Source organism: Cognataquiflexum nitidum (assembly GCF_022538055.1).
GTDB lineage: Bacteria > Bacteroidota > Bacteroidia > Cytophagales > Cyclobacteriaceae > Cognataquiflexum > Cognataquiflexum nitidum.
In genome coordinates this window covers 57,672-171,656 of record NZ_JAKZAM010000007.1, presented here as the reverse complement: position 1 = coordinate 171,656, position 113,985 = coordinate 57,672, and the positions used below count along the sequence as shown (strand labels likewise).

Below are 113,985 nucleotides of genomic sequence, written 5' to 3'. Positions count from 1 at the left end.
AATGATCCAGGCTTTTGGCCGAAATAATGAAAATTGTGAATTAAGGCCTCCGCCAAAAACAGGGATGTTCAAAATCCAATCCTAAAACACTTACTGTTATCCTCCTTCTCTAGAAGCTGGATTTATTATTTCTCGCAAAGACATTGAGGAAAAAAAGAATTAAAAATGCTGAATGAATAATGGTTTGGGAAGTACTATCATCGCCGCGAAAAATGATCCTGGAGGGATCAAATAATAATAACCCCGAGTAATCCCGATAGGGAGCAACTCGGGGTTAGAAACGAAAACAATGATCCAGGCTTTTGGCCGAAATAATGAAAATTGTGAATTAAGGCCTCCGCCAAAAACAGGGATGTTCAAAATCCAATCCTTAAACACTTCCTGTTATCCTGCTTCTCCAGAAGCTGGATTTAATTCTCTTGCAAAGACGCCAAGTCACAAAAAAAGAAGCAAACTTCTGGGGTACAGCTATGCTTTCCTGCTTCCTGTTATCCTGCTTCTCCAGAAGCTGGATTTAATTGTCTCTCAAAGACGCAGAGGAAAAAGAAGGGAATTAAAAATGCTGAATGAATAATGGTTTGGGAAGTACTCTCATCATCCGAAGATATGATCCTGAAGAGATCAAATAATTAAAAATGCTGAATGAATAATGGTTTGGGAAGTACTCTCATCATCCGGAGATATGATCCTGGAGGGATCAAATAATAATAACCCCGAGTAAGGAACGCAACTCGGGGTTAGAACCGAAAACAGCGATTCAGGTTTTTGGCCGAAATAATGAAAATTGTGAATTAAGGCCTCCGCCAAAAACAGGGATGTTCAAAATCCAATCCTTAAACACTTCCTGTTATCCTGCTTTTCCGAAGGCCGGATTTAATTCTCTCTCAAAGACATTGAGGAAAAAAAAGAATTAAAAATGCTGAATGAATAATGGTTTGGAAGGCACTTCCTGTTATCCTGCTTCTCCAGAAGCTGGATTTATTATTTCTCGCAAAGACATTGAGGAAAAAAAAGAATTAAAAATGCTGAATGAATAATGGTTTGGGAAGTACTCTCATCGGCGCGAGAAATGATCCTGGAGGGATCAAATAATAATAACCCCGAGTAACCTGTTATCCTGCTTCTCCAGAAGCTGGATTTAATTGTCTCTCAAAGACGCAGAGGAAAAAGAAGGGAATTAAAAATGCTGAATGAATAATGGTTTGGAAGGCACTACCTGTTATTCTTCTTCTCCAAAAGCTGGATTTAATTCTCTAGCAAAGACATTGAGGAAAAAAAGAATTAAAAATGCTGAATGAATAATAGTTTGGGAAGTACTCTCATCATCCGGGGATATGATCCTAGAGGGATCAAATAATAATAACCCCGAGTAATCCCGATAGGGAGCAACTCGGGGTTAGAAACGAAAACAATGATCCAGGCTTTTGGCCGAAATAATGAAAATTGTGAATTAAGGCCTCCGCCAAAAACAGGGATGTTCAAAATCCTTTGCGCACCATTACGAAACCTTGTTTTCCTTTGAGGAAAAAAATTCACCTCGCGCAGAGACGCAGAGAAAAAGGATTTAAGAATGATAATGTTTGTGAAGACACAAACATTGGCGGCGGCGACCGACCACGTAGTGGTCAAATAATAATAACCCCGAGTAAGGAACGCAACTCGGGGTTAGAAACGAAAACAGCGATTCAGGTTTTTGGCCGAAATAATGGAAATTTTGAATTAAGGTCTCCGCCAAAAACAGGGATGTTCAAAATCCTTTGCGCACCATTACGAAACCTTGTTTTCCTTTGAGGAAAAAAATTCACCTCGCGCAGAGACGCAGAGAAAAAGGATTTAAGAATGATAATGTTTGTGAAGACACAAACATTGGCGGCGGCGACCGACCACGTAGTGGTCAAATAATAATAACCCCGAGTAAGGAACGCAACTCGGGGTTAGAAACGAAAACCATGATCCAGGCTTTTGGCCGAAATAATGAAAATTGTGAATTAAGGCCTCCGCCAAAAACAGGGATGTTCAAAATCCAATCCTAAAACACTTCCTGTTATCCTGCTTCTCCAGTAGCCGGAGGAATTATTCCCCGCACTTATCCTGCTTCTCTAGAAGCTTTATCGTTAAAATTTCTAGTTGTCAGAAGCCAATTTTATTCAGCTAAAAATAAAATCCACGGCCAACTCAGCATGCAGCTGGGTCGTGGAAATCAAGGGAAAATCCGTTTCCTCCTGCTTGATCAGCAGCGGCAATTCGGTGCAACCCATGATCATTCCTTCTGCTCCTTTTTCTTGGAGAAGTCTCATTTGTTCCAAATAGAAAGTCTTTGCCTCATCGGTAAACTTTCCAAGTGTCAACTCCTTGGAGACGTAATAATGCGATTTGTCCAAGAATACGGCGTCAGGAATGATAGTATCAATGTCAAAATGGGTTTTGAGGTATTTGGGAATGAAATCACCTGTCATCGTCGGTTTGTTTCCCAACAGACCAAGCGTTTTCAAGCCCTGTTTTTGGGCGCTTTTGCCAATCGCATCTGCGATGTGGAGAATCGGGATATTGATCTTTGGCTGTACAAAATCATAAACCATGTGAGGGGTATTCGCACAGATGATGATTCCTTCTGCTCCGCCTGCCTCCAGCTTCTGGGCAATCTGCAGGTAAGTTTTGTTGATCAAGTCTTTGTCCTGTTCTCGCATCAGTTGGATGTTTTGACTATAAATCAACATAAGCGGGTTTTGGTCGTGCCCCATTCTTTCACCGGCAAGTTCATTGATCAATTTGTAGTATTCTATGGTGGAGTGCCAGGAAGTCCCTCCAATCAGTCCGAGAAGTTTCATGATGGGAAAGTAAGTTTTTTGTAAGTGAGGCTCTGTGAGGAAAGGTACATTTGGATTTAATTCTCTCGCAAAGACGCCAAGGCTCAAAAGAAAAAAGAGCACTGATCTTTTTATATCTTGAACTTTGTGCTGCCTATACAAGCACGGAGACACGATGGATGGCTAGCAAAAAGTCAATTAAAACTTGATCAATACGTATTTATAAAATATATTAGTACGTATTAAATAGAAATGTGATGGATGCCAAATTGACACTCAAATTAAATAAAGATGTGATTGATAAAGCAAAAGAATATGCCTCATCACAAAACAGAAGTCTCTCACGGATGATAGAATCCTATCTTAAATCTTTGGTAGAGAAGGAAAATCCAACTTCAGAGGAGGATTCCGATATATCCCCTTTTGTAAAAAGTATGAGGACGGGCGTTAAAATCCCGGCAGATTATGATTACAAAAAGTCCTATGGTGATTACCTATCTGAGAAATACAAATGAAAGATAAGGTGTTTCTAGACACCAAGGTGGTTGTCGATTTGTTGGGCGAACGAGAACCATATTATGACGCTGCAGCCAAGATCGCAACTTTGGCAGACAAAGGAAAAATCGAGATTTTCGTCTCGGCCTCAACATATTCAACTGTTTACCATTTGCTCTCCAGATTTGAGAACAAGACTCAGGTAAAGGAGAAAATACGAAAGTTTAAATTAATTGCACAAACATGCGACCTCACTGATAATATCATAGATAAGGGTCTCTCATCAAATTTCAATGATTTTGAAGATGCCCTTCAGTATTATTGTGCTTTAAAAATGGACTGCAAAATAATGATTACCCGAAATGGGAAAGACTTCAAAGAGTCAGAAATTCCTGTTCTGAGTCCCGACGAATATTTAAAAATTCTCTAAATTTTTGTGGATATCCTTTTTCGGCTTTAAGTAAATAATGATCTCTCAAAGACGCTGAGACGCAAATAAAAATACCAACCAAACCTTTTTCCCATCCTAAAATCCCACCCCAAAAACACTTCTTTAATTTTTTCCTTTAGGCACCTCACCTCCAAATCAAATTTTTCTCCTACCTTTGAATCCCATAAGAATCCAAACAATATTCTCCATCCTACCCTTCTTATGGGCTCAACCACCAAATATATCTTTATCACCGGAGGTGTTACCTCCTCCCTCGGGAAAGGCATTATCGCTGCTTCTTTGGCCAAACTCTTGCAGGCTAGGGGCTTTAGCGCTACGATCCAAAAATTCGATCCTTACCTCAATATCGATCCGGGAACACTCAACCCCTATGAGCACGGCGAATGTTATGTCACCGAAGACGGGGCAGAAACGGATCTTGATTTGGGTCATTATGAGCGGTTTTTGAACACACCGACCTCACAGGCCAATAACATAACTACGGGAAGAATCTACAACAACGTCATCACCAAAGAGAGAAAAGGAGAATATTTGGGAAAAACTGTTCAGGTTATCCCCCATATCACTGATGAGATCAAAAGGAACTTTTTCAAACTTGGCGAGGAAGGCAAATACGATGTTGTCATCACCGAAATCGGTGGCTGCGTGGGTGACATCGAATCATTACCCTTCATCGAAGCGGTAAGACAGGCCAAATGGGATATCGGCTCAAACAATATCCTTGTTGTCCATCTGACATTGATCCCCTACTTGGCGGCTGCCAAAGAACTTAAAACCAAACCCACCCAACATTCAGTAAAGCAACTTTTGGAAGCAGGTATTCAGCCTGATATTTTGGTCTGCAGGACAGAACACCACCTTCCTCTGGAGGTGAAAAAGAAATTGGCGCTGTTTTGCAACGTGCAACTGAACTGTGTCATCGAGGCCATGGATGCGGAGACCATCTATGATGTTCCTTTGCTGATGAAAAAGGAAAAGCTCGACGAAAGGGTCATGAGCAAATTGAAGCTTACATCCAAAGTAAATACTGATTTGGAACAGTGGAAAGACTTTTTGGGAAGGTTAAAAAACCCGACCCAAGAAGTGAACATCGGACTGATCGGCAAATATGTTTCCCTTCCCGACGCCTATAAATCAATTATTGAGGCCTTTGTACATGCAGGCGCTGCTTGTGAATGCAAAGTCAACCTGACCTTAATTTCTTCCGAAGAATTGATCCCTGAAAATGTTGCAAAAAAACTTGAACACCTTGACGGAATTCTTGTGGCACCGGGATTTGGAGAAAGAGGGCTTGAAGGAAAGATAGAAACTGTTAAATTTGCCCGAGAAAACAACCTTCCTTTCTTTGGGATTTGTCTGGGCATGCAGGTTGCAGTGATCGAATTTGCCAGAAATGTACTCGGACTCAAAGGTGCAAACAGTACAGAAATGGACCCAAAAACGCCACATCCGGTTATTGACCTGATGGCTGACCAAAAGAATATTGAGATGAAGGGCGGCACCATGAGGTTGGGATCTTACCCTTGCGAACTCCGAAAAGGAAGTAAGGCTGCCCAAGCATATGGCAAATCCAAGATCAAGGAAAGACACAGGCATAGGTATGAGTTTAACAACAAATACCTCTCTGAAATGGAAAAAAATGGAATGATTCCTTCAGGAATTAATCCTGAAAGCCAATTGGTGGAAATAGTCGAACTTAAAAACCATCCTTGGTTTTTGGGAACCCAGTTTCACCCAGAATATAAAAGTACTGTTTTGAATCCCCACCCGTTGTTTGTGAAATTCGTAACAGCTACTATTGACAACAAAAAATCAAATATTTGAATACCAGCCTCATTCCAGTGATGGGTAACAGAAAGTAAAAAGGAGATTCTCCTCGATACTTTCTGTTACCTTTACTTTTCAGAAGGCATTTAAAGTAACAATATGGACAGAAACCAAGCGGCAGGCTTAATCTTATTTGCAGCAGTATTGCTGATTTATTCGATTTTCTTTGCTCCCACTCCCGAACCACTCCCGGAAGAATCAAACATTGTGACACAGGCTATTCCCCAAGAATCTGTGGAAGAAGACACAATTTCACAAGAAATAATCCAACCTGACAGTATTCAGGATCTGATCGCACAGCGTCAGTTTGGGGTTTTTGCTCCCATGACAAAAGGGATTCAAGAGGAAGTTACTCTTGAAAATGATCAGATTACGGTTACTTTTTCTACCAAAGGTGCCGAAATCACCAAAGTGGAATTGAAAGAATTCAAAACATGGGATCAGAGACCATTGATTTTATTGGATAATGAAAGTTCGGATTTAAGCTACTCCATTCAGACGGACAAAGGTCTTTTGAGCTTAAATGAATTTTATTTCAATCCTACTCTTTCTTCGACAGAGGTAGAAGGCACCCCAGTGTCCATCATTACCTTTATCGCCAAAGCAGGTAGCAGTTCCATCACCAGAACATATTCCCTAGCTCAAGGAGGATTTGTCTTGGAAAAAAACCTTGAATTTACAGGACTATCAAATAGTCTGAAAGATACCACTGTACAGATCAACTGGGATGATAAGTTGATCCGTCAGGAGCAGGACATTGAAGAGTCAAGAAGAAAAACAAATATCAATTTCTTTACCTCAGGCGGAAGCCATGACTACCTCAGTGCTACTTCTGAGGAGGCAAATGAGGAGGTAACGGAGTCTTTGAAATGGGTAAGTTTCAGCCAAAGGTTTTTTACCACCGGTATCATAGCGGCAAATAATTTTAATTCTGCCAAGCTCAATCAGCAGACGCCCCAAGACACCCTCTCTATTAAAAATGTACAGGTAGGTTTATCCCTTCCTTTGGTCGACAATAAAGCAGGATTGAGTTATTATTTTGGCCCCAACAGGTACAATACCCTAAAAACCATCACTCCGGGATTTGAGAATAATGTTGACATGGGGTATTTCTTTGTAAGCTGGGTCAATAAGTATATCATAGTGAATCTTTTTCAATTCCTTGAAAAATACTTCTCCAATTACGGAATCATCATCATTATCATCGTATTGATCATCAAGATTGCCCTGACTCCGCTGACCTATAAGTCATATATCGGTATGGCAAAGATGAGGGTAATCAAACCTGAAATCGACGAGCTCAAGGCAAAATATCCTGACGATCCTACCAAAATGCAGCAGGAACAGATGAAGCTTTTTGGGCAATTGGGTGTGAGTCCGATTTCGGGTTGTCTTCCCCTGGTATTCCAGATGCCATTTCTGTTTGCGATGTTCTTTTTCTTTCCAAATGCCATCGAACTTCGTCAGCAATCTTTCCTTTGGGCACATGACCTTTCTACCTACGATTCCATTTTGAGGTTACCGTTTACGATACCTTTTTATGGATCCCACGTAAGTTTGTTTACGATATTGATGACTGTATCACAGATAGCCTATACGCACTTCAACAACCAACTGACGGCACAGACCGGACCGATGAAGAACCTCGGATATATCATGCCGGTGGTATTTATGTTTGTTCTGAACTCCTTCCCTGCGGCGTTAAGTTTCTATTATTTTGTTTCCAACATGGTAACATTTGGACAACAGGCTTTGATCAAGCTGTTTGTAGATGATAGCAAAATCAGAGAAAAAATCGAAGAGAATAAAATTAAGAATGTAAACAAGAAAAAGTCAAAATTTCAGCAAAAGCTCGAGGATGCCATGAAGGCAGCAGATGCCAATAAGAAAACAAAATAAAAATAGGGATCCAATAGGGTCCCTATTTTTTTGAAGCATTGCATGTTAACCCTCAGACTATTAACAAAATCCCGAAAGGACTGTGGATAACAATTCGTTTCATCCAAAAATTTAAATGATATATTTGTAAATAGAGCCAATAAAATCATTCTCGCGACTATGATCGACCTGACCTATTTTGGACATTCTTCCTACCTTGTAAAAATCGGCGGAACAAAAATTCTCTTTGACCCCTTCATTAGCCCTAATCCAAAAGCATCAAAAGTCGACCTTGGATCAATTGAAGCGGATTATGTTTTCATCAGCCATGGCCATGAGGACCATGTGGCAGATGCGGAAGCCATCACCAAGGCAAACGAAGCTGTATTGGTTTCAAACTATGAGATTGCCGTTTGGTTTGCCCAAAAGGGTGTGGAAAAATACCATCCTATGAATATCGGAGGAAGTAAGGTATTTGATTTTGGCAAGGTAAAATATGTAAATGCAATACACAGCAGCACTTTGCCTGACGGTGCCTCCGGCGGAAATCCGGGTGGATTTGTGATAAGTCACCAAAATGGCTGCTTTTATTATGCCGGAGATACTGCCCTGACCTATGACATGAAACTGATCGGGGAAGAATTTAAAATTGACTTTGCAATACTACCAATTGGTGACAATTTTACGATGGATATTCGGGATGCCATCAAAGCAGCAGAATTTGTCGGCACAAAAAAAATTGTAGGAATGCATTACAATACCTTCCCTTACATTGAAATAGATTTGGAAGCTGCAAAAAAAGCAGTTTCAGAAGCAGGAAAAGAATTGATTTTGCTTAATATTGGTGACAGTATTACCCTCTGAAATATTTATGGGAAAAGTTATCGCAATTGCTAACCAAAAAGGGGGCGTAGGAAAAACAACTACTGCCATGAATCTGGCAGCAAGTCTCGCAGTCTTGGAATTTAAGACTTTGGTCATTGATGCGGATCCGCAGGCAAATACCACTTCAGGTCTTGGTCACGATCCAAAAGAAATAGATACAAGTATATATGAGTGTATGGTAGACGGGATTGACATCCACACCATTATCCTCAAAACTGAAATAGAAAATCTTGAATTGGTTCCTTCCCACATCGACTTGGTCGGTGCCGAAGTCGAGATGATCAATCTTGAAAACAGGGAGGAGAAGATGAAATCTGTCATCCACCTTGTCAAAGACAAATATGATTTTGTGATCATCGACTGTTCCCCTTCCCTGGGATTGATTACGATCAACGCCCTGACAGCCGCCAATTCTGTAATTATCCCTGTTCAGTGCGAATACTTTGCATTGGAAGGCTTGGGTAAATTGCTCAACACCATCAAAATCATACAGACTAGGCTTAATCCCGATCTTGAAATCGAAGGAATCCTTCTGACCATGTACGACGTAAGGCTAAGGCTTTCCAATCAGGTGGTAGAAGAGGTGAGGATGCATTTCAAAAACCTTGTTTTTGACACCATAATCCCAAGAAATGTCCGACTAAGCGAATCCCCAAGCTTTGGATTGCCTGTGATCGCCTTTGATGCAGAAGGTAAAGGTGCCGTTGCTTACCTTAACCTTGCCCACGAAATCGCAGTTAAAAACGACAAGGAGAAAGTGAATTGACCGAACAAATACTATGACTGATAAAAAACCTACACCAAAGAAAAGCGCGCTGGGAAAAGGATTGGGAGCTTTGCTGCAGGACTCTCCTCAAAAAAACAAAAGTGAATCCCTCATGCCTTCTTATCCCACAGCTGGAATTTTTGAAATTTCTCTGGGTGAAATTCAGGTAAACCCCTACCAGCCAAGGACGCACTTTGATAAGGATGCTCTACAGGAACTCGCTGATTCCATATTGATCCAAGGTATAATCCAACCCATTACCGTCAGGAAACTGGATGAAAATGAATACCAGCTGATATCGGGTGAAAGGAGATTTCAAGCTTCAAAAATCGCAGGTCTGAAAAAAATCCCGGCTTATGTCCGAACTGCCAATGACCAGCAAATGCTGGAAATGGCCTTGATAGAAAATATCCAGCGAGAAAATCTCAACTCCCTTGAAATAGCACATTCCTACCAAAGACTCTTGGCAGAATGTAACCTTAAGCAGGAAGAACTCGGTGAACGTGTCGGCAAAAACAGAACTACTGTCAATAATTACCTGAGATTACTAAAATTGCCGCCGGACATTCAGGCAGGATTGAGAGATAATAAAATTTCCATGGGCCATGCTAGGGCACTTATCAATGTGGAAGATATTGATAAGCAACTTGCTATTTTTAAAAAAGCCATTCAAGAAGAACTTAGCGTCCGCCAGGTGGAAGCTTTGGTGAAATCAATAAATGGGGAACAGGAAGAAAAGGAAAATAAAAAAGGATCTTCCTTGGACCCTGTAAGGAAGTATGAAATCAGTAAGATTCAGCAAAGGCTTGCAAGTCATTTTGGCACCAAAGTAAATCTGAAGTCGGATGCAAAAAACAAGGGAGAGATAAAAATCCCCTTTCATTCTTCTGAAGACCTAAACAGAATCCTAGAAATTTTGGAGATTATTTGAATCTTGGAAAAGGGTACCACAAACTGGCTTTTGAGTAAAATATCCAAAGCAATGATAAGCCTAATTATCATTGCTGTTTTTGTTTTATTGCCACTAAGTGAAGGTTTTGCTCAAGAACAAGTATCTGTACCGGATACAATCAAGGTTGATTACTCAAATCCTGCTATAAAAAATCCAAAAACCGCCACTCTCCTTTCAGCAATCCTACCAGGTGCGGGGCAAGTTTATAATGGTAAACCTTGGAAAGTACCAATTATCTACGGAGGTTTTGCGGCAAATATTTATTTTATAGATTTCAACAACCGAAGGTACGAGCTTTTCAAGGAGGCCCTCGCCATATTCGACGAAAACCCGAGAGACCCAACGCAACCATTTCCAAGCTTAAACAGAGACGGATTGGTCAGGAATGTAAACTTTTGGAAAAGAAACCGTGATTTGAATTACTTCTTGTTTATTGGTATTTATGCACTCAATATCATAGATGCAAATGTAGACGCACATTTATCCGCTTTTGATGTCAGTGATGACCTCACTTTCAGGTTTGAACCGAGTTATGAAACCCTGAGTGCCGGAGGTGGTAATATTATGGGGCTATCTTTAAAAATTAATTTCTGAGCAATCATGAATATACTTCTATTGGGTTATGGAAAAATGGGGAAAATCATAGGAGAAATCGCCGAATCCCGTGGCCACCAAATATTAGGAAAAATCAATATTGACAACCGGCAAGACTTGGATATACAAGATGTCTCTCAAATTGATGTGGCCATTGAATTCAGTACCCCTGAGGCCGCTTTGGAAAATATCAGTTGGGCAATCGAACGAGGGATACCTGTAGTCTCGGGCACTACAGGATGGCTCGATAAAAAACCAATGGTCGAACAATTGACCCTACAATACAATTCGGCCTTTTTCTACGCCTCTAATTACAGTATCGGCGTAAATATTTTCTTTAAACTAAACCGATACTTGGCCTCTCTGATGAAAGACCAGCCGGAATATAAAATCAGTATGGAAGAAATACACCATACAGAAAAAAAAGATGCTCCAAGCGGTACTGCCATCACGCTTGCTGAGGGAATAATTCAAGAAATCCCTCGGGTAGAAAATTGGACACTTGCCGGAAAAATGGACGAAAATGAACAATATTTACCCATAACCTCCAAGCGGATAGACCCTGCTCCCGGAACCCATATTGTGAGATATCAGTCTGATATTGACGATATTGAAATCACACATACCGCCCATAGCCGCAAAGGTTTTGCACTTGGTGCGGTTTTGGTGGCGGAATGGATAAAAAATAAAAAAGGTGTATTATCAATGGACGAATTCCTATCTTTCTGAAATTTTAAACTATAATGACTGAAGAAAAAAAGAAAAAATCTGCAGCGCGTGAATGGGCAGATGCACTGGTCTTTGCAGTAATTGCTGCAAGCTTAATTCGTTGGCTACTTCTTGAGCCATTTACTATTCCCACCGCATCTATGGAGAAATCCCTGCTCGTAGGCGATTTTCTTTTTGTGAGCAAAATGCACTATGGGACAAGGATTCCGAGGACACCTCTTCAGGTTCCTTTGACCCACCAAAAAATATGGGGTACAGACGCCAAATCATACGTCGATTGGATCGAATTACCTTATTTCAGGCTTCCGGGATTTTCTGATGTGGAAAGAAACGATGTGGTAGTCTTTAACTACCCTTCTGAATTTGAATATCCGGTAGATCTCAAAACAAACTATATCAAAAGGGCAATTGCTGTCCCTGGAGATGTGCTGGAAATCAGAAAAACACAGGTCTATGTGAATGGCGAACTCGGTGCAAATCCTGAAAAAATGCAGTTTTCATACGATGTGATGTCGGATAGGAACCTTACTCCTGAATTTTTTGATGAGTATGGTATCAATCAGGACAGTTTCATGCCCTTCTCAAATGGCTCGGGCTACATGGTCATGGCCACTGCTGAATCCATTGAAAGACTGAAAAGCTCGCCTGCCGTCGGTACCATCACCATGAGACAGGATAGGGAAGAATATGGAGATCCAAGAATTTTTCCTGATGGGGTTTATTTTGGCTGGAACAAAGACAACTGGGGACCCTTAGAAATACCAGGAGAGGGTTGGACGATCGAGATGACAAAAGAAAACATTGCCAAATATTCCTATACCATCGAAAAGTTTGAAGGACACAAGGATGTCAAAATTCAGGACAATGAACTGTATATCGATGGCCAAAAAGTCACTTCTTATACTTTTAAGCAGAATTATTATTTCATGATGGGTGACAATAGACACGATTCTCTCGATTCGAGGTATTGGGGATTTGTACCTGAAGACCATATTGTAGGTAAAGCCTGGTTCCTGTGGCTATCCCTTGACAAGCATAAGTCGATGTTCAATAAGATACGCTGGAGTAGATTCCTCAACGGAATTGACTAAAAACTAAAAGCCGGGATTTGAATCCCGGCTTTTGTGTTTATAGCTTCTTCCCTTTTCAATATCACTTATTCTTAAGACAATTTTTTCTTTATGGCACCCATATCCGCTTTTTTGATCACCTCGTTATTAACCACCAAAACAGGGGCAGATTTGCAAAAGTCCATACACTTGGTTTTGATAATTTTGTACTTTCCTTTGTGGTCTTCAGACCTCACAAGTTCTTTTAGCTCGTGTTGAAGTTTTTTACAACCTTCCTTTTTACAATCTGATCCATTACATACGAAAATAAATTTACGGTAGATAGCCATCTATTCTGATTTTAAGAGGATGGTAAAGTTACGCGTTTTTGGGTTTGACGGTTTTATATTGGTATAATTAGCCGTGAATCCACTGCATCAAAAGTCCACTGAGGTATGCGCCGTACGTCCCCAAGGCATAGCCCAATACAGCCATCAAAACCCCTACAGGCGCCAATGAAGGATTGAAGGCTGAGGCAACAATGGGTGCCGAAGCGGCACCTCCGATATTGGCTTGGGAGCCGACTGCTACATAAAAGAAAGGCGCTTTGATCAGGAAGGCTACCAAAAGCATGATCAAAATATGGAAAAGTATCCAAATGATACCAATCAAAAACAAAACAGGATTGTCAAATATGGCCATCAAATCCATTTGCATACCTATGGTAGCCACCAAAACATAAAGAAGCACAGAACCCAACCTAGAAGCACCTGCACCTTCAAGTTCACGGGCTTTGGTAAAAGACATCAACAAACCTCCTGTGGTAGCTATTACCACTATCCAAAAGAAAGTAGAGTCTAAGGAATACTGACTCAACTGTGGATAATTTTCACCAATAAAGGGAGCCACAATGTCCGCAATCCAATGGGAAAAACCTGTAATGGCAAACCCAATGCCCAATATCAGCATGGTATCCGATAAAGTGGGAATCTTCAAAATTCCGGCCCTATATTTTTCCACCTTTAGTTGCAGCTCCAATATCGCCGAACTGTCAGCTTTGAATATGCTGTCAATTTTTCCAGGCTTGGCTGCCCAGAAAAGCAATACTGCCATCCAAAGGTTAGCAACCAAAACATCTACTGCAATCATCTGACTGAAGAGAGATGGGCTTGCTCCAAAAACTTCTAACATCGCTGTCTGATTGGCACCTCCACCAATCCAACTCCCTGCTATAGTAGACAATCCTCTCCATACTTGATCAGGTCCCACACCACTTAATATATCAGGATAAATGGAAGATACCACCAACAACGCAAAAGGTCCACCCAATACAATCCCTATAGTCCCAGCCACAAACATGACCAAGGCCTTGGGGCCTAGTTTTAAGATTCCTTTGAAATCAATACTTAAAGTCAACAACACCAATGATGCCGGGAGCAAATACCTCGAAGCCACTTTATACAGGCCTGAAGATTCTCCTGAAATTACCCCGAATGAATTGAAAAGTGCAGGAATGAAATAACACAAAAGTACAGAGGGAACTATCCTGTAAAACTTGACCCAAAAAGGTGATTTACTAGAGGAGGTTGAAAAGACCAAAGCTAGAATGGTCATCAACAATCCAAAAACAACGGCATCATTACTGATAAGGGGACTACTTTCTTGCATGCTGGTTAAATGTTAGACGTACAACAATACCACAATTAGAAGAAACTTCAAAACCTGGAATTTTCCCACAAATAGGTGAATTCGCCGAGCATCATGGCCGTGGCCCCCCACACTACTTCATTTTCGATATCAAAATATGGGGCTTCAAAACTCAGTCCGGAACTCCCCTTTACCTGGGTCAGTTTTCTGATATCCTTGTCCAATAAAACAGGAAAAGGGCAGCTGATGATTTTTTGCACCTCCGTGGGATCAGGTTTAAAATCCGGTTTTTGGGAAATAAAGCCAATAAAGGGTGAAACCAAAAAATTACTTGGAGGTATGTAAACATCGCTCAATTTGCCAAGCAAAGTCACTTTTTCTGCATAAACCCCGATTTCCTCCTCAGCTTCCCGCAGCGCGGTGACGCTCAAATCTTCATCCTCAGGCTCCCACTTTCCTCCCGGAAAGGCTATCTGACCACTATGGACTCCAGGATATTCAGGTCTTTTTATAAAAGGAATAAAACTGCTGTTGGAGTCAGGATAAAAAAGCATGAGAACAGCACCCTTCCGGTGATCATCCCTGATTGAAAATCTCTTTTCGTCCACGGAGTCAGGCAACATAGTGAGGTGACCAAGTCTACCCGGCAAAGGATCCTGGAGTAGCTTTTCTAATTTTCGTACAACTTTAATTAGCTCCATTTGAAAAATCGATGTTTTGGAGCTTTTTGATCAAATATCCAGTCTTGGGGTATTTGTCGGTATGCAATGGATGCTTAAATGTCAGATATATCTGTTCATTGGGGATGATAATCCAAATTTTAGGAGTAATGCCTCCCTCCTCTTCAAAAAAACCTGCCACCATCAAATGATTAGGACTCAACCAGATGGCTTCCTCAAAACCACCCGACGGCCCCATAAACATCAACCTCTCCCTCATTCCGTTTGATTTAAAATAAATCACCTCAGAATCAGGGTTGAATGAAACATCGGCTTCTTCAGGTCTCACTACTTTATAGCTGTAGATATCCACTACCCCGTATCCCTCCGGATTAGGGACGATATATTTATATAGTGGATGACCTTGTTGGATGAAATTTTCCTCAGGCCATTCTAAGATTTCGTATGGAATTTCCCTGCTAAACTCAAATCCAGAAACATCAAAACTTGGCTCTTGACTTTTCCAATAACCAGACCAATTATTCAGCTGCTGAAGTCCTGAAGCTAGAAATTGATTGAGCTCTTCTTCTTTGGATTTTGATGTATCAAAAACAGTTTCTTCTGTTTTTTCCTTTTGAAAACTACAGGAACCTAACAAAACCAAGAAGCCAAACAAAAATAAGGGGAAGTGGAATTTGGAGATCCGGTGCATCATTGATAGGATAAAGAATACGAATGAAACACAAAAACCCCAAAAATCAAAAAAGGTCCGAACATCGTCCCGACCTTTTTTATCTCTCAAACCTATTAAACCTATTGTAGATATTCAATGTATGAATAACGTGCTCGAAAGGTAAATAATGTTTTTATATTGTCCAAACAATCGATTGCGAAAATTTTATTTTGTGCCCCTCAAAATCTTAAAACAAGTTATTTGCCAGTATTTTGTCACCTATCTACCATCGCCGCCAACTGTTGAAATACTTAAAAATTACCTCATCTAACAAAATTTTCTATACTTTTTGAACAGCTTTCACTTTTCTAAAAAAAATCTGAAAACAAAAATTTTTTCCTTGGTGATAAAAAAAAACATAGATATACGCTTCTTTGGCAGTAATCCTATATTCTTCTTCATGGGGACGGATCCCGATAGCTCGCGGACGGAAGACCGATGTACCGGATATTTCAGTCTGCAGACAAAAATTTAAAATGGATATCCAATCTACTGGCATAATTGTGTACATACATTAAAAAAACTATATTATATTCTCGCTTGGTATAGTTTCCAAACCCAAAAAGGTCAAAAAAGGTATTTTTATGAGTGCACAATTGATAGAAAAGACCGCCCGATTTCTGCTCGAAGGATTTGACACCTACATTAGGGATTTCAATAGATTGACTGATCTTACTCCTACATTTTTTAAAACAAGGAATTGGAATGCGATGCAGCAAAATCACCGCAAAAGACCCCGACTATATAAAGACCAAGTGAGTACTACCCGTCTACTTCTGAGTGAAATCCTTTTGGAAAATGCCAGCAGCTATGATTTTTGGAAGACCGCAAAGGCCCATTATTCGCTGCTGATATCCAATAACAAAGACAAAGAATTGGCAGAAACATTCTTCAACTCCGTCATACGCAAATCTTATTCAGGCCTCGCCATCAATGAAAACCTGATGTTTGTCCATGAAGGTTATAATTCCTGCCTCATTTATCCAAATGACAATCTTTATTTCAGCTATCCTTCCGATTGGGGATTAAAGAGAATTATCCAAAAAATCCTGGAAGATTTTGATTTTGGAGTTCCTTATCTGAACAAACAAGAAGATATGGAATTTTTGATCAATTCCGTCAAAGAAGTGATTTTGACCAGGTATATTCCAACTCCCGACAGTACAACTCAAGTATTGAAGTCTGTTTTTTACAGGAATAAAGGAGCCTATGTGATCGGCAGAATCAAAATAGGCGGTAAATGGATGCCTTTTATAATTCCTTTTCTCAATGGTCCAAAAGGTGTATTTGTAGACACCATGATCTTTGATCCGAACCTGATGTCAGGTCTTTTCAGTTTTTCAAGGTCTTATTTTATGGTTAAGACTGATATTCCCTCCCAAATGATTTCATTCTTAAATGCTGTTATTCCTAACAAAAAAATCCATGAACTATACAATGCTATCGGATTTAACAAACATGGTAAAACAGAATTCTACCGGGATTTTCTAAATCACCTACACCAAAGTCAAGACAATTTTGTTTTGGCAGAAGGTGTCAAGGGGATGGTGATGACGGTGTTTACTCTCCCCTCCTATAATGTGGTTTTTAAGATGATCAAGGATTATTTTGATCCGCCCAAGACCATGACACGACAGGAAGTCCGTGAAAAATACAAGATGGTAGGACTTCATGACCGGGTAGGAAGGATGGCAGATACGCATGAGTTTGAGGAATTTCATTTGCCGTTAGATAGGATTGACCCTTTGCTGTTGGAAGAACTACAGGGCACTGTCAATTCACTTTTGTACATAACTGCTGATGAACTCATCCTCAAGCATGTCTATATCGAAAGAAGGATGACTCCACTAAACATCTACCTAGAAAACTGCTCCACGGAAGATGCAAAGTCAGCGGTGGAAGAATACGGGAATTCTATTTTGGAAATGGCCAAAGCAAATATTTTTCCCGGGGACATGATGACCAAAAACTTTGGTGTGACGAGACAAAAACGGGTAATTTTCTATGATTATGATGAAATTGAGTTTTTGACAGACATGAACTTCCGGGAGAAACCAATACCTGAAACCTTTGAACAAATCTATTCCTCCTCACCATGGTATGACATTGGCCAAAATGATGTTTTTCCTCAGGATTTCAAGAGCTTTATGATAGGAAGGCACGATGTCAAAGAGTATTTTTTCGATTACCACCGAGAACTTTTCAATCCAGGAAAATGGAAGGAAATACAAGAGAAAATCAATTCAGGATGGGGTGTCCATGCATTTTCTTATCCACAAAAAATTCGATTCCGGCCTATGGAGGAAATTTAAAAATGACTTAAGGATAAAAAAATACCTAGAGAATCTAGGCATTCCATGACACTAAGTAAAATCACAATAAAAGCTGACTACTGTCAGGATATCCTAAATAGTATCTGGATAAATTGGGGAGTCATCAAGCCAGAAAGCCATGAAAATTTTATTCATGATCATACTCCTGATTCACGGACTAATTCATTTAATGGGCTTTATGAAGGCCTTTTTTCTTGCTGAATTAAATGAAATTACCAACCCCGTTTCCAAACCAATGGGTCTACTTTGGTTGGTAGCAACCCTGATTCTTGTTTTAGCAGGAGTAATGATATTTTTCAAAAACCCTCTTTGGTGGCTTGTAGCGATCATTGGTGTCCTGATTTCCCAAGTTCTCATCCTGATTTTTTGGAAGGATTCTCTTTATGGAACGCTACCGAATATTCTGATTCTAGTAGTGTCGCTGATAGCTTTCGCACAATATGATTTTGAGAAAAAAATCAGACTAGAAGTGGCCTATGTTTTGGAAAATGTAATGGAAAAAAAGACTGCAGTGATTACCGATGAGGATATTTCTTCGCTTCCCAAATCGGTTCAGACTTGGCTTAAGGCTTCAGGAATGATTGGAAAAACTCCCATCCAAAGTGTCTTTATGAACCAAAATTATCAGTTAAAATTAAAGCCTGACCAAAAGAATTGGTACAGTACCACTGCTAAGCAATATTCAACAGTTTCTCCTCCATCATTTGTTTGGAGTGCCGAAATTGAAATGATGCCCGCAATCAGCGCTTTTGGGAGAGACAAATTCATAGAAGGGAAAGGAGAAATGGTATTCAAACTTTTTTCTGTCTTTGCTGTGGCAAATGACGGCCCTAATCCACAAATCAATGAGGCTGCGCTGCAGCGCTTCTTGGGAGAGATGGTCTGGTATCCATCAGCTGCACTGAGCGATTATATTATTTGGAAGGATTTAGGACCCCAAACAGCAAAAGCCACGATGACTTTAGATGGCCTTTCGGGATCCGGGATTTTCACTTTTGACAAAGATGGTCATGCCAAAAGTTTTGCTGCTTTAAGATATCAGGGAAGCGGCACTGAAGCCAAAAGATCCGAATTGACAGTAAATATCACCTCAACAAAAGAATTTGAGGGTGTCATGTTGCCTGCCTCCGGCGAGGTAAACTGGAGGCTGGATTCAGGGGAATGGACTTGGGCAAAATTTGAAATCCAGGATTGTACCTTCAACCCCAATCAAGTGGATTTCTGATATTCTATTCAATGAAATATTCAATCTTAATCATTTTAATTTTTAATTTGCATCGGATTTACCTTTTCACAATGAATAAAAATTCACTTTTACTGTTGGTCATTTTTTTGATCCCTGTAGCTGTTATGGCGCAGTTCCCTTATGTCGGTATCCAAAATAGCCAAAGAAAGGGGATAATAAGTGCAATGATGAACCCTGCAGAACTCAACAACTTGTACCGAACAGTCGAAGTTCAGTTTTTTGCTGCAAATGCATCTATCGGCAACAATACTTTGACTTTTTCTGAAACCATAGAGAACCGAAATGACCTTTGGAATACGATGATGGAAAAAGCAGAAGATCCCGTGGATGGAAATACCGATGGATCTATCATCCTTCCTTCCTTTGGTATGAAAAAAGGTAAGTGGGCTTTTGGACTTATATCCCAAATTCAAAGCAGGGCCACCATTCTGAATATTAACCCTGAGTTAGGAAGATACGTGACAGAAAATGAAATCAGTATTGAAGTTTTACGCTTTGCAATCAATAACCCAAACAACCAAAGGGCGAACTTTGCAACCTGGTTTGAATCAGGAATTGTCATAGGGAGAGAAATATGGAATACCCCAAAAAGTAAATTTTCTGTCGGAACGAATATCAAATTACTGTTCCCGACAGGTTATACCAATTTGGGAGTTGGCAATCTCAGAGGGACTCTGGTGGTCGATCAATCTGCCGTTACTTTGACAAATGCCCAGGGTACAGTGAATATTTCTTACAATGAATCTGTGGTAGACACAAGAAATTTTAACATCGATTATAACAATATAAACTTTGGAAAATTGTCGGGGGTGGGATTTGATATTGGTTTCAATTACCAATTGAAAAATGAAAAGGGAATATGGCTGAGCACAGGCATGGCTTTCAGAAATATAGGCAATTTGACATTGGGGGCAGGACAAAATAACCAAACTTTCCAAATGAACATACCTGACGGTGAATCGTTTAGGATAGACCTTTTGGAACCAGATTTCAGGACTATTGAAAGGGATTTTTTGGAAAGTGGTTATTTCTCTAGAGAATCCAATAATGATGGCTTCCAAGCAGGGCTTCCGACAGTATGGGCAGCAAATGCAGATATGAAATTGTCAGATAAGTTTTTTATTAGCGTCTATGGACAGACATTCATCCAAAATAAAGAGAACAATTTTCAAATTCCCGCCATCAACCTCATTGCATTGACTCCAAGTGCTGTTTTTGGCAAATTTGAAGTCTATTCTTCTTGGGGATATTATGACATAGCTGGATTTACAGGAGGTTTAGGGCTACGTTTTGGTGGATTTTTCATTGGTTCCCAATCCATTTTGACGGCAATGATGGCAGATACAAAAAAAGCCGACTTGCAGGTCGGCTTGAGTTGGGGCTTTGGAAAGAAAACATCCGGAGATCTTTAAGTACTGAACCTCTCGCAAATGTTGGGATTTTTACTGTATTTTTTGTCTAAAAGGCACAGCCGGAAGACCAAGACTGTTGTATAAATTGACTTCAGGATTGTCTGCCCATGCGTACCTGACTTCAACCGGATTTTTCACTTTTGGGCTATAGACTTCAATTTGGGTGGGGCCCATGATTTTACCTTTTGCAGGTTCAAAATGACCGTCTTCACCCGAAAGGACAAAACCCTCGACCTCCGTACCTGAGGTAAGTTGCAGGCCCTCCCCGACAAAATTAAATGTGATAATTATTTTTTCACCTTGCTTTTCGGCAGAAGAAAATATAGGACCAGTATGGATGACATCTTCTCCATACGCAACTTTTTTGGCAGACTGCCACAATCTATAACCTACATCCTTCTTGTTTCTTGGATGGATATCAGCGGCATTTCCTACGTCTATGGTGACTGCCATTCCTGTATTGGGTAGTTCTAAGGTTTGGGTTTGTGCTTCCCTCAAATGTGCCCAATTAGAATCAGGCTGAACATCTTTCCTTTCCATAAAATTGGCTAGTTGGACATACAAAAATGGAAAATCTCCGATTCCCCAAGCTTCCCTCCAGTCTTGGATCATGGTGCTAAAAAGCCGCTTGTAATGTTGATGTTCCCCCACATTACTTTCACCCTGATACCAAATCACGCCCATAATAGGGTATTTAACGATCGGTGCGATCATGGCATTGTACATCATTCCTGGAAGCCAATTGTACCATTCCACCTTTGGTATTTCTTCCTCTATCCTATTGCTGTATTTCCATTCTCCCTCCAATGATATTTTCTTCCCGCCGGATTTGATAAAAAATTCTCCGCTTTTGCCCAATACCGGCGAGTTGTTCCATGTGTTTACGATCCTCACCACCAACAAATTTTCTCCTTTGACTACCATTCCGGCCGGAAGCGTAAACTCTTTTACAGCATCTCCATAATCTTTAAACAATAGCCTTCCACCGTTAAGATAGATATAAGCCATCTGTTGGATATCCCCCAGATTCAGAGTCGCATTATCAATATCAGTAAGGGTAAATTTTTTGCGAAACCAGGCAATATCAGAAAATGGATTGTCTGAGGGAAGATTCACAGTCTGCCAATCGCTGTCATCAAAGTTGGTGTTAACCACGCCCTTGATTTCTCCATTTTGAGGTGCTATGACAAGCTCATTTCTTTTGAGTTCACGGACTTTGTTGTCAATGATTTCCTGAATCCAAAAGTCATTTCTTTCAATCAAGTCTTTTGCCTTTACCTGATAAGGTGGCAGGTCAATCAATTTTTCTGTTGAAGTCCATCCTTCAGCGGGTGTTCCTCCCCAATTACTTTCAATTATACCGATTGGAACGCCTTTCTCGAGGTGGTTCTTCTTAGCAAAAAACCATGCAACAGCCGAAAAATTAAGGATATTGTCAGAATTGGCCATTCTCCATTCCCCTCCCCTGACGTCTGTTTTTACTTTGGCATCATAGTCATGGGGGATTTTGAAAAAACGGATCAAGGGATAATCGCTGTCTGCGATTTCTTCCTGTAGTCCTTCGACCTGGGCACTCATCACCCACTCCATATTGGATTGCCCACCTGCTACCCACACATCTCCGACTTGTATATCCCGAATTTTTTTTCCGTTGACATCAAGTTGAAAGGGTCCAGAGGCAGGCAATGGGTCAAACTCAATCATCCAAAAGCCCTCATTGTCTATTTTGGTTTCTTTTTCCTGATTGTTGAATTTGGCGACCACCCTTTTATTGGGAGTACCGTCTCCCCAAACCCTGATGGGTTGGTTTCTTTGGAAAACCATATGGTCGGCAAAAAATTTTGGCATAAAAACTTCCGTCAGAGGTTCATTAGATTGGCAAGAACAAACAGCCAATGCACATAGAATGAGCGTGGCCTTGAAAATAGATTTTAACATGAGGACAGTTTAATTTAGGGAATAGACGAAATTATTTAATCAGTGAAATTGTGTCAAGGAAATTCGTAAAAACCTTATATGTGTATCCGCTTTCTTGCACGTAGCCAAACAATAATTTGTTGGAGGAGCCATTAAACACCCAATGGACAGTGGACTTTCGTCTATGGATGAGTATCCGCATTCGATACAACCTCCTATTGCCCAACGTGCAACATTGCGGATACCCATAAAACCTAAATTCCCTTGTTCAGAAGAATATTACAACTTTAGCAAAAGCATCGCCACACCAAAATAAACCGACAAACCTAAAAGGTCATTGGCGGTAGTGATAAATGGTCCCGAGGCAATGGCTGGATTGATCCCAAACCTGTCTAAAACCAAAGGAGTGATGGTTCCCATAAAAGACGAAAGCAATACAACACAAAACATGGCTAGGCCTATTGTAAAGCCAAAAACGGTATCAAAACGGTAGATAAAAACCACCACCAAAAACACGAAAGATGCCAGAACCACCCCATTGACCAAGGCGATCAACAAGCCCTTGACAAATCTTTGCCAAGGCGTGTCATCAAAAACGGATTTGGAAGCAAGCGACTGTACTACCAATGAAGAAGACTGAATCCCAACATTCCCACCTGTCGCCGCCACCAAGGGGATAAAAGAAGCCAATGCTATGTATTTGCTCAAGCCCACTTCAAAAAACCCTATGATTTTGGCACCCATCAATCCGCCGATAACACCGATCAGCAGCCAAGGCAGCCTGGCTTTGGAAATCCTAAATATGGAATCCGATTCCTCCACGTCTGCAGAGATACCCGTCATTGCCTGTATATCCTCTTCGGATTGTTCTCTGATCAAATCCAAAATATCATCGACTGTAATCCTACCGACAAGGCGGTTTTTTGCATTTACCACAGGTACCGATTCCAAGTCATAGCGACGCATGATTTCAGCTACTTCCTCACCTTCCATATGAGTGGGTATGGAAATAAGCTCCGGCTCATAGATGTCTGAAATCTTAGTGTCTGCAGAAGCAAGGATAATTTTTTTGAGAGAGACCCTACCAAGCAGGTGCTGTCTGTTGTCCACCACATAGATGGAATAGATTTTCTCCACTTTTTCTGCCTGCCTTCGAATTTCTTCGATAGTCTGAACAACATTCCAGTTTTTATTGGCCCGAATAAATTCCTTGGCCATCAAACCGCCTGCTGAATCTTCGTCATAGCGGAGAAGGTCAAGGATATTGGCAGACTTTTCTCTTTCCTGAAGGTGGCTGATGACGTTTTCCCTGTCCTTGGTAGGCATCAGGATGAGGATATCTGCGGCATCATCAGATTCCATCTGATCAATCAGTCCTGCCAATTCGGTAGTTTCCAATTCGCGGATTACCTGAATCAAAGAAGCTTCATCCAACTCTATCAAGATATCTGCTGCAGTAGTGGCCGGAAGCAATCTCAAAACATAGATAGCCTCGTCCATATTGAGTTCGTCCAACAAGGAGGCAATATCCGCCACATTGGCACCCTCAAAGGACTCAATGATGAAATCGTTGTTTTGGATTTCAATGCTGTCCTGAAGGCTCTCCAGATATTCTTTGGAAAGTTCAAATGATTTTATTGGTTCCAAGATTCCTGTATTTTTAGCGTAAGTCCGATAAATTCCTGAACATCCAACTGCTCTGCTCTTTGATCCATGATGGGATCTTTGGTAAGCTCTTCAGAAAGCCCAAAGGATTTTAAACAATTTCTTAAAGTTTTTCTTCTTGTCCCAAAACCCTGCTTTACGACTCTGATAAATAGTTTTTCATCACAGTCTAATTTTTTTACTACATTTCTTTTCAATCTGATCACTCCCGAATTTACTCTTGGCGGGGGATTGAATACCCCCGGAGGTACAGAAAAAAGATACTCAATATCATAAAACGCCTGCAACAATACTGACAGAATACCATAATCTTTATTTCCTTTTGGCGAAGCGATGCGTTGAGCCACCTCTTTTTGCAACATACAGACCACCTCCGTCACCTGATTCCTTTGGTCCAATACATTAAAAAGAATCTGCGAGGAAATGTTGTAGGGGAAATTGCCGATGATAGCATAAGGTTCCTGCATGATGGTGGCAAAATCTTTTCTCAAAAAATCTGCCTCTATGATTTTCTCTCCCATCTCAGGATATTTCTCCCTCAGGTATTTGATCGATTCCCGGTCAATATCGACAAGGTAAAGGTCCCATTTTTCTTTCAAGAGAAAATCGGTCAATACCCCCATTCCCGGACCAATCTCAAGGACTTTGCTAATGCCTCCATGGCCCGTGATGGCCTTGGCAATATTCTCAGCAATCCCCAAATCTATCAGGAAATGCTGTCCAAGGTGTTTTTTGGGTTTGACCTTTTCCATGCGGTATACTCTAATTATTTTATCTAAATTGCGTGTCAAAAATAAGAGAATTATCACAAAGCCCTACAATTATTTAAAATGGCAGTGTGGCGTTTTTTCTGGCTTTGATAATAATTCTTAACCCAAAAAAGAAGATTTTCGAAGTTTTGAGAACCATAAATCTAAATCAATAACCAACAGTATTCGATAAATTTTAATGAACCAAAGAAAAAATAAACCGGTCCTTGGCATCAGTATTGGAGACATTAACGGCATTGGTGCTGAGGTCACCATCAAGGCACTTTTAGACAATAGGCTTATCAAACTCGTCACTCCGGTGATTTATGCGCATGGTAAAGCCCTTACTTTTTATAGAAAACACCTCGGCATCGAGGACTTCAACTTTATGCAAATCAAAAGCATAGAGGAAGTCCATCACAAAAAGATAAATGTCATCAACGTCGTGGAGGAAAGTCCAGAGGTAATTCCCGGAATGGAAACCCATGAAGCAGGCAAACTTGCACTCACAGCTCTTGACCATGCGATCAAAGACCTCAAAGACAACAAGATTGAGGCTTTGGTCACCGCACCATTGAACAAAAATAATATCAACAGCCCCGAAAAGAAATTTGTGGGACACACCGAATACTTGACTGAGGCATTTGGAAGCAAAGATAGTCTGATGTTTTTGGTAGCTGATGGCATCAGGGTTGGATTGGTAACCGGCCATATACCCCTTAAAGATGTAGCCAAAAACGTCACGGCTGAAAAAATAAAATCCAAGCTCAATATCATGCTGAAATCGCTCAAAGACGACTTCGGCATTTCAAAACCAAAAATAGCGGTCTTGGGCCTGAACCCTCATGCAGGTGAAGAAGGCCTTTTGGGTGATGAGGAAGAAAACATCATCAAACCACTGATCAAGGAATATAAAGACAAAGGCCATTTGGTTTTTGGCCCCTATTCGGCAGATGGTTTTTTTGGAATGATGCATCAAAAGAAATTCGACGGAGTCTTGGCTATGTACCATGACCAAGGCCTCATTCCGTTCAAGTCACAGGCATTTGAGTCAGGTGTAAACTTCACAGCGGGACTGCCTATCATTCGTACCTCTCCCGACCATGGCACTGCTTACAATATCGCAGGCAAAAACCAGGCTGATGAGGGTTCGATGAGGGCTGCTATCATGCAGGCTTATGACATCATCCGACTCAAGGGAAATTGGGAAGATGAAGAGGAAGGGTAATTAATTGAAAATGAATAATTTGCGAATTGAATAATGTTGAGGAAAATGAAAAAACTCATCCTTCCGACTTCATCCTTTATCCTTTCCAAAATAATTTTACGCCAAATTTTATTTTTCTAAAGCATTTGCCTAAATTTGCGGTCTTGAAATAGCAGGAGGTACGTGAAATTCTTAAGAAACTACGATATTGACGTCATCAAATTAAAGGATGGAAAGCATTCTTTCGCATTTGAAGTGAGCAATGAGTTTTTTAAATATTTCGAGGCTGAAGATTGGGTCAACGGAGCCAATATCAAGGTTATTGTAGATGTTAACAAAACCGTTTCTGTGATGGAAGTGGATTTTGATATCAGCGGTACAGTGGGTTTGACCTGTGACAGAAGCTTGGAGGAATTTGACTATACTTTGGAGCTGACCGAAAAAGTCATTTACAAGTACGGCCCGATGGTGCAGGAGATCAGTGAAGATGTTTTCATGATCACAAAAGATACCCCAAGTATCAACGTCGCCCAGCTGATTTACGAGTTCATCCTTTTGGCCATTCCGGCCAAAAAAATCCATCCTGATTACATGGATGAGACGGATGAGGATGATTTTGATGAGGAAGGGAGTTTGATTTACCTTTCAGAAGAAGAAGAAATAGAATCCGATGATTCAGATGAGGAAAGTCATCAAGAAAAACCGGCCGATCCCAGATGGGAAATATTAAATAAATTAAAGAAAAAAGAATAATCTAAAATAGTATAGAGATGGCACATCCTAAACGAAAAATTTCGAAAACCAGAAGAGACAAAAGAAGAACTCACTATAAGTTGACAGCTCCAGGTCTTGCACAATGCCCTACCACAGGCGAATTTCACTTACCTCACAGAGCTTTTTGGCTTGATGGCAAACTGTACTACAAAGGACAGGTTATCATGGAAAAAGAGGCTCTTGCTTAAGCGTAATAAAATATTTATTTTATTTAAATCCATCCCGAATAGTTTTGGGATGGATTTTTATTTTCGACAAAATCAAACTTGAATAGCCCAAAAAGGGCTATTTGTCAATCCTGTTATTCTAAAACCAAAAACCTTTGGTGGAAAAGCACATTTTAGATAATTTTGTCGCCTTGAACGGAAATCTGAAAGTCTCCACAAGGAAAGATTTCAACACCACAACAAAGCCTGATGGTTTAGGATAATTCAACCTACCTTAGGGTTTCAAACAAAATTTGAATGAAAAAAACCAGAGCAGTCATTACGGGAGTCCAAGGTTGGGTACCTGATTATATCTTGACCAACCGTGAATTGGAAACCATGGTGGATACCAACGATGAATGGATTGTCACAAGAACAGGTATAAAAGAAAGAAGGATTCTCAAAGGTGAGGACAAAGGGACTTCAATTATTGGCATCAATGCAGTCAATGAACTTTTGAAAAAAACCAATACCAATCCCAAGGACATCGACCTGATTATCTGTGCCACGGTGACCCCGGACATGCCATTTCCAGCTACTGCCAACATCATTGCTGACGGAGTCGGCGCAGTAAATAGCTACAGCTTTGACATCTCCGCCGCCTGTTCGGGATTTCTCTATGCACTTACCATCGGAAGCCAGTTTATCGAAACTGGAATGCATAAAAAGGTCATCATCATTGGTGCGGATAAAATGTCTTCCATCATTGATTACCAAGACAGGGCTACTTGTATCATCTTTGGTGATGGCGGTGGTGCCGTCTTATTGGAACCAACTACCGAAAACGTGGGGGTCATGGACTCTCTCCTTCACTCTGACGGCTCAGGAGCACCATACCTGCATATGAAAGCCGGAGGCAGCCGCAAGCCTGCAACTTTAGAAACCATCGCAGCAAGAGAGCATTATGCCTTTCAGGAAGGAGCTTCCGTTTTCAAATTTGCTGTCACCAATATGGCTGAGGTAAGTGCAGAAATCATGGAGAGAAATAACCTTACGGCTGAAGATATTTCTTGGCTTGTGCCCCATCAAGCAAACAAGCGCATCATTGACGCCACTGCCAACAGGATGGGGATCGGACCTGACAAAGTAATGCTCAACATTGAAAAATACGGGAATACCACTGCGGGGACGCTGCCTTTGTGTCTCTGGGATTATGAATCAAAACTCAAAAAAGGAGATAATGTTATTCTAGCTGCTTTTGGCGGTGGATTTACCTGGGGTTCGATTTACCTGAAGTGGGGATATGACTCCAAATAACCAATAATAATAAACCAAAATATAATAATGGCAAGTACTGCAGATTTCAAAACCGGATTGTGTCTGGAAATGAATAACGACATCTTCACAATTGTAGATTTCCAACATGTCAAACCAGGAAAAGGTGGCGCATTCGTAAGAACCAAATTGAAAAGTCTTACCTCAGGAAAAGTTTTGGACAAAACTTATACGGCAGGAGAAAAAGTCACTACTGCTAGAGTGGAAAAAAGACCCCACCAATTTATTTATCAGGATGACTTGGGTTATAATTTCATGGATACCGAAAATTTCGAACAAATCTCCATCCAAGAAAAACTTATCGAAAGACCCAAATTGCTCAAAGAAGGTCAGACAGTGGATATTTTGGTGCATGCCGAAACGGAAACACCCATCTCTGTCGAGCTTCCTCCTTTTGTGGAGTTGATGATTACCTACACCGAACCAGGTATCAAAGGTGACACTGCGACCAATGCATCAAAACCAGCTACACTGGAAACAGGTGCAATCGTGATGGTTCCTTTGTTTGTCGAGCAGGACATTATGATCAAAGTGGATACGAGAGACGGTTCTTATTCCGAAAGAGTAAAATAATTTTAATAAGCTATGTGATTTGCCTAAATTACATAGCTTGTTTGTTTTTATACCAAATCAAGCCTCAACCCAAATACAGAAGAGGGTTTTAACAAAAAAACAAATCATGAAAGCAAAAGAAATCCAGGATTTAATAGACTTCATCTCCAACTCCGGCCTAGCCGAGGTGAAAATTGAAACGGAAGAATTCAAACTTTCCATCAAAAAGTACTCTGAAGCTCCTACTGTAAAATTTGAAGCGGCACCTGCTGCACCTGCTCCTGTAGCACATGCTGCACCTGTGGCTATCCCTGCTGCAGCTGTACCTGCAGCTGCTCCGGCAAAAGAGGATACTTCCCGTCTCATAGAGATCAAGTCTCCAATGATCGGAACTTTCTACCGTACATCGAATCCTGATGCGGATCCTTTTGTGTCTGTAGGAGACTCTGTATCTGCAGGACAGACAGTTTGTATCATTGAGGCTATGAAGCTTTTCAACGAAATCGAATCTGAAGTTTCTGGAAAAATCGTGAAGGTATTGGTGGACAATGCAACTCCGGTTGAATATGATCAACCACTTTTCTTGGTTGATCCTGCGGGATAATTTTTGTTTCACTAACCTGATTAGACTGTGTTTAAAAAAATATTAATCGCCAACAGAGGAGAAATTGCCCTTAGGGTAATCAGAACCTGCAAGGAGATGGGCATCAAAACCGTCGCAGTATATTCAACTGCTGACAAGGACAGCCTTCATGTTCGCTTTGCTGACGAAGCTGTATGCATCGGTCCTCCTCCAAGCAGGGATTCGTACCTCAATATACCAAGAATCATCGCAGCGGCAGAAATAACCAATGCTGACGCCATTCACCCTGGGTATGGGTTCTTGTCCGAGAATGCTGAATTCTCCAGAATTTGTGAAGAATATGGAATCAAATTCATCGGGGCCAGTCCTGAGATGATCAATAAAATGGGAGACAAGGCTACAGCCAAAGCAACCATGAAAGAAGCCGGAGTACCTACCATTCCGGGATCTGAGGGGTTATTGGATTCCATCGAGCAGGGAATAAAAATAGCCAAGGAAATGGGTTATCCGGTCATTCTGAAAGCTACTGCCGGCGGTGGTGGACGCGGAATGAGGATAGTAAGAAATGAAAGTGAATTCAAAAAATCCTGGGATGATGCACGCCAAGAATCAGGTGCTGCCTTTGGGAATGATGCTTTATACCTCGAAAAATACGTAGAAGAACCTAGGCATATCGAAATTCAAATTGTCGGTGACAGCAATGGAAAAGCTTGTCATTTATCCGAAAGGGACTGCTCTATCCAAAGAAGACACCAAAAATTATTGGAAGAAACCCCTTCTCCATTCATGACGGATGAGCTTAGGGAAGCCATGGGCAAGGCCGCTGTCAAAGGTGCTGAAGCCATCGCTTATGAAGGCGCCGGGACTGTGGAATTTTTGGTGGACAAACACCGGAACTTCTATTTCATGGAAATGAACACCCGTATCCAAGTAGAGCATCCCATTACGGAAGAGGTGACTGATTTTGACTTGATCAAAGAACAGATAAAGGTCGCCGCCGGTGAAAAAATATCCGGAAAAAATTACATTCCAAAACTTTATGCCATGGAATGTAGGATCAACGCTGAAGATCCATCCAACGGTTTTAGACCAAGCCCCGGCAAAATATTAAATCTTCATATGCCCGGTGGAAGAGGCGTAAGAGTGGATAGCCATGTCTATGCAGGGTATGTAATCCCACCAAACTATGACTCCATGATAGCCAAACTTATTGTGAGTGGCCAAACAAGAGAAGAAGTGATTGTAAGGATGAAAAGAGCCTTGGAAGAATTTGTCATTGACGGTATCAAAACCACCATCCCTTTCCACATCGCTTTATTGGATGATTTTGAATTCAGAAACGGTAACTATACAACCAAGTTTTTGGAGACCTTCGACTTCTCAGTTATCAAAAAATAAAAATACCATTTCCAAAATTTTTAACAAGACCGGGGAAGATTCTCCGGTTTTGTTTTTTCAATTCGCCTACAAAAATTTTCAAAGTATCCAAGACTCATTTATCCGGCAAATTCGGAATCAATCCATCTTGGCTAAGGATTTTCTGTTAATTTTGCAGGCTGAAGTCATCAAACACCTCCATTGAAATATGTCATTAGCTACCAAATACAGTCCTGAAGCAGCCGAATCAAAATGGTATGCCTATTGGATGGAAAATAAATTTTTCTCTTCAAAAGTAGACCATAGTAAAGAGCCATATACCATCGTAATTCCTCCTCCCAATGTCACAGGAGTATTGCACATGGGGCACATGCTGAACAATACTATTCAGGATGTTTTGATCAGAAAAGCCCGTATGGAAGGCAAAAACGCATGTTGGGTACCCGGTACTGACCATGCCTCTATTGCTACAGAAGCCAAAGTCGTCTCCATGCTCAGGGAAAGGGGTATTGACAAAAAAAATATATCTAGGGAGGAATTCCTTAGATACGCCATGGAATGGAAAGAAAAATATGGCGGTATCATCCTGGAACAACTGAAGAAATTGGGAGCTTCCTGCGATTGGGACAGGACCAAATTCACCATGGATGCTGACCTGAGCGATGCGGTGATTTCGGTATTTGTGGATCTGCACAAAAAAGGAAAAATCTATCGTGGCATCCGCATGGTCAATTGGGATCCACAGGGCAAAACTGCCCTTTCGGATGACGAGGTGATCATGAAAGAAATTGCCTCAAAGCTGTATTACATCAAATACAAAATAGAAGGAACCGAAGATCAATTCCTGACCATCGCCACTACCCGACCCGAAACAATCATGGCCGATGTGGCCATTTGCATCAATCCAAATGATCCAAGATTCTCCCACCTAAAAGGAAAAAAAGCCATCATCCCACTTATCAACCGAACCATCCCGATCGTTGAGGATGAGTATGTGGATATGGAATTTGGTACGGGCTGCCTGAAAGTCACTCCGGCCCATGATATCAATGATTATGAATTGGGGATCAAACACAAACTGCCTGTCATCGATATCCTAAATGATGATGGGACATTGAACGAAAAAGCCCAAATTCTGATTGGTGAAGACCGTTTTATAGCAAGGAAGAAAATTGCCAAGCTTTTGGATGAAGCCGGTCAACTTGAAAAAATTGAGGATTACAAATCCAATGTAGGACACTCAGAGAGAACCGATGCGGTTATAGAGCCGAAACTTTCTTTGCAGTGGTTTTTGAAAATGGAAGACATCACCAAACCTGCCCTGAGTTCGGTGATGGAAGACATTATCCAACTCCATCCTCCCAAGTTTAAAAATATGTACCGCTCCTGGATGGAAAATGTCCGTGATTGGTGTATCTCACGCCAACTCTGGTGGGGTCATCAAATACCGGCTTTTTACCTTCCAAATGGAGAATATGTGGTTGCAAAAACAAAAGACCAAGCTCTGGAAATGGCTAATGAAAAATTCAATACTTCCTATTCTTTGGAAGAATTGAAGCAAGATGAGGATGTCTTGGATACCTGGTTTTCTTCATGGCTTTGGCCGATATCGGTTTTTGATACCGACATATTTACCACCGGCCAGAAAAATGAAGACCTTAAATACTACTACCCTACCAATGACCTGGTGACAGCACCTGAAATTCTTTTCTTTTGGGTAGCACGTATGATCATTGCAGGATATGAGTACACCGGACAAAAACCTTTCAGTAATGTCTACCTGACAGGAATCGTGCGGGACAAACTCGGTAGAAAAATGTCCAAGTCTCTTGGTAATTCGCCGGATCCACTCGAACTTATCAAAACCTTTGGCGCTGATGGAGTAAGGACAGGAATGCTGTTTAGCTCTCCTGCGGGAAATGACCTGCCTTTTGATGAAAAACTGGTGGAACAGGGAAGGAATTTTTCCAATAAAATATGGAATGCATACCGATTGGTACAGGGATGGGAAATTGATCCCAAACTTGATGGAAAAGAAAATGAGGCTGCTATAACCTGGTTTGAAAACAGGTTCAATGAAGCCCTGACCGAAATCGAGGAACACTTTCAGAAGTTCAGGATCTCAGACGCTCTGATGGCTACCTACAAGCTTGTATGGGACGACTTCTGCTCTTGGTACCTCGAGATGATTAAGCCTGCCTATCAGCAGCCAATTGACCAAAAAACCTTCGACAAGACAATCGCATTCTTTGAAGATATCCTGAAAATCCTTCATCCATTTATGCCATTCCTGACAGAAGAACTTTGGCATCAGATCAAGGATCGGAAAAAAGAAGAAGCACTGATTATCACTGCATGGCCCAAGCCCAAAGATTTTGATTCCAAGCTGATAACTGATGCTTCTCAGATTTTTGAGGTGGTATCGCAGGTAAGAAATACAAGGGCTTCCAAAGGAATATCTCCCAAAGAATCATTTTCCCTGACTGTAAACACCAATCAGGAAGTACTTTACAGGAATTTCGAAGCCGTATTGAAAAAACTGGCAAACTTATCCGAGCTTTCTTTTGGTGAAAAAGTTGACAATGCGATGAGTTTTGTGGTGAAGTCGGATGAATGTTTTATCCCGATGGGTGACAAACTGGATGTCGAAAAAGAAAAAGAAACGCTTCAAAAAGAGCTGGAGTACGCCAAAGGATTTTTGAATACTGTACTCAAAAAACTCAGCAATGAGCGGTTTGTGGCCGGCGCTCCTCCACAGGTGATAGAGGTGGAAAGGAAAAAACTTGCAGATGCCGAAGCCAAAATCAAAGCTTTGGAAGAATCGCTGGCGAAATTGTCCTAATATTTTCTTTGAAGCTTCAAAGTCAAAAAAAATCCCGCTATCCAAATTTAATTTGGGTAGCGGGATTTTTTTTGAATCCATAAATCCTATTTTTAAAACTCAAATCCAAATTTAACCGTACGATATAGTATTTTATACCATAAAACCCGTTAGCCATGAGATATTCTTTCAATCTCGTTTTAATTTTGGTAGTGCTATTAGGCTTTCAAGCCTGTGATCAATCTGAAGACAATATTCCGAATATAAGCAGGGAAGAGTTTCCTGATCTAAAAATTTTTCTTGACAAATTTGAAGTAGAAGCGAAACTTAGAGGCTATAATTTTGATTTTTCTAATTTAGACCTTGTCTATGTAGATGAAATTAAGAACCCGGATGGATCAGAGTATTGGGGATTTGGATTTATCAAACATCCTGTTTCCGGTAAAAGAACCATACAAATCTCAAAATCTCCCGGCCTTTGTGATTGGGCCAATAAAACAGATATTGAAAGAGAAAACCTGTTTTTCCATTTAATGGGGCGTGCTTTTTTAAATTTACAACCTGATAATGCTCTGATGTGTAATGGAAAGCCATTGTCAATGATGTCTATTACCTTCAATAATTTCAATATCTATAAGGAAAATGAGCCTGAACTGAGGGAATATTATATAGACGAATTGTTTGACCGGTTAGCAGCCAATGAACAGTGTATAGATTTCAGGCAAAATTTCACTCAGAATCCTGTTTTTTTTAAAAACGATTTGTCTGACCCTTTGTGGAGATTTTCCAATGACAATGGCAGATACCAAGTTTCAAGAGGGATTCATCCAAATTCATTCAGCACCACGTTTTTGGTGATTTCGTCCACAGGTACCGGTCAAAAAACAGGCTATATCTACAAAGAGTTAGAAATGCCAAATATTCCTGAAGGGGCCACAGTTATATTGCGTACTAAAGTTAACGCAGAAAATCTTGAAGGTCCAGGAGTAGCTATCGCTATGAGGGTTTACGATACCAAGATCGGTACAACTGGAGCTACGACAAATGAATCTCACACCTTAACTACAGAACCTAATCCTGTAAATGGAAAGCTGGAAAACCATGTTTTGGAATTGAGACTACCAAATTTTACAAGAAAGACAATATTTATTTTACCCTTTGCAGTAATGATGCCGGGGACAAAAGGAGAGGCATTTTTCGATGATTTTGAGATTTTGGTGGAACCGGTTTAAAAATGATTGGAAAATTGTAAAATTGAAATATGATTATCCGCTTTTATACCAGTAGCCAAATATCATTTTTCTCCACCTCGGCAAGCTCGGTGAACGGATATCGTGAGATCAGAGGGGGGGGTGGTAGAAATGCGGCAAAGCCGCATTTCTACCACCCCCCCCCCCTTCAATATCAATAAATTCCGGTAGTCGAGCCTGCCGAGAACATTCTGTAATTAATCCTATACTGGTAAGAAGGCGGATATATATAAATTGAAAAATTAGAAAGTTGGGGAAGATTAAAAGTTAAAAGGTTAAGGGAAAATTGGAAGATTTCAAAATTGAAAGATTGGTACCAACTCGGCTTCTCACGCGGATCATTTCACTGAAACTACCTACTGCCAACTTGCTAACAGCGATTGATTTTACGGAATACTGACCACTGCGAATGAACACCGCGACTGCCTCATGACCTACCTACTTCTTGCTCCTTTGAACAAGATGTTTTTAAAAATTTTGAAAAAATACTTAAAATCAGTGGAGATGGGCGAAATGGAATACGCATTTAAATAGCGCATTTCGGATTCCATGATTTCTTCGAGGGTACTTGGCATGTCTGCAAAATAAGGCGGGATCAATCCAGGTTTATATTGGGTTCTTTTTTGTTTGAGTTCAGCATGGTATAGGTTAAAATATTGCTTGCTAAGGGGTCTGACACCTACCAATTTGATATCTCCACGAAGGAGATTCCATATCATAGGCACCTCATCCAGCCATATTTTGCGCAGTAACTTACCAAACCGTGAAACCCTGAAATCATCCTTGAATTTACCTCCATCAGTCAGTTTGTTTTTTTGGTATACCATATCTTGGAGAAACTCAGAATAGGGATACATTGTCCGCAATTTGTATACATTAAATTCTTTTCCTGTTATTCCTATCCGCTTCAATTTGACTACAGGCCAATAGGTCGCATTTGTGACTTTCATGGGCTTTTGTATTTTTCGAGCGGCGAAATACAAGTAGCCACCAATTTCCTTCTCTTCGATCAGCTCAAAACCTGCTGCATATAACCTCCCTAGCGCTTCCACTCCGGACATTAGTTTCCCTTTTCCACCTGTGACCTTATTGAAGATTTTTTCAGTAAAGGGTATTTTTGGCATGACTCTATACCGTAGAGTGTCCCATGTATAAACAACCCCACTCCAAGGAGAATTATATTTTTGGAAAATTCGCGTCTTCCGGTTTTTATAAGTTTCCACAAAACATATGAACATACCGCCAAGGCAAAGCATAAGGTTTGCCTCTCGAAAAAAATTATTACAGTCTTCTTGGTTATTTAGCAAGTGATGATTTTCTAAGTAAACAAGGACCTTACTTTCAAAAACCAGCAGTTCATTTTGGTATTTTGGATAGCTAAAATTAAAATCAATATTGGAATTGTGCTTTTTAACAAAATCATATACCTCAGTAGAAAAATCTGTTTGGATATTTCCTATTCCGCGATTGGTTGAAAAATGGAACAACTCCTCTTCTAGTGAACTATATGATTTCATTGAACTTGCGGAAAATTTGATTTATCGATGGCTATTTTTAAAAAAATTTAAGGCACAAGTTATTGAAAAATATGTTAATAATGCCTTGGAATCATGTTGATTTTTTTGATGGCATCCTGAAAATCTATCCCGATGATTTCGAGGTACCAACGGATGGTTTCAAAACGGGGTATGTTTTCGGCCTTTGCCAAATTTAAGCCCATTTCCCTGCTGATCATTCCTTCTCTGATTTGGTTGCTGCGAAAGGTGTCCACCTCAGAAAATCCCGCTACAGTGTAGTATATATAGTTATAAAATCCTGCTGTTCCATCGCCTATTCTCCAAGTTGAATCGGTATCCGGAGATTTTTCCCAATTGTATTCAGATAAAATCAAATTATTGACTTCATCCTCATCCCAAGGATAATAATCAAATAACTGAAAGTAATCCCTTTTGGGAGCTACATACCTCACTGCAAATGATCCCAAACTATCCCATACTGATTGGTTTAAGTAAGCAGGATTTAACAGCATTTCCTTTCCGATATATCCAAAGAGCTTTAACTTGTTACTGATAGAAAGAGAAAAAATCCTCTCTTTCTCAAATTCAGGTTTCAATCCTGCAAATCCTGTTTTGAAATCAGTGTTTTCCAGGTAATTGACTCCCCAAATATTCAAATCGATCCCTGTCTGTTTTTTGAGTCTGTCGGTATAATAAAAAAAATATTTATCCCCGGCCATAAAGAGGGGAACCATACCCAAAGCAGGTTTTCGCAACCAAGCTTCTATATTCTTTCTGATATTTTGGCGTTTCCATTGGATATCCGCAGCGACGACCACATTCTCCACACCGAGTTTACCGCAAACCCTTGAAATATTCCTTCTTGCCAGATCGGTGACCATTCCCCAATCATAAGTGAAAGCAATTGGATTTAGACCAAGCTCATTCTTGACAAGATGCAGTGCAAATGTACTGTCTCTACCTCCACTGAAAGGCACTATGCAATCAGATTTTGACAAACTTTTACGATAGGGCTCAATAAGTTGCTTCAAACCATCCAAGTTCTTTGGCGGGGATTTTGGTTTGTAATTCCGGCAATAGTTACATACCCCTTCATGGTCAAATGAGATAAATGGAAAGGTTTCAGGCAGGATACATTTTGTACATCTTTTCAGTTTTTCGATCTTTTCCGACTGATTCTCCAAAAGACTGAAAAGATGTTTTTCCTTATTTCGGTTAAAATTTATCTCAGGCTCAATCACGATTTCATTCCCAAACCCGGTGTTTTTGATGGAAGAAATCTGAACTGTATACGAATGGTCATTTTCTGATTTCGCTTCAATTAGCTCAGTTCTCTCCACTCCAATCTCCTTTAATTCCATTTTTAAAGGATCAAACCAAAAAGCCTGATTGGGGTACACTTTTGAAATCACTGTAGTTTCATTCAAATTTCCTTTCTGGAATGAATCCCTTAATTCCTGCAAATACTGTATTTCTGAACCAAAGAACAGGTAATTTTTATTGTCACTCAGGAAATACAAGGAACCGTTATTGGTAGCAATAAGGAATTTGTCAATTCCGGGAAAAAATGCCATGATAGAATAAGTCCCTTCCAATTGGGACAAGGTGTTTTTTATTGCCCTTCCCAAATCAACCTGGGTTTTGGAAATGGTACTATCCAAAAGACTTAGGATGACCTCTGAGTCTATTTTGAATTCCCGTTTCATGTGGGCAAATTTTTCCCATAGTGAATCAGCATTGACAATGATGCCATTGTGGATCAAAAAATTACCGTTTTTGATCACAGGTTGGTTGTTTTCAGTTTGCAACTGAGAGCCATTGGTTACCAGTCTCGCATGGCCAAAAACCAAAAAAGAGCATTTACTGCTCTTATACCGCTCCAAAGAATCTGAGAGAGAGGACTTGACTTGGGAGGTGGTTAGCAGTTTCCTAATCCTTACGTCTCCTTTTGTTACCTCCACCTTCTTGGACAAGTGGTCCACAAAAGCCATTCCTGAAGAATCCTTTCCTCGCGACTCACTCATCAATGCAAGTTTTGAAGTCAGTTTCCTGATCTCCCTATCCGAAATTCCGGATTCGGGTTTTACAAAAAGTCCAAAGATGCCGCACATAAGTTTTAAAATTTTTTTTCTAGAAAATAAATTTCAGTTTACTAAAGAGATGACCTAATTATTTATTTATTCGTATGCGTAATAAATAATCATAAATTTTGGAATATTCTGACGCGATTCTTTGCCACGAAAAATCTTTTTCTACTTTTTGAAAGGCTCTTTCCGCATATATCTTACCTAACTCTAAATTTGAATTGAGAAACAAAAGTTTTTTAGATAATGAGTCCGGACTATTAGATTCAAAATAAAAAATTTCATCTTCTTCAAATAGGCATTTATTCTCAGGGATATCACTTGCAATAACAGGAATTTTTAATGATGCTACCTCTAACAACATCATAGACATACTCTCTTTTATGGAGGGAAAAACAAAAAAATCAGAACCCTTTATGATTTTAAATAATTCTGATTTTGATCTTACTAATCCTAAAAATTCAATTTCCAATCCTTCTAAACTTTCTAAAATTTTCTTTTTGTATTTTGGCACATGATTTAATTCTCCTATAACTATTACTTTTTTCTGAAAATTGGCAATTTTAATTGCATCGATTAAAATATGTAACCCTTTGATTTCATAAATCCGATTGGCAGCAAAGCAAACATAGCCTAATGAAGAATTATTGGAATTTGATAAAAATGTATCAACACCATTAGAAATATACCTTGCTAATCCATGTTTATTTTTGGATTTCAAATACAATAAATCTTGTGAAGACACTGAAACATTAACATTTGAAAACTTGATGTTTAGAAATTGTGAAAATCTAAAAAAATAATTGACCAAAGATGAAAATTTTGGGTCCTTATATCCATTTAAAAACATTCCATGATATGTAGTAACTACTTTATACCTTAAACGAAGAAAAGGGGTAATAAAACCGCTTTCCGAATGATGTAGATGGATAAGGTCAAATTTTTTCTGAAATAAAACATATATTAAACATCGTACGTAGTAATAACCAATGTTTATTTTTGAATTTGAAATAGATTTAAATATGGTTTGCTTTATGTTATATATATTTTTTTCACTTGCATAATTTGATATTGAAAGAACCTCAAATTCATAATCATTCTTAAGATTTTTAATAATGTTTTCCCCAACAGTTGACGCACCTCCCAAAGCAGGTAAACCTTTAAGCCCAATAACAGCGATTTTTTTTTTCAATTTAACTATTTATCAACTTACTAAAACTTAACCCCATTTTTTCTATTGAAAATTCATCCTCAATTATTTTTTTACTGTCCAACCCCATTTTAAAAATCAAACTTTTATTCTCAATCAAAAAACAAATAGAATCACAAATGGCTTCATAATCTCCTGAATTACATATAAATCCATTTCTTTCATTATTTATAATTTTCCTATTGTCACCTACATTTGTAGCTATTATCGGTAAACCAAAGTTCATTGCTTCTAAAATAGTATTTGACAATCCTTCATTTATGGAGGAGCTTAAAAAAATATCCGCTGTTTGGTAATAATAATTAATATCATGAGGATTAACAATTAAACTAACTTCACCGCTTAAATCTAATTCATTTATTTTTGAAGCAATTTCTTTTTCTAATTCCCCATACCCGATTAATTGGTATCTAAATGATTTATTTCCCATTCTTTTTTTAATTAAAAAAACGGCTTCCAAAGCAGTGAAAATATCCTTTTCCTTGACAAACCTTGAAACAGAAATAATTGTCACTTTTTCATTTATAAATTCTTTTGGTAGGTAAAAATTTCTTTTTTCAACTCCATTGTAGATAACAGAAGATTTCTCTACTCTAAAGCCTTTTTTGGTAAAATCATTAAATGCAGAATGGTTGTTGAACACAGTATGCGTGGTAAAATACTTATGGATTGTTAATTGAAAATACCATTTCCATCCCTTAATTGAATCAGTTCTAATTCCTCCAATTCGATTTTTTATATTTAACAAAGTGCCAAGGATCCCTACAAGAAAATTGGAAGTAAGAAGAAATGATATAAGGGCAAAAGTTCTAGTTTTATCTATAGTTTTGAATATAGTAAATACCTTTTTAATAAAATTCCCTTTTAAAAAGACTATTTCAATTGATCTTGAATCAATAAGGTCTAAAAAGACTTGATCAATCTGTTCACCATAATATATAATCAATTTTACATTATATTCTGTTGCTAAAAAATTTGATAAAAGTATGCACTGTTTTTCAGCTCCACCTCTCAAAAGTGTATTGGAAATAATTACAACCTCTTTTTTAGGTTTAAAAAACATGGGAGGGTTCTCGTTTATACTATTCAGTCAATTTTAAAAATTCATTTAAAAATACTTTATAGTCAAAATTTTCTTTAAAATATTTATTGGCTTCTTTGAATTTCGGGCTGTAATCTGGATCAGTAAATATCTTTTTTAATAATTTTGCCAAAGATTCTGGATCATTTTTAGTAAAAATGTTTCCATCAAATCTCTCAAGAATTGATTTAACTCCATCAGCATCAGATCCAATTATTTCAAGAGGATATTTCAATGCTTCCAAAAGTGCTAATGGCCTTCCTTCGTATTCTGAACTTATTAAAAATAAATCCGCAGATTGATAATAATATGGAATTAATTCTCTTGGCTGAATCCCGGCAAAAAAGAAATTTTCCTCCATATCAATTTTTTTTACCATTAACCTCAATTTTCCATTCATTTCCCCGTCTCCAACAACTACTACATTCAAACACTCTTTTTTTATAAAATCTTTCCCTAACAATTCAAAAGATTGAATAATGGTCTCGGGATTTTTAAGTGGCTTTAACGATCCCACTATTAAAATAATTTTGTTTTCAACAGGGAGATTTAAAAATTCCCTTGATTCAAACTTATCAAGTTTAACATCTTCAAAAGGAATTAAAGGAGGAAGGTAATATATGTTTGAACCGGTGAGCCTTACATAATAATCACATATCTCATTTGAGACTCCAAAAACTTTATAGGAATTTTGCATCAATTGATTTTGAATAGGAATATTGCCCCAACTTCCTAAATCACCCGAATGAATGATAACAATGTACTTTAGGTTGACAATTTTCTTTAACAAAATATAGGGAAGCCAATTAATCCAATGTGCTTTTGAAAAACTTACTACAACTCTCTGATTTGGACTTTTTTTTATCAAAAATTTAAAAAAAATAAAAATTGAAAAAAAAAGTCCGTGAGGAAAGAAAGTTTTAACTCTAGCAAATTCGTCTTTTGAAAAAAAATCAGGCCTATTTTGGTGTGAAATTATTTTTAGGTTTTGTGTCTTTTTTAATTCTCTTATTAAGTAATGATTAAAAACTTCCATTCCGCCAACTTGGAATGGGTAAAGATTTCCACAGATAAAAACATATTCCATAAAGCTTTAAATTTGGACTATTCCCCTTGACTCTAGAGCAATCTTTTTAAAAATTAAAGAATTATATAATTCATAACCAAATCTATTTTTTACTAAAACCATTGAATATAACAACATAGGATATATTATACCCAAATCGCTGACAGTATTTATCAACACAAAGGATGGAACCACTACAATTAAGAGGTCATAAAATTTATGTCTAATTGAAATCCAAATAATTTTGACAAAAGCATAATAGATCAAAATAGAAAAAATAAGTCCCCCATTATAGATCATGGTAATAAAAGCATTGTGGGCAGAATAATACTTTTCATCCCATGTAATTAACAATTCCTTTTGTGATCCTGTCAAGAAGGTAATTTTATTGTCAAGAAAAAAATTAAAATACATTAGCCATTTACCAATTCTATTTGAACTTGTTTCCAAATTAAATTGATCGCCAATGAGCAAAAATCTATTTAGTATTAAGTCAAAAAATGGAAAAGAAATTAAAATTACAATTGGGATAAAAAACAAAAAAATAATTTTTGATTTTTTACTATTCCTATTTCTAATAAAAAAATAAAAAATGAAAATGACTATAAATAACGATAAAATTCCAGTGCGACTCCCTGTAACTCCAACCAAAATAGTTAGCGGTATTAACAAAACTACAGTAAATTTTTTCCTAAAATAAGAAAAGAATAAAAAGCAAATCCCTATAGTAATGCATAGATAAACACTTAAGGTATTTGAGTCTCCATCTGCAATAATTCCTGTAAACCTTTCAAATCCAATATTTTCAAATTCAGTTTTTTCGGTACCCAAAGATCTAAACCCAAGATAAGGTAATATTGGGCTAAAAAATGAAAAAGTAATCATAACCAAAATCGAACAAATCATTGACCTATTAATCTCAATTGTTGAGATTGAAGTAAAAGCTATTCTTAAAGAAAAAAGACAAGCTAACAAATGGCCTGTCATGTTTATTGATTTAAGAGTTGCAGTATTTATATCAAAATCATGTAAGCCAAAAAAAGCATTTTTGAAATAGGTGTAATTGAAATAAAGAATTAATAATAAAATTAGAGATTCAAATGAAAAAAAGACTTTCCTGAGTCTATCATTTAATTTAATAATTTCAAGATTTTTTGATATAATTCTGTAATTTCTGAAGTAGTATAATACAACAAAAATTCCAAGAATTTGCTTTAAGCCAAAAATGGAGAATAGAAATTCTTCCTTTGAAAAAATATCATTTGTGGGAATCAATACTAAAAAAAGAAGAACAATTTTTTTACAATTAAAAATGAAACAGACAAAACTTGCAAGTAATGTTAATCCCAAAAATTGTTTCGTAAGCCCGGAATATGATGTGAAAAATAAAAAAAAGACTAATACTGCAGAAAAAATTATTGGGTAAGACTGCTTGTTCATTTTTTCAAAAGTTTTTGAAAAACATCCCTGTAAGGGAGGAATCCTAACTTAAAAAGAATGGAAAAAACAATTGGAAAATAAACCATACCAGTAATTATAGTCAAGGCATGATTATCTGGCAAAATATTAACTCCAAGAAAGTAGATTGGAAAAATAAGGAATGACAAAGCAATTACAATTAAGAAATTATTGACTGGAAAAAAATTGAAAAAATTGAATTTCAAATACCTAATTTCAAAAATTAATTGCAGGAGACCTGGTAAAAAAACAGCTATAACTGAAGTTATTGCTGCCCCTAACAACAGAAACTTAGGTATAATTACATAACCCAATACAACTGAAATTATTGCCGAAATTAAATTAATCATAAAAATTGTTTTTGTTTTATGGGCTGCACGTAAAACTAAACCATATGAGGTTAATAAGGCTAGAAATGAAAATAAACCAATTCGATAGTATAAATCCCCCTCTAGGTATGAACTAGTGAATATTAACTCAATAAAATATTTACTAAAACAAAAGAAAAAGAAAAGTAGGGGGATCGCCACCGATCCTGTCTTTAATACTACATTTTGGTATAATTCTTTGATTTTTTCATATTTTCTTTCTTGAATCAAAGCTGTGAATTCAGGAAGTACAACATTATTAACTGAGCTATATGCATTTGCTAAAAAAGGTATACTCAAAAATGAAACAGTATAAATTGCATATTCATTGGGAGAAATAAATTGGTTCAAAAGAAACTTATCAAACTTGATAGATACTATATAGATGATATTTCCCAAATAAAACGGAATGCAATAATATGCTTGTTTTTTAATGGAATTAAGGTTTATCCTAAATTTAAGAAGACCATGATTTCGGATTAAATAGTAAAAAGTAAAGAGAAACTTCAAGAAAGAGAAAATTAGAAACCCATAGAAAACATCGTTAAAATCATTCTTAAAAAAAAAAGAAATTAAGATAACTGCTAAGAATAAAAATTTTTCAAAAGGAATGAAAACTAATACACCTAATTTATTATTGTCCAGCAAAAAAATATTATCACAAATACTGCTATTGATATAAAACAAAATGGTTAAAAAAATTAAATCCGGCAAAGCTCCTAATTCTTCAAGATTCAAATACCACATTAAATCCTCTTTATTTAGAAAAAATAAAATAGAAAATAAAACACCAGATAATGATAGTAAAAAAAAGGTTTGATTGAAAAGATTACTTTTTTCTAATTGACTCTTGTAAATACTGTGAAAATAATAAAGACTTGAAACTAGGGTGAACCCAAAGAAAGGTAAAGCTGTGGTCAGAAATAAATTGAATTTCTGGAATATCCCAAATTCATTTTTCCCCACCAAACGGATTAAAATGAATGTGGTTAAAAAGTAAAAAGAAAAGCCTGCAACTTGACTTATAAATGAAAGTAATGATAATTTTCTCAACTTTTAAATCTAAAATTGGGTTAAAAGATAATACTTATTGAAAAAAATTTGTTTTAATCTTCCTCGCCGGATTTCCTACCCAGACTTCGTTGGCAGGAATGTCAGAAATGACCACCGAACCGGCCCCAACGATGCTGTTGTCACCGATGCTGATTCCCTGCTTGGCCACAGCCCCCACTCCAAAAAAAACCTTGCTGCCTAGGCTGACATTTCCCGCCAAGGTAGCATTCGGGGCAACATGGGAAAAATCCCCAATAATACATTCATGCTCAATGACCGCACCGGTATTGATGATGACTCCCTCTCCAATCTTTGCAAGAGAATTGATAACGGCATTTTTACCGACAAAAGTGGACAGGCCAATTGTGGCTTTTGAAGAAACCAAGGCAGTTTTATCTAAAACCGACAATTGATTGAAATTTTTGCTCTTGATAAAGCTGACAACTTTTGCCCGGATGGCATTGTCACCGATGCAGGGAAATATCAAATTTCCATCTAGCACATGACTCACATCATCAGCCCTTTCATCGCCAAAAAACTCCAGGTTGTAAGGATCCTCTACATTATAATCTTTTGCAAAATAACCCCCTACATGAAGGCCCTGCTCCAGGATACTGTCCAAAACCACATAAGCGTGGCCTGAATAACCGATGATGAAGATTTTATTTTGTTGGGTCATTTTAATTCAAGGGGTTAATTTAGTGTCTAAATTGAAGAATTGAATTTCAATGCTTTTGGCGCAAGGCGAATTTTTGACTTGGGATAATTTCGGCCAAAAACCGGATTGCTTTTCCTTTCCTTTTCTACCAAGATTAGACCACATCCGAATCGCTTCAGCCGGGCGGACACTACGTGGCTTTTTTTCATCAAGTTAACAGCGGCTATTTTTCTTCTTACCTCTCACCTTTTACAATCCTTCATCCCTCTACCTTCCTCCTTCATCCTTTCTCTGTGTGGTCAAAAATTTTATTGATCTTTCAAAGAAATGGATGGTCTGTCAATGGCTTCTTGGAAAATGGATGGTAGTCCCCTATCAATCCAATACCTTTTTGCTGCCTGATGTCATGGACGAGTTCTACCGAACTTCTTGCTTCTTCCAATCCAAAGCCTTTTCCTTCCAATATCCCCGAATAACTTTGGGTATGTAAATCCACAAACCCTTCGCTGAATTCGATTTCATGCCCTTCTAAGGTCATGGAACGGTAGATGGTTTTTCCTTGTGCCAATACGGACTCAGGCAGGGTATCCTGATTGATGCTCAAAAACCACCTGACCCTTGCCCTTTCCAACTCAAGATATCCTGATGCCCTGTCGTGGGTTTGAAGGTGAACGACATTGTTTTTGACCTTCCCAAAAATCCAAACCAACATGTCGAAAAAATGTATCCCGATATTGGTTGCGATGCCTCCTGATTTGCTTTCATCCCCTTTCCAAGAAGTATAATACCAATTGCCTCGGGAGGAAATATAGGTGAGGTCAATATCATGGACTTTATGAGCAGGTTCGGACATCACTTTTTGCCTAAGTGCCAAAATCGCGGGGTGAAGACGTAGTTGGAGGATGTTGAAAACCCTAGAACCGGTTTCCTTTTCTACCATTTCAAGTCCATCCATATTCCATGGATTGAGCACTAGAGGTTTTTCGCAGATTACATCTGCACCGTGCCTCAAACCAAACCTGATATGGGAATCATGGAGGTAATTTGGAGAACAGACACTGACGAAGTCTACCTTTTGATCGTTTCTTTTAAGTTTTTCCAGATACCTATCAAACCTCTCAAATTCGGTAAAAAAGGCTGCTTTTGGAAAAAAACTATCCATCACTCCCACTGAATCAAACTTATCAAAAGCAGCCACCATTTGGTTGCCTGTTTCTTTGACTGCCTTCATATGCTTAGGGGCAATATATCCCGCAGCCCCTATCAATGCCAAATTCTTCATTTAAGGACTTCAGATTTTTGTACTATCCCCTGTGCTAAAATATAAATCTCCTCGCTTTCGGGACATTGGGCTTTTCCTTCTTTGTCAAATTCAAGCTTGTGACCAAATTCAGACATCCATCCTTTTTGACGGGCAGGGTTACCGATGACCAAAGCGTAATCAGGAACATCCTTGGTCACCACTGCCCCGGCACCGATAAATGAATAAGCCCCTATTATATTACCACAAACAATGGTCGCATTGGCACCGATGCTAGCACCTTTTCCAACTTTGGTGGCCAAATATTCATTTTTTCTGTTGATGGCAGAACGCGGATTGATGACATTGGTAAAAACCACGGAAGGACCAAGGAACACATCATCTCCGCAGGTCACGCCTGTGTATATAGAAACATTATTTTGAACCTTGACATTATTTCCTAAAATGACTTCGGGCGAAACCACCACATTTTGGCCGATATTGCAGTGCTTACCGATTTTGCAATTAGCCATAATATGGGAAAAATGCCAGATTTTGGTCCCCTCCCCTATTTCACAGCCCTGATCGATATAGGCCGATTCATGTGCAAAATATGATTTCATATGAAATAACTATTGATAGAATCAATGATCAAATCTAATTGCTCGGACTCCATTTCTGTGTGCATGGGAAGCGAGATGACTTCCTTACAGAGTTTTTCGGAAATAGGAAAATCACCCTCCCTATAACCGTAATTTTGGTATGCCAACTGAAGGTGAGTAGGAACCGGATAATATATCATAGTAGGAATACCGAAAGAAGCCAGATGTTTTGAGAATTCCTCTCTGTTTACATCTTTCAATTTGATGGTATATTGATGAAAAACATGGGTAGATTGGAGAATTCTTTTTGGAATAGAAATATGGGAATTGGCCTCAAAGGCTTTGTCATAGGCTTCCGCAACTTTATTTCTTGCATTTTGATATTGATTCAGATACCTGAGCTTCACCCGCAACAATGCAGCCTGAACGGTATCCAAGCGGGAATTGACACCAATGGAATGGTGGTGGTATTTCTTTTTTTGTCCATGAGTGGAGATCATCCTCATTTTTTCTGCCAGGTCATGGTCATTGGTAAACATTGCGCCCCCGTCTCCAAAGCAACCAAGGTTTTTGGATGGAAAAAATGAAGTAACACCTATATCTCCCATTGTCCCTGATTGTGCCAAAGTGCCATCAGAAAATCTGTAGACAGAACCGATGGATTGGGCTGCATCTTCTATCACTTTTAGTCCGTGATTTTGAGCCATTTTTAAAATAGCTTCCATTTCAGAACATTGGCCAAAAAGATGGACAGGAACGATTGCTACTGTCTTGTCGGTTATTTTGGATTCAATTTTTGAGGTATCGATCTGAAAGGTAGCTGCGTCCACATCTACAAAGACCGGTTTTAAACCCAGCAAAGCAATTACCTCCACTGCCGCGATGTAGGTAAAAGCCGGAACAATGACCTCATCTCCGGGCTTAAAATCCAAAGCCATCATGGCTACCTGCAGGCCATCTGTGCCATTTCCACAAGGGATCACATATTTACAATTGAGGTATGCCTTCAAATCATCAGCAAACAACCTGACATGGGGTCCATTGATAAAAGCAGCCTGATCAATGACTTCCTGCATGGCAGCATCGATTTCATCTTTTATTTTTTCATATTGGGACTTCAAGTCCACCATTTGGATTTTTTTCATTTGTTCATTTGGCTTTGCATCGGTCTTGACACAGCTTCGCCACCTGGGTCACAGTAACTATCGGGAATAAGGTCAATTTCTTGATACTTTAGCTTGAAGGAAAGGAAAACCTCTAAGCTCTAACCCAGCTTTAGCCAAACCATACCCATCTTACTAAAACCAATCATATTATTTTAGCTAAATCCGGTTTTTTGCCCGGCATTTATTTGTGAATGGGCTAAAGCCACACTCCTATTGATCCTCAATATTCCAACATGTCAATACCCTTTCTGAATATTTGCAAAATGTTAAATGGTACCAATGACCAAAATTATTAACTCTCCCTTCGCCAAGCTCAGGGAACGGGGATATTGGGTTTTTGAGGATGAGGAGGGAAAAGCGGCTGCGCTGCTTTTCCCTCCTCATCCTTTTTACTAAACAACCCAGGTGGCCGATCGCTATCGTGGACGAGGCCTATTTAGAATAACCTCAAAGTCATTTCTTTTCTGACCATTTTAAAATGTTAGGGGCTCATAACAAGGAGTAACCCAATGTGATTTTCAATTTGGATTAGTTTGACCCCATTCAGAATTCATCATTCAATTTTCCACTTCCCAACTTCCATTCTTCCCAACTTCCCCCCTTCTATCCCCTTTTCATTGCCCGTTTCCACCAAGGCAGTTGTACTTCGTCATGATAACCGTAGTGACTTGAATATCCATACCCGTAGCCATACCCGTAACCAAACCCATAACCTTTGTCAATATGTACATCATTGAGGATGGCGTATATTTTGGATACTCCTCCTTTTTCGATCAAGTTATTCAATATTTGAATGTTACTCTTATTGGAAAATCCCTGTCTGAAAATAAAGAAATTCACATCGGAATGTTTGAAAAGTTCTTTGGTTTCGGAAACCAAGCCTGCAGGAGGGCAATCCAACACAATCACTTCATATTCCTCCTTTATTTCGGCCATAATTTTTGAGAATTTGTTTTGAAGCAGGAGTTCAGCAGGATTAGGTGGAATGGGACCTGAGAGGATGATATCTAGGTTTTCGAATTTGGTTTTCTTGACGACTTCTCTCCAAGGCATATTCTTGCTCAGACAGGTACTCATGCCTTGGTCATTGACAAGGCCAAATTCTTCGGCAATTTTGGGTTTTCGTAAATCTAAGCCAATCAATAATGTTTTTTTTCCCAAAAGAGAATAGACCGAGGCCATATTGACAGAGGCGAAAGTTTTCCCTTCACCCGAAATACTTGATGTAAATAAGATTGTAAGCTGTTCTTTATTGGGGCTGAGATAGGACATATCTGCCCTGATGTTTCTGAAGGATTCTGTAACCGAAGACCTAGGATTGTGAAGGACCGGCTTGGGATCATTGCTTTGATTCCTACCTATCATGCCTATCAATGGGGTATTGATTTGCTTTTCAAGCTCTTTAGGATCTTCAATTTTGGTGTTGAGAAAATCACGGATTGAAATGTATCCAATGGAAAATATCAGGCCAATTGCCAGACCGATGATCAGATTGATGATTTTCTTTGGAAAAACGGGGATCTGTCCCGCCCGTGCAAAGTCAAGAATGGCATTCTTAGGCATATTCGATGCCCTGGTGATTTCTGATTCTGCCCTCTTTTGAAGCAAATACACATAAATGTTTTCATTTACAGTGAATTTCCTTTGAATTCCCAATAGCCTTCTTTCTGTTTCAGGTAGTGAATTGATTTCTCTTTCCACTCTTTTTATCTGTGAATTGACTTCTTGCAGGTAGGTGTTGGAATTCCGGATAGAGGATGCAATATTCTCCTGAAGTGCCTTTTTTGTATTCCTTATTTTGGCATTGATTTCCCTCATTGGGGGAGCCTCCTCTGAAAAATTATTGGAAAGTCTCATTTTTTCGGCCTGAAGCTCACTAATTCCCACCACCAAAGACTGTAGGAGAGGATCGGTGTTCCCAATAATCGATGGCGCAACTATCTCTTCAATATCATCTCTATTGATATAATTTTGAAGGGTTTGATAATATTTTAGATTGATTTCGGCCTTTGATCTGTCTTTTTCAAATTCCTGCAACCTTTGAAAAATCTGGGAACCTTCTTCACTTAGATTGAAAATCTTATTTTCTGACCTGTACTTTTCCAGACTTCCTTCAAAAAATGTCAAAGAATCAGTGATACCGCTCAGTTGGTCTTCAATAAACCTGATGGTATTCTCCGCTGCCTTGTTTTTTTCGTCGAGTTCTCTTTGAAGGTATACTTCCATCAACTTGTTGAGGTATTCCTCTCCCATCCTCCTAACGGGCGTTTCAAATGAGATATTTAGGATCGAGGCTTGTTTGTTGATCGGTGTGACTGTTACCTTGTCCTTAAGAAAAAGTGCCAAGGAAGGGGTATCCACCAACTGAAAGATAATTTTATCACCGGGCTTGGCATTCCTGTTTTCAATTTTGATTTTCAGAAATTCTGATTCAATATTTTCTCCAAAAACATAGGAGGGTTTTAGATCAGGAACCTCTTTGATTTCTTTCTTATAAAAAGGATCAGAGGGATTAAATAGCTCATATTCATCTCCTTCCGGATCAATACTGAAAGTATGGTCATCCAAAACTTCTATCAAAAATTTTCCCTTGACCAACTGAAAGTGGGTCCAATCTACCACCACATCTACGGGTACATCGGCATGTACCTGTGTGCTTGTCAATAAATCATCGGAAAAATAGAAAACATCCAATCCTATTTCCCTAATTGCTTCTTCTGCAAGGGTATAAGATTTGAGAATTCCAATTTCGTTTTCGACGTTATTTTTGATGGGCATCATGCCCACTGCATCAAAGATTTCGGAACCCAAGGCCTGAGGTTCTTCTGTGACAATCACCGAGGATTGGACCAAATAGACCGGTGTTGCATATTTATTGAAAAGAAATGCAGCCAACACACAGACCAAAGTACAAAAGGCTATAAATGGCCAATATTTGAGGTAATTAAACAAAATGACCTTCAATTCAATATCGTCCTCTTGGGGAGGCAGAAAAGGATCGGGTATAAATGGGTAAGAGGTATTAGTACTCATCAATTTTGTAGGATAAGATTCAAAACCAAAGCGACGGCTGTGACTGAAGAAAGAATCAAAGCGACAGTCTGTGCTGTGTTTTCTCCAGTACCTATTTCCCTTGCTTTCATGGGTTCAGCATAGATCTGATCATTGGGCTGAATGAAATAAAAAGGAGTCTGAATGATCTGCCTGTCATTGAGGTTGATTCGGTGCAACTTGGTTCCATCGGGATATTGTCTGACAAGAATAATCTGATCCCTTTTGGCTACAATAGTCATGTCCCCGGCTTGGGCTATTGCTTCAAAAATAGTCAATCTATCCTGCAGAACAACATACTTTCCCGGTCTACGGAATTCCCCAAGGATAGAAAATCTGATACCGCCCAGTTTGACCCGTACAAAAATCTCTGAGGTGACATATTTTTTCAACGCATCCTCTATAATAATCCTTACCTCGTCAAGCGTCTTGTCGTTGACCTGAATCTCTCCTAGTAGAGGCATTCTGATATAGCCGTTTTTATCGATCGTATATCCGGTCATGTAATAGATATCTCCCCCAGTTTGGGCTATCTGACCAAAAACAGCGTTGTTGGCTTCAGCTTGGATTTTGGAAGTAAGGCCTTCTTCAAGAATCTGCTCTACAGTCTGAATCTGAATGTCGATTATATCATTGAACTGCAGCCTGTACTCCGGCAATTCATAGCTGATCAATTCCCCATCCTGAATTACTGTGTTTCCTTCTAGGTTTTGATAGTACATAATTTTCTCATTAGGTACACAGGAAGCAAAAGCAAGGATGAAAACCACTACCAAAGGACTCCAAACAAACTTTCTCATAGCTTGATAATAAGAGATATTCATAGGCAACTTAATGCGTAAACTTAACCAAATAATTTAACTCTAGAACAGGTTTACATGCTCCCGGGAATTTGACCTGTAGTTAGTGGGCTAATTACGAAAAAAAGCAAAGAATCAGGATAGTTTGTTCTTTTTTTAGAAAAGAAATTATGTATATCAGCATTTTTTGACGGTCTCTATTTGACAAAATGACCTCGACTTCGCACCGCCACCGGATAATGAATGATGATTGGGAAGGGAGGAAAATGCGGCTACGCTGCATTTTCCTCCCTTCCCCTAAAAACAAAACCATCAGGCACCGAGCGAAGTCGAGGTGTAAATCAAAATAAAATTCGGCCGGTGGTGCCATTGCGGACAATCATGAAAGAAATAAGGAATCACTCTAAATTCTTACTTAGAGTTTAAAAATGATTCCAAAAAAACACTTTTTAAAGGGTTTTATTCAATTTTGATTTAATTGTTTCCGATTTTATCCTCTATGATTACCGGAGTGTATTCTCTTTCTTCCAGCTTGATAAGATTCCCGTCTTCAAAAGTGGCAAGAACATAAAATTTTTCATCTCTAATGACCCTGTAAGTTTTTTGATTTCCGTCAAGGTGGCTTATCACAGCAGCCTCGTTCTGCCTCAAAAATTTCTTTTCAGTCATTCCCTGGTAATATTCCGGATTGGGTCCGAAAACACTGCACGAACCCAACAAGACAATAGAAAGGATCAAAATCAGTAATTGCTTCATATTTTTTATTGTTTTTTCAAGTTAAAATATTGCAAAAACTTTGCCACGAAATTTATCGCTGATTTTGAGAGACTTAAGAATAAATGGTTTTGTTTTTATTTCAACTGTTTGAAACCGGAGATTTTTGCCTTACATTTGCGTCCTAGCGGCACGACCAGCTCCTGCTGAATCCCCCAGGTCCGGAAGGGAGCAAGGGTAAGCAGTCGTAGCGGTGCGATGCCGCTTCTTTTTTTTCCATTTTTTAATTCTGGAATACACGACATTTCAATTACCCATTCATCATTTTACATTCTTTTTCCCCTTCCATTTCCTGATTTATCAATTAACTTTGTACAATCAACATAAACAAACAACATATGAAATTCTTTATTGATACCGCCAACCTGAATGATATCAAGGAAGCCTACGATCTTGGCGTATTGGACGGCGTCACTACCAATCCATCCTTGATGGCAAAAGAGGGAATCAGCGGGGAAGAAAGAGTCCGTGCCCATTACAAAGCCATCTGCGACATCGTGGACGATAATGTAAGCGCCGAAGTCATTGCCACGGATTTTGAAGGAATGATCAGGGAAGGCAAGGAACTTGCAAAAATCGATGACAAAATAGTCGTAAAAATCCCCATGATCAAAGACGGTATCAAAGCCATCAAGTATTTTTCAAATGAAGGCATCCGAACCAACTGTACTTTGATTTTTTCAGCAGGCCAGGCACTTCTTGCCGCAAAAGCCGGCGCAACCTACGTTTCACCATTTATCGGAAGATTGGATGACATCTCTTACGATGGCTTAGAGCTGATCGATCAGATTGTCAATATTTATGAAAATTATGGTTATGCCACTCAGGTTTTGGCGGCATCCGTGAGACATACCATGCACTTGATCAAATGTGCCGAACTCGGTGCAGATGTGGTGACATGTCCTTTGAAAGTTATTTTGGGATTGTTAAACCACCCACTTACAGACTCGGGATTGGCAACTTTCCTTGCCGACCACGCAAAGGCTGCAGGAAAATAAGTGAAAAAATGGGATCGGATTATTGACCACAATCCCGATCCCATCGTTTCTTTTCATTATGCTTTCTTTGTTTTCATACAAAGGATTGAAACAGAATCCCAAAAACCCTTGTTTTTAAATCACAGAGGAACCCAAACCATTTATGTATATCTTAAAAGTAAAAGGAAAAGCCAAAATCCCTGATTATGTGCAAATCAGGGATGATAATTTTGTGTTGGTAGCCTATTTCAGGGCAGATAGACCCTTGAAGAATATCGAGAAATTTGGTTTGGAAGGAAAGGAAGCAGAACTAGAAACCTTGATCAGAGACCTCCCATTCGGAAAAACCCAAAAAATTGAGATTTGATGGAATTTGGAAAAGAAGCGATCATTGAAGTAAAAGACGCCTGTATTTTTCAGGGATTGGATGCAGTCCTGCAGGATGTTAATTTTTCAATCGGAAAAGATGAGTTCGTTTTTTTGATAGGAAGGACAGGAAGTGGAAAAAGCTCCCTTTTAAAGACCCTTTATGCTGACCTGACTCTCAAAATGGGCAAAGCAGAAATAGTGGGTTTTCACCTTGACAAAATCAAAAAAAACGAAGTACCCTATTTGAGAAGAAAACTCGGAATAGTATTTCAAGACTTTCAGCTTTTTCCGGACAGGTCTATAGCCGAAAATCTCTTTTTTGTCATGCGGGCCACTGGCTGGAAAGACAAAGAGAAAATGAAAAACAGGATGATCGAAGTTCTTCTGAAAGTTGGACTTGCCGATGCAGCCACAAAAATGCCACATCAGCTATCGGGTGGAGAACAGCAGCGCGTAGTGATCGCGAGGGCACTGATCAACCAACCTTCTATTCTCTTAGCCGACGAACCTACAGGAAACCTTGATCCGGATGTGGCAGACGGGATTTTTAAACTTTTTCAGGAAATCAACAATGAAGGAACAGCCATTCTGATGGCAACTCATAACCATGATTTATTGAGAAAATACCCTTATAGGGTTCTTAAATGTGAAAAAGGAAAACTACTTGACAGCAAGACCTCCGATATCACTATCAACACATCCTACTGATTCCAGAATATTTCAAAATACTTTTTATCTTTTCAATCATTTTGGGTAGCTTCTGCGTTTAGACCAATGTTTAAACCTACTGCTCAACGTATTAAAGATATTGTCATGAAATACTTATCCAACAAAAAATCCGGAATTTTCCTTTTGTTTGGGGCATTCCTCTTTTTGAATGCATGCAAAGATAAAACCGATGATCCTGTACCGGAATTGTCTGCCAATGCCAAAGTAAATACATGGATTCAAGAAGTAATGGATGAAGTCTACCTTTGGTTGGATGATATGAGAAACCCAATTTCTCTTGAATCTGACCCGGAAGATTATTTTGAATCCCTGCTTTTTAGACCTACTGACAGGTTTTCCGTTATTTATCCGGATTATCAGGAACTCATCAACAGCCTTCAGGGAGTGAGCAAAGAAGCAGGTTATGAAATTACCCTTGCCCGTGAAAGCAGTACCAACAATAATGTAATCGCATTTATAACCTACACCAAAAAGGGAAGCCCTTCAGAAAGTAAAGGTCTGAGGCGCGGCGATTTGATCACCCATATCAACGGAGTCAGGATGACCTTGGACAATTATCAGGAAGTCTTGGGTCAAAGGTCAGAGGCCCATTCCATTTCCTATCTTAGGTACAATGAAAGTTCATCCTCTTATGTAACGCAGACTCCTGTGGACCTGACTACTTCGGTTTTATCAGAAAATCCTAATTTCCTAGATTCTATTTATACCATCGGAAATCAAAAAATAGGCTATGTAGTCTACCACTTTTTTGCCCCGGGGATAGAAGGCCAAGCCACCCGGTATGACGAGGAGATGGATGCAATATTTGCAAAATTCAAGGCTGAAGGGATAAACCACCTGATATTGGATTTTCGGTATAATGGAGGCGGATTCCAGTCCAGCGCTGTCAACTTAGCAAGTCTGATAGCTCCCAATGTGACCGGAAATGATGTATTCACCAAAATTAAGTACAATAGCTTTTTAATGGGTTTTGACCAATTGAAAAATGTGCAGGTTAAGTTTGAAAGCAAACCCGAAAATCTTGGACAAATACTAACAGGAAATAGGGTTTACATCATCACTTCATCTAGGACTGCTTCCGCAAGTGAATTGATCATCAATGGGCTAAGACCATATATGGATGTATTTATGGTTGGGGGATTGACTTTTGGGAAAAACGTAGGATCAATTGCATTAGAAGATGAGGAAAACCCTGCCAATAAATATGGGCTTTTGCCAATCGTTTCCAAGTCGTTTAATAAAAATGACCGATCTGACTATGATACCGGATTCCAGCCAAATGTTCAGGGAAATGAACTTTCCCAGCCTACCTTATTGCCATTTGGAGATACCAATGAGTTTTTATTAAAACTTACTTTGGAACAAATAACGGGTATTCCTTCGCCTGACAGGATCCAAATGATCGACAGGATAGATTTGGGTAGTTCAATAGAAAATCAGACAAGGTTCGGGAAATTGATTGATGACCAGTCTAAATTCATCTTGAAACAATAAATCAAATCAAGCTCCTTCCCCACAGGAAGGAGTTTTTTTTGACAAAGAAATACCATTAACAGAATTGATAGAATAAAACCTGTCAATTTGTCCGTATTTTTTTAATTTCGCAGTCCAAAAGTAAATTATCCATGGAAAACATTATCAAAGATATAGATATCCTCAGTCCCGAGGAAGCGCAAGCTACTGATTACAAAATAACTGAAGAGGTCAATACAGGCAAGCAAAAAAAGCTTTACATCGAGTCCTATGGCTGCCAGATGAACTTCTCAGACTCTGAAATAGTGGCTTCTATCATGAAGGAAAACGGCTATGACACTACTTCAGATTTTGAGCAGGCGGATGTGATTTTTTTAAATACCTGCTCAATCCGAGACAAAGCAGAACAGACTGTACGCAAAAGACTCAGCCAATTCAATACCCTCAAAAAAAACAAGCCCGAACTGACTGTGGGCGTTCTTGGCTGCATGGCAGAGCGATTGAAGGAAAAACTCCTCGATGAAGAAAAAATCGTAGATGTAGTAGTCGGACCGGATGCTTATAGAGATCTTCCCAATCTGGTGACTGGAGCAGAATTCGGAAATAAGGGGGTAAATACTTTCCTTTCAAGGGAAGAAACCTATGCAGATATATCCCCTGTCAGACTCAATTCAAATGGCGTAAATGCCTTTATTTCGATAATGAGGGGATGCGACAATATGTGTTCTTTCTGTGTGGTACCATTCACAAGGGGGAGGGAAAGAAGCCGGGATCCTCATTCAATTATCCATGAAGCAAGAGAACTTTTTGAAAAAGGATTTAGAGAAGTCACTTTGCTAGGTCAAAATGTAGATAGCTACAAATGGTCTCCCGAAGAAAACAACAAAGCAAGACTCAGTAAAAAAGAAGACGAAGTATCCGAAGTAGTTCATTTCCATCATTTATTAGAGATGGTCGCACAGGTAAGCCCACTACTTAGGATCCGGTTTTCGACTTCCCATCCGAAAGACATAACAGATGAAGTGTTGTACACTATCAAAAAATACGACAACATCTGTAAATACATCCACTTGCCTGTACAAAGCGGTAATTCAAGAATACTAGAACTGATGAATAGAACTTATGATCGGGAATGGTACTTGGAAAGGGTCAGCAAAATCAGAGAAATCCTCGGGGAGGAATGTGGCATATCATCTGATATGATTACGGGGTTTTGCAGTGAGACGGAAGAAGAACATCAGGACACATTGACCTTGATGGATATCGTAAAGTATGATTTTTCATACATGTTTTTCTATTCCGAGCGACCTGGAACCTTAGCCGCCAAAAAATTCGCAGATGATATTCCATTGGAAGTAAAGAAAAGAAGGTTGGCAGAAATCATTGACAAACAAAGCCAACTGTCATTTGAAAGAAATAAACTTGACTTGGGAAAAATCCAGGAAATCTTGATAGAAGGAACTTCAAAAAGGTCAAAAGAACAGCTTAAAGGTAAAAATTCGGCCAATAAAGTGGTGATTATTCCCGATGGGCCTTACCAAAAAGGTGACTACGTCATGGTAAGGATTACCGATTGCTCACCGGCAACACTTTTTGGGGAAGTTGTATCCTGATTTTCAAAACGCTATAATGATCACAAACTCAGAGATTCAAAGTATCAAGCAGCGGTTTGGCATAATTGGCAACAGCCCTTTGCTCAACCATGCCATACAGGTGGCCATGCAGGCCTCCCCTACCGACATGACGGTGCTGATTACAGGAGAAAGCGGCAGTGGCAAGGAATCTTTTTCTAAGATCATTCACTCGCTTAGCCTTCGCAAGCATGGCAAATTCATTGCCATCAACTGCGGGGCCATTCCTGAAGGCACGATTGATTCCGAACTGTTTGGTCATGAAAAAGGGTCATTTACCGGTGCGCATGAAGCAAGGAAAGGCTATTTTGAAGTAACAGATGGCGGGTCGATTTTCCTAGATGAAATCGGCGAAATGCCTCTTGGGACACAGGCCAGGCTCCTCAGGGTGTTGGAAAATGGAGAATTTATCAAAGTTGGCTCATCAAAAGTGCTCAAAACCAACGTCAGGGTCATTGCAGCCACAAATGTCAACCTGATCAAAGCCGTGGACAAAGGTGAATTCAGGGAAGACCTGTATTACAGGTTAAACACTGTTCCGATCTACGTGCCACCACTGCGGGAAAGAGGTGATGATGTCGTCATGCTGTTTAGAAAATTCACTACGGATTTTTCTGAACGGTACAAAGTAAAGCCCATAGCTCTTGATGATGCTGCGAAGAAGTTATTGGTAAAATTCCCTTTTCCCGGAAATATCCGTCAGCTTAAAAACATAGCAGAACAAATCTCCTTATTGGAAGAAAACAGGGATGTGGACGCTGCAACTTTAGCCAAATATCTCCCTACAGATCAAAGTAGGCTTCCTGCCCTGACTGGCAGCTCGGGAGGCTCAAGTGAATTCTCGGATTTTTCTGAAAGAGAAATTCTCTACAAAGTTCTTTTTGATATGAAAAAGGACATGAATGAACTCAAAAAACTAGTACTTGAGGCTTTTCAGTCAGGAGGTCTTAACTCCACTATCATGAGCAAGCATCAAAATCTTTTTGATGATTTAGAGCCATCTTCCACTTCATTCGAGGAGAAAAAGCCCTCGAATGTTCCATCCAATGTCCCCTTGGTAATCGACCACCAAAACCAAAACGAGGAAACGGAGGATTACGATGACGATACAATCGAAGACATTATCCATGAGGAAGACGACAATTCACTTTCTTTGGAGAAAAAAGAAAAAGAAATGATCCTGAAAGCACTCCGTAAACATAATAACAAAAGAAAATACGCTGCAGGTGACCTTGGTATATCCGAAAGGACGTTATATAGAAAAATAAAACAATATGACATTGAGTAGGAAATCAAAACGTCATTTAATGACATTACTGCTTCCAGTTTTGCTGCTTCAGGGATGTGCGATCAAATACAGCTTTACCGGAACGAACATTAATTATGAATTGACCAAGACATTTTCAGTCGAAAACTTTTTCAATGATTCGGGTGGAGGTCCTGCCAATATGGAGCAGCTTTTTACTGAATCTCTTAAGGAGTTTTATCAAAGAAATACCCAGCTGGAACTCGTCAGGACAAACGGAGACCTGCAATTCCTTGGGGCAATCAAACGCTATGCGATCACCCCACAGGCGACCGTAACAAGTACAGACCCTAACTTACCTGATAGAGCGGGGCAAATGCGGTTAACCATTGCCATAGAAGTGGAATACCTGAATACAGTCAATGAGGATGATAATCTCAAACAAACTTTCTCTTTCTTTAAAGATTACGACCCAAGAACGACTTCCATCCTTCAGGTCGAAAGCCAACTTATAGAAGAGATTTTCAATAATATTATTCAAGACATCTTCACCGCCACCGTTGCCAATTGGTAAAAATGAGTAAATTGGGATTTATTCAATGATCAAACCGTGAACAGCCACCAACTTATTTCCATATTGAAAGTGAGCAACAATCTTCAAAAAGAGGACATTGCCCATTTGATCAAATTACATGAAAGCTTCCCGTTTTTTCAGGTTCCAAAAGTATTGCTTGCCAAATATGAGCTTGAAAAGTCCGGGGGAAAATCCTTAGAATTACTCCATTGGGCGTCGGTCACAAGTCCGGACAGGAATTGGCTCAAACTGATGATTGAATCAGATACGCCATTTCGTTTTTTGGGGAATAAGATTGAAGAAAACATGGAGGCTATCTCCAGTGCAAAGCCAACAAAGCAAAAATCCATCGTATTGGAGGATTTTGAGAAATCCTTGATTCCAGAACCTTCAAAAGAGACCGATCCTGAAATCCGGGCCAAAATTCTTAAAAAACTTGAAGAGAATCTCAATAGTAGGAAGGAAAATGTAGTTACTTCCACAAAACAGGAAACGGAATTACCCACAAAAACTAAAAAAAGAAGACCTAATGATGATTTGATAGAAAACATCAGAAAAAGGGAGAAAAAGGAAATCATAGATGAAAAGAAAAGGGAACAAATAGACTTGATCAAAGCTTTCAGCAAAAAAGAAATCAAGCTGGCAACTTTGAAAGAAATGGAAGATTTTCAGAAGCAGGCAGATCTCTCCGAAAACAGCACCCATCTACATCCAACCTTACTATCAGAATCATACGCCAAACTGTTGGTAAAGCAGGGTAAAAAACAAAAAGCCAAAGAAATTTATCAAAAATTAATGGTGAAATTTCCAGATAAAAACATTTACTTTGCGGACTTAATCAAAGGCTTGGATTTATAATATCAATCATATGTTCACATTTCTTATTACATTAATTATCATTTTGGCGGTTTTATTGGTCCTTGTCATCTTGGCTCAGGATTCAAAAGGAGGTGTAGGCGCTGCATTTGGTGCAGGTGCATCTCAGATTATGGGGGTAACCAAAACCGGAAACATTCTTGAAAAATCCACTTGGGTGTTGGCGATCGCTATCTTGGCCCTCTCCCTTTCATCCTCCGCTTTTTATTCTACTATACAGCTCGGACAATCTGCCTCTCCAAACATTGAAAATGCAAGGAAACAGATCGTAAGTCCTTCATTTGGCGATTCAGAAAGTCTTTTACCGACTGAAGGTGCTGAAACGCTACCGGCAGATACCACAGAAAACTAAAAACTTTAAGCCCGCTTTTAGCGGGCTTTTTTATTCTACCATTTTTAGCAGTAATCTTTTACTGATAGGTACAAAACTCTCTTCGAGAGGAATCTGTTGCCTACTACAAATGCTATAAGTCGCCGGATTTGGAAGTTCCCTGTTGGTTTTTATAAGGTCAAGTTTGATCTGTTCATAAGTATTTAGGATAGAACTCCTTACTTTCTGGACCAATTGCATCATGACTCCTTTAAAGGTATCTACACTGTTCTGGAACAGGTTTACTTTATACTTATAGACAAAAACCTCTTTGGATTTGTCGAAAGAAAGGAAAACATACCCTTCTTTTTGGTACAAGGGAGATATACCAATTGGTTCGATTTTCATCTCGTTTTCCAAAAAATCATAAATATTCTTCCCTTCTTCGATATGGTTTTTGAGCTGAGGCAGAGAAAAAGCTACAATTTCCTCAAGCTGCTTCATCATCTCATCATCAATAATCAAAGGTTTGTAAACAAATTTAAATTCGTTACTATCGGGTCCTTGGAGCATTTTCGGGAATGCGGACCTGATCTGATCCCTGTTTTTTTCAAAACTTTTGAGTCGGCTATAATGCTGGATCAGGTCTGCGAGCGGGGGGTAAAGTTTCACCTCCTTGAACTGTCCGTCTACATGTTGCAAATACGCCAAAAGAAGGTATTTCTTGTATTCAAAGTCAATCCAACCTTCTGTAATCCAATTTTCAGATAAGTTTTTCATAACATTCAGTTTATGAAAATTTAAAAAAAACTGACATCATTAAAAAGCACATTGGAAAAATTGACAGAGAATATTTTTGGCAGACCATATTTATGACATGACAAAGGTCAAATTGACGGACTATATGTCAGTTGATGGTAGTATAACTTAATTGGCACAAGAAGTGATAATTGAGGTTTACAAGATTTTGTTTCTAACCTTTAAAATCCAATAATTATGTCAAAAGTAAACATCAAACCTCTTGCAGACAGAGTTCTGGTGGAGCCTGCTGCAGCAGAAGAAAAAACCGCATCCGGACTTTACATTCCTGATACTGCCAAGGAAAAACCTCAGAAAGGCACAGTAATCGCAGTAGGAAGCGGTAAAAAAGACGAGCCGTTGACTGTAAAAGTAGGTGATCAGGTACTTTATGGCAAATATGCCGGTACAGAACTTGCAGTTGAAGGACATGATTACCTTATCATGAGAGAGTCAGACATTTTTGCAATTCTCTAATCATCTATTTCAAACATTTTAAAGAACCTAAAACAACAAAAAAATGGCTAAAGAACTATTTTTCAATACCAACGCAAGAGACAGATTGAAAAAAGGAGTGGATGCTCTTGCTGATGCAGTAAAAGTAACCCTCGGACCAAAAGGAAGAAATGTCATCATTGACAAAAAATTCGGTGCACCGGCAATCACCAAAGATGGTGTTACTGTTGCAAAAGAAATTGAATTGTCCGAGCCGATTGAAAACATGGGAGCACAGTTGGTGAAAGAAGTAGCTTCCAAAACTGCTGACAACGCAGGTGATGGAACTACTACCGCTACTGTATTGACCCAGGCGATTTTTGGCCTTGGAATCAAAAATGTGGCTGCAGGTGCCAACCCTATGGATCTAAAAAGAGGTATCGACAAAGCAGTATCTGCTGTTGTAGCTCAATTGAAATCCAATTCTAAGGCAATTTCTACCAGCAAAGAAATCCAGCAGGTAGCTACAGTGTCTGCCAACAATGACGATGAAATCGGCAAAATGATCGCTGATGCCATGGACAAAGTTGGTAAAGATGGTGTAATCACAGTAGAGGAAGCAAAAGGAACCGAAACTGAAGTGCGCACTGTAGAAGGTATGCAGTTTGACAGAGGATACCTTTCTCCTTACTTTGTAACCAATACAGAAAAAATGGAAGTCGAATTGGACAGGCCATATATTCTAATCTATGATAAGAAAATCTCTTCAATGAAGGAATTGCTTCCTGTATTGGAGCCTGTAGCACAGTCAGGAAGACCATTATTGATCATCTCTGAAGATGTAGACGGAGAAGCTTTGGCAACTTTGGTTGTAAACAAAATCAGAGGTGCATTGAAAGTAGCAGCTGTTAAAGCTCCTGGTTTTGGGGATAGAAGAAAAGCCATGTTGGAAGACATAGCAATCCTGACAGGTGGAACTGTAATCTCTGAAGAAAGAGGTTACAAACTTGAGAATGCCACCGTTGATTATCTTGGAACAGCAGAAAAAATCAACATTGACAAAGACAATACCACTATAGTCAATGGTGCAGGTGAAAAAGCAGGCATCACAGCTAGAATCAATGAAATCAAAGCTCAGATAGAAAAAACAACTTCTGACTATGATAGAGAAAAACTTCAGGAAAGATTGGCGAAACTGTCTGGTGGTGTTGCCATCCTATACATCGGTGCTGCTACTGAGGTAGAAATGAAAGAAAAGAAAGACAGAGTTGACGATGCTTTGCATGCGACCAGAGCTGCTGTACAAGAAGGTGTGGTAGTCGGTGGCGGTGTTGCTTTGGTAAGGGCTGTGTCTGCCTTGGATAACTTGAAAGGTGAAAATGAAGATCAGGATACAGGTATCAACATCATCAGATTTGCGATCGAATCTCCATTGAGAACAATCGTTGCAAATGCAGGTGGTGAAGGTTCTGTAGTGATCAACAAAATCAAAGAAAACAAAGGTAATTTCGGTTACAATGCCAGAACAGATGTATATGAAGATCTATTCGAAGCAGGTGTAATTGATCCTACTAAAGTGACTAGATTGGCTTTGGAAAATGCCGCTTCTATAGCTGCATTGTTGTTGACTACAGAATGTGTAGTCGCTGATGTGAAAGAAGAATCTCCGGCAATGCCTCCAATGGGCGGCGGCGGAATGGGCGGTATGATGTAATTGTCCCATTATGTCAATTTAAAAGAGGAACTGTAATGGTTCCTCTTTTTTTATGGATATCCGCATAAATGCACATAACAAAGTTAACGCTAAAGATTTTCTTGGGGCTTCAGAAAATCGGTCAATCAATTACATAGCTACTTTTTTCCTAGCCAAAAAACATTTCTATATCCGAAAATCTTCGGGACAAGACAAGCCACCTAACAATAAAACTATTAAAACCATCGTTTTAACCCCTTATACGCTCACAAGGGCTAATTCGGCCTCCCAAAGTTTAGGGATCATTCCTATACACCCCAAACATAAGAATTCAGTTTTTCAGTAGAATGTTTTGGAAATTGTCGGGGACCTGCCACAATGCGGACACACATATTTTTTTTTAAAGCCGGGAAAGTTTAAGGCTTTTACAAAAATCAATTTCATTTAAATCTGTAATTTTTTAAATTAGAGAAGTATATTTGAAATAACTTAAATCACTTCCAACATTTGGAGAATCATCCATGCACAGATTTCATTCCATTATTTTAGTAGATGATGACCCTATCAACAACTTGATTAATAGAAGGTTGATTTCAAAATTAAAATTAACCCCTCAAATCGAAGAATTTTTAGAAGCAGAACGGGCTATTGAAAGAATCAGGGAAATTGATAATAAAGACAACATCCTGATATTTCTTGACATTAACATGCCCGTGATGAATGGTTGGGATTTCCTTAACCAATACATGAAAGAGTTTAAGCTTAGGGAGGATAAGATTATTGTACTTTCTAGTTCTATTGATTTTCAGGACAGACAAAAAGCAAAGGAATTTGCTTGCGTAGAAGGATTTATCGAAAAACCTCTTTCTCCCGAAAAAATCAAGAATGTTTTATGATCAAGTTGGATAAAACTTTATCAAAAGATGTAAGCATGGAACTTTTTGAATTTGGTGACAATATTTTATTAAAACACCACATCAAAAACGCGAATGAAATCAAACCATTTTTGGAGGTAAATCATAAATTTTGGCTTAACCTGTGTGGTCTCGAAAATGACCATCTCCTAAAGGAAATCAGTGAGCTCTTCGCTATCCATCCCCTTACACTTGAAGATATAAAGAACACTTCCCAACGTCCAAAATTCGAGGAATTTGATGAAAATATCTTTGTGGTGGCCAAAATGATCTATCACAAGAACAAAGCCCATGGACCGATCACTGAGCAAGTCAGCATTTTATTTGGCAAAAACTATATTATTTCCATTCAGGAAAATCCATACGACATTTTTGACCCAATCAGGACAAGGTTAGAAAACCCAGTCGGAAAAATGCGGAAAATGGGAACTGATTATTTTGCATATACCCTACTGGACGCAATTGTAGACAAGTATTTTGATTGCCTCGAAAATGCTGTGGAAAAAATAGAAACCTTGGAGGATCAAATAATTAGCCAATCCAAAAAAACCAAGTTGCCTGAAATATTTCAGCAAAGAAAAACCATACAGCAGATCAAAAGAAACGTGTGGCCTACAAGGGAGTTGTTATCAGCCTGGAAAAAGTCCGAAAGTCCATTGATAAAAAAGAAAACCAATCCATTTATCAATGATGTCTATGAACATGTCATTGAAATAATAGAGAATCTGGAGATACAAAGAGAATCAATTTCAGCATTGGTAGAATTATTCATGTCCAATCTAAGCCTCAAGCAAAATGAGGTCATGAAGACCCTTACTATCATCGCGACTATTTTTATACCATTGACTTTTATCGCAGGAGTCTACGGGATGAACTTCCAATTTATGCCTGAATTAGGCTGGAAGTATGGGTACTTATTCATTTGGATCCTATTCTTAGGATCCACCTTAGCGATGGTTTATTATTTCAAAAGAAAAAAGTGGTTCTGATTTTTTACTTTTTATTTACATAAATATTCCTTTTATTTTAATATTTTTTATTTATTTTTCTGAGGTGATCGCCCTAGAATTACAAAAAACATTCGATAAGTAATGAAGTCCGAATAATTGCATATGAAAAATGTACAATTATTTTGAGTTTCAAAAAGCTGTTTTTTTCACACCTGATTGTACATTATTTCTTCTTGAAAAATGAAAAAAAATTTATTATTTTACTTCCTTTTTTTTGCATCTCTTTCAGTGACTTTTGCCCAAATCACATGGAATGGCAGCGTAAGTTCCGATTGGAATACCGCTGCCAACTGGACACCTGCGAATATCCCCAATGCAAATAATGAAGATGCCATTATTGATGGTGCGGGTACATTCCAACCAACTCTTCCTGCCAACATCACAATCAGAGATTTGACTATGAGTGGAGGGTCACTGGACTTGGGTGGGAATGTTTTAACAATCAGGGCTAGTAATTTTTCGGGAGGTTCGATTCAAAATGGAGAGCTTCGTGCTACAAATTTCACCACAATGGCCAATATGGTGTTTAACGGGAGCATCTCGCTTGTCAAAACTGCCGGAGGAATCAATGATCTTCAAGGAAACAATACTTTCAATGGACCTACAACAATTACCAACCTCAACAATTCGAGGTTAAGGTTTGCAAATACAAATGGAGACACCTTTAATGGGGCATTGATTGTAAATAAAAATGGGACAGGCAACATTGAGATGGCTCATAATGGTTCAAACACAATAAATAGCATAACAATTAACAACACAAGTTTGGGAGGTCAATTGAATTTTGGCGCAGGAGGAGGTAGTACAACTCTTTTGACAGGTGGTTTGATGACATCGGGGTTTGTGGGGACTTTGGTAATCAATAATATGACCCAAGTGATGAACACCGCCAACAGCACCTTTTCTTTGGCAGTTTTTACTGCTTCCAACAGTACTTTTTTAGGAGATTTTCAGGTCACTACTACAGGAGCCATCACTTTTAATGGTAACAATACCTTTGCAGGAAATAATACCTTCGTGGCAGGAAATGGCATGACAATGCCAACAGGGAATAATTCCTTTAGTAATCCTGGGGGGACAACCAATTTTGCCAGAAATGCAGGTGGAAATTCAACCTGGGCAGGAGGAAATACTTTCGGAAATCTAAATTTTACAGACAATGCTCCCGGGTTTTTCTATTGGAATGGAGGCAATACATTTAATGGGGATTTGGTAATTACCAATAACACCAATTCTAATTTCAGGATGGCTTTGGTTACGGGTGATACCTATAATGGTCTTGTCACTTTCCAAAACAACGGTACAGCATTCATGGATATTTCCTACAATGGCAGCAATATTTTTGCTCAACAGGTTACCATAAACAATTCATCTCCCGGTGGAGAGGTAAGAATAGGCGAAGTGGGAGGCACTTCAGTGCTACAAACTGGAGGCTTGGTTACCACGGGGTTTGCAGTTTGCAACATTCTTGAAATCAATAATTTTACCCAATTGACCAACAGCCCCAACGGAAATTTCAATACGATAACTTTTAATTCGGCAAACAATAACTTTTTGGGCGACTTTTCTGTGACTACTTCAGGCAACATGACATTCACAAATGCCAATATTTTTGAAGGAAACAATTCTTTTATTTCAGCAGGTCAAATTACCATGATTGCAGGCGGAAATACATTCAGCTCACCCGCCAATGCAACCACTATCATCAGAAACGGTGGAGGAGGTATAACCTGGGGACCTGGAAACACCTTTGGAAATGTCACATTGACTGACAACTCAACGAGTGCCCTTACCATGCAGGGAGGTAATATTTTCAATGGCAATTCTTTGATTACCAACAATTCAAACAGTAATTTGAGGTTTGCCAATACTTTGGGCGACACTTTCAATGGTCCTGTAACCTTCCAAAACAATGGTACCGCCTACATGGACATTGCTTATAGGGGAGCAAATACTTTTGCACAAGAAGTAACTATAAACAATTCGGCTCCTGGTGGGGAGGTAAGATTCGGGGAATTGGGAGGCACTTCGATTTTACAAACTGGAGGTCTGGTTACAACAGATTTCCTAGCTTCAAACGTACTTGAAATCAACAATTTCACCCAATTGACCAACGCTCCAAACGGCACATTCAACACAGTAACCTTCACCTCAGCCAACAGTACTTTCTTAGGTGATTTTACAATAAACACAACAGGTACGGGAATCATGACATTTACCGGTTCCAACCGATTTGACGGAACCAACACTTTCAATGCCGCCGGCCAGATAGTAATGAGCGGTTCCAATTTTTTTAGTACTGTTGCCGGAAATAATTCAACATTCATCAAAGGCGCTGCATCAAATACTGACAACACATGGTTTGGTGGAAATACCTTTGGTCCCGTACATATAACCAATAATTCTGCAAATGGACACCTGAGGTTGGCAAATACCAATGGCGATAACTTTCTTGGAACAAGCACCTTCATAAATAACGGTACGGATTTTTTTGATATCGCATATAATGGAAATTCGACTTTTGCAGGACAGATTACAATAGATAACAATGCAGGTGGTCCCATGAGATTTGGCGGAGGTGCTGCCCAAACAGGAACCTCAATATTAAGTAGTGGTGCTTTGACGACTACCAACTTTAACTCAGGAATTTTAAATATTAGGAGATTTACCCAAATAAATCCTGTCGCCAATAGTACTTTTAATCCAGATACATTCGAATCACAAAACAGTAATTTCCAGGGTAACTTCACTGTGAACGCGACCACCATTACCTTTTTGGGGGGCAATTCTTTTGCAGGGGACAATTCTTTTATCTCCGCAGGTCAAATGAATATGGCCACAGGAGGGAATTTATTTAGCAATCCGGGAAATACTACAACCTTAACCCGAAATGGAGGTGCAAACGTAACATGGGGCCCGGGAAATACTTTTGGAACATTGTTTTTGACAGATAACTCCCCTAACAACCTTATTCTTCAAGGAGGTAATACTTTTGGCCCTTCAGTCATTACAAACAACAATAATAACCTTCTCCGAATGGCCAATACCCAAGGAGATAATTTCTTAAGCACGAGTACATTTATAAATAACGGCACCAATACCTTTGAAATAGCAAGGTCAGGAATCAATACTTTCGGTGACAATATCACATTAAACAACCTTAATGCGGGTGGAACAATGAATTTTGGAATCAATGGAGGAACTAGCACTTTAACAAATGGAGGCTTGCTTACCACAGACTATTCGGTTGGAAATACTTTGACAATAAATAATTTTACCCAGGTATCCTCTGATCCAAACGGTGACTTTTCGATGAATACATTTTCTGCATCAGGAAGTTCACTCAACGGAAATATTGGAATAACCACTCTTTCAGGAGCAATCACTTTACAGAACGGAAGTGTATTTGCGGGAAATGACACTTTCAACTCCGCAAGTTTGATTTCAATTCTGAACAATAGTTCATTTCCCGGAAATGACACCTTCAATGCCGCAAGTTCAATAAGCATTACAAACAACAACTTTTTTTCAGGGATCAATAACTTCACTTCAGGAACAACTCTGGCCATTTCTACAAATAATAATTTTGAGGATACCAACAATTTTTCTGCAGGTACAAGTCTGAGTGTTTCAACAGGAAATATTTTTGGAGGCAGCAGCACAAACACATTTGGAGCAGCCACCACTATACTAGTCAATACCAACAATAATATTGGAGGTGACAATATTTTTACAACAGGAACAGGAGGTATTACGATATCTACAGGAAATTCATTTCCGGATAACAACACCTTTAATTCAGGGGCAGGCATTGCAATTACAGTGGCAGGAGGTAACAGCTTCAGTACCAATCCCGGAACAGCTACGATTATGACTAGGACAGGTACAGCAAACAATGATTGGCTAGGTGGAAATACTTTTGGAGATTTTACTTTAATCAATAATGGTACAGGCAGGGTACGTATAGCAAATTCCTCAGGAGGAGACAATTTTATTGGGGATGTGACTTTTGTCAGAAATTCAAGCGGTGCTATTGAACCTGCTTATAATAGTGTCAGTACTTTTGGAGGAAATATTTCAACTGTCGGTTCAATTTCCCCCTTGACATTTGGAATAGGTAACGGAACCGTAGAAATCAACGGAAATACTACACAGGAACTTTTTGCGGATATTTCAAATGAACCGCTTATCCGTAGGCTTACAATGAACACTTCAGGTACATTGGAGTTATACATTCCTTTGACTGTTTCGGTAACTCTAACTCTTAACAATGGGATCATCAACAACAATGAAAACCTCCTCACCCTAAATTCAGGCCTCTTGGTACTGGGATCTCCCTCCAACGCTTCTCATGTCAATGGCAGGATTCGAAAAATTGGGAATACAGCTTTTACTTATCCTTTCGGAAATAATGGATTTTATGCACCTCTTACTACCTCAGCATTGGGAGGTGCTGCTACCCAACATTTTACAGGAAGGTACTTCCATGTCAACCCTGATGATGTCCCATACGACAGGGAGAGTAAGGAACCCTCTATCGGGATTGTAAACGAATGCGAATATTGGGAATTGGAAAATACCAATTCCTCCGCAACACCGGTCTTGACCATGACTTGGGCATCGGACAGAACCTGCCCTATCGACGATTTTAACGAGTTTATGGTCACCAAATGGGATGGCAGTCAATGGATAGATTTAGGACAAGATGCGCTTTCTGGCGATGCAAATTCAGGAAGTGTGCGCAATCAGACCACTGTACCTAATTTTTCCCCCGGGATATTTACCCTGTCACAATCATTCAGAATTTTACCTGTTGAGCTTCTCTCCTTTACGGCTATGATCACTGAAGATGATAAAATCAAAGTGTCTTGGTCAACCGCACAAGAAAAAAACAATGCTTTCTTTACCCTTGAGAAGTCTCTTGACGGTATCAATTGGTCTACTATAGGTTTGATCCCCGGTGCAGGAGACTCAGAGGTAATTTTATTCTACGACTTTATAGACGAAAGCCCTGTTTATGGAAGACAGTTTTACCGATTGACCCAAACAGATTTTGACGGAACCAGTGAGACCTTCAGGGTAGTGGGAGTCACTATACAGTCCAAAAATGAAAAAATCACCTTTAAAGTATATCCCAATCCTTCCAATGGATTGGTAAAAATCCTTTCTCAAAACACCAATATGGAGGAAGCAGAAATAATGGTTCTTGATTACCAGGGACAAATAGTCAGAAATATAAAAGGAATTACCGGCAGACTTGTAGAAATGGATCTCACTGACCTACCAAAAGGTCTGTACCTCCTCAAAATCAAACACAATCATTATTGGGAAACTAAAAAAGTGGTAATTAATTGAAATGGTTATCCGCATCTTTACCTGTAACCCAACATTATACTACAAGCAAGGCGAAAGGCTGAAATCGGAAATACAGGATATTTTAGTGTTTTGACAAAAATTATATAGCGTCATCATATTACGGGCATCTTTGAGTGCACACAAAATAATCAAAATCTTTTCTCATGTTTATTAATTAAATCCTGTCTCTTAGGTCAGGATTTTTTGTTTTGACAACATTCATGTGCTTTATTTTGAAAAAGCTCAACATAAAGTCTAATATTGTAACAAATTGGCAACAAACAAAAGGTTATGTTACAAAAACCCGAAATCCTCGTAATCAAAATCGGATCCAACGTCCTAACAAAAGAGGGCGGTCATCCTGATAGGGAAAGGATGGATGCTTTGGTAACTCAGATCGCCTCCTTAAAATCTGAAGGAATCAAAGTGCTGCTGGTATCATCTGGCGCTGTGGCCTTTGGTAGAGGGGAAATCAGCCTGCCAGAAAAAATAGATCCCATTTTGAAAAAACAGATTTGGGCATCAAACGGGCAGATTGACCTGATCAACACCTATAAGGGATTATTTAAAAAGCATCACCTTACCATTTCCCAGATCTTGGTGACCAAAGAGGATTTTAGGGATCGGAAGCATTATCTGAATATGAGAAATTGCCTCCTTGGACTCATCGCCCAAGGGATAGTACCGGTGATCAACGAGAATGATACAGTAGCCATCACCGAGTTGATGTTTACTGACAATGATGAATTGGCATCCCTCACAGCTGCTATGGTCAATGCGGACAGCATGATCCTTTTGACAAATGTTGACGGAATATTTGATGGAAATCCAAATGATCCCAATTCCAAACTGATCAGCATAATTGGAAATAAAATGCCAGACCTAGGCGCAGTCATAAGTCCTTTGAAGTCTTCCTTTGGGCGTGGGGGAATGCTTACCAAAACCAATATGGCCAAAAAAGCAGCAGAATTGGGGATTCAGGTCTGGATTGCAAATGGAAAAAAGGAAAATATTTTGACAGATGTAATCAATCAAAAAGCGATATCTACCTATTTTGAACCTAAGCCAAGAAAGCAAAGTCCCAAAAAGTGGTTGGCTCACGGTGACCAATATTTCAAAGGCGAGGTTGTCATCAATGAAGGCGCAAAAAATGCATTGACTTCAAACAAAATAAGCAGCCTTTTGCCTGTGGGGATGGTTATGATCAAAGGTGAATTTTCCAAAGGGGACATTATCAGAATAACTGACGAGAGTGGTACAAAGATCGGACTAGGAAAAGCAGAATACCACTCACCTCTTGCCAAAGAGAAAATAGGTCAGAAAAACCAAAAACCATTTATCCATTACGATTACTTATACCTATTCCAAAATGGCTGATTATAACATCCTCTTCAATACCGTCAAATCGGCATCCCGGAAACTGATGACTGTGGATGGAGCTGCCATTCAAAATGCATTGTCTTCTTTGGTTCAGATTAGCCTAGGTCAAATACCATTCATTTTGGCGGAAAACGCCAAAGACCTGGCACTGATGGACAGCATCGATCCAAAATACGACAGATTAAAGCTCACTGAAGAAAGGATTAAAGCCATTTGCGAAGAATTGACTCAGGTCAAAAATCTCACTTCTCCACTCGACAGAATCATAGAAGAAAAAACCTTGCCCAACAGGTTGAGCCTCAAAAAAATCACCGTCCCTCTCGGGGTGTTGGGGGTGATCTATGAAGCAAGGCCCAATGTGACTTTCGATGTTTTTGCGCTTGCACTCAAATCCGGAAACGGACTGATCCTAAAAGGAGGATCAGATGCTGACCATTCCAATCGGGCAATCATGTCCCTTATCCATCGTGCATTGGCGGAAAACGGCTTACCAAAAGAAGCATATCAATTGCTCCCTCCAGACAGAGCGGCTACCAAAGCCCTACTCGAGGCCGTAAATTATGTGGATGTCATTATCCCGAGAGGAAGCCAGGGATTGATTGATTTTGTTAGGGAAAATTCCAAAGTTCCTGTTATTGAAACCGGTGCGGGGATAGTCCATACTTTTTTTGATCAATCGGCAGATCTTGAAAAAGGAAAGGCTATCATATTCAATTCCAAAACAAGACGCCCAAGTGTCTGCAACAGCTTGGATTGCCTGATTATACACCAAAACCGGTTAGATGATTTGCTGGAATTGGTAAAAAACCTCCTAGAAAAAGGGGTTACGATTTTCGCCGATGAAGCTTCATTCCCCTTTATCTATGGTCATCCTTTGGTAGAAAAAGCCCATAAGGACCATTTTGGAACTGAGTTTTTATCTTTGAGAATGTCTGTCAAAACCGTTTCAAATCTAGAAGAAGCCATAGACCATATCGCACAATATAGCTCCAAGCATAGCGAAGCCATTATTTCAGAAAACTCAACCAATATAGACGTATTCCTCAAGTCCGTCGATGCTGCAGCAGTCTATGCCAATGCCTCTACAGCATTTACAGATGGAAACCAGTTTGGACTTGGGGCAGAAATCGGTATAAGCACCCAAAAACTTCATGCCAGAGGACCAATGGCACTCAATGAACTGACCAGCTACAAGTGGCTCATCATAGGCGATGGACAGATTAGAGATTAGCACCTCAAAAATTAAGTCCTAGGCAATCATTCAAAAAGCATATCCGACAGAAGCCTGCGGCCAAAATGGCCTGAATTCCCTTTCCTTAAACATAGGTGTGATGCCAGCCCTGAATAAAAACCCTCCTGCAACAGGCTGGTATCGGTAGCCCAAACTCAACGAGGCGGACCATCCCTCCCACTTTGCAATTTCAGGGCTTTCGCTTACACCAGTCCCATTTTTGTAGTCAGCGACAAGATAATTGGCCCCAGCTCCTATTTCAAAATAATGCCCTTCTTTTCCCAAAAGGTAATTGACTAAAAAAGGAAATGAGGAATAGTGGTCTCCGGCAACAGCGATGTATCCAAAGCCTACTTTCCCGCCTAATCCATCTGATTTTTTGGAAAATCGAGTGTCATAATTCACAGAATAAAAAATACCATTTCCGAAAAATTCCAAATAAATACCGTGATTACTTCCCTCTGTATCCACCTGTGAAAAAGAACTTATTGAAAGAAAGTTGGATAAAAAGAAAATTGCAACAGTCAGAAATTTTTTCATCTCATTAGGATCAAGGATAAATCACAAATAAAGTCAAGTCTTTGCCTAAAGTTACCAATTTTTTGACCGGGATTAGACCAAAGCGTATTTTACCAATTCTTCTAGTGAAATGTAATCTAAAGTTTTTTCATGTGTAGCCTCCAAAATTACAAATGGCGCAACACCTGCCTTATAGGCTTCCATCCATCTGCCCGCACAAAGACACCATTTATCTCCAGTTTTTAGGCCTGGAAAAGCATATTCAGGCCTTGGCGTCATAAGGTCGTTCCCTTTTTTGTAGCTGAAAATCAAAAATTCTTCTGTCATCACCGCACAGACTGTATGTGTACCATGGTCATCGGCACCGGTTTCACAGCAGCCATTTCTATAATATCCAGTTTTAGGTTGATTGCTGCAAACTGCCAAAGACTGTCCGAAAACGTTATTTGCCATATTTATTGTTTTTTGTGAGAATATAAGCCCAATAAATCAAAATAGGATGAATCACTAAAAGTCTTATCCAAGCCACCCATTTGGGTACACAAAGTCCGTCTTCCACGCAACTCCCAATTTGAATGAAATATACATGAGAGGGGATAAAAAAAATCAAAAGCAACACAATTCCCCAAGCTGCTGTTGTGGAGAACCTTTCCCACAAAATGCCCATTCCAAGGATAATCTCTACAATTCCAGAACCCGTATTGATTAAAACCGGAAAGGGTAAATAATCCGGAATTAATGGATAATAAAAACCGGGATTCCAAAAATGATTGAATCCTGCAATCAAAAAGAATACTCCCAAAATATATTTTAACAAAATTTTGATCATACTTATTGGGTCAAACAAAAGAAAAACAAACTTAAATTACTTAAAATCCGAAGCAATGAATTAACAATAAATTTAACCTTTGGTCAAGAAAATTAATTGATAACAATTAGCTAATCCTTAATTTACTTTTTAGAATTTTAATAAGTTTAATTTCCAACCTCTATTCATAAAACTAAAATCCAATACATCAAGATGAAAAGACGCGATTTCTTCAAAAACGGCATATTCACCACACTCGGAATCGGAGCACTATCTGCATTCCCTGCCATGGCCATTTCTTCCAAAAGCAAATTGGGACAGGCCAAAAATATCATTTTTTTGGTCAGTGATGGCATGAGTTCAGGCACACTCAATATGGCGGATATCCTTTTGAAAAACAAGGAAGGGAGATCTTCCAATTGGATTGAACTTTATGAGAAAAACATGGTCAAAAGAGCCTTGATGGACACAGCCTCTGCCAATTCATTCATCACCGATTCTGCTGCTGCCGGTTCTGCTTGGGGTGGCGGCATGCGTGTCAAAAACGGAGCACTCAATATTGGGCCAAATGGAGAAAGGCCTGTCCCTATACTTCAGAAATTCAAATCTATGGGGAAATCAGTAGGCTGTGTGACCACAGTTCAGATTACTCATGCTACACCGGCATCTTTTTGTGTCAACAATGGCAGCCGAAATGCAATGCCTGAAATAGCCGAAGAATACCTTAAATTAAGATTTGATGTAATGATGGGTGGTGGTGCTGAGTTTTTTTCAGCTGAAGGAAGACAAGACAAAAGGGACCTGTTTGATGCTTACAAACAGACCGGCTTTGAAGTAGCACGAAACAAAAGCGAGATGTTACAGGCTGACGGAAGCAAACCTATCATGGCAGTTTTTACCAATGACGGATTGCCTTACGCAGTGGATAGAGAAAACAATGAAAAGCTAAAAAATGAAATTCCCTCACTTGCCGAAATGACCCATAAAGCCATTGAGGTTTTGAGCAAAAACCAAAAAGGATTCGTCATGCAAGTCGAAGCCGGAAAAGTCGATTGGGCTGCCCACGGCAATGACGCTGCCGCCCTCCTCTACGATCAGGTTGATTTTGACAATGCTGTGGCCGTGGCCATAGACTTTGCGATAAAAGACAAAGAAACGCTCGTTATCATTACCACCGACCATGGAAACAGCAATCCGGGACTCTTTTACAGTAATCAGGCCAACAGAAATTTTGAAAAACTTTTTGAAACCAAAGCTTCCAATGAATGGATCTTGAATCAGATTAAACCTGAAACAACTCCTGCACAGGTAATCGATCTGATAGTAAGCCATCAGAAAATCACATTAAAGGCAGAAGAAGCTGAAACCATTCTAAAAAGTTATCAACGAGGAGCAGATGGGATGTACAATCCGCGCAATCTTCCATTCATGCCCTTGGCATCCATGCAAGTACCACATACTTCGATCCAATGGGCAGGTAGCAACCATTCTGCAGATTATGTGGAGTTGGCAATGTTCGGACCCGGATCCGAGAATTTGGGTGGATTTGTCAAAAATCATGAAATACACAACTTCATGTTACAGGCATGTGGTGCCGAGCAATCATTATTTGTTTAAATCAAAAAAGCCATCCTGTTGTCAACATCAGGATGGCTTTCCTTATTGAATTTATTTTAGACTTTGGAAGAATTTGGGTCAAATTTCAATTTCCCAACTCCATAAAGATATAGAACCTTGGAGTATCTCAGCATTACGGGAAGTAAAATCAAGTTGGTAACGACCACAGTCACTCCATAAACCCACATTTCGGGGTCATCAAAGGCATAATTCAACACAATCAAGACATTGATAACCAATGCCACCGAGAAAGCGTAACTGATATACATGGCGCCATAAAAAAAATCAGGCTCCGGTGTCAATACCGCTTCACATTGTGGGCATTTGTGGTGCACGTCGGTTAATTTATTGTAACTAAATAATGACGTTGGAAAAATATTCCCTTCTCTGCATCTTGGACATTTTCCCTGAAGAATAGCTGATCCGAGACTTTTTTCTTTCATAATCAATGTGCTTAACAGGTGCGAAGATAGCCAAAAACAGGGTAAATCCGGTGACCAAAATCACGTTGAGAATTTATAAAAGTCAATTAAAAATGAATACATACGCCATTTCTTTTAAATTTGTGACATGTTTGGAAGATTGAGGAAAAAAGCGATCATAAAATATATTACATATATTTTGTTGGTAAACTTTATCAACCTGACAGCTAATTTTTATCAGGTTTCTTCTCTTGACAATACGCTGTTGAAGAATGAAGATCCCTACGATTCTCTTTCCGAATTGGTCCTCGAATATTTTTTGGAAATGGATGAAGACACAGTTCCGGACACTGAATTACCGGAAGAAAAAAGAAAAATGCTGGATATCAAAACTATTATCGGGCTAGATACTTTTGAGTTTGAAATACGGGAGACGCTTTGCATTATTTCAGTCAGCAGATTTTATCATGACATTTATAAAAACATAGCTTTAGGGAAAATATCCCCTCCGCCCAAATTTCGATTTTTTTGATCCAATCCTTCATTTAATTCCCTTTTAAATTCCATCTACAGGTTTTTAAAAAGGCGCTATTCTTTACAAAAAATCATAAAATTTTAAAATGAAAAAAATATATTTCATTGTGGCATTCCTATGTTGGGCTGTCCAATATTCCTATTCGCAGGAATCAAAATCAGATAGTGTAAAGCTGGAAAGGTCAATCCGAGATAGTTTGTATTTGGCAGAAACTGAACAGGCCAAGCCTTCCGAAAAAGCAAAAGTCCTCCATGCCGAACCTTTGTATATAGACTTGATCCGTGACCTTGGCGCAAGAAAAGGCGAAAAGGAATGGAACATCGGGATGGGAATGACGGACAAAAGAGGCTTTGACGAATTTGAGACTTTGATAGAATACGAATGGGCCCCGATAGACAGACTTGGGCTTGAAGTGGAACTACCCCTTACAATATATTCAGGTAGGGGTCAGCTTCCAACCACATTAGAGCGCCCTTCAAATAGGTTGGAATCTCTGAAAGTGGCCGGGCAGTGGTCTTTCCTTGTATCGGAAAAAGCCAAAACATCTCTTGCATTGGGTTATATCCATGAATTTGAATTGGCCGATCTCAATCAATGGGGTAATGAAAGGCTATATAGAGGGAATGTTTTCAATCCATTTTTAGTAGCAGCCAAAAGATGGGGAAGAAACTTCCATACCTTAGTCTATACCGGACCAAAGATCATTAGAGAATTTGACCAAGCTACAGAAACAGTTTTCGATATCAATACCAGTATCCACTATATGATTTCAGGGACAAGAAATTTTCTTGGTCTTGAAGTCAATAAAGAAATTCAGGATGGTAAGTTTTCTGCTGTACTCCGCCCACAAATGCGTATTGGAGTTGCTGATAATTTATTGATAGGAATAGTATCAGGAATTCCTATCAACAGGGAAACCCAAGGCTTAAGCTCATTTTTACGAATTATTTATGAGCCTGGTCACAGACCTCATCATTAAAAAAAAGAGCCTTTGGGATTCCCCAAAGGCTCTTTTTTTTATTCTTCCATCCAATCGTCAAGTTCATAATCTTTGCCTTTGCCCCACCTCAGCAATTCTTCAATTGTATAAATCTCCGTGGTATCCAAGTCCTTGACTTTGAAATTATCTCCTGACAACCTTGCTAAAATTTCCAGTTTCCTCTTTTCCCCCATATTTGAAAAAGAGTAAACTCTTCCAACCCTAAGATTATCCAATGCAATGGCCATACTTTTTATTCAATTTGAAGATTAGTGATTTTTTTGATCGGTCCTGGACATTTACTTTCATGGCAGGCAATACAATAACTGTATAAAATCTTATAATTGGCCAAAAGCAATTCGGGAGGGCTGTTTTCCAAAACCCTGAGTGACTCCATGTAGCCCTTCGCCATAAGGTCAAAAGACATGTCTTTCACTTTTGGATCGGTAGGCCGGGCAGTTAAAATCCCATTATGCTTTTTGAGGTAGTTTTTGATGGCCTTACCCGTTTCTACTGATACCTTCATTTCTTCCATATCAAGGTACATTTCCCTCATCAAGATTGTCAAAGGAGCTTCTTGATTAGGTGGCAAAATAGGTTCAGCTTTTTGTTGTTCCTTTTCACTGCAAGAAAAAACAGAAATTCCAAAAAGGATGAAAAAGAAGTGGTATTTAAGCATTTTCCTTGATAATGACTCCGACTGCCTCGAATGCATATTCTTGTTTTGATTCAGTTATTTTTTCGATTTCCTCTTTTGATTTACCTGCATCTTCTGCATAGTGTCTCAACGTCTCCACTTCTGTGACTTTTTTGGTTGCAACACCCTCAATGATAACCGGATATCCGCTTGAATTTAATGGGACAAAAAAACCATAATCCTTGAAAGTGACACGCATGCTTTGAGCATTTGGTAAGTCAATAGTCATCCAACAACCTTTTTTGGAGCAGACTTCTTTGATTTCACCGACAACTTTTCCCGAAAATTCATCTTTACTTTCAAGTTCAGCTACTAACTCTGATAAAGTGACCACGCCGGAGTCATTGATATCAGCACCAAATTTACCTGCTGCAGTTTCTGAATTCACCTCTTCAGCAGATGAGTCAGAGACTTCTGTGTGTTTTGGCTGGCATGAAAAACCTACCAAAGCGATCATCAGGGAATAAATCAATGTCTTTTTCATAGTGATTGTTGTTTTCCCAAAACTAAATAGGAGGAAAATCTAATCCAATAATTAATATCAATCAATTACTTCAATTTTTCAGCAAAGGCTTTTTTGAACTTCTCCATCTTTGGTCGGATGACAAACTGGCAATAAGGTTGGCCACCGTTTTCTTTGAAATAATTCTGGTGGTAATCCTCAGCTACATAGAAATTATTGAATGGGGTGATTTCTGTAACGATTGGTTTAGTTAATGCGCCGGATTCATCCAATTTCTTCATAAAGAATTCTGCTTTTTGCTTTTGATCCTCAGAAAGGTAAAATACGGCAGAACGGTATTGAGGACCTACATCAGCTCCTTGTCTGTTTAGCGTGGTTGGATCATGAGTGGCCCAAAAGATTTCCAATACTTCTTCAAACGAAATTACCTTGGGATCATACACTACCTGAATCACTTCTGCATGACCGGTGGTGCCTGAGGTTACTTGCCTATAAGTAGGATCATGCACGTGCCCACCACTGTATCCTGACAGCACTTTTTCAACTCCTTTTAGATCCTGATATATGGCCTCTGTACACCAAAAGCAACCACCACCTAAAATGGCTACTTCAAGACCTTCTTCTACATTTATGGTTGTTTTTGGTAAGTTTTGCATGGATTTATCTTTTTTAGTGGGGGCTTGGGCACAGGCAATCGTGGCCAAAATGCTAAAGCTGAAAATAATGGATAGAATTTTCATTGTTCCGATTTTGATTCTTTAACAACAATGAGGGCAATGAAGTTTAAAACTCAAAGGTGATACTTACCTCTCCCCTTGGAATTCCTATAAAAGGCACGGGAATTTGATTTTGGGTCACTTCAATCTTTCCCAAACGGTAAAGTTTCATCATCTCCTCCAACACTTCCTCCACAAAATATCGCCATGATTCAGGGTAAATCCACCTCACTACTTCCTCAGGATAAAAGGGATGCCCCCTTTTCAACCTGCACATCTCCAGGATGGCAACAGCCAAAACATTCGGATTCTCTGAGAAAGCAGGATAGCTCATGTAGATAAAAACTGGTAGTTTTCAATCAGATTCTTTATTCAAAGTAATTCAAATAATACAGATTCTAAATATTTGGGAGCATTGAATAATTGTAATCATCCCAAAATCACATTTCCATTTAGATAATAGAAAAGAAACAGGTTTGATACTTTAAAACAAAATCAACTACTTATTATTACTCACAAACCAAGATGAATGTAGGAGGGAAATTTTTGAACATCAGATGACTTTTGATTTCCTCAAAGTATCTTCCAAACTGGAATTTAAGCAGGTATGAATAACAGATTTGAATAAGCTTGCCATTGTCGACAATATTTCCCTTGCACTTCCTGTAAATTTCCTCTCGGGAAGATTTTGGTATCAAAGTCAAAGGCAAAGAAGATAGAATCAGATTCGCCTTTTTACCTTCTAAGTAATGGTCTATATTTTCCGCTGAATCACAGATTATTCTGATGTTGTCCTGCGGAAATATTTTCTCCAAATTGTCGCAAAAAGGTCTATTGATTTCAAAAACCAACAAAACAGCATCGGGATCCATACGCTCCACAATCCCCTGAGTGATACTTCCATCTCCACCACCCAATTCTACAAGAAGTTTTGCTCCATGGAAATTGGCATAGGATAACATTTTATTTACCAAAGGTTTAGAACTAAAAGTAATTGCTCCGGTAGTTGAAAGATTCGTAAAAAGCTCTTTGAGCAATGCCCCCTTATTGTTCATAGATTTTATTTAATTACGAAAGATATGAATTTTAGAAAATTTATATTTGTAATTTCTGCCTAATAAATACGTATTACCAAAAAGCAAATATGTCATCCTCGCAAGCTCAAATACGATCCAATCTATTATTTAACCTTAAACTCAGTTTTATCAATTTTTGGAAATTGGCAATTCCTTTTCTGATTTTCTTTATCATCCTCAGATTGGTAGAGGTATTTCTGGTGTTCAATATCCATAGTCTGCAATACTCAAAAACTCATATCACCCTAATGGGATGGGTTTATGACCTTGAATGGGCCTTTTACACCCTTGGCTTCCTTTTGATTTTGAATACTTTGATGAGTACTCTGTATCCGATAGCGAGTAGAATTTTGGTCAAAACTACCCTGACACTTCTTATCGTACTTCAGGGAGGCCTTCTTTTCTATTTCACTAAAATGTTACTTCCTCTCGGTACTGACCTTTATGCTTATTCAATCAATGATATTTTCCTCACCATCAAAGCTTCCGGTGAACTGAACCTTTTGAATGTTTTGGGCACCGTATTTATATTGGTCTTGATTTACATCTTACTTGGATTAGGTAGGTGGATGCCGATGGGATTTAATTCCGCCATGGTATTGACAGTAGTTTGTTATGCATATATTATCGGTACCGACCTGATGAAACATGCTCAAAATGAGCATCCGAGTGAACTTGAAAGTAACCTTATTGCAAACAAATCATCTTACTTTTATGACCAATCGTATGATTATTTTACTTCGAATGATTATCTGTACTTTGATTTTTTCCTTGCTTCCACTAATTCAGAGGATGCACTTGTCAATAAAGATTTGACCGAAATGGAATATCCTTTTTTGCATACCAATAATTACCCAGATGTATTGGGTCCATATTTTAAGGAGTTTGACAGCTTGCCTGACATCGTTTTTATCATAGTAGAAGGTCTTGGCAAAGCCTATTCGGGAGAAGATGCTTATTTGAAAAGCTTTACCCCATTTTTAGATTCTTTGAGTGATCATTCACTATATTGGAAAAACGGGCTCTCGACCACAGGAAGGACTTTTGGGGTTTTGACCGGCATGTTTGGTTCTTTGCCTTTTGCTCAAAAAGGGTTTATGGATCAGGCACCAAACCTACCTCTTCACCACACCCTACTTTCATTGCTTAAAACCAATGGCTATTTCATCAATTACCATATTGGGGCAGACAAAAATTTTGACAACGTCAATCATTTTCTCCAATACCAGCAAGTAGACCGGATTTTAGATATGACTTCCTTTGATGCTGATTTTGAGGAAACTCCTTCCAAATCAGGTTTTTCTTGGGGATTTCCTGACAAAGCTATGTTTGAAAACGGGATGAGAAAATTACCGGTCAACACCAGTCAACCTCAAATAAGCATTTTTCAGACACAGACTTCCCACGATCCTTTTCTTATTCCCGATGAGGAAAAATATTTCTTAATGTTTGAGGATTTTATCAAGAGCGAACTTAAAATACCGGCTTCAAAATTACCTGAATACTATAAGTATAAAAATATGTATTCGAGTATACTCTATGTGGACGAGGCTATTCAGGAGTTTTTTGATGCTTATCAAAAACTGCCTAACTATAAAAACACTATTTTTATCATCACCGGAGACCACAGGCTTCCGGAGATTCCCCTTGCCACGACCATTGACAGAATTCATGTTCCTATCATGATATTTTCTCCCAAACTCGCCCGGTCCAAAAGAATGCATGGAGTCAGCAGCCATTTTGAGATCACTCCTACTTTATTGAGTTTGCTTGAAAACAGATTTGACCTTCAATTACCCTCAAAAGTGGCTTGGAAAGGATATGTAATGGATACTTCATCCACCTTCCAATCCAAAATCTCCCATCCCTTGATGCGTAATAAAAACCAATTGGTCGATTTTATAAGTGGGGAGTTTGTCCTTGCGGATAACCAGCTTTACAAGCTTTTTGATAATATGGGCCTAGAACCAATATCAGATGTCGCCATGAAGGAAAAATTGCAATCGGATTTTGAAACCTACAAAAACTCCAACAGGTATGCCACAGGAAACAATAGAATCGTCCCGGATTCCTTGGCTGTGTACATTCCTAAATATTAATTTGGTTTTTTGCTGATTTCATTCCGCTGATAAGTATCATTTAGGATATTGCCCATCAAAGGATAATAGAAATTCCAGAAGAAACTGTTGCGTTGAGAATAATCTTCTGAATGCAGGAACATCCTCCAGAGTTTTTCTATTCCATAAAAATTAAATAAAATTCCAGAAACAGGATTATCAGCAAAGTCACCACAAAAATAGTAGAATCTTCCGGCACCATTTTTCTTCATCACCACTGCAGGAAAATACCTTGGCAAGCCCAATTCGCTAAGTTTTTTAATACCTGCCTCTGTAGGGGCAAGGTCATAGTATGAAATAACCTCATAATCCCTACTTACAAAAATGATATCGATCCAATAGGGATATTTCACTATCTCAGGAATTCCATAAGCTTTTTGGCTTTTGAGGCTTGACATAATATTGGGTACCGTATTTTTTACCTCCACCTCATCCTTCAGGATTTCAATCTGTCCGTTTTCATGCAAAAAAACCATAGCCGGCCCTGAAAAATCCCACATTTCCTGATGCTGCCGTCTGTAGTTCGCTACCAACCAAGGCGGGAGTTCATCATTCAACATCGTATCTAGTTCATCAAAATACCGTGCTATCCATCCTGTCCACTTGATACCGGCAAGCTCCTCAAAATCTCTCCTGACCTCTTTTTTTGTGGGACTTGCAATGGTGTTGAATTCAGCAATGATGTCGATTTCTGCATCATAGGCTTGCTTTAGAAATTTCAGGTCCATAGTATCCATTCCTCCATAAATTTTCTTTGAAGGCAATGGAGAAGGTTCTTCTCTCAGGTCATTTTCATATACGCCGTAAGTATCCGCAAAATAAACGAGACTGGTTTGATCAAGAACCCTTTGTTTTTGCGATTCAGTCTGCCCTGAAAGATCCTCGATTTTATATTCGCCTTTTTCCTTTGCAGGGAAAAACCCAAAATAATCTTTTGACTCGTCAAAAATATTGCCATCACTTTTCGTGAACTTGAAATGGTTGAGCAGCCAATGCAGGGATTGGTGTTCTTGGAAGTTTTGGCTGGGAACAGTTTTGTCAAAGACCACCACCCCCATGGAAGCAGCCGGAATCAAGTACCAAACCAGCATACTTGTCAAAGGGATTAGGATAAAAATAAACGACACAACCAAAAATCCCCGAAAAAAAACGCGGAATTCAACAGAGAAATATTTGTTAAGAAAATTACCCATCAAAACCTGAATTCAGTACCTATCGAAACATTGAGGTTATTACGGAATTGACTTTCAGAAATTTCATCCCTTGAATAGCCCACAAACCCAAAGCCCATCCACCTAGATGTCCAAAGGTGCTGGTATCCTAAGCGGGCCCTGTAGGAATTTAGTAATTGGGATTGAAAATCACGGGTTTCCTCATCAGGTGAAACACCCGTAGAGAGCTGAATGCTAAAGAAATCTTCCGGTCCACGGAAATAATACCTCGTCTGAAAGTTGGCACTGCTGGAAGAGCCACTTTTCCCCGGAATGAAGTTAAGCCTGAGATTAAGCCACCAATTGCTGATATACTTTCCGGCAGAACCTGTAATGATGTGGGTGACATCAGAAAATTGGAGCAATCTGTATCCTGCTTCTAATTCGTAAGCTTTTGGAAGGTTCCAAAATATACTTGACCCAAACCTGAATTTTGGAAAAAATGAAGACTGCGAGTATCCCACATTGAAATACCCGTATTTATTTTTGCCCAATGAAGGAAAAGCCTCCAATTCTGCTTGGCTGCCTCTTCCATCAAATCTCTCGGAATGTGTTACCCTTGCTATCAGTGAACCTGTAAAATCCGTGTGGGTTCGTCCATAGACTGTGTAAGTATTCCATGGACTTAGGTCGCCATAAAAGTAGTCATAATCATATGTAGCACCGGCAGCGTTGATTCGTGTCTTTCTTCTCAGGGTTTCGATATATCCAAGCAGACCTTCTGTTTTTGGTGCTTTGGCAAACACCTCATTGGCAATTTTGATTGCTGTCTTGTAATCCTCTTTATAATAATACAGTCTTGAGGACCTGTACTTCAAAGCCATGGATTGTGGACCGATTTTTTCTAGTCCCATTCCAATAACAGCCTCAGCCCTTTCATAATTTTCGCTCCAAAATAAATCGTCAATGTAAGCGATATAAGCATCTTCATATGTCGGACTTGTTGACAACGCCTTTTCAAAATAAATAGCCGCTGAATCATATTTGCCATCCCAAGCATAAGACCTTCCCATCAAAATCAGAACATCTCCATACTCCGGATATTTTCCCAAAATTTTAGAAAGGATAGTCCTTCCCTCCCCTCTTTTTCCTTCCAAAATTAACTTTCGGGCATCTTGATAAAGCATATCCGGGTCAAAAGTTTCCTGTGCCCATCCTGATTTTGGCTGTGCCACTACCAAAATGAGGATACCATAAAAAAATAATGTTGTAAAATTTCTCATAACCTAATAATTAAAGCTGAATAGGTGATTTGATTTTTTTCTTATCCTCGGCCTTTTTGAATCCAGTCCTGATCATTTCCCCCCATCCGCCTTTACCTTTGATAAAGTGCCAATGTCCCCTAAGCCCCCAAAGGATGATTTTGGGATGGATCAGAAAAGGCTCCAACAAGACTGTCTTCATCAATTTATTGAGGTCAGTTTTGTCTTTGTAATTATTGTAAGCCACTCCCTCATACAAAATACTGAATGAGGAAATCATCACTGAAAACACGTACATCAATCCAAAAAGGCCAATAAAATACAAAGCGTTGATATCCCCTGTGAAAATCATATAAAACGTATATAAGAAACCCGCCATCTCGATGATAGGGCCCGCCTTTTCAAATATTGACCAATAGGGGTATGAAACCAAGCCCAAAACCCCGTATTTTGGATCCATCTTTATCTTTTTGTGAAGCTGAAGAGTCTCAATTGTACCTCTCATCCACCTGTTTCTCTGCTTGGAAAGGATGGTTTCTGATTCCGGTACTTCAGTCCAGCACAAGGGGTCCGGTACAAATCCTACTTTGTATTTTTGACCCGTTTCCTCCATATACCTCCTCATCCTGACGACAAGCTCCATATCTTCACCTACCGTTTTGGGGAAATATCCGCCTACTTTAAGAACCAGTTCTTTGTTAAAAAAACCAAAAGCGCCCGATATAAGCATCAAGCCGTTAATCCGGGTCCAGGCCATTCGACCCATCAAAAAAGCCCGGAAATATTCAATAACCTGAAACCTTCCCAATAGTGTTTCCGGAACTCGATATTCAGTTACTGTACCGTCTTTTACCTGACAATTATTTGCAACTCCAATAACGCCACCTACTGCGATTACCTTTCTATTGGTTTCTTCCATAAATGGTCTCACCATTCTGATAAGGGAGTCACTGGAAAGTATACAATCCACATCGATACAGGCAATAATTTCAAAGGCTGCGATATTGATACCGGCATTGAGGGCATCAGCCTTACCCCCATTTTCTTTGTCAACCAGGGTGAGTTTAGCGTAAGAAGGGTTTGTGGACTTGTAGACGCCCCTGATAATACCGGTTTCGACATGTTTGTAATAGGCATATTTGGTCTTTACCAGATCAAAACTTTCAATCATCTTTTGAAGTGAATCATCTTTGGATCCGTCATTGACGATGATCACCTCATATTTACCATAATGCAGTGTAAGAAGACTTTTGGCATTCTGAACTATGTTTTGCCCTTCATTGAAAGCAGGGGCAATGACCGAAATCCCCGGGGTTACAGGACTGGTGATGACATCTTTGTAGTCTGCAAATTTATTTTTCTTGAGATGGTCACTCATTTCCAATGCTGAAAGCACCGTCATGATGAGGTAAAATAAAATGATCGAAAAACTGTATACCAAAAACAGTATCCCAAAAACCTCAACCAATATGTCCAAAAGTAAATTATACATTAATCAATACGGGATCCATAAGATGATCAAAAATCTGGTTGACTTCTAGGTCTTGAGATTTGGCGTTCAAAGATGCCAATTCATCAGGATTTAAAGCATTTAGGGTTTGCATTACTGCCTTTTTGGATTCAAAATCCAAACTTGTATTTAGTTTTTCCAACAAAATAACTTCTGAAATTGGATTGCCGATGTTTTGCAAAACCGAAACAATTCCCAAAAACAATGCCTTTTCATTTGTGAACAAATCCCTGTGAAGGAGGTCAAGGGCGTCTTGGTAACTAAATGCATCAAAGCACTTTATCATTTCCAGCTTTTCAGTAGTAGAAGCCTCCCTATACTTATTCAAAAGAATATCAAGCAATTCAAACAGTCCAAGGTACCTGACAAGTTTATATCCAAAAACCCGTACAGATTCATTTTTGGATTCAAATAAAAAATCAACCCTTACTTTTTCGTGGCTGTTGTTGATAAATTTGATAATTCTAAAATAAACCATTTGCTGCCACTTGGACAGAGGGTAATCTTGATTTACTAAGACCTTAAGCTCAGGATCGTTGGAGATGTTCAAAAGAGTCGCTACGGCATTGGTCCTGACATTAAAATTCTCTGATCCTGCAAATTTCTTGACTTTTTCTACAGCCTCCACCACGTCCATTTCGTTGATTTCAACTATTCCAGAAGTGATGACATCCCATTTTTTTGAGGAAAGTTTATTGACAGAATGTATATCCAAACCAAGTTTTCGATAAATTATCTTCAGCTTAGATTTGAAATCACCTTTCATGTTTTTGTTGAGGCTAATGATTTCCATGATCATGACATCTTTAAAAAGTTTATTTTTTAAATGGTCAACAGGAAAAAAACTTTCTAATTTCTTTCTGTCAAACCCTTGCAATTCCTCCAAAGTATGTTCGAAAAGCAGATTTGAAATTGGTTCAAAACTCAATTCTTTGAATTTTAGGGTTAGAGAATCCCTTTTTCCTTTCCGGACTTTGACCACATACATGATGGAAACCAAGATCACCGATGCAATCAAAAATAAGAAAAGGGTAGATATCAAAAGCAACATTTTTGTGTCATTCAATATCTTGGTTTTTAACTTATAATAAGGTGTAAACGGAACTTTGGAAGCCAGTACCAAAAGTGTCCCTTCCTCAAAACCCTGATTTTCCATCACATCATTTGGCAACAAAAGCTCGTTTCGAACCATGTTTTCCAAAAACTCGTAAGTAGGTTCAACCTCCGCCTCTTTGCCGAAAATCAAAAAACTTATTTCCCCTTCATTTCCTAAAGTCAAAGTGACTGTATCCCTTAGCTTGGCAGCAGTATTATAGTCGGAAAGCGTGTCAGAAACCCATTCTCCCTTGCGGGCAGATTGCTTTAAGGAAAAAACTGAAAGGTCTTCTTCATTTTCCTTAATCCGAAAAATAAAAGAAAGACCTGTGATTTCTTGGGAAACCTCAAAAAGTCGGGATTCCACCTTAAGCCTTAAAGAATCCTGTGCATATGAGTAGACAATCGGAAAAATTAACAATAAAAGTAGCGGCAGCAACTTTTGCAAATACCGCCTGCCCGATCGATTCATCTCATTTAGTTATTGATTAATCTGCGAACACGCACTGCGAGCTCATTAGGATTAAAAGGTTTTGGAACAAAGTCAGATACACCTAAATTAAAAGCTTCCATAACAGTGCTTTCCTCTTCTCCAAGGGAGCTTAAAACAATGATTGGCACTTTGGGATAAACCTTCTTCGCATGGTTGATGATTTCGATACCTGTTTTGAAAGGAATCATCACATCGGTTATGATAAGATCGGGTTCAGAGGCATCGATGGCATCCATTCCTGTCAATCCGTCCTCAGCAGTTGTGACGTGGTATCCATCCTTTTTTAGTCTAAAATTCAACAAACTGGATATCAGTCTATCGTCCTCAATAATTAGGATATTTTTCATTTTTTTCAATCTTTTGGGTGATAAGAGTTTAAATATAGAAGTAAAAAAAATAAAAAAACAAGCTTTGAAACTCTCGAAAAATTGAAAAATTTCTATGAAAAAATACAATAGGAGTAAAATGTATTACATAAAAAAATATTTGCCGTTCCTAACCGTTTATGGGTTTTAAAAAAAATAAATTTTTTTTGAAAAATTTTCTTTTGTTAGCTTACCAATTGAATATTTCCACCATTTCAAGCAAACAATATGATTATGAACCCTAAGATTCAGGCATTCAAATATGTATTGGTTTTGGCTTTATTTCTTTCTTTTCAAAATATCAAGGCGCAAAGCGATCCGAGTGGAGAGAAAAGAGTAACCGGAACCATAGCGATTAAGAATGCCACAATCACCACAACCCCGGGAAAAACCATTACTAACGGTACGATTTTGATCAAAAACGGCCTGATCGAAGCAGTAGGTACCAACGTCAACATCCCTAGAGAGGCACAGGTGATACTGGCTGACTCTTTATTTATCTATCCAGGATTTATCGACGGAGCAAGCACTGCCGGAGTTGGAAAATTTGCAGACCCTGAAAAGCCTTCCAACTATAACCCTGCCAATCCCTCTGATGAAATGGCAGGAATTACCCCTTGGAGAAATGTGATGGATGTTTATGACAACAAAAACAATCAGATTTATGATTGGAGAAAGAGTGGTTTTACCATAGCACAGATAGTACCTGAAGGCGGCATGATATCCGGAAAAACAGCAGTTGTAGTTTTTGGCAACCAATCTTCTACTAATATTTTATCACAAAATTCAGCTTTGGCAGTAAGATTTCAAGGTGCAAGAGGAAGTTCTAGGGCTTATCCGGGGACCCCTCTAGGAATTATGGCAAAATTCAGGGATGTCTATAAAAATACTGAGCTGTCTTCTCGACATAGCAAACTTTTTGCCTCAAATGCAGGACTTAACAGACCTGAAATCAACAAGACTTACGAAGCGCTATACCCGGTAGTAGACAAAAATATTCCTGTTCTGTTTGAAGTATCTGACGACATCGAAATCAGAAGGGCCTTATCTCTACAGAAAGAAAATGGATTCAGGCTTATTTTGGTCGGCGTATCCAATGTAGAGAAGGTTACTAATGAAATAAAAGCAGCAAATGCCAACGTATTGCTTTCACTTAAATTACCGGATGACAAAGTTACCAAAGCCAAAATGGAAGAATTGTCTGAAGAAATGCAGGCAAGAACAAAAAGAATTCAGGATGCTTATCATAACATATTGAAGCAGGCCTCATTTTTAGAAGAAGCAGGTATACCATTTGGATTTACATCTATGGGAGCTAAAAGCGGGGACACTTTCAAGAATCTTCGGGTGATGGCTGAAAATGGATTGACAGAAAATACTGCCTTGGCAGCACTCACCATAAATAACGCCAATATTCTAGGCATTCAAAAGTTTGCCGGGACTTTGGAAAAAGGAAAGTTAGCGAATATGGTCATCTTGACTGCTCCATTGCTCGACGAGGAAGCTCAGGTTAAGCATGTTGTGGCCGACGGCTTTATGTATGACTACGAAGTGAAAGCAAAGAAAAACGGTAGTGGAGAAAAGAATGGTAGCAATGGGTCTGTGGCCATTGATGGATTTTGGGAATATACTTCTGATACACCGGCAGGAAGTTCATCAGGAACCCTGGAAATCAAAAAAGAAGGGGATTCCTACAAGGGAACCATCACCTATGACAATCCTGCGGGAGGAGGCCAAGCAAGTTCTGAAATGAAAAACATAAGCCTTTCCGGTACTAATTTATCTTTTTCATTTGATGTGGCTGCAGGAGGAATGTCTTTGGTAGTGAATGTTAGCGGAGAAGTAAGCGGAGATCAAATATCCGGAAACCTTTCTCTTTCTGAATTCGGAAGCTTTCCAATGAATGCTACTAAGAAACCAAAATCATTTTAATCGCTAATCACCGAAAATCATGAAAAAGACAATCTTTATAATAGCAGCTTTATTGGTGATGGGCTGGAATCCAGCAAATTCCCAAACCCAAAAAGGGTCTGTACTAATCAAAAATGCCACTGTACTCACTATCACAAAAGGAGTATTGGAGGATACCGATGTCCTTGTAGAAAATGGCATCATCAAAAAAATAGGAAGAGGACTCACTGCTTCAAATGTCACCACTATTGATGCAAAAGGAAAATACGTCATGCCCGGCATCATTGATGCCCACTCACATGTGGCGTTGGATGCTGTCAATGAAGGCACTGCACCGATTACCTCTGAGGTAAGAATGGCGGATGTGATCGATCCTTATGATATCGGTTTGTACCGGGCACTCGCAGGTGGGGTGACCGTTTCGCATGCCATGCATGGTTCAGCTAATGCCATTGGAGGACAAAACATCACACTCAAACACCGCTATGGCTCCGGAAATCCCGATGACTTGATCATGAAAGATGCCGCTAGAACCATCAAATTCGCCTTAGGTGAAAATCCAACAAGAGTTCATGGAAGAGGGAACGGGATCCAGCCAAGGTCAAGAATGGGTGTCGAGGCTGTAATCAGAAATGGTTTCAATGATGCGATTCAATACAAAAAAACCTGGGAAACCTACAACAATGCCCTTAAAGTAAAAGGAGCTACTCCCGTCCCTCCCAAATACAGCGAACGTCTTCAGACTCTAGTGGATATTTTGGACGGGAAAATCATCATCCACTGCCATTCCTACCGAGCAGATGAAATTTACATGTTGATCAATGTTTGTAGAGAATTTGGCATCACCAATATCGTGTTTTCCCATGTCAATGAAGGCTTTAAAGTAGCTCCTGAATTGGCAGCCTACACGATGGGAGCTTCGGTTTTTGCGGATTGGTGGGCGTACAAGTTTGAGGTGTATTATTCCACAGCCTACAATGCTGCCATACTTACCCAAAACGGAGTCATCACTTCCATCAACTCAGATTCAGGAGAATTGATCCGTCACTTGTACCATGAAGCCGGAAAAGCACAACGTTATGGCGAATTGACTGACGAGCAAACTTTGGCCCTGATCACTATCAATCCTGCCAAACAACTTGGCATTGCAGACAAAGTAGGTTCCATCGAAGAAGGCAAACAGGCTGATTTGGTCATTTTCAACGATCATCCACTATCGGTTTATGCCATCCCTCAGATGACTTTTGTGGATGGTGTCAAATATTTTGACATCAATGAGGATCCTAATGACATGAGATTGAGGGTAGCAGCAACAGAATCCATTGAACCTATATTCCTAAAAGAGCATGATCACAAGTGTATGCACGGGGTTGATTTCTTCTTTACAAACTTTGGTAGAAGCTTATTCGACCACGAACACTAAAATCTAAATGGAAGATCAAAACATACTGAAGATGAAGAAGATAAACCAAATCATATTTACAGTCGCTTTATTGGTTCTCCCACTATTGGCTAATGCCCAATTTGATGGGGAATTTATCAAGCCTAGAAACGGCAGGTTTTTGCTGCAAAACGCAACCATTGTCACTGTTACCAAAGGCAATATCGAAAATGGAAGCGTGCTCATATCCAATGGAAAAATCGAAGCTGTAGGAAAAAACATTCCTGCGGGAGATGCTGAGGTGATAGATTGTACCGGACATTTTATCTATCCGGGAATGTTTGATGGAGGAAGCCGACTTGGATTGGTCGAAGTCAATTCTGTACCTGAAACACAGGATTACGCAGAAATCGGTCAGGTAACACCAAACATGCAGGCGCTAGTAGCTGTCAACCCCAACTCCGTGGCCATCCCTGTTACACGGGTGAGTGGTGTCACCACTACATTGGCCGTACCTTCGGGAGGGTTATTTCCCGGAACAGCTGCCTTGATCAACCTCAACGGCTATACAGCAGACCAAATGTATGCGGGTTTTAAAGGTGTCGTAATGAATTTCCCTTCCTCTGCACGTCGCAGTACTCGGGATAGAAGGAGCGATGAGGACATCAAAAAAGAAGCTGAAAAAGCCGAAAAAACCCTAAATGAAATCTGGGAAAGGGCAGTAACTTTCTACCAATTGAAAAAAGCCGATGCGGCCTTAGATTATTATCCCGAAATGGAACAATTGGCAAAAGTTGTTGCGGGAGAATTACCTCTCTTGGTAGAAGTAAATGCCGCATCAGATATCACTTTAGCGATAGCCTGGATCCAATCCAAAAATGTAAAAGCAATCCTTACAGGAGTGGCTGAAGGTTGGAGAGTGGCTGATAAAATCGCTGCCTCCAAAATCCCTGTCATCACAGGGCCCATGCTTTCGATCCCGACGAGGAATTCTGACCGTTTTGATGCAGCTTATACCAATCCCGGCAAAATGGCCAAAGCAGGTGTGAAAGTGGTCATCAGGTCCAATGATGCCGAAAACACAAGAAACCTACCTTTCAATGCGGGTTTTGCCGCTGCTTATGGCATGGGCAAAGAAGAAGCTTTGAAAGCCGTCACGATCAATGCCGCCGAGGTATTCGGCGTTGCTGATCGAATGGGTTCCATCGAGCAGGGAAAAGATGCGACTCTTTTTGTATCCACAGGAGATCCTTTTGAAACCAAAACCCAGATCCGCCATGTATTCATAGACGGCTATAGGGTACCGATGAGCAACAGACATATCAAGCTGTACCAGGAATTTTTGCAGCGGTCACCGGGACTTGTCGAAAATTGATTTGATCCAAAATCAAACCGCAGCCCAAAAAGCTGCGGTTTATTTTTTTGTTAACTTGCTGAAAATAGAGATATCCAATTGTCTTGGTATCCGTAAGAATGTTGAATCATAAACCATAAAAAAATGATAGTAAGTACTACTCCAAGTCTAGAGGGATATAAAATTACTGCCTACCTCGGCATTGTTTCAGGCGAAACCATTATCGGCGCCAATGTTTTTAAAGATTTCTTTGCCAGCATCACTGACATCGTAGGCGGCAGGTCAGGTGCCTATGAGCAGGTATTACGGGAGGCGAAAGCCACTGCCATGTCCGAAATGGAAATGCAGGCAAGGGCTTTTGGCGCGACCGCAATCGTGGGGATCGACTTGGATTATGAGACTATCAGAGATGGTATGCTGATGGTAACAGCAGCAGGCACTGCTGTCAAGATTGAGAAAGTCTTTTAATTCAAGATTTCGATTTTCCCTGAACCCACTTCGTAAAAGCCCAAGGTGGGATATAAGTATTTCCAGAAAAGGTTTTAAGTCAAGTTTACGAACTCAATCCTGTCCCAATCAACTGACCGGATGAAAAGGTAGCTTTTCTTAAAGCCTTTACTTTTTGACAATCAGATTTTAGACCAAATAAAAAACAGTCCTCTCAAAAATTCTTTCAAAACCCCAAATAGATAAGTCTGTTTACGTCATTGTCTAATCTGGTTGACCATAAACATATTTTAGACTACATAGGAAAATATTTTTCATGAGTCTTGCATATCCGGCATTTCAACTATTTATTTGCAATGTCCTTTCACTTTTTGTGTAGGGATTTATAAAGAAGAGGTAAGAGACAGGCTCTGCGACCCTCTGGCAACCAGGAAAATCCAAGGTGCCAAATCCTGCCAGGTAAAATTTTTTATCTGGAAATATAAATTCTTAACATAATGGATTCACCAATTATTATTGCCCCACTTCCTTCAAACCAATTTTCATCAATTTTTAACGAAAAAGTTGTTGGGCATCCTGGATACTCAATTATTTTTTTCTTTTACCAAACCAAAAGGATTAAATTTAATCCTTATAAAATTTATAATTTTTAACCACACCATAAACCATCGACACCATGTCAAATTATCGCTTCGAAACGTTGCAATTGCACGCCGGACAGGCTCCAGATCCTACAACCAATTCCCGTGCAGTGCCAATTTACCAGACAACCTCATATGTGTTCAATTCTGCAGAACACGGGGCCAACCTTTTTGCCCTAAAAGAATTCGGAAACATCTATACAAGGATCATGAATCCTACCACGGATGTTTTCGAACAACGAATTGCTGCATTGGAAGGTGGCGTAGCCGCTTTGGCCACTGCATCCGGACAGGCTGCCCAATTCCTCACACTCAACAATATCCTACAGACGGGAGAAAATTTCGTTTCCACCTCATTCCTTTATGGCGGTACTTACAACCAATTCAAAGTAGCATTCAAAAGAATCGGGATTGAAGCACGATTTGCAAAGGGCAATGACCCGAAGGAATTTGAAAAATTGATTGACGACAAGACCAAAGCCATCTACCTGGAAACCATAGGTAATCCTGAATTCAACATTCCGGATTTTGAAGCCATTGCCGCCATGGCAAAAAAACATGACCTGCCTGTCATCGTGGACAATACCTTTGGTGCCGGCGGCTATTTGTTTCAGCCCTTGAAGCATGGTGCCAATATCGTCACCGCTTCTGCCACCAAATGGATCGGCGGACATGGCACTTCCATTGGAGGAGTTATCGTCGACGGGGGGAATTACAATTGGGGCAACGGAAAATATCCTCAATTCACAGAACCATCAGAAGGTTATCACGGAATGAAATTTTGGGAAGTATTCGGAGAAAACAACCCCTTAGGACTTCCAAACTTGGCCTTTATCATCCGTGCAAGGACTGAAGGTCTGAGAGATTTTGGACCGGCATTGAGCCCTTTCAACTCTTTCTTATTGATTCAAGGATTGGAGACTTTATCCCTCAGGGTCCAAAGAACAGTGGACAATGCACTCGCCATTGCACAATGGCTAGAGGCACATCCTAAAGTGCAAAAGGTGAATTATCCGGGTTTGAAATCCTCTCCTTACCATGAACTCGCCAAGAAATACCTGAGAAATGGTTTCGGTGGGGTTTTGAGTTTTGAACTGAAAGGCGACAAAGAGAGCACCTCCAACTTTATCAACAACCTCAAATTGATCTCCCACCTTGCCAATGTCGGTGATGCCAAAACATTGATCATTCAACCTGCCGCAACGACGCATCAGCAGTTGAGTGAAACTGAACAAGCTGCCGCGGGTGTCACCCCTACCCTTTTGAGGATTTCATTGGGTATTGAGCATATTGAAGATATCAAAGCCGATTTAGAACACGCTTTCAACAGTTAATAAAATTCAGGAAAACCTGAGAAGAATCCCAATAGTAAAGTAATGAATGTAGCAAGTAACTACCTGATTATTGATATGGCGCAAGAAACCTACACGCATGAGGGCGTATTTGACCTGGAGTCCGGAGAGTCTCTTCCCGGATTCCAACTGGCTTATACCACCCAAGGACGTCTGACCACAGCAAAGGACAATGTCATCTGGGTCATCCATGCGCTCACAGGAGATGCCAAAGTCCAAGAATGGTGGAACGGTATGGTAGGAGAAGATAAATTTTATGACCCGGGCAAGTATTTTATCGTTTGCGCCAACTTGCTGGGTTCTTGCTACGGATCTAGCAGTCCCCTTTCAGAAAATCCCCTGACAGGCAAACCTTATTACTATGACTTCCCAAATCTCAGCACAAGAGATATGGCAAGGTCATTGGATCATCTCAGAGAATATCTTGGAATCAATACCATCAATACCGTCATTGGAGGTTCGCTTGGTGGACAGGTAGCTATAGAGTGGGCATACCTGCTGCAGGATCATGTCAAAAACACCATCATCCTGGCTTCCAATGCCAAGACTTCACCCTGGACCATAGGCTTCAATGAAACCCAAAGAATGGCGATCGAAGCCGATTGTACCTGGGGAGAAAACCAAGCAGATGCCGGCAAAAAAGGGATGGAAGCAGCAAGGGCAATTGCCATGCTTTCCTACAGACATCCTGAGGACTTTGCACTTAAGCAGAGCGATACCGAAGAAAAACTCGACAACTTCCGCATTTCCTCCTACCTCAGGTATCAGGGCCAAAAACTCGGAAACAGATTCAACGCATTTTCTTATTGGGTGCTGAGCAAAGCCATGGACAGTCATGACCTTGGGCGTGGACGAGGGGGACCGGAAAAAGTACTTCAACAAATTCCCTCCAAAGTATTGGCAATCGGAGTGGACAGGGATTTATTGTTCCTCAAAGAAGAGTCCCAATTCATATCCCGGCATGTTCCCAAAGGAACCTACAGAGAAATCCAATCACCTTATGGCCACGATGCCTTTCTTATCGAATATGGGCAGTTGCAGTATATTCTGAAGGGATTTTATCTGGAGAACAACGGGTAATTAAGATTCTGGATTTTGAATAACATGGATTTATGCTTCTTTGCAAGTAACCCAATATTCTTCTTCAATGGGAACGGAAGACCGAAGTCGGAATCCCGATGGCTATCGGGACGATGGACCGGGCATTTCAGTCCTTACATAAGAATTTAAATGGATATCAAACTACTGGCATAATCGCGTACATACATTTTAAATAATAAGGGATTCTGCAAAAACAGATCCCTTAATTTTTTATCTCTATCAATTGAAACCTTATAAAATCTTCAGAAAGTGCCGGGTTGTCCGGATGATCGGTAGAGATCCAAATCCCCTCTTCGTCTTCAAAAATGTATTGGCCATGATACCTATCCGGTTTCAATTCCATTTCGCCGACTTTGTTGAATTCCTTATCCAAAAACACCAAACCCCACTTTGAAGCCAAAAAAGAACCTGTTTCAAACACGTTTTCAGGAACATCCTCAAATTTTGCGACCCTTACCATCAGCTCCAAGTTATTGAAATAAAACAGGTCAGTATAAATATCTACGTGGTTTACGATCTTCATAATCTCGGGCATGTCCTCAAACATATTGGGAGATTTAGATATCGGCGGATCATTGGGAAAAGCAGAATGTCCGGCAAATGAAGAAATAATTTCTCCCTCCTTCAACCGGTAAATATTCCTAAAATTCATGTTGATGACAGGCATGTCGTCAGGACCCAAAGACAGCAAAGGAAAGATTGACTTGTTGAGGTTATCCCCAACAAATTCCTCAGGAAAGTAACTTACCGGAGTAAATGTTTTGCTAAGGGTATCATACCTCATGAGGTTTGGGATTTCAGTCAATTCCTTGGGAGTAACCGATGTCCATGCAAATACCATTGGAAAGGCAGGAAAATAAAATCCGTCCTTGGCCAATGTGAAAATGTTAGAGAAAAGACTGATTCCTTTTTCTTCCAATCCCTCTACATTGATCGGTGTTTTTTGGAGCAAGTTGCCATCACCATCAAATTTGAAAAGTGTATTGATACCCGCAGTCAGGTAAATCACATCTGGACTTTCGATAAAAAGACCTGCAATATTGTTCCCGACACCGGCAGGCCCCTCTTCTTCAAACTTGATGGTTTTGAGCAGGCGGTTCTCAGGGATGGAATAGGTCAAGAGTTGCTTGGTTTTGTAATCGAAGAGAAAAAAATACTTGTCCTCTATAGACTGAAAATACAAATCCAAATGCCCGATGTCCTCAGGCAAAGGAAAGGTTTTGAATTTTTCAGTGACCACAAACTCGAGTTCAGTTTTAGTTTCCTTCTCTTTTGGAGCTGAACATGACCAAAATAGGAGCAAATACAAAAGAAAGCCATTTACAGGATGCAGGTATTTCATAGGACTGAATTAAACTAACAAGATAGCATATTGAAATCAAAAAACAGCATTGCCTAAATCCAAATAGGTAATTTCATTTACCATTTATTCGAAAAAACCGAAAGGTTAAAAAAGTATAGTTCACTCCTCCACATTTACCTTTCTGCAGCATTTGTTTTTTTGTAACTTCTATGATGAAATATACCCAAATCAAGGAAACCTGTCTGTATGTCACAGACTTGGATCTGGCAGAAAACTTTTACGGCCAAATCCTTGAAATGCCGATCATATCCAAAGTGGCAGACAGACATATTTTTTTTCGTTGCGGCAGTTCTGTGTTGCTGTGTTTCATTCCGGAGGTAACGAAATTTGAAAAGACATTGCCTCCGCATTATGCTTACGGAAAGCAGCATTTAGCTTTTGAGGTAAGTAAAAGAGATTACCTGAAGGCCAAATCAAACCTACTCGAAAAAGGAATCACCCTCACCCATGAACAGGAATGGAACCACGACCTGAAAAGTTTTTATTTCGACGATCCTTTTGGAAATGTTTTGGAGATCGTGCCGGTAGGGATTTGGGGATAATTGGTAATTCTAGATTTCCTTTGTTTTTTGTATAAAGGCAAAAGGTTTTAAAAAAAGCAAGTAGATGTCATCAAAGGTTTTAAATACCAGAATCGAGCATTCAATTCTTTACAAAAATCTTTATTCCCACCTCTAATCAATTTTCATTTAGGCTTTTAATGAATTTCAATACATCCTGCCGGTTGACACTTTTCAAGTTTTCTTTTGCCTTTGGATCATCTTTTAAAAATACCTCCAGTCTATTTTTCCATCCACTCACTCCGCTTACCAAAAAATCTATAGAATCTCCCCTAGCATTGAATAACACATAATAAGGTGTAGTGGTAGTCACTCCGTTGACGGTCTCGCTGTTATTTTGAACATACAGCTTATAGGGATTTCCGTTTTCAATCAGCCGGAAAAATCCGGTTTCTACTTTTCGACCAAGGTCAACGAACAAATAATCAAATGGCACTCCCATCTGATCGAAACCATAAGCAAGAACTTGTTTATCCTTTGTTTTATAAATTTTATCCTTGCCATCCGCTGTTTTGGTAGAGACTTGGGTTTTGTTGGTTCCATTTGGGCCTCCAAAAACAATTTTACACGCAACAGTATCATTTTTTGTAAGAAGTACATAACCGTTTCTTAGCTCTTGCGCTTCTCCGCTATTGGAAAAACAAAAAATGAGGGCAATAAAAAAAACTGCAAACTGCTTCATGTAGGCTTAAGGATTTAAATGTATTGGAATTTCATCGCTCAAACAATGGGTTAAATTCAATGCGCCAATGTTATTCATAGAAGAAATGCTGCTCATTATTCCGCTTTCGTCCACTCTACCGTCCTTCCGATCATTGAAAACCCGACAAAACCGCGGACTTCAAGCGTCTTGTCATTTTTCTTCTTGATGATGCAGGAGTAGGTTTTACCATTTTTAGGATCGTAGATCGTCCCATTTTCCCAAGTATCGCCGGTGTGTTCGAAATTGCTCAAAAGCTTCATCCCCATGATTGGCCTTGTACGCTTGGATTGGTCGGTATTGTTTTTGTCTGTTTTGGGTTTCCCGTTTTCGGTTGGGTCTTGTAGCCAAACGATTTTTCCGGAATATTTTCCTCCCTCTTTGAAAATTTCCACTTGGGCATCTTTCTCGGTGTTGTACCATTTGCCGACAATGGCATCGGCTGATTGTGCCTTAACATTGATTCCAAAACTGGTAATCAATAGAATGATAAATGTCAAAATTACTTTTTTTTCAGTCATGGTTTAAATTTTAGTGATTATCGGTTTCTTTGCTAATAACCCAATATTCTTCTTTGGGCAGGACCGAATTCCGATAGCTATCTGCACGAAGTCGGAAGCACCGGACATTTCAATCATATGCCAAGAATTAAATTGGATTAACATTTTACCTGCATTGTAGAGTATATACAAATACTTTTCAATCTCCGTCGAATAATAATACTTTTACTACGCCAATTCAAGAGGCTATGTTATTTTCTTAATCATTTCATTTGAAATCCCAAAAAAATTGATCCAAAACCAAGGAATGCCAACCTATCCTAACGGAACTCAAACCATTCAAATCCAAGACAAGGAAGTTTGCCTATTGCCCGAAAAAGCTGTTTTCCTTCCCGGAAGCCTTTCCTTGCTTATTGCAGATCCCCATTTTGGCAAGGCCGCGCATTTCAGAAAATCGGGGATTCCTGTTACTGAAAAAGTACATATCCATGATTTTCTCAAAATCCAAAAACTGATCGAAAGCCTCCAACCGACGGATATTTATTTTTTGGGAGACCTTTTTCACAGCGATTGGAATGAGTCTTGGAATGACCTTGAAGCATTTGCGGGATATTTCCCCGTATGTCAGTTTCATTTGATCAAAGGCAATCATGATATACTTCCTGAAGCATTTTACCGTTCTGAAGTTTGGAATGTCCATCCCGAATCCTTGGTTTTGGAAAATTATATCCTGACCCACGAACCCATGGAAAGCGTCCCTGATGGATTGTTCAACTTCTGTGGACATATCCATCCCGGAATTTCTTTATTCGGAGCAGGCAAGCAGAGATTGACACTTCCCTGCTATTTCCTCTCCGGAAATCAGATGATACTCCCGGCATTTGGAAGGTTTACCGGACTGTTTGGTATGAAATGTGAAAAAAGCGATCAGGCCTTTGCCGTGACGGACAAAAAAGTAATTCCTGTCAATTTCATGCAATAGGTTGGTTTAATTGGCCAAGCTGTTTAATTTTGAACTCATTAGAAAAAAAACATGAGTACGTATCCAAGGAAAAAAGCAAAACTGGGAAAATTCAAATTTGCATCAGTTCTTTTTAGCACTACCCTATCCTTGTTTATTTTGGGACTTTTTGGGGTGATTATCATACAGGCAAAAACCTTGACCAAGATCATACGGGAAAATATTGAGATACAGGTTTTTCTCAACAAAAATGTCTCTGAAACCGAATTGAAGGCAATTGGCAAATCTTTTGAATCCAAACCTTATGTGCTGCAGCATGGTGATTCGCTTGCCATTACCTTTATTTCCCAAGATGAAGCTGCAAAATCTTTCCTTGAAGATACCGGCGAGGATTTTACACAGTTTTTGGATGACAATCCTTTGCGGGACAGCTATACGATAGCGATTGCGGAAGAATACCAAACCGCAGCACAAATCGAAGAAATAGTCAAAGAAATCGAGGCCATGGACGGGGTTTTTGAAGTGACTTATATGGAAGACCTCGTGGAATCGATTAACAAAAACCTTTTCAAAGTGGCCCTTGTCATGGGAGGGTTTATCCTGATTTTGGTTTTTACGGTAGTGATGCTGATTAATAATACGATCAGGCTGGCGCTATTTTCACAAAGATTCCTGATCAGAAGCATGCAGTTGGTCGGTGCTACGAGAGGTTTTATCCGTAAACCCTTTTTGGGCAGGGCTTTTGTTTTTGGAATGCTGTCGGGAGTCATTGCCTCGGCTATCCTGTTTGGGATCATCGAATATACCAAAGCTAACATAGATGGATTTGCACTACTTCAGGACTACAATCTATTATATGCCCTTTTTGGCGGTTTGATTATTTCAGGAATATTGCTTTCCGTTTTGAGTACCTTGCAGGCCGTAAACAAGTATTTAAACATGTCTTTGGACGAACTTTATTAATATGAATCATTCACAATTTCCTTTTTCCAAAAAAAATTACCGATTGATGTTGATTGGTATCGGGATCATCGTTTTGGGTTTTGTTATCATGGGTTTGGATTCTGAGCCGCATGGCTTTGGTTTTCTTGGTCTTACTTTGGGTCCAATAGTTACTTTGGCGGGATTCATTTTTCAATTTTATGCGATTTTTGCCCATTCCGAAAAGAAATAATTTATGGATATCATTGACGCGATCATCCTTGGCATTGTCCAGGGATTGACCGAATTTTTACCTGTGTCCTCCAGTGGTCATCTTGAGTTGGGTGCTGCCATTCTTGGAGGTGATAAGTTGCCGGAGGAAAGCCTGATGTTTACCGTTGTGCTTCATTTTGCTACTGCCTTGGCAACATTGGTGGTTTTTCGAAAAGATATAGTTGTTCTTTTGGAGGGATTATTAAAATTCAAATGGAACGAGGAAACCCAATTTACTGTCAAAATCATCATTTCCATGATTCCTGCGGTGATTGTAGGCTTGTTTTTTGAAGAGCAGTTGGAACAGTTTTTTGGTGGAAAAGTAGTTTTTGTGGGTTTTATGCTCCTTGTGACTGCCATCTTGTTGTTTTTGGCAGACAAAGCCAAAAGTACCGAAAACGACGTTACTTTTGGGAAGGCAGTATTGGTAGGGCTTGCCCAAATGGTAGCGATGCTTCCGGGAATCTCCAGATCAGGCGCCACGATTTCAAGTTCTGTGCTTTTGGGAATAGACAAAAACAAAGCTGCAAGATTTTCATTTCTGATGGTGGTCCCTTTGATTCTGGGCAAGATCGCCAAGGATATCTTGGATGGGGCTTTGACCTACAATGAGGCTAGTTTTGGCTACTTATCCGCTGGATTTATTGCAGCATTTATTGCAGGATTTTTTGCCTGTACGTGGATGATTTCAATTGTCAGAAAAAGCAAATTAATCTATTTCGCCATTTATTGCTCTATAGTCGGCCTGATTGCGATCTTCTCAGGCATATATTTGTAACATGCAAGAGGAACCCTACGGAGAAGTTTTCCTGATCAACAAGCCTTACCAATGGACCTCTTTTGACGTAGTCAAAAAGGTGAGAAACGCCCTGAGAATCAAAAAAGTAGGGCATGCCGGGACCTTAGACCCACTTGCTACCGGACTTTTGATCGTCTGCGCAGGAAAGAAAACCAAGTCCATTGATTCTTATATGGCACAGGAAAAAGAGTACACCGGTACTTTTGTTTTGGGCAAAACCACAGAAAGCTTTGATCTCGAAAAAGAAGTAACTGACGTGGCAGATCCTTCAGCCATCACATTGAATCAAGTCAAATCAGCTGTCGCCCAACTCACCGGAGATATTCTCCAAATCCCACCCATGCACTCAGCCATCAAAGTAGACGGAAAAAGGGTGTATGAATCTGCCCGAAAAGGCATTGAAGTAAAAATGGAAGCACGGCCGGTGACAGTTTCGGAGTTTGAAATTACGGCATTTGAAAATCCCGAAGTCCATTTCAGAATCGTCTGCTCTAAAGGAACTTATATCAGAAGCCTTGCAAGAGACTTGGGTGAAATTTTGGGTGTCGGGGCTTACATGTCCGCCTTGACCCGAACAAGGATCGGGGATTTCTTGTTAGAGGAAGCGGAAGAATTGACTGCCCTGATTGAAAAAATAAAAGCAAGACCGGATGAAAATCTATGAAGGAATAGAGGACTTCAAGCAAGTGTCAAATCCCGTCGTCACGATTGGGACTTTTGACGGGGTCCATCTTGGTCATCAAAAAATCCTCAAAAGAATCAGGGCCATCGCAGACGAAATCGGAGGAGAAACCGTCATGATCACTTTTTGGCCGCATCCCAGGCTGATTCTTTATCCCGAAGAACATAACCTCAGGTTGCTGACGACATTCGAAGAAAAAGCAAAACTGCTAAGGGAATTTGGTATTGACCATTTGTTGACGATCCCTTTTACCAAGGATTTTTCAGAATTGACTTCAGAAGAATTTATCCAAAATATCCTGATTGATAAGATCCAAACACGTAAATTGGTGATTGGATACGACCACCGCTTTGGCAGAAATAGGGAAGGTAGTTTTGAATTTCTGAAGGAAAACATCGGTCGCTATCACTTTGAACTGGAGGAAATCTCCCGCGAGGATGTGGATGATGTGGGCGTCTCAAGTACCAAAACCCGACTGGCATTGGAAGTGGGTGAAGTCCATATAGCCAATGAATACCTAGGCAGGCCCTACGAACTCAATGGAATCATCATCAAAGGACAGCAACTTGGACGTTCTATTGGATTTCCAACAGCCAACATCCATATACCGCACGATTACAAGCTTATCCCTTGTGACGGAGCTTATGCGGTGAATATTGACATCGAAGGAGAGTCTTTCCTTGGCATGCTCAACATCGGCAACCGACCTACCGTAAACGGAAGTAGCCGGACGATTGAAGCGCACTTGTTTGATTTCAATGGAGACTTATATGACAAAAGAGTCTGTGTCCATCTGAAATCTTACCTGAGACCTGAGATCAAATTTTCAGGTTTGAAGTCTCTCCAACAGCAATTGGCCAAAGACAAGGAAATGGCACGGCAGATTTTGACCCAAGTATAAACCCAAAATAAATTTTTGTATGATCACAAAAACCGTTAAGAATGCTGCAGAAGCCGTGAGGGACGTTGTCTCTGATTCGGTCCTGATGTTTGGAGGCTTTGGCCTCTGCGGAATCCCCGAAAACTGTATCCAAGCTTTATTACAAAAAGACCTTACAGGACTCACCTGCATTTCAAACAATGCCGGCGTGGATGATTTTGGGATTGGACTGATGCTCAAAAAGCGCATGGTCAAAAAAATGATTTCAAGTTATGTCGGTGAAAATGCCGAATTCGAAAGACAGCTTTTGAGCGGAGAACTGGAAGTAGACCTGATCCCACAGGGAACTCTCGCCGAAAGAATCCGTGCCGGCGGAGCAGGAATTCCTGCTTTTTTTACACCTGCAGGTGTGGGAACAGAAGTAGCAGAGGGCAAAGAGATGAGGGAATTTGATGGAAAAATGTACCTGATGGAAAAAGGCCTGAGAGCGGATTTTGCATTTGTCAAAGCTTGGAAAGGAGATACTGCAGGTAATCTGATTTTCAAAGGAACCGCCAGAAACTTTAACCCCATGATGGCGACAGCCGGTAAAATCACCATCGCAGAAGTAGAGGAATTGGTACCTGCCGGCAGTCTCGATCCTAACCATATCCACACTCCGGGTATTTATGTCCAAAGGATCTTCCAAGGTGGGGATTACGAAAAGAGAATCGAGCAGAGAACGGTGAGTAAAGAGTAGAATTTTTAGAAGCGAGCCCTTCGACTTCGCTCAGGGACCGGGTTTGACATTACGACAACTTGACAACCCGATAACGCGACAACGCGAAGCAGACAACAATTACAACCATTACAACAACTACAACATCCCAACCTCCCATGCTAGACAAAACCCAAATAGCCAAAAGAATAGCCCGAGAAGTCAAAAACGGACAATACATCAACCTTGGAATCGGTATTCCAACTTTGGTTGCGAATTATATTCCTGAAAATCTGGAAGTCGTCCTTCAGTCTGAAAACGGATTGTTGGGAATCGGTCCTTTTCCTACCGAAGACAAAATAGATCCGGACCTGATCAACGCCGGCAAGCAGACAATCACGATGGCAAAGGGTTCCGCCCTGTTTAATTCCGCTGATTCCTTTGCCATGATTCGAGGCGGTCATGTCCATTTAACTATTCTTGGTGCGATGGAAGTCTCTGAAAAGGGAGATATTTCAAATTGGAAAATCCCCGGTAAAATGGTCAAAGGAATGGGTGGGGCTATGGACTTGGTAGCTTCAGCCGATAACATCATCGTCGCCATGCAGCATTGCAGCAAAGACGGCCAATCCAAATTACTGAAAGAATGCAGCCTTCCGATCACCGGAATCAATTGTGTCAAAAAAATCGTGACTGACTTGGCCGTTTTGGATGTACTCCCTGAGGGAGGGTTCAAATTGCTGGAAAGAGCGCCGGGGGTATCTGTTGAAGAAATTGTGAGCAAAACTGAAGGCAGGCTTTTGGTCGAGGGGGAAATCCCTGAAATGGTTTTTGATTGAGGAAATGATGTCGGATGACCGGTGTCCAATGTAATGAGTAAGCAAACATGCATATTCCCATTTATGAATTACAAACAAAATTTTAATGAGCAAACAGGAACTTGCGGTTCTGTTTGCTAGTTTTGCATAGAAATATCAAACCACGATGAAAAATTCAGAAATAAAATTTTCTATAAACCTAGACGAAAAAAACCTTCCCAAATCCATACAGTGGGATGCTTCTGACAAAGAGGAAGAAGGGTTCGAAACCACCAAAAGCATCAGTCTGAATGTTTGGGACAATCTGAACCAAAGTACACTTCGGATTGACCTGTGGACCGAGGATATGTCAGTAGTAGAAATGAAACGGTTCTACATTGACATATTGGGAGGAATGGGACAAACAATCCTCAACAGTACAGGTGACGAATACATTTCGGAAGAAATCAAATCCCTTTGCGACAGGCTAGTAACCCACGTCAATGAGGAGAACAAAAAAACTATAAAGTGAACCAAACCCTGCCTCACGGCGGGTTTTTTTTAAAAAAATTATAACTACTTTTTACTTAGTATTTTTTGAAAAAAGATTAATTTTTGATGATTTTAACCACTTTATTTACATTTTCAAACATTTTTCAAGGTTGATTTTTAAAATTTTTGTAATCGTCCTGAACCCCGATTAAAAATATTTTAGCTAATTATATTGATAATTGTTATTTTAATCTAAATTTCATGCAAATAATCTGCCCTAATAATAATTAAACAACAAACCCAAAATACCATATGCAAAAATTTACTAAAAACAGGTGGCAAGTTGTAATATTGCTGCTCATGATGCTCTCCTTTGCAACTACCGAAGTTTTCGCCCAAACGACGACAATTTCTGGAAAAGTTACAGAAGAAGGAACAAAAGAAACCCTTGTTGGCGTCAACATTGTCGTCAAAGGAAAAGTAGTCGGTACCATCTCTGATCTTGGTGGTAATTTCACATTAAGGGTAAACCAAGCACCTCCACTAACATTGATTTTTTCGATGGTTGGTTTTTCAAGTAAAGAAGTTGAAATCACACAAGACAATGTATCAAACCTTCAGGTAAGCCTTTCTGAGGCTTCTATTTTGGGTCAGGAGATTGTCGTTTCGGCTTCTAGGGTAGAAGAGAGTGTGCTTCAATCCCCTGTCACGGTGGAGAGAATGGATATCATCTCCATCAGAGAGGCTCCACAGGCGAGTTTCTATGACGGACTGAATAACCTAAAAGGAGTAGAAATGAGTACACAATCACTCACATTCAAATCCTTCAACACACGAGGTTTCAATGCAAACGGAAACGTACGTACCGTACAGATGATCGATGGAATGGACAACCAAGCTCCAGGATTGAATTTCTCTGTAGGTAACATTGCAGGTATTTCAGAATTGGATCTGGAAAGCCTTGAATTACTTCCGGGAGCAGCTTCGGCCCTCTATGGACCAAATGCTATAAACGGTATTTTGTTGCTAAATAGTAAAAATCCATTCCAATATCAGGGACTTTCAGTACAGATGAAGGGTGGCATGATGAGCGAAGGCTCCCGTACAAATCCTACCACAGGATTCTATGACTTTTCTGCAAGATATGCCACTGCACTCAGCGATAAAGTAGCCATTAAAGTAAATGTCAGTTACCTTTCAGCAAATGATTGGCAGGCCAATGACTTCAGAGACCAATCCCTATTGAACGGTTCTACAATCGAAAGCGGTAACAGAATCAATAACCCGGGTTTCAATGGAGTCAACATCTATGGTGATGAAACGAATGTAAGCATGCAAAGTGTTGCCCAATCGCTAATTGGTGCAGGTCTATTGCCTTCTGCAGCACTTGGATTGGTTCCTCAAAACACTTTCATTTCAAGAACAGGTTATCTAGAAAGAGATGTGGCTGATTATGATACTAGGTCATTAAAATTGAATGCAGCATTGCATTGGAGGATTACAGATAAGGTTGAAGCTATCTTCCAAGGAAACCAAGGAATGGGAACTACAGTCTATACAGGCGCTGACAGGTATTCCATTGCCAATTTTATGTTGGGTCAGTACAAAGCTGAACTGAGAGGCTCAAATTGGTTTGTAAGGGCATATACCACTCAAGAACGTTCGGGAGATGCCTATGCCGTGGGTATTGCTGCGCAAGGTATCAATGAAGCTTGGAAACCAAGTACAACTTGGTTTGGCCAATATGTAGGAACCTATGTAGGTGCAATATCACAAGGAGCAACTCCAGATGCAGCACATGCAGCAGCAAGGGGTGCCGCAGATACCGGTAGGTATTTACCAGGCAGTCCCGAATTCAATCAAGCCTTGTCTGATGTAACATCCAGACCTATTCCAGGCAACCAGAATGGTGTAGGTGCAAGATTTGTGGACAAAACAAACCTTTATCACTACGAGGGTTCATACAGCTTCAAGGACATCAAGTTTGCTGATTTTGTAGTTGGAGCCAATTTCAGAACTTACCAATTGAACTCTGAAAAAACCTTGTTTGCTACAGACGATGATGGCAATGAATTTACCATCCAAGAATATGGAGGATATGCTCAAGGCTCAAAAAGAATGATCAATGACAAATTGAAGTTGACAGCATCGATCCGATATGATAAAAATGAGAATTTTGAAGGCCAATGGTCTCCTAGGGTGTCTGCAGTGTACACTGCAGGTCAGCACAACTTCAGAGCTTCTTATCAGACAGGATTCAGACTACCTACCACCCAAGACCAATTCATAGACTTGGTTACTCCTCAAGCTAGGTTGATTGGTGGACTTCCATTGTTCAGAGACAGGTATAATTTCAATACCAATCCGGTATACTCATTAGCAACTGTAACGCAGTTTGGCGGTGCTGTCCAACAAACTGCTGCTACTCCTGCCTTCCAACAGAGTGTATTTACCCAATATGTACTTCCTCTTATCCAAAATGGAACTATCCCAAATACTCCTGAGGCAATAGCAGCAGCAATGGCACAGCAGGTCCCTTTCCGAGCTGCAATGGCTAACCAAGATAAGAAAACGGCTTATGAGACTACCACTTTCCAGCCTGAAATCGTGAAATCTTATGAATTTGGATATAAGTCTTTGATCAAAAATAAACTCTTGATCGACGGATATTATTATTACAACAGATTCGAAAACTTTATTGGAGGTCAGGTATTGGTACAGGACAGAAATCCAAGTGCTACCAATCCTGCATCTTTTTCAGGTCTAAACCTATTGAGTGCCAATACGCGAAATGTGTACTCCATGCCTGTAAACAGACAGGAAATCATCAAATCGTATGGTTGGGCTTTGGGATTGGATTACCAGTTGCCTAAAGGATACACCATCGGTGGTAACGTCTCCTTCAACAAGCTAGACAACATCGATGACTTAGATGGCTTCCAACCTGCATTCAACACACCTGAGTACAGAACTGTGTTCAACTTCGCAAACAGGGAAGTAGTCAAAAATCTTGGTTTTGGAATTTCTTGGAGATGGCAGGATGAATTTGTATGGCAGTCTTCTTTTGTGGGACCTAGTGTTTCCACACAGGGTTTATCTGTCATGCCTGCCTTCAGTATCTTCGATGCCCAGGTCAGCTACAAAGTAAAATCCATCAAATCCATCATCAAAGTTGGCGGTACAAACCTGCTAAACAGTGGCTATCGTCAGGCTTGGGGTAACCCAACCGTTGGATCGATGTATTTTGTATCCATCACATTTGATGAATTCTTAAATTAAACAAACATTAAAACCATTATTTAAAGCCATCCCAAAAGGATGGCTTTTTTTATTGCGTAACAATCGTCACAAATTACAAAGCCATTTTTTTTGAATTTTGGGGATGATTTCAGGGCTAACCTAACAAGTCCTGGAATTTTGTTAACTTTAGAATAGAATTTCAGCTATGAAAAATAATTTCCTCCAACGTGTAAAAGGGTATGTCCCTATCCTGGAATGGTTGCCAACCTACAAAAAAACCGACCTACAGGGAGACCTCTCTGCAGGTTTGACGGTGGGCATTATGTTGATCCCACAAGGAATGGCCTATGCCATGCTTGCAGGATTAGAACCTATACATGGACTTTATGCGGTGACTGTTCCACTTATCTTATACGCAATATTTGGAACTTCAAGACAATTGGCGGTGGGTCCCGTCGCTATGGTATCCCTGCTGACAGCTGCAGGAATAGCTACGCTCAATGCATCGTCTCCCGAACAATACTTACTTTACGCCTTATCATTGGCCTTTTTGGTAGGTTTGATCCAATTCGGAATGGGCCTTTTTAAATTGGGTTTTGTGGTCAACTTCCTCTCCCACCCAGTTATTAGCGGATTTACCTCCGCCGCAGCTATCATTATTGGATTGAGTCAGATCAAACATTTGTTCAGGATCAACCTTCCCAACTCGGAACACATTCAGGAAATGATTGTAGCCATCTTCCAAAATATCGGAGATATCCATTGGTTAACATTTGGAATCGGTGTAATCGGTATTATCATCATCAAATACGGGAAAAAAATACATAAAAGCTTTCCGGCCCCTTTGGTGGCTGTGATCGTTGGGATTGCCTTGGTTTCGGGTTTTGACCTTACAAGCCAGGGAGTCAAAATCGTGGGTGATGTCCCAAGCGGATTGCCTTCACTTTCCTCCCCTTCTTTTGACCTAGCTACCTGGAAAACATTGCTACCAATAGCATTGACCATCTCTCTTGTGGGTTTTGCAGAATCTTTTGCAGTAGCAAAAACCATACAGGCAAAACATAAAAACTACAGACTGAATGCCAATCAGGAATTGACTGCTTTGGGTATGGCTAATTTTGGTGCTGCCTTTTTTCAGGGATATCCAGTTACAGGAGGTTTTTCCAGAACTGCTGTAAACAACGATGCGGGTGCCAAAACAACAATGGCTTCTATTTTCAGTGCCATTTTGATCGTGCTAACGCTGTTGTTTTTCACAGGCTTATTCTACAATCTTCCAAGTGCTATCCTTGCCGCAGTAGTATTGGTGGCAGTTTCAGGACTGATTGACTTCAAGGAACCGGTGCATTTGTGGCACAAGGACAAGGCAGACTTCGCCATGTTGGTTGCTACCTTTGTCATCACACTGACCTTGGGGATCAAAACAGGTATCATTTCAGGGATGGTCTTATCGCTATTGGTTGTTATTTACAGGGCTTCTAGGCCACATATTGCCCAACTTGGAAGAGTTCCCGGAACAAATACCTTCAGAAACATTACAAGGTTCAAAAACCTTGAAGTAAGAGACGACCTTTTGATGGTAAGGATCGATGGGCCGATTTATTTTGCCAATGTGGAATTTATCAAAGACAAATTGGACCTCTGGATTTCTGAAAAAGGAAAGAAAGTGAAAATGCTGGTTTTTAATATGGAAAGCGTCAGCAATATAGACAGCACGGGTGCACACGAACTCACCGAGTGGATCAATACCTGGCGAAAATCAGGCATGGACATTTCCATGACAAGTATCAAAGGTCCAGTAAGGGATGTGTTGAACAGGTGGGCATTATTGGAAAGTGTCGGTTCGGACCATATATTCTTGGATGACAATACGGCTTTATCCGCCTTTGACCATGCCATCACGGAGGAAACATTAGAAAAATATTCATCCTACGCCACCCAAACCAATACAAAGTAATGTGCGCAACAGATATCAATCATTATTTGGAAAACAACCAAAATTGGGTCAAATCGGTTTTGTCTCAAAACAAGGAATATTTCGATGACCTCAAAGAAGGCCAACAGCCCAAAGCACTTCTTCTGGGATGTTCGGATAGCAGGGTATCGCCCTCAATGGTTTTGGGTTCAGAACTTGGAGAACTGTTTGTCCACCGCAACATCGCTAACGTAGTATCACACACAGACCTCAATTTTCTTTCTGTGATGCAATATGCAGTAGAAAATCTTGGGGTAAAGGACATTATTGTCTATGGTCATTATGGCTGCGGAGGAATCAAAGCGGCTTATGAAAACAATTCGAATGGATTGATAGACAATTGGCTGGCAAACATTAAAGACGTGATCAGACACCACAAAAGGGAACTAAAAACCATTGAAGATGAAAATCAAAGACTCAATAGGCTTGTTGAATTGAATGTGTTGGAACAGCTCGAAAATATCAAGCAAACTTCGATATACAAGCAAGCGATTGGAACAGGAATCAAATTGAACCTATATGCCTGGGTATTTGATTTCAATACCGGACTGGTTCACGATCTCAAAAAGAAATACAACACCATACCAAGTGTCACATAAAATAAAAAAACCGGGTTTCCCCGGTTTTTTATTTACTATATCATTCTCAGCTGATCAATTCCTCAAAATCGTCCCTCACGTAGATGATATTTCTACCGAGTTCGATCCATTTTTTCTTTTCTAATTGCTTGAGTAATCTCGATATCACTTCCCGGGAAGTTCCTAATTCGTTAGCAATTTCCTGATGCGTGGTATTCAGTTCGTTGGTTTTGTGCTGTTTCATTTTGGTAAGGATGTACCGCATCAATCTTTCATCCATTCTTTTGAAGGCCACCGCATCCAGGGCTACGAGCATTTCATGGAACCTCGATTGATAAGTCATCGCCACAAAATCTTTCCACTGTTTGAAATGGTCTGACCATTCTTCATGTTTTTCGACAGGAACTGCCAAAATCACTGTTTTCTCCTCGGTAACCGCCTTTATTTCACTTGGCCGTGTAGAAGAGCAACATGTCAGCGACAGTGCACAGGTTTCCCCCGGTTCGAGATAGTAAAGAAAAAGTTCTTTTCCATCCTCATCCATTCTCATGATCTTAATGGATCCTTCTAATACGATGGGCACCATT

The 113,985-nt window shown here is 39.6% G+C and carries 103 protein-coding genes, 1 other RNA gene and 1 riboswitch (1 of these 105 cut by a window edge); of the genes, 63 read left to right on the top strand and 41 right to left on the bottom strand.

Features of this window, described 5'->3' with window-relative positions:
- Positions 1–352 precede the first annotated feature (352 nt).
- Positions 353–574, top strand: a complete 222-nt coding sequence (locus MMU07_RS06895; protein WP_241125118.1) for a hypothetical protein — start codon at positions 353–355, stop codon at positions 572–574.
- 1,573 nt (positions 575–2,147) lie between these two features.
- Here MMU07_RS06895 and MMU07_RS06890 read toward each other — a convergent pair.
- On the bottom strand, positions 2,148–2,828 hold the full coding sequence (locus tag MMU07_RS06890) for an aspartate/glutamate racemase family protein (protein ID WP_241125117.1): 681 nt from the start codon (positions 2,826–2,828) through the stop codon (positions 2,148–2,150).
- A gap of 236 nt (positions 2,829–3,064) precedes the next feature.
- Between MMU07_RS06890 and MMU07_RS06885 the strand changes: the two genes are divergently transcribed.
- The 10 genes from MMU07_RS06885 (at position 3,065) to lepB (ending at position 12,475) form a co-directional block, all read left to right on the top strand.
- On the top strand, positions 3,065–3,322 hold the full coding sequence (locus MMU07_RS06885) for a DUF6364 family protein (RefSeq protein ID WP_241125116.1): 258 nt from the start codon (positions 3,065–3,067) through the stop codon (positions 3,320–3,322).
- The gene (locus MMU07_RS06880) at positions 3,319–3,732 is read left to right on the top strand and encodes a type II toxin-antitoxin system VapC family toxin (protein ID WP_241125115.1); all 414 of its coding nucleotides are present in this window, start codon (positions 3,319–3,321) and stop codon (positions 3,730–3,732) included. The genes MMU07_RS06885 and MMU07_RS06880 overlap by 4 nt, the downstream gene beginning before the upstream one ends.
- Before the next feature lie 222 nt (positions 3,733–3,954).
- Positions 3,955–5,577, top strand: a complete 1,623-nt coding sequence (locus MMU07_RS06875; protein ID WP_241125114.1) for a CTP synthase — start codon at positions 3,955–3,957, stop codon at positions 5,575–5,577.
- Positions 5,578–5,679: 102 nt separating this feature from the next.
- On the top strand, positions 5,680–7,479 hold the full coding sequence (gene yidC / locus MMU07_RS06870; protein WP_241125113.1) for a membrane protein insertase YidC: 1,800 nt from the start codon (positions 5,680–5,682) through the stop codon (positions 7,477–7,479).
- A gap of 159 nt (positions 7,480–7,638) precedes the next feature.
- Positions 7,639–8,322 (top strand): metal-dependent hydrolase, encoded by a 684-nt coding sequence (locus MMU07_RS06865; RefSeq protein WP_241125112.1) that lies wholly within the window; start codon positions 7,639–7,641, stop codon positions 8,320–8,322.
- A 7-nt stretch (positions 8,323–8,329) separates the two neighbouring features.
- Positions 8,330–9,109: a ParA family protein gene (locus tag MMU07_RS06860; RefSeq protein ID WP_241125111.1), complete on the top strand. Its 780-nt coding sequence runs from the start codon at positions 8,330–8,332 to the stop codon at positions 9,107–9,109.
- 13 nt (positions 9,110–9,122) lie between these two features.
- A complete protein-coding gene (locus MMU07_RS06855) occupies positions 9,123–10,040 on the top strand; it encodes a ParB/RepB/Spo0J family partition protein (RefSeq protein WP_241125110.1) in 918 nt (305 codons plus the stop codon).
- Between the two features lie 51 nt (positions 10,041–10,091).
- Complete coding sequence (locus MMU07_RS06850; protein WP_241125109.1) at positions 10,092–10,655, top strand: DUF5683 domain-containing protein; 564 nt, start codon at positions 10,092–10,094, stop codon at positions 10,653–10,655.
- A 6-nt stretch (positions 10,656–10,661) separates the two neighbouring features.
- A complete protein-coding gene (gene dapB / locus MMU07_RS06845; protein WP_241125108.1) occupies positions 10,662–11,384 on the top strand; it encodes a 4-hydroxy-tetrahydrodipicolinate reductase in 723 nt (240 codons plus the stop codon).
- A gap of 14 nt (positions 11,385–11,398) precedes the next feature.
- Positions 11,399–12,475, top strand: a complete 1,077-nt coding sequence (gene lepB, locus MMU07_RS06840; protein WP_241125107.1) for a signal peptidase I — start codon at positions 11,399–11,401, stop codon at positions 12,473–12,475.
- Between the two features lie 71 nt (positions 12,476–12,546).
- Here lepB and MMU07_RS06835 read toward each other — a convergent pair whose 3' ends face one another.
- From MMU07_RS06835 to MMU07_RS06820, 4 genes are all read right to left on the bottom strand, one after another.
- Positions 12,547–12,783: an NAD(P)H-dependent oxidoreductase subunit E gene (locus MMU07_RS06835; protein ID WP_241125106.1), complete on the bottom strand. Its 237-nt coding sequence runs from the start codon at positions 12,781–12,783 to the stop codon at positions 12,547–12,549.
- A 67-nt stretch (positions 12,784–12,850) separates the two neighbouring features.
- Complete coding sequence (locus tag MMU07_RS06830) at positions 12,851–14,101, bottom strand: DUF819 family protein (RefSeq protein WP_241125105.1); 1,251 nt, start codon at positions 14,099–14,101, stop codon at positions 12,851–12,853.
- Positions 14,102–14,148: 47 nt separating this feature from the next.
- On the bottom strand, positions 14,149–14,781 hold the full coding sequence (locus MMU07_RS06825; RefSeq protein WP_241125104.1) for an NUDIX hydrolase: 633 nt from the start codon (positions 14,779–14,781) through the stop codon (positions 14,149–14,151).
- Entirely contained in the window at positions 14,768–15,454 is a 687-nt protein-coding gene (locus MMU07_RS06820) for a bifunctional isocitrate dehydrogenase kinase/phosphatase (protein WP_241125103.1), read from the bottom strand. The genes MMU07_RS06825 and MMU07_RS06820 overlap by 14 nt, the downstream gene beginning before the upstream one ends.
- Positions 15,455–16,056: 602 nt before the next feature.
- Between MMU07_RS06820 and aceK the strand changes: the two genes are divergently transcribed.
- The 3 genes from aceK (at position 16,057) to MMU07_RS06805 (ending at position 20,463) form a co-directional block, all read left to right on the top strand.
- Complete coding sequence (aceK, locus tag MMU07_RS06815) at positions 16,057–17,784, top strand: bifunctional isocitrate dehydrogenase kinase/phosphatase (RefSeq protein ID WP_241125102.1); 1,728 nt, start codon at positions 16,057–16,059, stop codon at positions 17,782–17,784.
- A 139-nt stretch (positions 17,785–17,923) separates the two neighbouring features.
- Positions 17,924–19,030: a DUF6920 family protein gene (locus MMU07_RS06810; protein WP_241125101.1), complete on the top strand. Its 1,107-nt coding sequence runs from the start codon at positions 17,924–17,926 to the stop codon at positions 19,028–19,030.
- 71 nt (positions 19,031–19,101) lie between these two features.
- Positions 19,102–20,463 (top strand): DUF5723 family protein, encoded by a 1,362-nt coding sequence (locus tag MMU07_RS06805; protein ID WP_241125100.1) that lies wholly within the window; start codon positions 19,102–19,104, stop codon positions 20,461–20,463.
- Between the two features lie 30 nt (positions 20,464–20,493).
- Here the strand turns inward: MMU07_RS06805 and MMU07_RS06800 are convergent, their stop codons facing one another.
- The 3 genes from MMU07_RS06800 to rsmA all read right to left on the bottom strand — a co-directional run bounded on the left by MMU07_RS06800 (position 20,494) and on the right by rsmA (position 24,797).
- Positions 20,494–22,401, bottom strand: a complete 1,908-nt coding sequence (locus MMU07_RS06800; protein WP_241125099.1) for a sialate O-acetylesterase — start codon at positions 22,399–22,401, stop codon at positions 20,494–20,496.
- A 258-nt stretch (positions 22,402–22,659) separates the two neighbouring features.
- Complete coding sequence (gene mgtE / locus MMU07_RS06795; protein ID WP_241125098.1) at positions 22,660–24,027, bottom strand: magnesium transporter; 1,368 nt, start codon at positions 24,025–24,027, stop codon at positions 22,660–22,662.
- Complete coding sequence (gene rsmA, locus MMU07_RS06790) at positions 24,015–24,797, bottom strand: 16S rRNA (adenine(1518)-N(6)/adenine(1519)-N(6))-dimethyltransferase RsmA (protein ID WP_241125097.1); 783 nt, start codon at positions 24,795–24,797, stop codon at positions 24,015–24,017. The genes mgtE and rsmA overlap by 13 nt, the downstream gene beginning before the upstream one ends.
- Before the next feature lie 196 nt (positions 24,798–24,993).
- On the opposite strand from rsmA, the gene pdxA reads away from it, so the two are divergent.
- From pdxA to MMU07_RS06745, 9 genes are all read left to right on the top strand, one after another.
- The gene (gene pdxA, locus MMU07_RS06785; RefSeq protein ID WP_241125096.1) at positions 24,994–26,022 is read left to right on the top strand and encodes a 4-hydroxythreonine-4-phosphate dehydrogenase PdxA; all 1,029 of its coding nucleotides are present in this window, start codon (positions 24,994–24,996) and stop codon (positions 26,020–26,022) included.
- A 162-nt stretch (positions 26,023–26,184) separates the two neighbouring features.
- The gene (locus MMU07_RS06780; RefSeq protein WP_241125095.1) at positions 26,185–26,754 is read left to right on the top strand and encodes a YceD family protein; all 570 of its coding nucleotides are present in this window, start codon (positions 26,185–26,187) and stop codon (positions 26,752–26,754) included.
- A 17-nt stretch (positions 26,755–26,771) separates the two neighbouring features.
- Positions 26,772–26,963 carry a 50S ribosomal protein L32 gene (rpmF, locus tag MMU07_RS06775; RefSeq protein ID WP_241125094.1) on the top strand — a complete coding sequence of 64 codons (192 nt, stop codon included), beginning with the start codon at positions 26,772–26,774 and terminating at the stop codon, positions 26,961–26,963.
- Between the two features lie 276 nt (positions 26,964–27,239).
- A complete protein-coding gene (locus MMU07_RS06770) occupies positions 27,240–28,238 on the top strand; it encodes a beta-ketoacyl-ACP synthase III (RefSeq protein WP_241125093.1) in 999 nt (332 codons plus the stop codon).
- Positions 28,239–28,265: 27 nt separating this feature from the next.
- Complete coding sequence (gene efp, locus MMU07_RS06765; protein ID WP_241125092.1) at positions 28,266–28,829, top strand: elongation factor P; 564 nt, start codon at positions 28,266–28,268, stop codon at positions 28,827–28,829.
- Between the two features lie 106 nt (positions 28,830–28,935).
- On the top strand, positions 28,936–29,412 hold the full coding sequence (gene accB / locus MMU07_RS06760; RefSeq protein ID WP_241125091.1) for an acetyl-CoA carboxylase biotin carboxyl carrier protein: 477 nt from the start codon (positions 28,936–28,938) through the stop codon (positions 29,410–29,412).
- A 27-nt stretch (positions 29,413–29,439) separates the two neighbouring features.
- A complete protein-coding gene (gene accC, locus MMU07_RS06755; protein ID WP_241125090.1) occupies positions 29,440–30,789 on the top strand; it encodes an acetyl-CoA carboxylase biotin carboxylase subunit in 1,350 nt (449 codons plus the stop codon).
- A gap of 187 nt (positions 30,790–30,976) precedes the next feature.
- A complete protein-coding gene (locus MMU07_RS06750) occupies positions 30,977–33,610 on the top strand; it encodes a valine--tRNA ligase (RefSeq protein ID WP_241125089.1) in 2,634 nt (877 codons plus the stop codon).
- Between the two features lie 155 nt (positions 33,611–33,765).
- Positions 33,766–34,821 carry a hypothetical protein gene (locus MMU07_RS06745; protein ID WP_241125088.1) on the top strand — a complete coding sequence of 352 codons (1,056 nt, stop codon included), beginning with the start codon at positions 33,766–33,768 and terminating at the stop codon, positions 34,819–34,821.
- A gap of 452 nt (positions 34,822–35,273) precedes the next feature.
- Here the strand turns inward: MMU07_RS06745 and MMU07_RS06740 are convergent, their stop codons facing one another.
- From MMU07_RS06740 to MMU07_RS06675, 14 genes are all read right to left on the bottom strand, one after another.
- Positions 35,274–35,963: a sugar transferase gene (locus tag MMU07_RS06740; protein ID WP_241125087.1), complete on the bottom strand. Its 690-nt coding sequence runs from the start codon at positions 35,961–35,963 to the stop codon at positions 35,274–35,276.
- A gap of 467 nt (positions 35,964–36,430) precedes the next feature.
- Positions 36,431–38,467 carry a hypothetical protein gene (locus MMU07_RS06735; protein WP_241125086.1) on the bottom strand — a complete coding sequence of 679 codons (2,037 nt, stop codon included), beginning with the start codon at positions 38,465–38,467 and terminating at the stop codon, positions 36,431–36,433.
- A gap of 58 nt (positions 38,468–38,525) precedes the next feature.
- Positions 38,526–39,632 carry a glycosyltransferase family 4 protein gene (locus MMU07_RS06730; protein WP_241125085.1) on the bottom strand — a complete coding sequence of 369 codons (1,107 nt, stop codon included), beginning with the start codon at positions 39,630–39,632 and terminating at the stop codon, positions 38,526–38,528.
- 1 nt (position 39,633) lies between these two features.
- Positions 39,634–40,713, bottom strand: coding sequence for a glycosyltransferase (locus tag MMU07_RS06725; protein WP_241125084.1), 1,080 nt, complete (start codon positions 40,711–40,713; stop codon positions 39,634–39,636).
- Between the two features lie 19 nt (positions 40,714–40,732).
- Positions 40,733–41,818 (bottom strand): glycosyltransferase family 4 protein, encoded by a 1,086-nt coding sequence (locus MMU07_RS06720; RefSeq protein WP_241125083.1) that lies wholly within the window; start codon positions 41,816–41,818, stop codon positions 40,733–40,735.
- A 6-nt stretch (positions 41,819–41,824) separates the two neighbouring features.
- The gene (locus MMU07_RS06715; RefSeq protein ID WP_241125082.1) at positions 41,825–43,237 is read right to left on the bottom strand and encodes an O-antigen ligase family protein; all 1,413 of its coding nucleotides are present in this window, start codon (positions 43,235–43,237) and stop codon (positions 41,825–41,827) included.
- The gene (locus MMU07_RS06710; RefSeq protein ID WP_241125081.1) at positions 43,234–44,676 is read right to left on the bottom strand and encodes an oligosaccharide flippase family protein; all 1,443 of its coding nucleotides are present in this window, start codon (positions 44,674–44,676) and stop codon (positions 43,234–43,236) included. The genes MMU07_RS06715 and MMU07_RS06710 overlap by 4 nt, the downstream gene beginning before the upstream one ends.
- A gap of 34 nt (positions 44,677–44,710) precedes the next feature.
- Positions 44,711–45,355: an acetyltransferase gene (locus MMU07_RS06705; protein WP_241125080.1), complete on the bottom strand. Its 645-nt coding sequence runs from the start codon at positions 45,353–45,355 to the stop codon at positions 44,711–44,713.
- Between the two features lie 298 nt (positions 45,356–45,653).
- Positions 45,654–46,616, bottom strand: coding sequence for a Gfo/Idh/MocA family protein (locus MMU07_RS06700; RefSeq protein ID WP_241125079.1), 963 nt, complete (start codon positions 46,614–46,616; stop codon positions 45,654–45,656).
- Positions 46,613–47,197 carry an acyltransferase gene (locus MMU07_RS06695; protein ID WP_241125078.1) on the bottom strand — a complete coding sequence of 195 codons (585 nt, stop codon included), beginning with the start codon at positions 47,195–47,197 and terminating at the stop codon, positions 46,613–46,615. The genes MMU07_RS06700 and MMU07_RS06695 overlap by 4 nt, the downstream gene beginning before the upstream one ends.
- Complete coding sequence (locus tag MMU07_RS06690) at positions 47,194–48,321, bottom strand: DegT/DnrJ/EryC1/StrS family aminotransferase (RefSeq protein WP_241125077.1); 1,128 nt, start codon at positions 48,319–48,321, stop codon at positions 47,194–47,196. Before MMU07_RS06690 ends, MMU07_RS06695 begins: the two co-directional genes overlap by 4 nt.
- A gap of 624 nt (positions 48,322–48,945) precedes the next feature.
- Positions 48,946–51,375, bottom strand: a complete 2,430-nt coding sequence (locus tag MMU07_RS06685) for a GumC family protein (RefSeq protein ID WP_241125076.1) — start codon at positions 51,373–51,375, stop codon at positions 48,946–48,948.
- A complete protein-coding gene (locus MMU07_RS06680) occupies positions 51,375–52,193 on the bottom strand; it encodes a polysaccharide biosynthesis/export family protein (protein ID WP_241125075.1) in 819 nt (272 codons plus the stop codon). The genes MMU07_RS06685 and MMU07_RS06680 overlap by 1 nt, the downstream gene beginning before the upstream one ends.
- 474 nt (positions 52,194–52,667) lie before the next feature.
- Entirely contained in the window at positions 52,668–52,949 is a 282-nt protein-coding gene (locus MMU07_RS06675) for a hypothetical protein (protein ID WP_241125074.1), read from the bottom strand.
- A gap of 142 nt (positions 52,950–53,091) precedes the next feature.
- Between MMU07_RS06675 and ffs the strand changes: the two genes are divergently transcribed.
- The 10 genes from ffs to secG all read left to right on the top strand — a co-directional run bounded on the left by ffs (position 53,092) and on the right by secG (position 61,194).
- Positions 53,092–53,178, top strand: an RNA gene (gene ffs / locus MMU07_RS06670) — signal recognition particle sRNA small type.
- Between the two features lie 127 nt (positions 53,179–53,305).
- Positions 53,306–53,965, top strand: coding sequence for a fructose-6-phosphate aldolase (gene fsa / locus MMU07_RS06665; RefSeq protein WP_113922878.1), 660 nt, complete (start codon positions 53,306–53,308; stop codon positions 53,963–53,965).
- A 142-nt stretch (positions 53,966–54,107) separates the two neighbouring features.
- Positions 54,108–54,311 carry a fructose-6-phosphate aldolase gene (locus MMU07_RS06660; protein ID WP_241125073.1) on the top strand — a complete coding sequence of 68 codons (204 nt, stop codon included), beginning with the start codon at positions 54,108–54,110 and terminating at the stop codon, positions 54,309–54,311.
- Entirely contained in the window at positions 54,311–55,021 is a 711-nt protein-coding gene (locus MMU07_RS06655; RefSeq protein WP_241125072.1) for a cell division ATP-binding protein FtsE, read from the top strand. Before MMU07_RS06660 ends, MMU07_RS06655 begins: the two co-directional genes overlap by 1 nt.
- Before the next feature lie 105 nt (positions 55,022–55,126).
- Positions 55,127–56,536: a S41 family peptidase gene (locus MMU07_RS06650; RefSeq protein ID WP_241125071.1), complete on the top strand. Its 1,410-nt coding sequence runs from the start codon at positions 55,127–55,129 to the stop codon at positions 56,534–56,536.
- A gap of 131 nt (positions 56,537–56,667) precedes the next feature.
- Positions 56,668–58,128: a tRNA (N6-isopentenyl adenosine(37)-C2)-methylthiotransferase MiaB gene (gene miaB, locus MMU07_RS06645; protein WP_241125070.1), complete on the top strand. Its 1,461-nt coding sequence runs from the start codon at positions 56,668–56,670 to the stop codon at positions 58,126–58,128.
- A gap of 16 nt (positions 58,129–58,144) precedes the next feature.
- Entirely contained in the window at positions 58,145–59,434 is a 1,290-nt protein-coding gene (locus MMU07_RS06640; protein WP_241125069.1) for a sigma-54 interaction domain-containing protein, read from the top strand.
- Between the two features lie 19 nt (positions 59,435–59,453).
- Complete coding sequence (lptE, locus tag MMU07_RS06635) at positions 59,454–59,966, top strand: LPS assembly lipoprotein LptE (protein ID WP_241125068.1); 513 nt, start codon at positions 59,454–59,456, stop codon at positions 59,964–59,966.
- A gap of 36 nt (positions 59,967–60,002) precedes the next feature.
- On the top strand, positions 60,003–60,824 hold the full coding sequence (locus tag MMU07_RS06630) for a hypothetical protein (protein WP_241125067.1): 822 nt from the start codon (positions 60,003–60,005) through the stop codon (positions 60,822–60,824).
- A gap of 10 nt (positions 60,825–60,834) precedes the next feature.
- Positions 60,835–61,194, top strand: coding sequence for a preprotein translocase subunit SecG (gene secG / locus MMU07_RS06625; RefSeq protein WP_241125066.1), 360 nt, complete (start codon positions 60,835–60,837; stop codon positions 61,192–61,194).
- Between the two features lie 30 nt (positions 61,195–61,224).
- Here secG and MMU07_RS06620 read toward each other — a convergent pair whose 3' ends face one another.
- Positions 61,225–61,932, bottom strand: coding sequence for a hypothetical protein (locus MMU07_RS06620; protein WP_241125065.1), 708 nt, complete (start codon positions 61,930–61,932; stop codon positions 61,225–61,227).
- A gap of 216 nt (positions 61,933–62,148) precedes the next feature.
- On the opposite strand from MMU07_RS06620, the gene MMU07_RS06615 reads away from it, so the two are divergent.
- From MMU07_RS06615 to MMU07_RS06585, 7 genes are all read left to right on the top strand, one after another.
- Positions 62,149–62,427, top strand: coding sequence for a co-chaperone GroES (locus MMU07_RS06615; protein WP_241125064.1), 279 nt, complete (start codon positions 62,149–62,151; stop codon positions 62,425–62,427).
- A gap of 43 nt (positions 62,428–62,470) precedes the next feature.
- Entirely contained in the window at positions 62,471–64,099 is a 1,629-nt protein-coding gene (gene groL / locus MMU07_RS06610; protein WP_241125063.1) for a chaperonin GroEL, read from the top strand.
- A gap of 500 nt (positions 64,100–64,599) precedes the next feature.
- Positions 64,600–64,974 (top strand): response regulator, encoded by a 375-nt coding sequence (locus tag MMU07_RS06605; protein ID WP_241125062.1) that lies wholly within the window; start codon positions 64,600–64,602, stop codon positions 64,972–64,974.
- A gap of 35 nt (positions 64,975–65,009) precedes the next feature.
- Positions 65,010–65,981 carry a magnesium/cobalt transporter CorA gene (gene corA, locus MMU07_RS06600; RefSeq protein WP_241125061.1) on the top strand — a complete coding sequence of 324 codons (972 nt, stop codon included), beginning with the start codon at positions 65,010–65,012 and terminating at the stop codon, positions 65,979–65,981.
- A 201-nt stretch (positions 65,982–66,182) separates the two neighbouring features.
- Entirely contained in the window at positions 66,183–71,357 is a 5,175-nt protein-coding gene (locus MMU07_RS06595) for a T9SS type A sorting domain-containing protein (RefSeq protein ID WP_241125060.1), read from the top strand.
- Between the two features lie 291 nt (positions 71,358–71,648).
- A complete protein-coding gene (proB, locus tag MMU07_RS06590; RefSeq protein ID WP_241125059.1) occupies positions 71,649–72,734 on the top strand; it encodes a glutamate 5-kinase in 1,086 nt (361 codons plus the stop codon).
- Entirely contained in the window at positions 72,727–73,968 is a 1,242-nt protein-coding gene (locus MMU07_RS06585) for a glutamate-5-semialdehyde dehydrogenase (RefSeq protein WP_241125058.1), read from the top strand. Before proB ends, MMU07_RS06585 begins: the two co-directional genes overlap by 8 nt.
- Positions 73,969–73,998: 30 nt before the next feature.
- Here the strand turns inward: MMU07_RS06585 and MMU07_RS06580 are convergent, their stop codons facing one another.
- Positions 73,999–74,508 (bottom strand): hypothetical protein, encoded by a 510-nt coding sequence (locus MMU07_RS06580; RefSeq protein ID WP_241125057.1) that lies wholly within the window; start codon positions 74,506–74,508, stop codon positions 73,999–74,001.
- Positions 74,509–74,580: 72 nt separating this feature from the next.
- On the bottom strand, positions 74,581–74,940 hold the full coding sequence (locus MMU07_RS06575) for a DUF2237 family protein (RefSeq protein WP_241125056.1): 360 nt from the start codon (positions 74,938–74,940) through the stop codon (positions 74,581–74,583).
- 568 nt (positions 74,941–75,508) lie between these two features.
- Here MMU07_RS06575 and MMU07_RS06570 point away from each other — a divergent pair.
- Positions 75,509–76,912, top strand: coding sequence for an alkaline phosphatase (locus MMU07_RS06570; RefSeq protein WP_241125055.1), 1,404 nt, complete (start codon positions 75,509–75,511; stop codon positions 76,910–76,912).
- A 56-nt stretch (positions 76,913–76,968) separates the two neighbouring features.
- Here the strand turns inward: MMU07_RS06570 and MMU07_RS06565 are convergent, their stop codons facing one another.
- A complete protein-coding gene (locus tag MMU07_RS06565) occupies positions 76,969–77,355 on the bottom strand; it encodes a DUF983 domain-containing protein (protein WP_241125054.1) in 387 nt (128 codons plus the stop codon).
- Between the two features lie 127 nt (positions 77,356–77,482).
- Here MMU07_RS06565 and MMU07_RS06560 point away from each other — a divergent pair, with 127 nt between their 5' ends.
- Both MMU07_RS06560 and MMU07_RS06555 read left to right on the top strand, forming a co-directional pair.
- On the top strand, positions 77,483–77,866 hold the full coding sequence (locus MMU07_RS06560; RefSeq protein WP_241125053.1) for a hypothetical protein: 384 nt from the start codon (positions 77,483–77,485) through the stop codon (positions 77,864–77,866).
- Between the two features lie 88 nt (positions 77,867–77,954).
- Entirely contained in the window at positions 77,955–78,848 is an 894-nt protein-coding gene (locus tag MMU07_RS06555; RefSeq protein ID WP_241125052.1) for an HAEPLYID family protein, read from the top strand.
- Between the two features lie 38 nt (positions 78,849–78,886).
- Here MMU07_RS06555 and MMU07_RS06550 read toward each other — a convergent pair whose 3' ends face one another.
- The 6 genes from MMU07_RS06550 to MMU07_RS06525 form a co-directional block, all read right to left on the bottom strand.
- Complete coding sequence (locus MMU07_RS06550; protein ID WP_241125051.1) at positions 78,887–79,096, bottom strand: hypothetical protein; 210 nt, start codon at positions 79,094–79,096, stop codon at positions 78,887–78,889.
- A gap of 5 nt (positions 79,097–79,101) precedes the next feature.
- On the bottom strand, positions 79,102–79,527 hold the full coding sequence (locus MMU07_RS06545; protein WP_241125050.1) for a hypothetical protein: 426 nt from the start codon (positions 79,525–79,527) through the stop codon (positions 79,102–79,104).
- Positions 79,520–80,029: a DUF4920 domain-containing protein gene (locus tag MMU07_RS06540; RefSeq protein ID WP_241125049.1), complete on the bottom strand. Its 510-nt coding sequence runs from the start codon at positions 80,027–80,029 to the stop codon at positions 79,520–79,522. Before MMU07_RS06540 ends, MMU07_RS06545 begins: the two co-directional genes overlap by 8 nt.
- A gap of 65 nt (positions 80,030–80,094) precedes the next feature.
- Entirely contained in the window at positions 80,095–80,748 is a 654-nt protein-coding gene (gene msrA, locus MMU07_RS06535; protein ID WP_241125048.1) for a peptide-methionine (S)-S-oxide reductase MsrA, read from the bottom strand.
- A gap of 43 nt (positions 80,749–80,791) precedes the next feature.
- On the bottom strand, positions 80,792–81,058 hold the full coding sequence (locus MMU07_RS06530) for a DUF3253 domain-containing protein (protein ID WP_241125047.1): 267 nt from the start codon (positions 81,056–81,058) through the stop codon (positions 80,792–80,794).
- A 175-nt stretch (positions 81,059–81,233) separates the two neighbouring features.
- Positions 81,234–81,779 (bottom strand): class I SAM-dependent methyltransferase, encoded by a 546-nt coding sequence (locus MMU07_RS06525; RefSeq protein WP_241125046.1) that lies wholly within the window; start codon positions 81,777–81,779, stop codon positions 81,234–81,236.
- Positions 81,780–81,868: 89 nt separating this feature from the next.
- On the opposite strand from MMU07_RS06525, the gene MMU07_RS06520 reads away from it, so the two are divergent.
- On the top strand, positions 81,869–83,899 hold the full coding sequence (locus MMU07_RS06520) for an LTA synthase family protein (protein ID WP_241125045.1): 2,031 nt from the start codon (positions 81,869–81,871) through the stop codon (positions 83,897–83,899).
- On the opposite strand, the gene MMU07_RS06515 is transcribed toward MMU07_RS06520, so the two are convergent.
- From MMU07_RS06515 to MMU07_RS06495, 5 genes are all read right to left on the bottom strand, one after another.
- Positions 83,896–85,008 carry a hypothetical protein gene (locus MMU07_RS06515; RefSeq protein ID WP_241125044.1) on the bottom strand — a complete coding sequence of 371 codons (1,113 nt, stop codon included), beginning with the start codon at positions 85,006–85,008 and terminating at the stop codon, positions 83,896–83,898. The two genes, MMU07_RS06520 and MMU07_RS06515, sit on opposite strands and share 4 nt — an antisense overlap.
- A gap of 101 nt (positions 85,009–85,109) precedes the next feature.
- Positions 85,110–86,351, bottom strand: coding sequence for a YaiO family outer membrane beta-barrel protein (locus MMU07_RS06510; protein ID WP_241125043.1), 1,242 nt, complete (start codon positions 86,349–86,351; stop codon positions 85,110–85,112).
- Positions 86,352–86,361: 10 nt separating this feature from the next.
- A complete protein-coding gene (locus MMU07_RS06505; protein ID WP_241125042.1) occupies positions 86,362–87,822 on the bottom strand; it encodes a glycosyltransferase family 2 protein in 1,461 nt (486 codons plus the stop codon).
- The gene (locus MMU07_RS06500; protein ID WP_241125041.1) at positions 87,815–89,407 is read right to left on the bottom strand and encodes a hypothetical protein; all 1,593 of its coding nucleotides are present in this window, start codon (positions 89,405–89,407) and stop codon (positions 87,815–87,817) included. Before MMU07_RS06500 ends, MMU07_RS06505 begins: the two co-directional genes overlap by 8 nt.
- 5 nt (positions 89,408–89,412) lie before the next feature.
- Positions 89,413–89,775: a response regulator transcription factor gene (locus tag MMU07_RS06495; RefSeq protein WP_241125040.1), complete on the bottom strand. Its 363-nt coding sequence runs from the start codon at positions 89,773–89,775 to the stop codon at positions 89,413–89,415.
- Between the two features lie 252 nt (positions 89,776–90,027).
- Here MMU07_RS06495 and MMU07_RS06490 point away from each other — a divergent pair, with 252 nt between their 5' ends.
- From MMU07_RS06490 to MMU07_RS06465, 6 genes are all read left to right on the top strand, one after another.
- Positions 90,028–91,725, top strand: coding sequence for an amidohydrolase family protein (locus MMU07_RS06490; protein WP_336246178.1), 1,698 nt, complete (start codon positions 90,028–90,030; stop codon positions 91,723–91,725).
- Between the two features lie 19 nt (positions 91,726–91,744).
- Positions 91,745–93,127 (top strand): amidohydrolase family protein, encoded by a 1,383-nt coding sequence (locus MMU07_RS06485; RefSeq protein ID WP_241125038.1) that lies wholly within the window; start codon positions 91,745–91,747, stop codon positions 93,125–93,127.
- A gap of 31 nt (positions 93,128–93,158) precedes the next feature.
- The gene (locus tag MMU07_RS06480) at positions 93,159–94,460 is read left to right on the top strand and encodes an amidohydrolase family protein (protein ID WP_241125037.1); all 1,302 of its coding nucleotides are present in this window, start codon (positions 93,159–93,161) and stop codon (positions 94,458–94,460) included.
- A gap of 123 nt (positions 94,461–94,583) precedes the next feature.
- Positions 94,584–94,907 (top strand): YbjQ family protein, encoded by a 324-nt coding sequence (locus tag MMU07_RS06475; protein WP_241125036.1) that lies wholly within the window; start codon positions 94,584–94,586, stop codon positions 94,905–94,907.
- Positions 94,908–95,266: 359 nt separating this feature from the next.
- Positions 95,267–95,374, top strand: a riboswitch (SAM riboswitch).
- A 188-nt stretch (positions 95,375–95,562) separates the two neighbouring features.
- Positions 95,563–96,861: an O-acetylhomoserine aminocarboxypropyltransferase/cysteine synthase family protein gene (locus MMU07_RS06470; protein ID WP_241125035.1), complete on the top strand. Its 1,299-nt coding sequence runs from the start codon at positions 95,563–95,565 to the stop codon at positions 96,859–96,861.
- A gap of 42 nt (positions 96,862–96,903) precedes the next feature.
- On the top strand, positions 96,904–97,959 hold the full coding sequence (locus MMU07_RS06465) for a homoserine O-acetyltransferase family protein (RefSeq protein ID WP_241125034.1): 1,056 nt from the start codon (positions 96,904–96,906) through the stop codon (positions 97,957–97,959).
- 223 nt (positions 97,960–98,182) lie between these two features.
- Here the strand turns inward: MMU07_RS06465 and MMU07_RS06460 are convergent, their stop codons facing one another.
- Positions 98,183–99,322, bottom strand: coding sequence for a DUF4221 family protein (locus MMU07_RS06460; protein WP_241125033.1), 1,140 nt, complete (start codon positions 99,320–99,322; stop codon positions 98,183–98,185).
- 173 nt (positions 99,323–99,495) lie between these two features.
- Here MMU07_RS06460 and MMU07_RS06455 point away from each other — a divergent pair, with 173 nt between their 5' ends.
- Positions 99,496–99,885, top strand: coding sequence for a VOC family protein (locus MMU07_RS06455; protein WP_241125119.1), 390 nt, complete (start codon positions 99,496–99,498; stop codon positions 99,883–99,885).
- A gap of 136 nt (positions 99,886–100,021) precedes the next feature.
- Here the strand turns inward: MMU07_RS06455 and MMU07_RS06450 are convergent, their stop codons facing one another.
- Both MMU07_RS06450 and MMU07_RS06445 read right to left on the bottom strand, forming a co-directional pair.
- Positions 100,022–100,585 carry a hypothetical protein gene (locus tag MMU07_RS06450; RefSeq protein ID WP_241125032.1) on the bottom strand — a complete coding sequence of 188 codons (564 nt, stop codon included), beginning with the start codon at positions 100,583–100,585 and terminating at the stop codon, positions 100,022–100,024.
- 95 nt (positions 100,586–100,680) lie between these two features.
- The gene (locus MMU07_RS06445) at positions 100,681–101,124 is read right to left on the bottom strand and encodes a DUF2147 domain-containing protein (RefSeq protein ID WP_241125031.1); all 444 of its coding nucleotides are present in this window, start codon (positions 101,122–101,124) and stop codon (positions 100,681–100,683) included.
- A gap of 286 nt (positions 101,125–101,410) precedes the next feature.
- Here MMU07_RS06445 and pdeM point away from each other — a divergent pair, with 286 nt between their 5' ends.
- From pdeM to MMU07_RS06385, 12 genes are all read left to right on the top strand, one after another.
- Positions 101,411–102,085: a ligase-associated DNA damage response endonuclease PdeM gene (gene pdeM / locus MMU07_RS06440; protein WP_241125030.1), complete on the top strand. Its 675-nt coding sequence runs from the start codon at positions 101,411–101,413 to the stop codon at positions 102,083–102,085.
- 51 nt (positions 102,086–102,136) lie between these two features.
- Positions 102,137–103,027: a cell division protein FtsX gene (locus MMU07_RS06435; protein WP_241125029.1), complete on the top strand. Its 891-nt coding sequence runs from the start codon at positions 102,137–102,139 to the stop codon at positions 103,025–103,027.
- Position 103,028: 1 nt separating this feature from the next.
- The gene (locus tag MMU07_RS06430; RefSeq protein ID WP_241125028.1) at positions 103,029–103,238 is read left to right on the top strand and encodes a DUF3098 domain-containing protein; all 210 of its coding nucleotides are present in this window, start codon (positions 103,029–103,031) and stop codon (positions 103,236–103,238) included.
- 3 nt (positions 103,239–103,241) lie between these two features.
- Positions 103,242–104,036 (top strand): undecaprenyl-diphosphate phosphatase, encoded by a 795-nt coding sequence (locus tag MMU07_RS06425; protein ID WP_241125027.1) that lies wholly within the window; start codon positions 103,242–103,244, stop codon positions 104,034–104,036.
- A gap of 1 nt (position 104,037) precedes the next feature.
- Complete coding sequence (gene truB / locus MMU07_RS06420; protein ID WP_241125026.1) at positions 104,038–104,721, top strand: tRNA pseudouridine(55) synthase TruB; 684 nt, start codon at positions 104,038–104,040, stop codon at positions 104,719–104,721.
- Positions 104,708–105,640: a bifunctional riboflavin kinase/FAD synthetase gene (locus tag MMU07_RS06415; protein ID WP_241125025.1), complete on the top strand. Its 933-nt coding sequence runs from the start codon at positions 104,708–104,710 to the stop codon at positions 105,638–105,640. The genes truB and MMU07_RS06415 overlap by 14 nt, the downstream gene beginning before the upstream one ends.
- A 19-nt stretch (positions 105,641–105,659) precedes the next feature.
- Entirely contained in the window at positions 105,660–106,358 is a 699-nt protein-coding gene (locus MMU07_RS06410) for a CoA transferase subunit A (RefSeq protein WP_241125024.1), read from the top strand.
- A gap of 137 nt (positions 106,359–106,495) precedes the next feature.
- Complete coding sequence (locus tag MMU07_RS06405) at positions 106,496–107,155, top strand: 3-oxoacid CoA-transferase subunit B (protein ID WP_241125023.1); 660 nt, start codon at positions 106,496–106,498, stop codon at positions 107,153–107,155.
- 145 nt (positions 107,156–107,300) lie between these two features.
- Positions 107,301–107,645, top strand: coding sequence for a gliding motility protein GldC (gldC, locus tag MMU07_RS06400; RefSeq protein WP_241125022.1), 345 nt, complete (start codon positions 107,301–107,303; stop codon positions 107,643–107,645).
- A 272-nt stretch (positions 107,646–107,917) separates the two neighbouring features.
- The gene (locus MMU07_RS06395) at positions 107,918–110,884 is read left to right on the top strand and encodes a TonB-dependent receptor (protein WP_241125021.1); all 2,967 of its coding nucleotides are present in this window, start codon (positions 107,918–107,920) and stop codon (positions 110,882–110,884) included.
- 166 nt (positions 110,885–111,050) lie between these two features.
- Complete coding sequence (locus MMU07_RS06390; RefSeq protein ID WP_241125020.1) at positions 111,051–112,802, top strand: SulP family inorganic anion transporter; 1,752 nt, start codon at positions 111,051–111,053, stop codon at positions 112,800–112,802.
- Positions 112,802–113,419 carry a carbonic anhydrase gene (locus tag MMU07_RS06385; RefSeq protein ID WP_241125019.1) on the top strand — a complete coding sequence of 206 codons (618 nt, stop codon included), beginning with the start codon at positions 112,802–112,804 and terminating at the stop codon, positions 113,417–113,419. The genes MMU07_RS06390 and MMU07_RS06385 overlap by 1 nt, the downstream gene beginning before the upstream one ends.
- A 46-nt stretch (positions 113,420–113,465) precedes the next feature.
- Here MMU07_RS06385 and MMU07_RS06380 read toward each other — a convergent pair whose 3' ends face one another.
- A protein-coding gene (locus tag MMU07_RS06380) for a Crp/Fnr family transcriptional regulator (RefSeq protein WP_241125018.1) crosses the window boundary here: on the bottom strand, positions 113,466–113,985 show its 3' portion. 134 nt of this gene lie beyond the right edge of the window; the window shows 520 of its 654 coding nt (coding positions 135–654); the start codon falls outside the window, past its right edge; its stop codon occupies positions 113,466–113,468.

Excerpts from the sequence above, each read along its gene's own strand:
- MMU07_RS06895 (WP_241125118.1), top strand. The coding sequence starts at position 353 with ATGTTCAAAATCCAATCCTTAAACACTTCCTGTTATCCTGCTTCTCCA.
- MMU07_RS06890 (WP_241125117.1), bottom strand. The coding sequence starts at position 2,828 with ATGAAACTTCTCGGACTGATTGGAGGGACTTCCTGGCACTCCACCATA.
- MMU07_RS06885 (WP_241125116.1), top strand. The coding sequence starts at position 3,065 with ATGGATGCCAAATTGACACTCAAATTAAATAAAGATGTGATTGATAAA.
- MMU07_RS06880 (WP_241125115.1), top strand. The coding sequence starts at position 3,319 with ATGAAAGATAAGGTGTTTCTAGACACCAAGGTGGTTGTCGATTTGTTG.
- MMU07_RS06875 (WP_241125114.1), top strand. The coding sequence starts at position 3,955 with ATGGGCTCAACCACCAAATATATCTTTATCACCGGAGGTGTTACCTCC.
- yidC (WP_241125113.1), top strand. The coding sequence starts at position 5,680 with ATGGACAGAAACCAAGCGGCAGGCTTAATCTTATTTGCAGCAGTATTG.
- MMU07_RS06865 (WP_241125112.1), top strand. The coding sequence starts at position 7,639 with ATGATCGACCTGACCTATTTTGGACATTCTTCCTACCTTGTAAAAATC.
- MMU07_RS06860 (WP_241125111.1), top strand. The coding sequence starts at position 8,330 with ATGGGAAAAGTTATCGCAATTGCTAACCAAAAAGGGGGCGTAGGAAAA.
- MMU07_RS06855 (WP_241125110.1), top strand. The coding sequence starts at position 9,123 with ATGACTGATAAAAAACCTACACCAAAGAAAAGCGCGCTGGGAAAAGGA.
- MMU07_RS06850 (WP_241125109.1), top strand. The coding sequence starts at position 10,092 with ATGATAAGCCTAATTATCATTGCTGTTTTTGTTTTATTGCCACTAAGT.
- dapB (WP_241125108.1), top strand. The coding sequence starts at position 10,662 with ATGAATATACTTCTATTGGGTTATGGAAAAATGGGGAAAATCATAGGA.
- lepB (WP_241125107.1), top strand. The coding sequence starts at position 11,399 with ATGACTGAAGAAAAAAAGAAAAAATCTGCAGCGCGTGAATGGGCAGAT.
- MMU07_RS06835 (WP_241125106.1), bottom strand. The coding sequence starts at position 12,783 with ATGGCTATCTACCGTAAATTTATTTTCGTATGTAATGGATCAGATTGT.
- MMU07_RS06830 (WP_241125105.1), bottom strand. The coding sequence starts at position 14,101 with ATGCAAGAAAGTAGTCCCCTTATCAGTAATGATGCCGTTGTTTTTGGA.
- MMU07_RS06825 (WP_241125104.1), bottom strand. The coding sequence starts at position 14,781 with ATGGAGCTAATTAAAGTTGTACGAAAATTAGAAAAGCTACTCCAGGAT.
- MMU07_RS06820 (WP_241125103.1), bottom strand. The coding sequence starts at position 15,454 with ATGATGCACCGGATCTCCAAATTCCACTTCCCCTTATTTTTGTTTGGC.
- aceK (WP_241125102.1), top strand. The coding sequence starts at position 16,057 with ATGAGTGCACAATTGATAGAAAAGACCGCCCGATTTCTGCTCGAAGGA.
- MMU07_RS06810 (WP_241125101.1), top strand. The coding sequence starts at position 17,924 with ATGAAAATTTTATTCATGATCATACTCCTGATTCACGGACTAATTCAT.
- MMU07_RS06805 (WP_241125100.1), top strand. The coding sequence starts at position 19,102 with ATGAATAAAAATTCACTTTTACTGTTGGTCATTTTTTTGATCCCTGTA.
- MMU07_RS06800 (WP_241125099.1), bottom strand. The coding sequence starts at position 22,401 with ATGTTAAAATCTATTTTCAAGGCCACGCTCATTCTATGTGCATTGGCT.
- rsmA (WP_241125097.1), bottom strand. The coding sequence starts at position 24,797 with ATGGAAAAGGTCAAACCCAAAAAACACCTTGGACAGCATTTCCTGATA.
- pdxA (WP_241125096.1), top strand. The coding sequence starts at position 24,994 with ATGAACCAAAGAAAAAATAAACCGGTCCTTGGCATCAGTATTGGAGAC.
- rpmF (WP_241125094.1), top strand. The coding sequence starts at position 26,772 with ATGGCACATCCTAAACGAAAAATTTCGAAAACCAGAAGAGACAAAAGA.
- MMU07_RS06770 (WP_241125093.1), top strand. The coding sequence starts at position 27,240 with ATGAAAAAAACCAGAGCAGTCATTACGGGAGTCCAAGGTTGGGTACCT.
- efp (WP_241125092.1), top strand. The coding sequence starts at position 28,266 with ATGGCAAGTACTGCAGATTTCAAAACCGGATTGTGTCTGGAAATGAAT.
- accB (WP_241125091.1), top strand. The coding sequence starts at position 28,936 with ATGAAAGCAAAAGAAATCCAGGATTTAATAGACTTCATCTCCAACTCC.
- MMU07_RS06750 (WP_241125089.1), top strand. The coding sequence starts at position 30,977 with ATGTCATTAGCTACCAAATACAGTCCTGAAGCAGCCGAATCAAAATGG.
- MMU07_RS06745 (WP_241125088.1), top strand. The coding sequence starts at position 33,766 with ATGAGATATTCTTTCAATCTCGTTTTAATTTTGGTAGTGCTATTAGGC.
- MMU07_RS06740 (WP_241125087.1), bottom strand. The coding sequence starts at position 35,963 with ATGCCAAAAATACCCTTTACTGAAAAAATCTTCAATAAGGTCACAGGT.
- MMU07_RS06735 (WP_241125086.1), bottom strand. The coding sequence starts at position 38,467 with ATGTGCGGCATCTTTGGACTTTTTGTAAAACCCGAATCCGGAATTTCG.
- MMU07_RS06725 (WP_241125084.1), bottom strand. The coding sequence starts at position 40,713 with ATGTTTTTTAAACCTAAAAAAGAGGTTGTAATTATTTCCAATACACTT.
- MMU07_RS06720 (WP_241125083.1), bottom strand. The coding sequence starts at position 41,818 with ATGGAATATGTTTTTATCTGTGGAAATCTTTACCCATTCCAAGTTGGC.
- MMU07_RS06715 (WP_241125082.1), bottom strand. The coding sequence starts at position 43,237 with ATGAACAAGCAGTCTTACCCAATAATTTTTTCTGCAGTATTAGTCTTT.
- MMU07_RS06705 (WP_241125080.1), bottom strand. The coding sequence starts at position 45,355 with ATGACCCAACAAAATAAAATCTTCATCATCGGTTATTCAGGCCACGCT.
- MMU07_RS06700 (WP_241125079.1), bottom strand. The coding sequence starts at position 46,616 with ATGAAGAATTTGGCATTGATAGGGGCTGCGGGATATATTGCCCCTAAG.
- MMU07_RS06695 (WP_241125078.1), bottom strand. The coding sequence starts at position 47,197 with ATGAAATCATATTTTGCACATGAATCGGCCTATATCGATCAGGGCTGT.
- MMU07_RS06690 (WP_241125077.1), bottom strand. The coding sequence starts at position 48,321 with ATGAAAAAAATCCAAATGGTGGACTTGAAGTCCCAATATGAAAAAATA.
- MMU07_RS06685 (WP_241125076.1), bottom strand. The coding sequence starts at position 51,375 with ATGAGTACTAATACCTCTTACCCATTTATACCCGATCCTTTTCTGCCT.
- MMU07_RS06680 (WP_241125075.1), bottom strand. The coding sequence starts at position 52,193 with ATGAGAAAGTTTGTTTGGAGTCCTTTGGTAGTGGTTTTCATCCTTGCT.
- MMU07_RS06675 (WP_241125074.1), bottom strand. The coding sequence starts at position 52,949 with ATGAAGCAATTACTGATTTTGATCCTTTCTATTGTCTTGTTGGGTTCG.
- fsa (WP_113922878.1), top strand. The coding sequence starts at position 53,306 with ATGAAATTCTTTATTGATACCGCCAACCTGAATGATATCAAGGAAGCC.
- MMU07_RS06660 (WP_241125073.1), top strand. The coding sequence starts at position 54,108 with ATGTATATCTTAAAAGTAAAAGGAAAAGCCAAAATCCCTGATTATGTG.
- MMU07_RS06655 (WP_241125072.1), top strand. The coding sequence starts at position 54,311 with ATGGAATTTGGAAAAGAAGCGATCATTGAAGTAAAAGACGCCTGTATT.
- MMU07_RS06650 (WP_241125071.1), top strand. The coding sequence starts at position 55,127 with ATGAAATACTTATCCAACAAAAAATCCGGAATTTTCCTTTTGTTTGGG.
- miaB (WP_241125070.1), top strand. The coding sequence starts at position 56,668 with ATGGAAAACATTATCAAAGATATAGATATCCTCAGTCCCGAGGAAGCG.
- MMU07_RS06640 (WP_241125069.1), top strand. The coding sequence starts at position 58,145 with ATGATCACAAACTCAGAGATTCAAAGTATCAAGCAGCGGTTTGGCATA.
- lptE (WP_241125068.1), top strand. The coding sequence starts at position 59,454 with ATGACATTACTGCTTCCAGTTTTGCTGCTTCAGGGATGTGCGATCAAA.
- secG (WP_241125066.1), top strand. The coding sequence starts at position 60,835 with ATGTTCACATTTCTTATTACATTAATTATCATTTTGGCGGTTTTATTG.
- MMU07_RS06620 (WP_241125065.1), bottom strand. The coding sequence starts at position 61,932 with ATGAAAAACTTATCTGAAAATTGGATTACAGAAGGTTGGATTGACTTT.
- MMU07_RS06615 (WP_241125064.1), top strand. The coding sequence starts at position 62,149 with ATGTCAAAAGTAAACATCAAACCTCTTGCAGACAGAGTTCTGGTGGAG.
- groL (WP_241125063.1), top strand. The coding sequence starts at position 62,471 with ATGGCTAAAGAACTATTTTTCAATACCAACGCAAGAGACAGATTGAAA.
- MMU07_RS06605 (WP_241125062.1), top strand. The coding sequence starts at position 64,600 with ATGCACAGATTTCATTCCATTATTTTAGTAGATGATGACCCTATCAAC.
- corA (WP_241125061.1), top strand. The coding sequence starts at position 65,010 with ATGGAACTTTTTGAATTTGGTGACAATATTTTATTAAAACACCACATC.
- MMU07_RS06595 (WP_241125060.1), top strand. The coding sequence starts at position 66,183 with ATGAAAAAAAATTTATTATTTTACTTCCTTTTTTTTGCATCTCTTTCA.
- proB (WP_241125059.1), top strand. The coding sequence starts at position 71,649 with ATGTTACAAAAACCCGAAATCCTCGTAATCAAAATCGGATCCAACGTC.
- MMU07_RS06585 (WP_241125058.1), top strand. The coding sequence starts at position 72,727 with ATGGCTGATTATAACATCCTCTTCAATACCGTCAAATCGGCATCCCGG.
- MMU07_RS06580 (WP_241125057.1), bottom strand. The coding sequence starts at position 74,508 with ATGAAAAAATTTCTGACTGTTGCAATTTTCTTTTTATCCAACTTTCTT.
- MMU07_RS06575 (WP_241125056.1), bottom strand. The coding sequence starts at position 74,940 with ATGGCAAATAACGTTTTCGGACAGTCTTTGGCAGTTTGCAGCAATCAA.
- MMU07_RS06570 (WP_241125055.1), top strand. The coding sequence starts at position 75,509 with ATGAAAAGACGCGATTTCTTCAAAAACGGCATATTCACCACACTCGGA.
- MMU07_RS06565 (WP_241125054.1), bottom strand. The coding sequence starts at position 77,355 with ATGAAAGAAAAAAGTCTCGGATCAGCTATTCTTCAGGGAAAATGTCCA.
- MMU07_RS06560 (WP_241125053.1), top strand. The coding sequence starts at position 77,483 with ATGTTTGGAAGATTGAGGAAAAAAGCGATCATAAAATATATTACATAT.
- MMU07_RS06555 (WP_241125052.1), top strand. The coding sequence starts at position 77,955 with ATGAAAAAAATATATTTCATTGTGGCATTCCTATGTTGGGCTGTCCAA.
- MMU07_RS06550 (WP_241125051.1), bottom strand. The coding sequence starts at position 79,096 with ATGGCCATTGCATTGGATAATCTTAGGGTTGGAAGAGTTTACTCTTTT.
- MMU07_RS06545 (WP_241125050.1), bottom strand. The coding sequence starts at position 79,527 with ATGCTTAAATACCACTTCTTTTTCATCCTTTTTGGAATTTCTGTTTTT.
- MMU07_RS06540 (WP_241125049.1), bottom strand. The coding sequence starts at position 80,029 with ATGAAAAAGACATTGATTTATTCCCTGATGATCGCTTTGGTAGGTTTT.
- msrA (WP_241125048.1), bottom strand. The coding sequence starts at position 80,748 with ATGAAAATTCTATCCATTATTTTCAGCTTTAGCATTTTGGCCACGATT.
- MMU07_RS06530 (WP_241125047.1), bottom strand. The coding sequence starts at position 81,058 with ATGAGCTATCCTGCTTTCTCAGAGAATCCGAATGTTTTGGCTGTTGCC.
- MMU07_RS06525 (WP_241125046.1), bottom strand. The coding sequence starts at position 81,779 with ATGAACAATAAGGGGGCATTGCTCAAAGAGCTTTTTACGAATCTTTCA.
- MMU07_RS06520 (WP_241125045.1), top strand. The coding sequence starts at position 81,869 with ATGTCATCCTCGCAAGCTCAAATACGATCCAATCTATTATTTAACCTT.
- MMU07_RS06515 (WP_241125044.1), bottom strand. The coding sequence starts at position 85,008 with ATGCTGGTTTGGTACTTGATTCCGGCTGCTTCCATGGGGGTGGTGGTC.
- MMU07_RS06510 (WP_241125043.1), bottom strand. The coding sequence starts at position 86,351 with ATGAGAAATTTTACAACATTATTTTTTTATGGTATCCTCATTTTGGTA.
- MMU07_RS06505 (WP_241125042.1), bottom strand. The coding sequence starts at position 87,822 with ATGTATAATTTACTTTTGGACATATTGGTTGAGGTTTTTGGGATACTG.
- MMU07_RS06500 (WP_241125041.1), bottom strand. The coding sequence starts at position 89,407 with ATGAATCGATCGGGCAGGCGGTATTTGCAAAAGTTGCTGCCGCTACTT.
- MMU07_RS06495 (WP_241125040.1), bottom strand. The coding sequence starts at position 89,775 with ATGAAAAATATCCTAATTATTGAGGACGATAGACTGATATCCAGTTTG.
- MMU07_RS06490 (WP_336246178.1), top strand. The coding sequence starts at position 90,028 with ATGAACCCTAAGATTCAGGCATTCAAATATGTATTGGTTTTGGCTTTA.
- MMU07_RS06485 (WP_241125038.1), top strand. The coding sequence starts at position 91,745 with ATGAAAAAGACAATCTTTATAATAGCAGCTTTATTGGTGATGGGCTGG.
- MMU07_RS06480 (WP_241125037.1), top strand. The coding sequence starts at position 93,159 with ATGAAGAAGATAAACCAAATCATATTTACAGTCGCTTTATTGGTTCTC.
- MMU07_RS06475 (WP_241125036.1), top strand. The coding sequence starts at position 94,584 with ATGATAGTAAGTACTACTCCAAGTCTAGAGGGATATAAAATTACTGCC.
- MMU07_RS06470 (WP_241125035.1), top strand. The coding sequence starts at position 95,563 with ATGTCAAATTATCGCTTCGAAACGTTGCAATTGCACGCCGGACAGGCT.
- MMU07_RS06465 (WP_241125034.1), top strand. The coding sequence starts at position 96,904 with ATGAATGTAGCAAGTAACTACCTGATTATTGATATGGCGCAAGAAACC.
- MMU07_RS06460 (WP_241125033.1), bottom strand. The coding sequence starts at position 99,322 with ATGAAATACCTGCATCCTGTAAATGGCTTTCTTTTGTATTTGCTCCTA.
- MMU07_RS06455 (WP_241125119.1), top strand. The coding sequence starts at position 99,496 with ATGAAATATACCCAAATCAAGGAAACCTGTCTGTATGTCACAGACTTG.
- MMU07_RS06450 (WP_241125032.1), bottom strand. The coding sequence starts at position 100,585 with ATGAAGCAGTTTGCAGTTTTTTTTATTGCCCTCATTTTTTGTTTTTCC.
- MMU07_RS06445 (WP_241125031.1), bottom strand. The coding sequence starts at position 101,124 with ATGACTGAAAAAAAAGTAATTTTGACATTTATCATTCTATTGATTACC.
- pdeM (WP_241125030.1), top strand. The coding sequence starts at position 101,411 with ATGCCAACCTATCCTAACGGAACTCAAACCATTCAAATCCAAGACAAG.
- MMU07_RS06435 (WP_241125029.1), top strand. The coding sequence starts at position 102,137 with ATGAGTACGTATCCAAGGAAAAAAGCAAAACTGGGAAAATTCAAATTT.
- MMU07_RS06430 (WP_241125028.1), top strand. The coding sequence starts at position 103,029 with ATGAATCATTCACAATTTCCTTTTTCCAAAAAAAATTACCGATTGATG.
- MMU07_RS06425 (WP_241125027.1), top strand. The coding sequence starts at position 103,242 with ATGGATATCATTGACGCGATCATCCTTGGCATTGTCCAGGGATTGACC.
- truB (WP_241125026.1), top strand. The coding sequence starts at position 104,038 with ATGCAAGAGGAACCCTACGGAGAAGTTTTCCTGATCAACAAGCCTTAC.
- MMU07_RS06415 (WP_241125025.1), top strand. The coding sequence starts at position 104,708 with ATGAAAATCTATGAAGGAATAGAGGACTTCAAGCAAGTGTCAAATCCC.
- MMU07_RS06410 (WP_241125024.1), top strand. The coding sequence starts at position 105,660 with ATGATCACAAAAACCGTTAAGAATGCTGCAGAAGCCGTGAGGGACGTT.
- MMU07_RS06405 (WP_241125023.1), top strand. The coding sequence starts at position 106,496 with ATGCTAGACAAAACCCAAATAGCCAAAAGAATAGCCCGAGAAGTCAAA.
- gldC (WP_241125022.1), top strand. The coding sequence starts at position 107,301 with ATGAAAAATTCAGAAATAAAATTTTCTATAAACCTAGACGAAAAAAAC.
- MMU07_RS06395 (WP_241125021.1), top strand. The coding sequence starts at position 107,918 with ATGCAAAAATTTACTAAAAACAGGTGGCAAGTTGTAATATTGCTGCTC.
- MMU07_RS06390 (WP_241125020.1), top strand. The coding sequence starts at position 111,051 with ATGAAAAATAATTTCCTCCAACGTGTAAAAGGGTATGTCCCTATCCTG.
- MMU07_RS06385 (WP_241125019.1), top strand. The coding sequence starts at position 112,802 with ATGTGCGCAACAGATATCAATCATTATTTGGAAAACAACCAAAATTGG.